The 115343-nt window shown below is 64.9% G+C and carries 114 protein-coding genes, 1 pseudogene and 1 riboswitch (2 of these 116 cut by a window edge); of the genes and pseudogenes, 35 read left to right on the plus strand and 80 right to left on the minus strand.

Annotated elements, in window-relative coordinates; translation table 11 throughout:
• The 3 genes in view from VF34_RS17880 to VF34_RS17890 are tightly spaced (at most 49 nt apart) and all read right to left on the minus strand, a layout consistent with a single transcriptional unit that may run on beyond the window.
• Nucleotides 1-1279, minus strand: the 5' portion of a protein-coding gene (locus VF34_RS17880) for an APC family permease (RefSeq protein ID WP_032366458.1). It extends 233 nt beyond the left edge of the window; the window shows 1279 of its 1512 coding nt (coding positions 1-1279); its start codon is at nucleotides 1277-1279; the stop codon falls past the left edge of the window.
• A 24-nt stretch (nucleotides 1280-1303) separates the two neighbouring features.
• Nucleotides 1304-2830, minus strand: coding sequence for an aldehyde dehydrogenase family protein (locus VF34_RS17885; protein ID WP_045841814.1), 1527 nt, complete (start codon nucleotides 2828-2830; stop codon nucleotides 1304-1306).
• A 49-nt stretch (nucleotides 2831-2879) separates the two neighbouring features.
• The gene (locus tag VF34_RS17890; RefSeq protein WP_032366611.1) at nucleotides 2880-3395 is read right to left on the minus strand and encodes a DinB family protein; all 516 of its coding nucleotides are present in this window, start codon (nucleotides 3393-3395) and stop codon (nucleotides 2880-2882) included.
• 107 nt (nucleotides 3396-3502) lie between these two features.
• Between VF34_RS17890 and VF34_RS17895 the strand changes: the two genes are divergently transcribed.
• Together VF34_RS17895 and VF34_RS17900 are read left to right on the plus strand one after the other, a co-directional pair.
• A complete protein-coding gene (locus tag VF34_RS17895) occupies nucleotides 3503-3757 on the plus strand; it encodes a hypothetical protein (RefSeq protein WP_032370974.1) in 255 nt (84 codons plus the stop codon).
• 127 nt (nucleotides 3758-3884) lie between these two features.
• Complete coding sequence (locus VF34_RS17900) at nucleotides 3885-4808, plus strand: YdcF family protein (protein ID WP_052718689.1); 924 nt, start codon at nucleotides 3885-3887, stop codon at nucleotides 4806-4808.
• Here the strand turns inward: VF34_RS17900 and VF34_RS17905 are convergent.
• Nucleotides 4802-5395 carry a TetR/AcrR family transcriptional regulator gene (locus VF34_RS17905; protein WP_027496788.1) on the minus strand — a complete coding sequence of 198 codons (594 nt, stop codon included), beginning with the start codon at nucleotides 5393-5395 and terminating at the stop codon, nucleotides 4802-4804. The two genes, VF34_RS17900 and VF34_RS17905, sit on opposite strands and share 7 nt — an antisense overlap.
• 81 nt (nucleotides 5396-5476) lie before the next feature.
• Between VF34_RS17905 and VF34_RS17910 the strand changes: the two genes are divergently transcribed.
• Entirely contained in the window at nucleotides 5477-5956 is a 480-nt protein-coding gene (locus VF34_RS17910; protein ID WP_032370831.1) for a DUF4188 domain-containing protein, read from the plus strand.
• Between the two features lie 11 nt (nucleotides 5957-5967).
• Here the strand turns inward: VF34_RS17910 and nuoN are convergent, their stop codons facing one another.
• The 14 genes and pseudogenes from nuoN to VF34_RS17980 all read right to left on the minus strand — a co-directional run bounded on the left by nuoN (nucleotide 5968) and on the right by VF34_RS17980 (nucleotide 21638).
• Nucleotides 5968-7530: an NADH-quinone oxidoreductase subunit NuoN gene (nuoN, locus tag VF34_RS17915; RefSeq protein ID WP_045841815.1), complete on the minus strand. Its 1563-nt coding sequence runs from the start codon at nucleotides 7528-7530 to the stop codon at nucleotides 5968-5970.
• Entirely contained in the window at nucleotides 7527-9065 is a 1539-nt protein-coding gene (locus tag VF34_RS17920) for an NADH-quinone oxidoreductase subunit M (protein WP_045841816.1), read from the minus strand. The genes nuoN and VF34_RS17920 overlap by 4 nt, the downstream gene beginning before the upstream one ends.
• A complete protein-coding gene (nuoL, locus tag VF34_RS17925; protein ID WP_045841817.1) occupies nucleotides 9062-10933 on the minus strand; it encodes an NADH-quinone oxidoreductase subunit L in 1872 nt (623 codons plus the stop codon). Before nuoL ends, VF34_RS17920 begins: the two co-directional genes overlap by 4 nt.
• 16 nt (nucleotides 10934-10949) lie before the next feature.
• Complete coding sequence (gene nuoK / locus VF34_RS17930) at nucleotides 10950-11249, minus strand: NADH-quinone oxidoreductase subunit NuoK (RefSeq protein WP_032383367.1); 300 nt, start codon at nucleotides 11247-11249, stop codon at nucleotides 10950-10952.
• The gene (locus tag VF34_RS17935) at nucleotides 11246-12013 is read right to left on the minus strand and encodes an NADH-quinone oxidoreductase subunit J (RefSeq protein ID WP_045841818.1); all 768 of its coding nucleotides are present in this window, start codon (nucleotides 12011-12013) and stop codon (nucleotides 11246-11248) included. Before VF34_RS17935 ends, nuoK begins: the two co-directional genes overlap by 4 nt.
• Nucleotides 12010-12555 (minus strand): NADH-quinone oxidoreductase subunit NuoI, encoded by a 546-nt coding sequence (nuoI, locus tag VF34_RS17940; protein ID WP_032372587.1) that lies wholly within the window; start codon nucleotides 12553-12555, stop codon nucleotides 12010-12012. Before nuoI ends, VF34_RS17935 begins: the two co-directional genes overlap by 4 nt.
• Before the next feature lie 261 nt (nucleotides 12556-12816).
• Nucleotides 12817-13828 (minus strand): annotated as a pseudogene (nuoH, locus tag VF34_RS17945) (NADH-quinone oxidoreductase subunit NuoH); the annotation flags it as partial.
• A gap of 26 nt (nucleotides 13829-13854) precedes the next feature.
• Entirely contained in the window at nucleotides 13855-16461 is a 2607-nt protein-coding gene (locus VF34_RS17950) for an NADH-quinone oxidoreductase subunit G (RefSeq protein ID WP_082079218.1), read from the minus strand.
• Complete coding sequence (gene nuoF, locus VF34_RS17955; protein WP_045841819.1) at nucleotides 16458-17759, minus strand: NADH-quinone oxidoreductase subunit NuoF; 1302 nt, start codon at nucleotides 17757-17759, stop codon at nucleotides 16458-16460. The genes VF34_RS17950 and nuoF overlap by 4 nt, the downstream gene beginning before the upstream one ends.
• Nucleotide 17760: 1 nt before the next feature.
• Nucleotides 17761-18657 (minus strand): NADH-quinone oxidoreductase subunit NuoE, encoded by an 897-nt coding sequence (gene nuoE, locus VF34_RS17960; protein ID WP_045841820.1) that lies wholly within the window; start codon nucleotides 18655-18657, stop codon nucleotides 17761-17763.
• Entirely contained in the window at nucleotides 18654-19952 is a 1299-nt protein-coding gene (gene nuoD / locus VF34_RS17965; protein WP_032366449.1) for an NADH dehydrogenase (quinone) subunit D, read from the minus strand. Before nuoD ends, nuoE begins: the two co-directional genes overlap by 4 nt.
• A complete protein-coding gene (locus VF34_RS17970) occupies nucleotides 19952-20656 on the minus strand; it encodes an NADH-quinone oxidoreductase subunit C (protein WP_082079219.1) in 705 nt (234 codons plus the stop codon). Before VF34_RS17970 ends, nuoD begins: the two co-directional genes overlap by 1 nt.
• On the minus strand, nucleotides 20653-21207 hold the full coding sequence (locus VF34_RS17975) for a NuoB/complex I 20 kDa subunit family protein (RefSeq protein WP_045841821.1): 555 nt from the start codon (nucleotides 21205-21207) through the stop codon (nucleotides 20653-20655). The genes VF34_RS17970 and VF34_RS17975 overlap by 4 nt, the downstream gene beginning before the upstream one ends.
• A 71-nt stretch (nucleotides 21208-21278) precedes the next feature.
• Nucleotides 21279-21638, minus strand: coding sequence for an NADH-quinone oxidoreductase subunit A (locus tag VF34_RS17980; protein ID WP_027496775.1), 360 nt, complete (start codon nucleotides 21636-21638; stop codon nucleotides 21279-21281).
• A 290-nt stretch (nucleotides 21639-21928) separates the two neighbouring features.
• Between VF34_RS17980 and VF34_RS17985 the strand changes: the two genes are divergently transcribed.
• Nucleotides 21929-22642 (plus strand): aquaporin, encoded by a 714-nt coding sequence (locus VF34_RS17985; RefSeq protein WP_045841822.1) that lies wholly within the window; start codon nucleotides 21929-21931, stop codon nucleotides 22640-22642.
• 1 nt (nucleotide 22643) lies between these two features.
• On the opposite strand, the gene VF34_RS17990 is transcribed toward VF34_RS17985, so the two are convergent.
• Together VF34_RS17990 and VF34_RS17995 are read right to left on the minus strand one after the other, a co-directional pair.
• Nucleotides 22644-23093, minus strand: a complete 450-nt coding sequence (locus VF34_RS17990; protein WP_045841823.1) for a DNA-binding transcriptional response regulator — start codon at nucleotides 23091-23093, stop codon at nucleotides 22644-22646.
• A gap of 89 nt (nucleotides 23094-23182) precedes the next feature.
• Entirely contained in the window at nucleotides 23183-23818 is a 636-nt protein-coding gene (locus VF34_RS17995; RefSeq protein ID WP_156158540.1) for an AMIN-like domain-containing (lipo)protein, read from the minus strand.
• Between the two features lie 99 nt (nucleotides 23819-23917).
• Here VF34_RS17995 and VF34_RS18000 point away from each other — a divergent pair, with 99 nt between their 5' ends.
• A complete protein-coding gene (locus VF34_RS18000) occupies nucleotides 23918-24193 on the plus strand; it encodes a hypothetical protein (protein ID WP_027496773.1) in 276 nt (91 codons plus the stop codon).
• 2 nt (nucleotides 24194-24195) lie between these two features.
• On the opposite strand, the gene VF34_RS18005 is transcribed toward VF34_RS18000, so the two are convergent.
• Both VF34_RS18005 and VF34_RS18010 read right to left on the minus strand, forming a co-directional pair.
• Nucleotides 24196-25653: an APC family permease gene (locus VF34_RS18005; RefSeq protein WP_032407071.1), complete on the minus strand. Its 1458-nt coding sequence runs from the start codon at nucleotides 25651-25653 to the stop codon at nucleotides 24196-24198.
• A 125-nt stretch (nucleotides 25654-25778) separates the two neighbouring features.
• On the minus strand, nucleotides 25779-26213 hold the full coding sequence (locus VF34_RS18010) for a hypothetical protein (protein WP_032366446.1): 435 nt from the start codon (nucleotides 26211-26213) through the stop codon (nucleotides 25779-25781).
• Nucleotides 26214-26283: 70 nt separating this feature from the next.
• Here VF34_RS18010 and VF34_RS18015 point away from each other — a divergent pair, with 70 nt between their 5' ends.
• Nucleotides 26284-27051 (plus strand): 2-phosphosulfolactate phosphatase, encoded by a 768-nt coding sequence (locus VF34_RS18015; protein WP_032407070.1) that lies wholly within the window; start codon nucleotides 26284-26286, stop codon nucleotides 27049-27051.
• 86 nt (nucleotides 27052-27137) lie between these two features.
• On the plus strand, nucleotides 27138-27881 hold the full coding sequence (locus VF34_RS18020) for a polyprenol monophosphomannose synthase (protein WP_032407117.1): 744 nt from the start codon (nucleotides 27138-27140) through the stop codon (nucleotides 27879-27881).
• Nucleotides 27882-27900: 19 nt separating this feature from the next.
• Here VF34_RS18020 and VF34_RS25890 read toward each other — a convergent pair whose 3' ends face one another.
• A complete protein-coding gene (locus tag VF34_RS25890; RefSeq protein ID WP_442970672.1) occupies nucleotides 27901-28338 on the minus strand; it encodes an SDR family oxidoreductase in 438 nt (145 codons plus the stop codon).
• Here VF34_RS25890 and VF34_RS25895 point away from each other — a divergent pair.
• Entirely contained in the window at nucleotides 28283-28606 is a 324-nt protein-coding gene (locus tag VF34_RS25895) for a TetR-like C-terminal domain-containing protein (RefSeq protein ID WP_442970673.1), read from the plus strand. The genes VF34_RS25890 and VF34_RS25895 overlap by 56 nt on opposite strands.
• Here the strand turns inward: VF34_RS25895 and VF34_RS18030 are convergent.
• The 4 genes from VF34_RS18030 to VF34_RS18045 all read right to left on the minus strand — a co-directional run bounded on the left by VF34_RS18030 (nucleotide 28587) and on the right by VF34_RS18045 (nucleotide 33958).
• Entirely contained in the window at nucleotides 28587-29846 is a 1260-nt protein-coding gene (locus VF34_RS18030) for a M16 family metallopeptidase (RefSeq protein ID WP_045841825.1), read from the minus strand. The genes VF34_RS25895 and VF34_RS18030 overlap by 20 nt on opposite strands.
• Before the next feature lie 94 nt (nucleotides 29847-29940).
• Nucleotides 29941-32190, minus strand: a complete 2250-nt coding sequence (locus tag VF34_RS18035) for a polyribonucleotide nucleotidyltransferase (protein ID WP_045841826.1) — start codon at nucleotides 32188-32190, stop codon at nucleotides 29941-29943.
• Between the two features lie 393 nt (nucleotides 32191-32583).
• Nucleotides 32584-32853, minus strand: a complete 270-nt coding sequence (gene rpsO / locus VF34_RS18040; protein WP_027496764.1) for a 30S ribosomal protein S15 — start codon at nucleotides 32851-32853, stop codon at nucleotides 32584-32586.
• A 136-nt stretch (nucleotides 32854-32989) separates the two neighbouring features.
• Nucleotides 32990-33958, minus strand: coding sequence for a bifunctional riboflavin kinase/FAD synthetase (locus VF34_RS18045; RefSeq protein ID WP_027496763.1), 969 nt, complete (start codon nucleotides 33956-33958; stop codon nucleotides 32990-32992).
• Between the two features lie 103 nt (nucleotides 33959-34061).
• Here VF34_RS18045 and VF34_RS18050 point away from each other — a divergent pair, with 103 nt between their 5' ends.
• Genes VF34_RS18050 through VF34_RS18065 form a run of 4 tightly spaced genes read left to right on the plus strand, consistent with a single transcriptional unit; the run spans nucleotide 34062 to nucleotide 37448 of the window.
• On the plus strand, nucleotides 34062-35024 hold the full coding sequence (locus tag VF34_RS18050; protein ID WP_032370822.1) for a metal ABC transporter substrate-binding protein: 963 nt from the start codon (nucleotides 34062-34064) through the stop codon (nucleotides 35022-35024).
• Complete coding sequence (locus VF34_RS18055) at nucleotides 35021-35818, plus strand: metal ABC transporter ATP-binding protein (protein ID WP_045841827.1); 798 nt, start codon at nucleotides 35021-35023, stop codon at nucleotides 35816-35818. Before VF34_RS18050 ends, VF34_RS18055 begins: the two co-directional genes overlap by 4 nt.
• A gap of 48 nt (nucleotides 35819-35866) precedes the next feature.
• Complete coding sequence (locus VF34_RS18060; protein WP_370878775.1) at nucleotides 35867-36694, plus strand: metal ABC transporter permease; 828 nt, start codon at nucleotides 35867-35869, stop codon at nucleotides 36692-36694.
• Between the two features lies 1 nt (nucleotide 36695).
• Nucleotides 36696-37448 (plus strand): metal-dependent transcriptional regulator, encoded by a 753-nt coding sequence (locus VF34_RS18065; protein ID WP_370878688.1) that lies wholly within the window; start codon nucleotides 36696-36698, stop codon nucleotides 37446-37448.
• 43 nt (nucleotides 37449-37491) lie between these two features.
• Here VF34_RS18065 and truB read toward each other — a convergent pair whose 3' ends face one another.
• From truB to VF34_RS18080, 3 genes are read right to left on the minus strand one after another with little or no spacing between them, the layout of a single operon-like run.
• On the minus strand, nucleotides 37492-38424 hold the full coding sequence (gene truB, locus VF34_RS18070) for a tRNA pseudouridine(55) synthase TruB (RefSeq protein WP_027496758.1): 933 nt from the start codon (nucleotides 38422-38424) through the stop codon (nucleotides 37492-37494).
• Nucleotides 38425-38459: 35 nt separating this feature from the next.
• Entirely contained in the window at nucleotides 38460-39125 is a 666-nt protein-coding gene (gene npt / locus VF34_RS18075) for a 4'-phosphopantetheinyl transferase Npt (protein WP_027496757.1), read from the minus strand.
• The gene (locus VF34_RS18080; protein ID WP_045841828.1) at nucleotides 39122-40045 is read right to left on the minus strand and encodes a metallophosphoesterase family protein; all 924 of its coding nucleotides are present in this window, start codon (nucleotides 40043-40045) and stop codon (nucleotides 39122-39124) included. Before VF34_RS18080 ends, npt begins: the two co-directional genes overlap by 4 nt.
• 232 nt (nucleotides 40046-40277) lie before the next feature.
• On the opposite strand from VF34_RS18080, the gene VF34_RS18085 reads away from it, so the two are divergent.
• The 4 genes from VF34_RS18085 to VF34_RS18100 are packed head-to-tail and all read left to right on the plus strand — an operon-like array spanning nucleotide 40278 to nucleotide 43371.
• Nucleotides 40278-40676: a TOBE domain-containing protein gene (locus VF34_RS18085; RefSeq protein WP_045841829.1), complete on the plus strand. Its 399-nt coding sequence runs from the start codon at nucleotides 40278-40280 to the stop codon at nucleotides 40674-40676.
• A 12-nt stretch (nucleotides 40677-40688) separates the two neighbouring features.
• On the plus strand, nucleotides 40689-41474 hold the full coding sequence (gene modA, locus VF34_RS18090; RefSeq protein ID WP_045841830.1) for a molybdate ABC transporter substrate-binding protein: 786 nt from the start codon (nucleotides 40689-40691) through the stop codon (nucleotides 41472-41474).
• Nucleotides 41471-42280, plus strand: a complete 810-nt coding sequence (locus VF34_RS18095; RefSeq protein ID WP_045841831.1) for an ABC transporter permease — start codon at nucleotides 41471-41473, stop codon at nucleotides 42278-42280. The genes modA and VF34_RS18095 overlap by 4 nt, the downstream gene beginning before the upstream one ends.
• Nucleotides 42277-43371: a sulfate/molybdate ABC transporter ATP-binding protein gene (locus VF34_RS18100; RefSeq protein WP_045841832.1), complete on the plus strand. Its 1095-nt coding sequence runs from the start codon at nucleotides 42277-42279 to the stop codon at nucleotides 43369-43371. The genes VF34_RS18095 and VF34_RS18100 overlap by 4 nt, the downstream gene beginning before the upstream one ends.
• 15 nt (nucleotides 43372-43386) lie before the next feature.
• Here the strand turns inward: VF34_RS18100 and VF34_RS18105 are convergent, their stop codons facing one another.
• The 8 genes from VF34_RS18105 to rimP form a co-directional block, all read right to left on the minus strand.
• Nucleotides 43387-44715, minus strand: a complete 1329-nt coding sequence (locus tag VF34_RS18105) for an MATE family efflux transporter (RefSeq protein WP_045841833.1) — start codon at nucleotides 44713-44715, stop codon at nucleotides 43387-43389.
• A complete protein-coding gene (locus VF34_RS18110) occupies nucleotides 44712-45710 on the minus strand; it encodes a DHH family phosphoesterase (protein ID WP_032366435.1) in 999 nt (332 codons plus the stop codon). The genes VF34_RS18105 and VF34_RS18110 overlap by 4 nt, the downstream gene beginning before the upstream one ends.
• Before the next feature lies 1 nt (nucleotide 45711).
• The gene (gene rbfA, locus VF34_RS18115) at nucleotides 45712-46200 is read right to left on the minus strand and encodes a 30S ribosome-binding factor RbfA (protein ID WP_027496749.1); all 489 of its coding nucleotides are present in this window, start codon (nucleotides 46198-46200) and stop codon (nucleotides 45712-45714) included.
• A gap of 100 nt (nucleotides 46201-46300) precedes the next feature.
• Nucleotides 46301-46591 (minus strand): DUF503 domain-containing protein, encoded by a 291-nt coding sequence (locus VF34_RS18120; RefSeq protein WP_027496748.1) that lies wholly within the window; start codon nucleotides 46589-46591, stop codon nucleotides 46301-46303.
• A gap of 157 nt (nucleotides 46592-46748) precedes the next feature.
• A complete protein-coding gene (gene infB / locus VF34_RS18125; RefSeq protein WP_032366434.1) occupies nucleotides 46749-49682 on the minus strand; it encodes a translation initiation factor IF-2 in 2934 nt (977 codons plus the stop codon).
• Between the two features lie 97 nt (nucleotides 49683-49779).
• Complete coding sequence (locus tag VF34_RS18130) at nucleotides 49780-50112, minus strand: YlxR family protein (RefSeq protein ID WP_052718691.1); 333 nt, start codon at nucleotides 50110-50112, stop codon at nucleotides 49780-49782.
• A 96-nt stretch (nucleotides 50113-50208) separates the two neighbouring features.
• Nucleotides 50209-51216 (minus strand): transcription termination factor NusA, encoded by a 1008-nt coding sequence (gene nusA, locus VF34_RS18135; protein ID WP_027496745.1) that lies wholly within the window; start codon nucleotides 51214-51216, stop codon nucleotides 50209-50211.
• A complete protein-coding gene (gene rimP / locus VF34_RS18140; protein ID WP_032370966.1) occupies nucleotides 51213-51788 on the minus strand; it encodes a ribosome maturation factor RimP in 576 nt (191 codons plus the stop codon). The genes nusA and rimP overlap by 4 nt, the downstream gene beginning before the upstream one ends.
• Before the next feature lie 185 nt (nucleotides 51789-51973).
• On the opposite strand from rimP, the gene VF34_RS18145 reads away from it, so the two are divergent.
• On the plus strand, nucleotides 51974-52483 hold the full coding sequence (locus tag VF34_RS18145; protein WP_045841834.1) for a hypothetical protein: 510 nt from the start codon (nucleotides 51974-51976) through the stop codon (nucleotides 52481-52483).
• Complete coding sequence (locus tag VF34_RS18150; protein WP_045841835.1) at nucleotides 52480-52920, plus strand: ferritin-like domain-containing protein; 441 nt, start codon at nucleotides 52480-52482, stop codon at nucleotides 52918-52920. The genes VF34_RS18145 and VF34_RS18150 overlap by 4 nt, the downstream gene beginning before the upstream one ends.
• Here VF34_RS18150 and VF34_RS18155 read toward each other — a convergent pair.
• On the minus strand, nucleotides 52883-54340 hold the full coding sequence (locus VF34_RS18155; RefSeq protein WP_045841836.1) for an MFS transporter: 1458 nt from the start codon (nucleotides 54338-54340) through the stop codon (nucleotides 52883-52885). The two genes, VF34_RS18150 and VF34_RS18155, sit on opposite strands and share 38 nt — an antisense overlap.
• 83 nt (nucleotides 54341-54423) lie before the next feature.
• On the opposite strand from VF34_RS18155, the gene VF34_RS18160 reads away from it, so the two are divergent.
• Nucleotides 54424-55038, plus strand: a complete 615-nt coding sequence (locus VF34_RS18160; RefSeq protein ID WP_045841837.1) for a TetR/AcrR family transcriptional regulator — start codon at nucleotides 54424-54426, stop codon at nucleotides 55036-55038.
• A 3-nt stretch (nucleotides 55039-55041) separates the two neighbouring features.
• On the opposite strand, the gene VF34_RS18165 is transcribed toward VF34_RS18160, so the two are convergent.
• Complete coding sequence (locus tag VF34_RS18165) at nucleotides 55042-56763, minus strand: acyl-CoA dehydrogenase family protein (protein WP_045841838.1); 1722 nt, start codon at nucleotides 56761-56763, stop codon at nucleotides 55042-55044.
• A 91-nt stretch (nucleotides 56764-56854) separates the two neighbouring features.
• On the minus strand, nucleotides 56855-58603 hold the full coding sequence (locus VF34_RS18170) for a proline--tRNA ligase (RefSeq protein WP_045841839.1): 1749 nt from the start codon (nucleotides 58601-58603) through the stop codon (nucleotides 56855-56857).
• Between the two features lie 70 nt (nucleotides 58604-58673).
• Between VF34_RS18170 and yaaA the strand changes: the two genes are divergently transcribed.
• The 4 genes from yaaA to mgtE all read left to right on the plus strand — a co-directional run bounded on the left by yaaA (nucleotide 58674) and on the right by mgtE (nucleotide 62980).
• Nucleotides 58674-59417 carry a peroxide stress protein YaaA gene (gene yaaA / locus VF34_RS18175; protein ID WP_045841840.1) on the plus strand — a complete coding sequence of 248 codons (744 nt, stop codon included), beginning with the start codon at nucleotides 58674-58676 and terminating at the stop codon, nucleotides 59415-59417.
• Nucleotides 59414-60625, plus strand: a complete 1212-nt coding sequence (locus VF34_RS18180; RefSeq protein ID WP_045841841.1) for a DUF2786 domain-containing protein — start codon at nucleotides 59414-59416, stop codon at nucleotides 60623-60625. Before yaaA ends, VF34_RS18180 begins: the two co-directional genes overlap by 4 nt.
• 64 nt (nucleotides 60626-60689) lie before the next feature.
• Nucleotides 60690-61589: a nuclear transport factor 2 family protein gene (locus VF34_RS18185; protein ID WP_052718692.1), complete on the plus strand. Its 900-nt coding sequence runs from the start codon at nucleotides 60690-60692 to the stop codon at nucleotides 61587-61589.
• Nucleotides 61590-61633: 44 nt separating this feature from the next.
• On the plus strand, nucleotides 61634-62980 hold the full coding sequence (gene mgtE, locus VF34_RS18190; RefSeq protein ID WP_045841842.1) for a magnesium transporter: 1347 nt from the start codon (nucleotides 61634-61636) through the stop codon (nucleotides 62978-62980).
• Between the two features lie 13 nt (nucleotides 62981-62993).
• Here mgtE and VF34_RS18195 read toward each other — a convergent pair whose 3' ends face one another.
• From VF34_RS18195 to mqo, 10 genes are all read right to left on the minus strand, one after another.
• Nucleotides 62994-64481, minus strand: a complete 1488-nt coding sequence (locus VF34_RS18195; RefSeq protein WP_032366427.1) for an MFS transporter — start codon at nucleotides 64479-64481, stop codon at nucleotides 62994-62996.
• Between the two features lie 7 nt (nucleotides 64482-64488).
• Nucleotides 64489-65724: a uroporphyrinogen-III C-methyltransferase gene (gene cobA / locus VF34_RS18200; protein ID WP_442970676.1), complete on the minus strand. Its 1236-nt coding sequence runs from the start codon at nucleotides 65722-65724 to the stop codon at nucleotides 64489-64491.
• A gap of 11 nt (nucleotides 65725-65735) precedes the next feature.
• On the minus strand, nucleotides 65736-67418 hold the full coding sequence (locus tag VF34_RS18205; RefSeq protein ID WP_045841844.1) for an ATP-binding cassette domain-containing protein: 1683 nt from the start codon (nucleotides 67416-67418) through the stop codon (nucleotides 65736-65738).
• Nucleotides 67419-67490: 72 nt separating this feature from the next.
• On the minus strand, nucleotides 67491-69158 hold the full coding sequence (locus VF34_RS18210; RefSeq protein ID WP_045841845.1) for a DUF7800 domain-containing protein: 1668 nt from the start codon (nucleotides 69156-69158) through the stop codon (nucleotides 67491-67493).
• Nucleotides 69159-69195: 37 nt separating this feature from the next.
• Complete coding sequence (locus tag VF34_RS18215; protein ID WP_052059733.1) at nucleotides 69196-69585, minus strand: cobalamin biosynthesis protein; 390 nt, start codon at nucleotides 69583-69585, stop codon at nucleotides 69196-69198.
• Nucleotides 69576-70970, minus strand: a complete 1395-nt coding sequence (locus VF34_RS18220) for a cobyrinic acid a,c-diamide synthase CobB (protein ID WP_045841847.1) — start codon at nucleotides 70968-70970, stop codon at nucleotides 69576-69578. The genes VF34_RS18215 and VF34_RS18220 overlap by 10 nt, the downstream gene beginning before the upstream one ends.
• A complete protein-coding gene (gene cobO, locus VF34_RS18225) occupies nucleotides 70964-71584 on the minus strand; it encodes a cob(I)yrinic acid a,c-diamide adenosyltransferase (protein WP_045841848.1) in 621 nt (206 codons plus the stop codon). Before cobO ends, VF34_RS18220 begins: the two co-directional genes overlap by 7 nt.
• A gap of 11 nt (nucleotides 71585-71595) precedes the next feature.
• Nucleotides 71596-73533 (minus strand): magnesium chelatase subunit D family protein, encoded by a 1938-nt coding sequence (locus VF34_RS18230; RefSeq protein ID WP_045841849.1) that lies wholly within the window; start codon nucleotides 73531-73533, stop codon nucleotides 71596-71598.
• Between the two features lie 54 nt (nucleotides 73534-73587).
• A riboswitch (adenosylcobalamin-variant (AdoCbl-variant) riboswitch) is annotated at nucleotides 73588-73680 on the minus strand.
• A gap of 85 nt (nucleotides 73681-73765) precedes the next feature.
• Nucleotides 73766-74242: a GNAT family N-acetyltransferase gene (locus VF34_RS18235; RefSeq protein WP_027496727.1), complete on the minus strand. Its 477-nt coding sequence runs from the start codon at nucleotides 74240-74242 to the stop codon at nucleotides 73766-73768.
• Nucleotides 74243-74253: 11 nt separating this feature from the next.
• Nucleotides 74254-75774 (minus strand): malate dehydrogenase (quinone), encoded by a 1521-nt coding sequence (gene mqo / locus VF34_RS18240; RefSeq protein WP_027496726.1) that lies wholly within the window; start codon nucleotides 75772-75774, stop codon nucleotides 74254-74256.
• Between the two features lie 191 nt (nucleotides 75775-75965).
• Between mqo and VF34_RS18245 the strand changes: the two genes are divergently transcribed.
• Together VF34_RS18245 and mtr are read left to right on the plus strand one after the other, a co-directional pair.
• On the plus strand, nucleotides 75966-77006 hold the full coding sequence (locus VF34_RS18245; protein WP_032383400.1) for an alpha/beta hydrolase: 1041 nt from the start codon (nucleotides 75966-75968) through the stop codon (nucleotides 77004-77006).
• The gene (gene mtr / locus VF34_RS18250) at nucleotides 77003-78388 is read left to right on the plus strand and encodes a mycothione reductase (RefSeq protein WP_032400577.1); all 1386 of its coding nucleotides are present in this window, start codon (nucleotides 77003-77005) and stop codon (nucleotides 78386-78388) included. The genes VF34_RS18245 and mtr overlap by 4 nt, the downstream gene beginning before the upstream one ends.
• A 7-nt stretch (nucleotides 78389-78395) precedes the next feature.
• Here the strand turns inward: mtr and VF34_RS18255 are convergent, their stop codons facing one another.
• Nucleotides 78396-78962 carry an alpha/beta fold hydrolase gene (locus VF34_RS18255; protein WP_027496723.1) on the minus strand — a complete coding sequence of 189 codons (567 nt, stop codon included), beginning with the start codon at nucleotides 78960-78962 and terminating at the stop codon, nucleotides 78396-78398.
• A 106-nt stretch (nucleotides 78963-79068) separates the two neighbouring features.
• Between VF34_RS18255 and VF34_RS18260 the strand changes: the two genes are divergently transcribed.
• From VF34_RS18260 to VF34_RS18270, 3 genes are read left to right on the plus strand one after another with little or no spacing between them, the layout of a single operon-like run.
• Nucleotides 79069-79431, plus strand: coding sequence for a GntR family transcriptional regulator (locus VF34_RS18260; RefSeq protein WP_027496722.1), 363 nt, complete (start codon nucleotides 79069-79071; stop codon nucleotides 79429-79431).
• Nucleotides 79428-80378 (plus strand): ABC transporter ATP-binding protein, encoded by a 951-nt coding sequence (locus VF34_RS18265; protein WP_032390104.1) that lies wholly within the window; start codon nucleotides 79428-79430, stop codon nucleotides 80376-80378. The genes VF34_RS18260 and VF34_RS18265 overlap by 4 nt, the downstream gene beginning before the upstream one ends.
• Complete coding sequence (locus tag VF34_RS18270; protein WP_027496720.1) at nucleotides 80375-81070, plus strand: hypothetical protein; 696 nt, start codon at nucleotides 80375-80377, stop codon at nucleotides 81068-81070. The genes VF34_RS18265 and VF34_RS18270 overlap by 4 nt, the downstream gene beginning before the upstream one ends.
• Here the strand turns inward: VF34_RS18270 and VF34_RS18275 are convergent.
• Together VF34_RS18275 and map are read right to left on the minus strand one after the other, a co-directional pair.
• Nucleotides 81054-82583, minus strand: a complete 1530-nt coding sequence (locus VF34_RS18275) for a cobyric acid synthase (protein WP_027496719.1) — start codon at nucleotides 82581-82583, stop codon at nucleotides 81054-81056. The two genes, VF34_RS18270 and VF34_RS18275, sit on opposite strands and share 17 nt — an antisense overlap.
• Before the next feature lie 37 nt (nucleotides 82584-82620).
• Nucleotides 82621-83496, minus strand: a complete 876-nt coding sequence (gene map / locus VF34_RS18280) for a type I methionyl aminopeptidase (RefSeq protein WP_045841850.1) — start codon at nucleotides 83494-83496, stop codon at nucleotides 82621-82623.
• 139 nt (nucleotides 83497-83635) lie between these two features.
• Here map and VF34_RS18285 point away from each other — a divergent pair, with 139 nt between their 5' ends.
• Nucleotides 83636-84505 carry a helix-turn-helix transcriptional regulator gene (locus VF34_RS18285; protein ID WP_032383405.1) on the plus strand — a complete coding sequence of 290 codons (870 nt, stop codon included), beginning with the start codon at nucleotides 83636-83638 and terminating at the stop codon, nucleotides 84503-84505.
• 22 nt (nucleotides 84506-84527) lie between these two features.
• Here the strand turns inward: VF34_RS18285 and VF34_RS18290 are convergent, their stop codons facing one another.
• The 5 genes from VF34_RS18290 to dxr all read right to left on the minus strand — a co-directional run bounded on the left by VF34_RS18290 (nucleotide 84528) and on the right by dxr (nucleotide 90931).
• Nucleotides 84528-86318 carry a penicillin-binding transpeptidase domain-containing protein gene (locus VF34_RS18290; protein ID WP_156158543.1) on the minus strand — a complete coding sequence of 597 codons (1791 nt, stop codon included), beginning with the start codon at nucleotides 86316-86318 and terminating at the stop codon, nucleotides 84528-84530.
• Nucleotides 86319-86422: 104 nt separating this feature from the next.
• Nucleotides 86423-87259 carry a GNAT family N-acetyltransferase gene (locus VF34_RS18295; RefSeq protein ID WP_027496715.1) on the minus strand — a complete coding sequence of 279 codons (837 nt, stop codon included), beginning with the start codon at nucleotides 87257-87259 and terminating at the stop codon, nucleotides 86423-86425.
• Nucleotides 87260-87375: 116 nt separating this feature from the next.
• On the minus strand, nucleotides 87376-88515 hold the full coding sequence (gene ispG, locus VF34_RS18300) for a flavodoxin-dependent (E)-4-hydroxy-3-methylbut-2-enyl-diphosphate synthase (protein ID WP_032370959.1): 1140 nt from the start codon (nucleotides 88513-88515) through the stop codon (nucleotides 87376-87378).
• A 61-nt stretch (nucleotides 88516-88576) separates the two neighbouring features.
• Nucleotides 88577-89788, minus strand: a complete 1212-nt coding sequence (locus VF34_RS18305) for a M50 family metallopeptidase (RefSeq protein WP_027496713.1) — start codon at nucleotides 89786-89788, stop codon at nucleotides 88577-88579.
• Nucleotides 89789-89791: 3 nt separating this feature from the next.
• A complete protein-coding gene (gene dxr, locus VF34_RS18310; RefSeq protein WP_027496712.1) occupies nucleotides 89792-90931 on the minus strand; it encodes a 1-deoxy-D-xylulose-5-phosphate reductoisomerase in 1140 nt (379 codons plus the stop codon).
• Between the two features lie 122 nt (nucleotides 90932-91053).
• On the opposite strand from dxr, the gene VF34_RS18315 reads away from it, so the two are divergent.
• The gene (locus tag VF34_RS18315; protein ID WP_032366411.1) at nucleotides 91054-91575 is read left to right on the plus strand and encodes a DUF1990 family protein; all 522 of its coding nucleotides are present in this window, start codon (nucleotides 91054-91056) and stop codon (nucleotides 91573-91575) included.
• Between the two features lies 1 nt (nucleotide 91576).
• On the opposite strand, the gene puuE is transcribed toward VF34_RS18315, so the two are convergent.
• The gene (puuE, locus tag VF34_RS18320) at nucleotides 91577-92476 is read right to left on the minus strand and encodes an allantoinase PuuE (protein WP_032390099.1); all 900 of its coding nucleotides are present in this window, start codon (nucleotides 92474-92476) and stop codon (nucleotides 91577-91579) included.
• A gap of 217 nt (nucleotides 92477-92693) precedes the next feature.
• Between puuE and VF34_RS18325 the strand changes: the two genes are divergently transcribed.
• A complete protein-coding gene (locus VF34_RS18325) occupies nucleotides 92694-92963 on the plus strand; it encodes a DUF2631 domain-containing protein (protein ID WP_027496710.1) in 270 nt (89 codons plus the stop codon).
• A gap of 4 nt (nucleotides 92964-92967) precedes the next feature.
• Here the strand turns inward: VF34_RS18325 and rlmN are convergent, their stop codons facing one another.
• Complete coding sequence (gene rlmN / locus VF34_RS18330) at nucleotides 92968-94119, minus strand: dual-specificity RNA methyltransferase RlmN (protein WP_045841851.1); 1152 nt, start codon at nucleotides 94117-94119, stop codon at nucleotides 92968-92970.
• 166 nt (nucleotides 94120-94285) lie between these two features.
• On the opposite strand from rlmN, the gene VF34_RS18335 reads away from it, so the two are divergent.
• Together VF34_RS18335 and VF34_RS18340 are read left to right on the plus strand one after the other, a co-directional pair.
• Entirely contained in the window at nucleotides 94286-94726 is a 441-nt protein-coding gene (locus tag VF34_RS18335) for a LapA family protein (protein ID WP_037220232.1), read from the plus strand.
• Nucleotides 94727-94816: 90 nt separating this feature from the next.
• Nucleotides 94817-95659: an HpcH/HpaI aldolase/citrate lyase family protein gene (locus VF34_RS18340; protein WP_045841852.1), complete on the plus strand. Its 843-nt coding sequence runs from the start codon at nucleotides 94817-94819 to the stop codon at nucleotides 95657-95659.
• 21 nt (nucleotides 95660-95680) lie between these two features.
• Here the strand turns inward: VF34_RS18340 and VF34_RS18345 are convergent, their stop codons facing one another.
• The 6 genes from VF34_RS18345 to rpsB all read right to left on the minus strand — a co-directional run bounded on the left by VF34_RS18345 (nucleotide 95681) and on the right by rpsB (nucleotide 100748).
• Nucleotides 95681-96400 carry a class I SAM-dependent methyltransferase gene (locus VF34_RS18345; RefSeq protein WP_197077486.1) on the minus strand — a complete coding sequence of 240 codons (720 nt, stop codon included), beginning with the start codon at nucleotides 96398-96400 and terminating at the stop codon, nucleotides 95681-95683.
• 16 nt (nucleotides 96401-96416) lie between these two features.
• Entirely contained in the window at nucleotides 96417-97331 is a 915-nt protein-coding gene (locus VF34_RS18350; protein WP_027496706.1) for a phosphatidate cytidylyltransferase, read from the minus strand.
• Nucleotides 97332-97367: 36 nt separating this feature from the next.
• On the minus strand, nucleotides 97368-97925 hold the full coding sequence (gene frr, locus VF34_RS18355; protein ID WP_027496705.1) for a ribosome recycling factor: 558 nt from the start codon (nucleotides 97923-97925) through the stop codon (nucleotides 97368-97370).
• Between the two features lie 55 nt (nucleotides 97926-97980).
• Nucleotides 97981-98709: a UMP kinase gene (gene pyrH, locus VF34_RS18360; RefSeq protein WP_027496704.1), complete on the minus strand. Its 729-nt coding sequence runs from the start codon at nucleotides 98707-98709 to the stop codon at nucleotides 97981-97983.
• A gap of 164 nt (nucleotides 98710-98873) precedes the next feature.
• Nucleotides 98874-99698, minus strand: coding sequence for a translation elongation factor Ts (gene tsf, locus VF34_RS18365; protein ID WP_027496703.1), 825 nt, complete (start codon nucleotides 99696-99698; stop codon nucleotides 98874-98876).
• Between the two features lie 159 nt (nucleotides 99699-99857).
• Nucleotides 99858-100748, minus strand: a complete 891-nt coding sequence (gene rpsB / locus VF34_RS18370; RefSeq protein ID WP_032370791.1) for a 30S ribosomal protein S2 — start codon at nucleotides 100746-100748, stop codon at nucleotides 99858-99860.
• A gap of 342 nt (nucleotides 100749-101090) precedes the next feature.
• Between rpsB and VF34_RS18375 the strand changes: the two genes are divergently transcribed.
• Nucleotides 101091-101591 (plus strand): M23 family metallopeptidase, encoded by a 501-nt coding sequence (locus VF34_RS18375; RefSeq protein WP_082079221.1) that lies wholly within the window; start codon nucleotides 101091-101093, stop codon nucleotides 101589-101591.
• A 3-nt stretch (nucleotides 101592-101594) separates the two neighbouring features.
• Here the strand turns inward: VF34_RS18375 and VF34_RS18380 are convergent, their stop codons facing one another.
• The 13 genes from VF34_RS18380 to VF34_RS18440 all read right to left on the minus strand — a co-directional run bounded on the left by VF34_RS18380 (nucleotide 101595) and on the right by VF34_RS18440 (nucleotide 114832).
• Nucleotides 101595-102941, minus strand: coding sequence for a MinD/ParA family ATP-binding protein (locus VF34_RS18380; protein ID WP_442970678.1), 1347 nt, complete (start codon nucleotides 102939-102941; stop codon nucleotides 101595-101597).
• A 69-nt stretch (nucleotides 102942-103010) separates the two neighbouring features.
• Nucleotides 103011-103937 carry a tyrosine recombinase XerC gene (locus VF34_RS18385; protein WP_027496700.1) on the minus strand — a complete coding sequence of 309 codons (927 nt, stop codon included), beginning with the start codon at nucleotides 103935-103937 and terminating at the stop codon, nucleotides 103011-103013.
• 69 nt (nucleotides 103938-104006) lie between these two features.
• Entirely contained in the window at nucleotides 104007-104789 is a 783-nt protein-coding gene (locus tag VF34_RS18390) for a siderophore-interacting protein (protein ID WP_027496699.1), read from the minus strand.
• Between the two features lie 98 nt (nucleotides 104790-104887).
• A complete protein-coding gene (dprA, locus tag VF34_RS18395; protein WP_045841853.1) occupies nucleotides 104888-106009 on the minus strand; it encodes a DNA-processing protein DprA in 1122 nt (373 codons plus the stop codon).
• Entirely contained in the window at nucleotides 106006-107511 is a 1506-nt protein-coding gene (locus VF34_RS18400) for a YifB family Mg chelatase-like AAA ATPase (protein WP_032366404.1), read from the minus strand. Before VF34_RS18400 ends, dprA begins: the two co-directional genes overlap by 4 nt.
• The gene (locus tag VF34_RS18405) at nucleotides 107511-107867 is read right to left on the minus strand and encodes a YraN family protein (RefSeq protein WP_027496696.1); all 357 of its coding nucleotides are present in this window, start codon (nucleotides 107865-107867) and stop codon (nucleotides 107511-107513) included. Before VF34_RS18405 ends, VF34_RS18400 begins: the two co-directional genes overlap by 1 nt.
• Before the next feature lie 351 nt (nucleotides 107868-108218).
• Nucleotides 108219-108563 (minus strand): histone-like nucleoid-structuring protein Lsr2, encoded by a 345-nt coding sequence (locus VF34_RS18410; protein WP_045841854.1) that lies wholly within the window; start codon nucleotides 108561-108563, stop codon nucleotides 108219-108221.
• Between the two features lie 397 nt (nucleotides 108564-108960).
• On the minus strand, nucleotides 108961-109266 hold the full coding sequence (locus VF34_RS18415) for a DUF2469 domain-containing protein (protein ID WP_008717288.1): 306 nt from the start codon (nucleotides 109264-109266) through the stop codon (nucleotides 108961-108963).
• Between the two features lie 37 nt (nucleotides 109267-109303).
• The gene (locus VF34_RS18420; RefSeq protein WP_072692096.1) at nucleotides 109304-110065 is read right to left on the minus strand and encodes a ribonuclease HII; all 762 of its coding nucleotides are present in this window, start codon (nucleotides 110063-110065) and stop codon (nucleotides 109304-109306) included.
• Nucleotides 110062-110853, minus strand: coding sequence for a signal peptidase I (gene lepB / locus VF34_RS18425; RefSeq protein WP_045841855.1), 792 nt, complete (start codon nucleotides 110851-110853; stop codon nucleotides 110062-110064). Before lepB ends, VF34_RS18420 begins: the two co-directional genes overlap by 4 nt.
• 184 nt (nucleotides 110854-111037) lie before the next feature.
• Nucleotides 111038-111379: a 50S ribosomal protein L19 gene (gene rplS, locus VF34_RS18430; protein ID WP_027496692.1), complete on the minus strand. Its 342-nt coding sequence runs from the start codon at nucleotides 111377-111379 to the stop codon at nucleotides 111038-111040.
• 133 nt (nucleotides 111380-111512) lie between these two features.
• Complete coding sequence (locus VF34_RS18435; protein WP_370878684.1) at nucleotides 111513-112376, minus strand: hypothetical protein; 864 nt, start codon at nucleotides 112374-112376, stop codon at nucleotides 111513-111515.
• A 107-nt stretch (nucleotides 112377-112483) separates the two neighbouring features.
• Nucleotides 112484-114832 (minus strand): Tex family protein, encoded by a 2349-nt coding sequence (locus VF34_RS18440; RefSeq protein WP_045841856.1) that lies wholly within the window; start codon nucleotides 114830-114832, stop codon nucleotides 112484-112486.
• A 68-nt stretch (nucleotides 114833-114900) separates the two neighbouring features.
• Between VF34_RS18440 and VF34_RS18445 the strand changes: the two genes are divergently transcribed.
• On the plus strand, nucleotides 114901-115343 hold the beginning of the coding sequence (locus VF34_RS18445; protein WP_052718693.1) for a serine hydrolase. 514 nt of this gene lie beyond the right edge of the window; the window shows 443 of its 957 coding nt (coding positions 1-443); it begins with the start codon at nucleotides 114901-114903; its stop codon lies beyond the right edge, outside the window.

The raw sequence follows: 115343 nt of genomic DNA on the forward strand, positions 1-115343 counted from the left end.
AGTATCCGCCGGGTTTGAGATCCTCCGGCGGCCACTCGCCTTTGATGCGCTTGACCAACAGTGGTCCGGTGACCATCAGATACGCGAGATAGATCATGATGATCGCGATCGAGGTGAGGACCGTGAAGATCTGCGGCTGACCGATGTTGACGACGAGGATCACGATGGCCAGCACGCCGATGGTCACCGCGGGCACCACCGGGGTCTGGGTCTTGGGATTGACCTTGGCCAGACTCTCACCGAAGGGCAACGCGTTGTCTCGCGCCATGGCGAACGTGAGCCGGATCGCCGCGGTGTGTACTGCCAGTGAGCAGACGAAGACCGCAATGACGATGCAGATGAGGAAGACGGTGCCGAGCGGGCCCCACATCACCGATTCGACGATGGATTGCAGGCTGCCGTCGGGGCTGCCGAGGGAAGGATCGTTCAGGTCCGGCGCGGCCATGACGGCGAACACCAGGATGGCTCCACCGATGACGAACGACGCGAGGATGGCGCGAAAGATCGCTTTGGGGGCGGTGCGCCGAGGTTCGACGGTTTCCTCCCCGAGCGAGCTCGCGGTGTCGAATCCGTACATGACGTATCCCGACGCCAGCGACGCCACCAGGAAAGCACCGAGGTAGCCGCCGCTCTCACCGGCACCGTAGCCGTTGGTGGAGAAGAACACCTCGGGTCCTCGAGTGATGTTGGCTGCGAGCAAGATCGCGATGAGCACGGCCGCGATGAGTTCGATGAACACACCCGCACTGTTGATCATCGCCATCAGTCGAACGCCCAGCGCGTTGATCGTGGTGGTGATGGCGATCAGAATCGCACCGAGCAGCACTGCATTGGCCGCGAAGTCGGTGGCTCCCGAGCCGTCACCGATGATCTGAAATCCGCTCCAGATGCGTGGCAGATTCAGCTGCAGAGCGAGGGCAACGGCGGCCAGTGTCACGATCGATGCCGTGAGCATCAACCAGCCCGCCGACCAACCGACGATCCTGCGGCCCAACAGCTTCGCCCAGTTGTACACCGATCCCGCCACCGGATACTTCGCGGCCAACTCCATGAAGCACAGTGCCACGCAGAGCTGACCGACGAAGACCGCAGGCCACGACCACAGGTATGCCGGTCCGGCGGTGCCGAAACCGAAGTAGAACAGTTGGAAGGTACCGGTGAGAATCGAGATGTAGCTGACGCCTGCGGCGAAGCTGGCGAATTTGCCGAGACTTCGATCGAGCGATTCCTTGTAACCGAAATCGTCCATTCCGCTCGAATTGTCGTTCAGTATTGCCATGCCTGTGGCCTTTCCCATCGTGCTCTATCGGGTACCGAACCACCCCGCCGCGGTAGGAGAGGTGTTGTGCCAAATATGCTTCGCTTCTTGATATTCGGACATACCGGACGGTCCGAGTTCGCGGCCGTTCCCGGACTGCTTGAAGCCGCCCCATTCCGCGGCCGCCGTGTAGACACCGAAGTCGTTGAGCCACACCGTTCCATGACGAAGCCCACGCACCATTCTTTCGCCTCGCGCGGCGTCGGACGTCCGAACACCCGCGGCGAGACCGTAATTCGTATCGTTACCCAGTAGAAGCGCCTCGGCCTCGGTGTCGAATCGCTCCACAGTGAGTATGGGCCCGAACGTCTCGTCTTGCACGATATTCATCGACCGATCGCAGTGATCGAAGATGGTGGGCAGGAAATAGCTACCTTTGCTCAAGGACGGATCGTCCGGCTTGGTACCTCCTATGACCAAGGTGGCCCCCTCCTCGATACCCGTCGCCACGAAGCTTTCGATCTTCTCGCGCTGCGCCTGCGACACCAGCGGTCCGGTCTCGCTGGCCGGGTCCATACCCGGCCCCATCACGATGGTCTGCGCACGCTCTGCCACGGCGGCCACGAACCGGTCGGCCACCGATTCCTCGATGATCAGTCGGGTACCGGCCGAACACACCTGACCGGAATGCAGAAACACTCCGGTCAGTACGTTGTCGACCGAATCGGCGAACGACTGCTCGTCGGCCACGGCGTCGGCGAAGACGATGTGTGGATTCTTTCCCCCGAGTTCCACCGCCACCTTCGTGACGTTCTCCGCGGCCGCGGCGAGAATGTGCCTGCCGGTGGCGAGTCCGCCGGTGAAGGAGATGAAGTCGACGTCGCGGTTCCTGGTGAGCGCATCTCCGAGCGTCGCGCCGCTGCCCTGCAGCAGGTTGACCACACCGGCAGGCACTCCCGCTTCTTCCACGAGCTTGGTGAACGCGATGGTACTCAGTGGCGTCACCTCGCTGGGTTTGAGCACCATGGTGCACCCAGCAGCCAAGGCGGGGGCGATTTTCCACGAGATCTGCAACAGCGGGTAGTTCCAGGGTGCGATCATCACGCAGACACCGATGGGCTCGTGCACCACTCGGCTCAGAATTTCCGGACGGTCGACGTCGATCAGTCGATCTGCCTGCACCACAGCGAGATCGGCATAGAAGCGGAACACCGACGTGACGTCGTCGATATCGATTTCACTCTCGCCGAACGTCTTTCCGGTATCGAGGGTCTCGATGTGCGCCAACTTCGCCTTGTCCCGTTGGAGCAAGTCTGCGATGCGATTGAGCAGATCACTGCGCTCACCCACCGTCACCCTGCGCCACGGCCCATCGTCGAACGCAGCCCGAGCCGCGGCAACGGCAGCCAGGGCATCGTCGGGTGTCGCCTCGTCGACGACGGCCACCACACTGCCGTTGGACGGATCGACGATGTCGCGGGTCCCTCCGTCACCGGCTCCCTGCCATTGCCCGTCGATGAACAACGACGGCCGCAGTGAGCTCGGGTCGAATCCTGCATCGGAGTCGGTCACTCGACACCTTCTTCCGTGTGGGGGCCTGTTGGTGTGTCTACGGTATGCCTCAGCGGCCGGTGACTCCATCGATCTGTTCGCGGATGATGTCCGCGTGCCCGTTGTGCCGCGCATATTCACTGATCATGTGCACGTAGACCATCCTCAATGACATCGGCCCGCCGCGACAGTCGACCGGATCCTCGAACGAGTATTGGGCAGCGACCACGTCCGAGGCCTCGCACTCGGCAGCGAATCGCGCGAAGTCCGACTCTGCACTCGATGCCGTCGCGCCCAGGAAGTCGGAATCCTTACCCAACGCAGCGTCGTACATCGGGTCGAACGACATCGACGCCAATCGCTCTCGAAACCAGATGCGTTCGACCTTCGCGAGGTGCCGGACGAGGCCGAGGAGGGAGAGCGTCGAGTGCGAGAAGGGGCGTTGCGCAAGCTGTTCGGCATCGGCACCGGCACAGATGTTCGACAACGTGGCTCGATGCCAACGCAGCATTCCTTCGAGAATGGGTCTGTCGTCACCGACGAGCGGACCGTCGACGGGATCGGGCGTGGGCGCGGTGAAGCTCATACTGCGATTGTCGAGCACGAAGTGGCTCCTGCCGAACGACCCGCCCGAAACAGAGTGCGAAGCCCCAGCAACAACCCATTCGGACAATTCACACTACGGTGGGATTCATGACAATCGAAGATGTGGGCGGCAGGCGAACGGTGACGGCGGATGAGCTTCTTCTGTTGGTGGGTGATCATCTCCTCATCGAGGAGGGTGTCGCGACCGGGTTCATCGAAAGCGCTGGGCAGGTTGCCGAGAACGTGGCGGTGACGGTCACCGACGGCGTCGACGGAACCACCACGACCGAGCGAGTTTTCCTTCCCGACGCCGAGGTGACCATCGAACCAGCCGACCGCGGACGCGCTCCGGTCACGATGTGACGATCGAGTTCAGCCGACACCGAAGTACATTCCTGTAACTCGAGCAACTCGGATCACACCAGCCACACTGGCACCGAACTGAGCTAGGGTGACGAAAACCCGTCATCGTTCAGGAGGGCAGCCGACAATGCGATCCGGCCGACAACAACCGTCGATTCGCGTTGCCGTGGTCTCTTGTGTCGCCGTGTTCGGGCTCGCCATGGGATCCAGTTCGGCGACGGCCGAGCCCGCTGCGCCGATCTCGACCCCAACGATTGCCGACGCAGTACGTTCGGCCGACGCGCAGCAGTACAACGATGCGCAGAATGCTCTGGTCAAGGGTCGCTACGAGGCCGGTTTCGCCGCACTGGACGCGGTTGCCACCGCCGCACCGAACGATGCCAATGTCGCAGCACTGCAGACGTTCTACGCCAACGCAACCGATGATGCCGACGCGCGAGCGCTGCACTCGGCCCGCCTGCGCGCCCTGTCTCCCCCGCTTGCCGATGCGGTGGATCGGGCTATCGAAGTCATCGATGAGGCGGCGACGGAGGCGATCGACTTCGCGCCTGCGACCGATGGCGTGAGGACGGCAATCGTGGTGCTCGGCCTGGGCCTGAACGACGACGGCAGTATGGCACCGGAACTGGTGCAGCGACTGAAATCCGCTGCCGCGGTCGCCGAGCGTTCCCCCGAATCACCCATCATCGTCACCGGTGGAAATCCGCAGCGCGGCGTCACCGAAGCCGAAGCGATGAAGAAGTGGCTGATCGACAACGAGATTGCGGCCGACCGCATTCACGCCGAGTCCACTGCGAATTCGACGGTGCAGAATGCGCAGCGCGCCACCCCACTGGCTACTGAGATCGGTGCTGTGAATCTGGTGCTCGCAACAACTCCCAGCCATCTTCGGCGAGCGATCTCCGACTTCGAGATCGCCGGTGCCGACGTGATCGGTGCCGCCACATCCACCCCCGACGATCTTCCGGCCCTGCCCGCGCTCGCTCCGACAGCACGGTTGGGCATGACCGTCGACGCCACCAAGATCATCGGGATACCGCGCACCTACTGACGCATCCACCCGCGCAGCACAGACGCCGCCCCGGCGTCGAACATCACCCGACGATCCTCGTCGTCGGCCATCCCGGGTATCGACAACTCGAGCGACACCAGACCGTGCACGATCGCCCAGAACGAGTGGCTGATCACGTCCACCGACGCGCCGCTCATCGTGCCTGCCTCGACGGCGCTCGCCACCGCCGCCCGAAGCGGATCCATCGCGGCGGCCGCGAGGTGTGCTTGATCGGATACGTCGACCGAACCGAGCACTCCGCCGAACATCACTGCGTAGAGGTGTGGGTTGGCCATGGCCCAGCGGCGGTACGCAAATGCCAGTTCGCGCAGGTCGACCTCGGATTCCCCGGTGACAGGAACGCTGCGTTGCGCGTCACCGAAACTCGAGAACGACGCGCCGAACAGAGCCACCAGCAGCTCCGCTCGACCGCCGAACAGCGAGTAGATGGCCGTGGTCGAGGTGCCCTGCGCGGCCGCGAGTTTACGCAACGACAACGAGTCGACGCCATGGCGCGCAACGGTTTCCGCTGCGGCTTCGAGTAGCCGGGTGCGCAGTTCGGCATCGTGAATTCTGGGTCTCGCCACTTGCGAAATCTATCACAACAGTGTTTTATAACAGTGTCACGCCATGCGCTCGGCCCCGAAACGAACAGACGGGAACACGTCATGCAATCCATCATCGACGGCCGCACCACGGTCGAATCCGACCGCGACACCGTCACGGTCTTCCTCATCGGAATGCGCATCAACAATCCCCTTGCCGTTCGCTCCTGGCTTCCCGCCGCGCGCGCGATGCCGCGGATGCTCAGCCACCTCGAGCAGGATCCCACCTCCGGACTGCTCGGCTACCACTCGTGGTTGGGCCGCACCACCATGCTCGTCAGTTACTGGCGCAACGCGGAAGACCTGACGCGATTCGCCTCCGATCCCGACGCACCACATGCCCCCGCATGGCGTGCCTTCAACCGATCGGTCGCTGCGACCGGCCATGTCGGCGTATGGCACGAAACCTATACCGCGACAGCTCAGGACAGTGAAGCGATCTACGTCAACATGCCGACATTCGGCCTCGCGGGAGCCATCGGTGGAATCCCCGTGGGCACCGGCTCGCACACGTGGAAGCAGCGAATGAAGTCCGCTAAGTAGGCCTGTACGAGCTAGAGGAAGTTCCCGGCCCGCGCGGCGATATCGAGAACGGGCTGAGGAAAGACTCCCAGTGCCACGGTGACGATCACCGACACCCCGATCGCACAGGCCACCGGCGCGGTAGGACGCACCACCGTGGCGGTCCGTTCGCTGGGTTCGGTGAAGAACATCAGCACGATCACGCGCACGTAGAAGAACGCTGCAATCGCACTGCACACCACTCCGACCACGACCAGTGCGGCTCCCCCCGCACCCGAGGCTGCGCTGAACACCGCGAACTTACCGATGAACCCACTGGTGAGCGGGATCCCGGCGAACGAAAGCAGGAACAAGCCGAACACAGCGGCGACGAGCGGCGAGCGGCGACCGATACCCGCCCATCGCTCCAGGTCGCTCACCTCACCGCGTTCGTCTCGGGCCAGACCGATGACGGCGAATCCACCCAGCGTGCTGAAGGCATAGGCAAGCAGGTAGAACATCGTGGCCGACACCCCCGAATCACGTACATCACCCGAACTACCCAGCGCAGTCACTCCGGTGAGAATGAACCCGGTGTGCGCCACGGACGAGTAGGCCAGCATTCGTTTGACGTCGGTCTGCGTCACCGCGACAACCGAACCGAGCACCATCGTCGCGATGGCGATAACCCACAACATCGGACGCCAACTCGACTCGAGACCGGGCAGCGCCATTCCGAAGATTCGCAGAATCGCACCGAAGGCCGCCACCTTGGTCACGGTGGCCATGAGGGCCGTCACCGGAGTAGGGGCACCCTGGTAGACGTCGGGAATCCACGAATGGAAAGGCACGGCACCGACTTTGAACAGCAGACCCACCGCGAGCAAGGCGGTTCCGATCAGCGCGAGTGATCTGCCCTGACCGTTTGCCGTGATGGCGTCGGCGATGCCGTCCAATCGGACCGTCCCGGCGTAGCCGTAGAGGAACGCGACTCCGAACAGGAAGAACGCAGACGAGAACGCGCCCAGCAGAAAGTATTTGAGGGCTGCTTCCTGAGAGAGCAGTCGTCGTCGTCTCGCCAGACCGCACAGCAGATACAGCGGCAGCGACAGCACTTCCAACGCCACGAACATCGTCAGCAGATCCGTGGACGCCGGAAAGAGCAGCATGCCGCCGATCGCGAACATCGCCAGTGGAAAGACCTCGGTCTGGGCGACGCCTGCATCGATGGCCTGCTTCTCTGCCACGCTGCCCGGCGTGGTCGAGGCCTGCGGAGTGAACGAGTCGATGCGGCGCTCGGCCCCGGCCCCGGTGACGGCGACGGTGCGCTCCGCCAACAGTGCGATGGCCGGAATTGCCACGAGCACAATGGTTCCCTGCAGGAACAGAGTCGGTCCGTCGATCGCGACGGCCCCGTTCATCGCGGCTGCCTCGGTGCCGGCCAGGCCGAGCACTGCCGCGAGGGCGCCGACCAGCCCTGCCAGAGCGAGACCCACGTGGGTTGCGCGACGAGCACGTAGCGGTACGAACGCCTCGACGAGAACCCCGAGAACCGCGACACCGAAGACGATCAACATGGGCGACAGCAGACCGTACTGCACTTCGGGAGTGGTCATCGTTGACCTCCTGCACTGTCGACGATCGTGGATTGCACTGCCGGAGTGATGATGTCGAGTGCCGGTTTCGGGTACACCCCGAACACGATCAGCAGCGCGAGCAACGGGACCACCACCAACGCCTCACGGGGAACGAGATCGGAGATCTTGTCGCTGCCCTCTCGGACGGGCCCCGTCATCACCCGTTGGTAGAGCCAGAGAATGTAGATCGCCGACAGCACGAGCGCACCGGTGGCCACGATTGCGGCGACGCCGTAGCGACCGAATGTGCCGATCAGCACCAAGAATTCGCTGATGAACGGGGCAAGACCGGGTAGCGAGAGCGTGGCCAGACCAGAGATCAGAAACGTTCCGGCGAGCACCGGCGCGACCTTCTGGACGCCGCCGTAGTCGGCGATCGCGCGTGAACCACGACGGGACACGAGAAAGCCTGCGATCAAGAACAATGCGGCGGTGGAGATTCCATGGTTGACCATGTATAGCGTGGCACCGGCCTGACTCTGACCGGTCATCGCGAAGATGCCGAGGATGATGAACCCGAAGTGCGAGATCGAGGTGTAGGCAATGAGTCTCATCATGTCGGTCTGACCGATCGCCAGTATCGCGCCGTACACGATTCCGATCACCGCGAGCGTGATGATCCACGGGGCGAACGTCTGCGACGAACCGGGAAACAGCTCGAGGCAGAAGCGCAGCATGGCGAAGGTGCCGACCTTGTCCACCACCGACATCATCAGCACTGCAGTCGCCGGGGTGGACTGCACTGCAGCGTCGGGTAGCCACGTGTGAAACGGCCACAGCGGTGCCTTGATCGCGAACGCGAACATGAAGCCGAGGAACAGCGCGTTCAGAACCATCGGATCCACACCGAGTCCCCCCGATGACGCCGCATCCGCGATCGCGCGCAGATCGAACGTGCCGCCGTCGAACGGGCCGTCGGGCCTGGCCGTGACGACGTACAACCCGATGACGGCAGCCAGCATCGCCAGTCCACCGAACAGGTTGTAGAGCAGGAACTTCACCGCGGCGCGCGTGCGCTCGGTACCACCGAAACCACCGATGAGGAAGTACATCGGAATCAACATCGCCTCGAAGAAGATGTAGAACAGCAATACGTCCAACGCGAGGAACGAGACGATCACCATGGACTCGACCACCAGGATCAACGCCATGTAAGTGTGCGAGACCCGGCGCGATCCGTAGTTCGCCACACGGCTGCCGTCGTGCCAGCCCGCGACCAGGAGCAGTGGGGTCAGAACGGTGGTGAGCAATACCAGCACGAGGCCTATTCCGTCGAGGCCGAGTGTGTAGCGCGCACCGAATGCCGCTATCCAGGAATGATCTTCGAGGAACTGATAGCGATCGCCACCGGAGTCGAATGCCACGGCGAGTACCACCGACACCGCGAGTGTGCCGGCGGCGAAGCCCACGGCGACGCTGCGTGCGATCGTCGGTCGATCGGCCGGCACCAGGGCGACGACAATCGCGCCGAGAATCGGCAGAACCCACAGGACGGTCAGCCAGGGGAACGTCACAGGACCACCACCATCAGCACGACGAGAACTGCCCCCGCGAACATCGCCAACGCATAGGACCGTACGAATCCGGTCTGCAGCCGCCTCGATCGAGTGGATACTCCGCCGATGGATCTCCCCACCCCGTCCACGACCGCGTCGATACCCGCCTTGTCGGCGAATACCATTGTGTTCGTGAGCTTTTGACCGGGCCGCATGAATGCTGCCTCGTTGAAGACGTCGCCGTACAGGTCAGCGCGTGCGGCTCTGGTCAGCACCGATACGTCCTCGGGTGGAGTCGGGGGAACGTCACGAGCGATGTACTTCCGGTACGCGACGCCTGCACCCACGAGTACCACCGCCAAAACTGCGACCGTCACGACCCAGGCAGGTATCGCGTGTTCTTCGTGCGCCGATCCCACCACCGGTTCCAGCCACGTCTCGAGGCGTCCACCCACCGCAAGGAAGGCACCCGATGCCACCGAGCCGACGGCCAACAGAATCATCGGAGCCGTCATGGTCGCCGACGCTTCGTGCGGATGTGCCTGCGCCGACCAGCGTTTCGGGCCGAAGAACGTCATCAGCATCACCCGAGTCATGTAGAAGGCCGTCAAGCCCGCACCGAGCAACGTGACGCAGCCCAGCACCACACCTGCCGCTCCCCCGGCCGCGAACGCAGTCTCGATGATCGGATCCTTGGCGAAGAAACCGGAAAACGGCGGAACTCCGATGATGGCGAGGTAGCCGAGACCGAACGTGACGAACGTGATCGGCATCGCGGCACGGAGCCCGCCGAACCGTCGCATGTCGGTCTCGTCGTTCATCGCGTGCATCACCGAGCCGGCCCCCAGGAACAGGCCTGCCTTGAAGAATCCGTGCGACAGCAGCAGCACGATGGCGAAGGCATAACCGGACGGGCCGAGTCCGGCCGCGAGCACCATGTACCCGATCTGACTCATCGTCGAGGCGGCGAGCGCCTTCTTGATGTCGTCTTTCGCACAACCGATGACGGCACCGAACAGCAACGTCACCGCGCCGACCGTGACGGTCGCCGCCCGCGCCACCGGCGAGGCCTCGAACACCGGTCCGGATCGGACGATGAGATACACCCCGGCGGTGACCATCGTCGCCGCGTGGATGAGTGCGGAGACCGGCGTCGGGCCCTCCATCGCGTCGCCGAGCCACGACTGCAGCGGCACCTGGGCCGACTTTCCGCAGGCCGCCAGCAGCAACATCAGTGCCATGGCGGTCGCCACCGATTCACCCGCGTTCCCGATTCCCGCGAACACCACGTCGTACTGCACAGACCCGAAGTTCACGAACATGATCATCAGGGCGATGGCCAAGCCGATATCGCCGACGCGGTTGACCACGAACGCTTTTCGAGCAGCCGTCGCTGCCGATGGCTTGTGTTGCCAGAATCCGATGAGCAAGTACGACGCCAGACCGACACCCTCCCACCCCAGATAGAGGCCGAGGAAATTGTCTGCCAGCACCAGCAGCAGCATGGCTGCGAGAAACAGATTGAGGTACGCGAAGAAGCGTCGCCGCTCCGGGTCATGGCTCATGTACCCGATCGAGTACACGTGAATGAGTGATCCGACCCCGGTGATCAACAGGACGAAACAGATCGAGAGTTGATCGGCACGCATGCCGAAATCGACCTGCAATTCGTCGACGGGCACCCAGCGGAACAGCGTGTGAGTGAGTGTTCTGTCCGACTCGTCCCGTCCGAGCATCGACGAGAACACCAGCGCCGCAACAACGAACGACGACACCGCGGCGGCCGTCGCGAGAAGGTGGCCCCACGAGTTGCAGCGCCGGCCACCGAGCAGAAGGACGGCCGCACCGAAGGCCGGCAGAGCCGGGAGAAGCCACAGGATCGACATCGTTTCTGCTCCCCCGTCAGTTCTTCATCAGATTGTTCTCGTCCATCGAGATCGAGCGACGAGAACGGAAGATGGCCATGATGATCGCCAGGCCCACCACCACCTCGGCTGCAGCGACCACCATGGTGAAGAACGCGAACAATTGGCCGTCGAGATTGCCGTGCATGCGAGAGAACGTGACGAACGCGAGATTGACTGCGTTGAGCATCAATTCGATGCACATGAACACGATGATGGCGTTGCGCCTGACGATGACGCCCGCTGCGCCGATCGTGAACAGCAGAACCGACAGGTAGAGGTAATTTTCTGGATTCATCGCGCGTCACCCCCGTCCACCTTGTACTCGATGCCTCGATCGGCGAACAGTGCGTTGACGGACGAGTCCGACTCGCTTCCGTCCGGGAGCAGAGCCCGTCGATCGACGCCGTTGTGACGAGCGAACACACCGGGGCTCGGCAGCGGCGTCACCCTGGAGCCGTCACGGAACCGGTCCTGCGACATCTCCCGCTGACCCTTCACCGGTCCCAGAGCCTCCCGGTGCGCCAGAATCATCGCCCCGATGGTGGCCGTGATCAACAGCGCGCCGGTCAGCTCGAACGCCCAGACGTACTCGACGAAGATCAGCTCGGCCAGGCCTTCTACGTTTCCGGTGGAGTTGGCCGCGTCGAGTCCGGCGAAATCGAGTCGCCCGGCGCGGGCCGAGTCGCGCAGCAGCACCCCGATGATCAACAGCCCGAAGCCGATTCCGATGACGACGGCCGCGATACGGTGCCCGCGCAGTGTCTCGGTCAACGACTCCGAGGTGTCGACCCCGACGAGCATCAGGACGAACAGAAACAGCATCATGACCGCGCCGGTGTAGACGACGATCTGCACGACACCGAGAAACAGGGCCCCTTGGGCCATGTAGAAGGTAGCGAGAACGACCATGGTGGCCGCGAGGAACAGTGCCGAGTAGACGGCCTTCGTGCTCATCACCACACCCAGTGCACCCATGACCGCAACGACACCGAGGGTCCAGAACTGCACGGCCTCGCCGGTGGAGGTTGCCTCGAGCGCGAGCTGAACGGTGGCAGTCATCGAACCGGCCCTCGATCGGTGTCGGCCTCGCTCTCGGCACCGGTGACGGCACCGCGGTAGTAGTCCTCTGCCGAACACCCCGGTGCCATCGCGTGCGGCGGCGGCACCATGTCCGGCTCCAGCGGTGCCAGCAGCGAATCCTTCTCGTAGATCAGGTCGGCTCTGTTGTCACCGGCCAGTTCGTATTCGTTGGTCATCGTCAGAGCCCGTGTGGGACAGGCCTCCACACACAGTCCGCAGCCGATGCACCGGAGATAGTTGATCTGGTAGACCCCGCCGTATCGCTCGCCCGGCGAGAATCGCTCGGTCTCGGTGTTGTCGGCACCTTCGACATAGATCGCGTCGGCCGGGCAGGCCCACGCACAGAGTTCGCAACCGATGCACTTCTCGAGCCCGTCGGCGTACCTGTTGAGCTGATGGCGGCCGTGATAACGCACCTCGGTCGGCTTCTTCTCCTCCGGATACAGCTCGGTTTCGGGCTTTTTGAACATGGTGGCGAAGGTGACACCGAAACCTGCTATAGGACCGAGGAATTCAGGCATCGGCGTTCTCCTTCTGGGACGCGGCCACGGTGGACCGTGCGCCGGCGTGCCGGCTCGCGATGTTCGTGCCCTGCTTCGGAATGGGCGGTACGGGAAACCCGCCCGCCGCAGCGTCGAACGGTGCGACGGGTGCAGCAGGCGGCAGGTTTCGTGTGCGCGCGCGGCGGCGCAGTAGGAGCAGCAGCGAACCCAGGACGGCGACTGCAAAGATCGTCGACACCACGAACGTGACCAGAGGTACGTCGTATCGCCCGGCCCCCAGTACCCGCACCGTCGCGATCACCATTACCCAGATCAGAGCGACGGGAATGAGGATCTTCCAGCCGAAGTTCATGAACTGGTCGTAACGCAACCGCGGCAACGTCGACCGCAACCAGATGAAGACGAACAGGAACACCCACACCTTGGCGACAAACCACAGCACCGGCCACCACCCGGAATTGGCACCGCTTCACAGACTCAACGGAATCGGAGCCCGCCAGCCACCCAGGAACAACGTGGTCGCGAGCGCCGACACCGTGACCATGTTGATGTACTCGGCAAGCATGAACATCGCGAAACGCAAGGAGGAATATTCGGTGTGGAACCCGCCCACCAACTCCCCCTCGGCCTCGGGCAAGTCGAACGGCGCGCGGTTGGTTTCACCCACCATCGCCGTCACGTACACCAGAAACGACGGCAACAACAGGAACACGTACCAGGTGTTCTGTTGCGCACCAACGATTCCGGACGTCGACATGGTGCCCGCGTACAGAAACACCGCAGCGAACGAAAGCCCCATCGCAACCTCGTAGGAAATGACCTGAGCCGTCGAACGTAGTGCACCCAGCAACGGATACGTCGAACTCGACGCCCAACCGGCCAGGACGATCCCGTACACACCCACCGAGGTGACCGCGAGGATGTACAGAACCCCCACCGGCAGGTCGGTCATCTGAAGCGGAGTCGTAGTGCCGAACACCGACACCTCGGGACCGAACGGAATCACCGCGAAGGCCATGAAGGCAGGGACCACCGAAATGATCGGAGCCAGAATGTAAATCGGCTTGTCGACGCCGGTCGGAGTGATTCCCTCTTTCAAAGCGAGCTTGATCCCGTCCATCAGAGACTGCAACAGTCCCCACGGACCCACCCGATTGGGCCCGACGCGCATCTGCATCCACGCCATGATCTTGCGCTCGGCGTAGATGGCCACGAGCGGTGTGAGCACCAGAAAAACGAAGACTGCCAGGGCCTTACCGACCACCAGCCACCACGGGTCGGTGCCGAACATCGACAGATCGGTCGGCGCTGCGACAATCACGATGCACCACCCTCCGGTCGTTCCGCAGGCTCCACTCCTGCACCCCCGGGTCGTTCCGCAGGCTCCACTCCTGCACCCCCGGGTCGTTCCGCAGGCTCCACTCCTGCACCCTCGGGTCGTTCCGCAGGCTGATCCCTGCAAATCCTCACCACCGCACCCGACTCCGCGCCGAGTGAGCGGTACACCGAAGAACCGGGCGAGTTCATCGGTACCCACACCACGTTGTCGGGTAGATCGGTGATCTTCAGTGGCAACGTGATCGAGCCCCGGCCCGTCTCGACCCTGACCAGGTCGCCGGGCGACGCTTCGATGCTCGACGCCGTCGTCTCGGACAGCCTGATCACGGGTGCCCTGCCGGTCTGCGCGAGATTGTCCTCGCCGTCCTGCATCCGTCCCGAATCGATGAGCATTCGCCAGGTGGCCAGAATTGCCTGGCCGATGGAGAGCGTCGGCGTATCTCGCCGTGGTGCCACTCGGGCCACCGGAATCCGTGATCCGCTCCAGGCCCCCAGCCGTGCCAACTCGCCGCGCGCCGCAGCCGCGTCGGGTAGCGACAGTTCGACTCCCATCTGCGCGGCAATGGCGTCGAGAACGCGTTGGTCGGGCAATACTGCGCCGGCACCGAGTGCCGTGTCGAACGTGCGAGGCCTGCCCTCCCAGTCGACGAAGGTTCCGGGCTTGTCGACCACCGGTGCCACCGGAAACACCACGTCGGCCCGCTCGGTGACGGCGCTGTGGCGTAGTTCGAGGCTGACCACGAATGCCGATCGGTCCACCGCGTCGAGCGCACCCTGCGGATCGGGCAGATCGTCCGGGTCGATCCCTGCGGTGATCAGGGCGCGGTCAGGCCCGGCATCCGCCAGTATCGCCGCGGTATCTCGGCCCGCGTCCGTAGGCAGTTCTGTCACTCCCCACACGGCTGCCACCTCGGCGCGGGCGGCGGCGTCGGCGACGGGCCGCCCGCCCGGCAGCAGGTTCGGCAACGTGCCTGCGTCGAGGGCACCGCGCTCTCCTGCCCGTCGCGGAATCCATGCCAGGTTCGCTCCGGTGTCGTCGGCCAACTTCGACGCTGCGGACAATGCACCGGGAACGGAACCGAGCCGCTCGCCCACGAGCACGATCGCTCCAGGGCTCCGGAGGAGCTGGGCGATCGATTCGGTACCGCGGTCACCCACGTGCAGTGCGTCGAGCCACTGTGGTTCCTCGCCGGGAATCGACTGCAGGAGCACCCCGTCGAGCTTGCGCAGACCGCGGCTGGCCCAGGATGCGATGGACGCCACGACCACGCCGCGGGTCCGGCGCGCCTTGCGCAACCTGAGGAACATCAGCGGTGACTCTTCTTCGGGCTCGAACCCCACCATCAACACCACAGGAGCGTTTTCGAGATCCGAGTAGGTCACGCCCAGCCCCGTCGCCGCGATACGACCGGCCAGGAACTCCGCTTCCTCGGCGCTGTGAGCACGGTTGCGGAAGTCGATGTCATTGGTGTGCAGCACTGTTCGCGCGAACTTGGCGTATGCGTAGGAGTCTTCGACAGTCGATCTTCCGCCCACGAGTACCGCAGCGTTCCCGATCGACGCAGCCAGTCCCGTTGCCGCCGCCGCCAATGCGGCCGACCAGGACGTCTCGACCAGAGCCCCCGATTCGTCTCTGACCATCGGTGCGCCGATGCGGTCCGGCTCGCTGGCGTACTTGAATGCCCACCGGCCCTTGTCGCAGTTCCACTCTTCGTTGACCTGGGGATCGTCACCAGCCAACCGGCGGAGGACCTTGCCACGACGATGATCCGTGCGTTGCGCACAGCCTCCTGCGCAGTGTTCGCACACGCTCGGCGAGGACGTCAGATCGTACGGGCGCGCTCGGAACCGATACTCGGTGTTCGTCAGTGCACCCACGGGGCAGATCTGGACGGTGTTCCCCGAGAAGTAGGAGTCGAACGGCTCGGTGCCGAAGATGCCGACCTGTTGCACGGCACCGCGTTCGAGCAGCTCGATGGATGGATCACCGGCAACCTGCGCCGCGAAGCGAGTACATCGAGCACACAGGACGCAGCGTTCGCGATCGAGCAGAACCTCGGCCGACAACGGAATCGGTTTGGGATACGTACGTTTGGTCTCGGTGAACCTGGACTCGGTGCGACCCGCGGCCATCGCCTGATTCTGCAGTGGACACTCACCGCCCTTGTCGCACACCGGGCAATCGAGAGGATGGTTGATCAACAGCAATTCCATGACGCCACGTTGCGCTTTGCCCGCGACCTCCGACGTCACCTGAGTGCGCACCACCATGCCCTCGGCCACGGTCGTCGTACAGGACGCCAACGGCTTGCGTTGCCCCTCGACATCGACCAGACATTGGCGGCAGGCACCCACCGGATCGAGCAGCGGGTGATCGCAGAATCGCGGAATCTGTACGCCCATCAACTCGGCCGCGCGAATCACCAACGTGCCCTTGGGAACACTGATCTCGTGGTCGTCGATGGTCAGTGTCACCATCTCTACTGGGGCGACCGACTGCTCAGGGCTGGCAGGAGTGGAGCCCGCGGAACGACCCGAAGATGCAGGAGTGGAGCCCGCGGAACGACCGTGTGCTGCTGCAGTCATGACGTCAGCTCCTCTGCCATCAGGGTCGATCGGTGTGGATCGAAGGGGCATCCCTGCTCGGTGACGTGACGGATGTATTCGTCGCGGAAGTACTTCAGTGAGGACACGATGGGACTGGCGGCACCGTCTCCCAACGCGCAGAATGACTTTCCGGCGATGCCGTCGGCGATGTCGAGCAGCGTGGTCAAGTCGGCCTCGGTGCCGGCTCCACCGTCGAGACGACGCAGTATTTGCACCAGCCAGTAGGTCCCCTCCCGGCACGGTGTGCATTTTCCGCAGGATTCGTGTGCGTAGAACTCGGTCCAGCGCAGCACCGCTCGCACCACGCAGGTCGTTTCGTCGAATATTTGCAGGGCCTTGGTGCCCAGCATCGATCCGGCGGCACCGACGCCCTCGTAGTCGAGTGGGACATCGAGATGCTCGCCGGTGAACATCGGCGTCGAGGATCCTCCCGGCGTCCAGAACTTCAGTTCGTGGCCCGGTCTGATCCCGCCCGCGTAGCCGAGCAACTCCCGCAGCGTGATCCCCAACGGTGCCTCGTACTGGCCTGGACGGCAGACGTGGCCCGAGATGGAGTACAGCGTGAAGCCGGGTGACTTCTCGCTACCCATCGATCGGAACCACTCGATTCCTTTGCGCAGGATCACTGGAACGCTGGCGATCGATTCGACGTTGTTCACCACCGTCGGGCGTGCGTAGAGGCCCGCCACTGCGGGGAACGGTGGCCGCAGCCGAGGTTGTCCGCGCCGACCTTCCAACGAGTCGAGGAGGGCTGTTTCCTCTCCGCAGATGTAGGCGCCGGCTCCGGCGTGGATCACCAACTCCAAGTCGAATTTCGTTCCGAGAACACCCTTTCCCAGATAGCCCGCCGCGTAGGCCTCGGCGACCGCAGCCTGCAGCCTGCGTAGCACCGGCACTACCTCGCCGCGGACGTACACGAATGCATGGGATGCGCGAATTGCGTACGCGGCGATCACTATTCCTTCGACCAGAGTGTGCGGGCTCGCCATCAGCAGTGGCATGTCCTTGCAGGTACCCGGCTCGGACTCGTCGGCATTGACCACCAGATAATGCTCTTTACCGTCGTTCTGCGGGATGAAGCTCCACTTCGTTCCGGTCGGAAATCCTGCGCCGCCGCGACCGCGTAATCCGGATTCCTTGACGAAGGCGATGAGGTCGTCGGGGTCCATCGCGAGGGCCTTCTCGAGCCCACGGTATCCGTCGTGGCTGCGGTAGACGTCGAGCGTCCAGGAATTCTTTTCGTCCCAGAACTCGCTCAACACCGGCGTCAGGGCCATGTCACGCTCCCTTCGTCGGTGGATCGGTCTCGGTGGTGTTCGGTTGTGGTGGCACGGTCGCCGAGGGTGCCGGTGCGGGCTTGTCTCGCACCGTCTCCGGTGCGGCCGCGGCTCCGACGTCCGGGTGATCGTCGTTCGGTCGTGCCCCGGCCTCGGGTGCCGACATCGCGTGTTCGCGCGCGTATCGCAGTCCGGCCAGGGTGGCATCGCCTGCACCACCGGTCGCTTCGAGTGCCTCGGGCCGATCGTCGGAAAATCCGGCGAGAATCCGCTCGGTCTCGCGGAACGTGCACAGCGGTGCTCCACGCGTCGGAGTGACCTGGGTGCCGGATCGAAGTGCATCGACCAGATCCCGCGCAGACGACGGGGTGCTGTTGTCGAAGAACTCCCAATTGACCATCATCACCGGGGCGTAATCGCATGCGGCATTGCACTCGATATGTTCCAGGGTGATCGTGCCGTCGGCGGTGGTACCTCCGTGCTCGACGTCCAGGTGATCACGCAGCGCGTCCATGATGGCGTCGCCGCCCATGACAGCACACAGCGTGTTGGTGCACACGCCGACGCGGTACGTCCCGGTGGGTTCGCGTCGATACATCGAGTAGAAGGTCGCGACTGCAGTCACCTCCGCCCCGGTGAGTTCGAGTACCTCCGAGCAGAATTCGATTCCAGCGGGCGTGAGGCAGCCGTCCTCGGCTTGCACGAGATGGAGCAGCGGCAGCAGGGCCGATCTGGCCTGCGGATAGCGCGCGACGACGATATCGGCGTCGGCGTGCAGCCGGGCGAGCACCTCGGGGGGATACGACGTTCGTGCACCCGGCGTGGCCAGTTGCACCGGTTCGTCCGGCCGGGCTCCGAGTTGAATCAGAACCGGTTCCGACTGGGGCTGCGCGGTCATCGATCCACCCCACCCATCACCGGGTCGATACTGGCGACCGCGGCGATGACGTCGGAGATCATTCCGCCCTCGCACATTGCCGCTACCGCTTGCAGGTTGGTGAAGGACGGATCTCTGAAATGCACTCGGTACGGCCTGGTTCCACCGTCGCTGACGATGTGTACCCCGAGCTCCCCTCGCGGCGACTCCACCGAGGACAACACCTGGCCGGCCGGGACCCGCATTCCCTCGGTCACCAGTTTGAAGTGGTGAATCAGCGATTCCATCGAGGTGTCCATGATGGTCCGCACATGCTCCTGAGAGTTGCCAAGGCCATCGGGTCCCGAGACCAGCTCGGCCGGCCACGCGATCTTCTTGTCGTCGATGACGACCGGCCCGGGACGCAGGCGGTCGAGGGCCTGTTCGACGATCTTGAGCGATTCCTTCATTTCTTCGACGCGAATCAGATATCGCCCGTAACAGTCGCATCCGGTGTCGGTCACCACGTCGAACTCGTAGTTCTCGTACCCGCAGTACGGATCGGACCGTCGCAGGTCGTAGGGCAGTCCGGTCGAACGCAGCACCGGACCGGTGACGCCCAACGCCATACATCCGGTGAGATCGAGATAACCTACGTTCTCGGTTCTGGCTTTCCAGATCGGGTTGTCGTTGAGCATGAGTTCGAGGTCGCGCAGGCGTCCCGGCAGCACGCGAAGGAGCTCACGTACTCTGCCGACCGCGTCCTCGGGTAGGTCCTGCGACAGTCCGCCCGGCCGGATGTAGGCGTGGTTCATGCGCAGGCCGGTGATGGCCTCGAAGACGTCGAGTATCAGCTCGCGCTCACGGAACCCGAACAGCATCGCGGTGACCGCTCCCAATTCCATTCCGCCCGTGGCCAATGCGACGAGATGCGACGAGATGCGATTCAGCTCCATCAGCATCACCCGGATCACCGTGGCGCGCTCGGGAATGTCGTCGGTTATACCCAGTAGCTTCTCCACGCCGAGGCAGTATGCGGTTTCGTTGAAGAACGGCGACAGGTAGTCCATGCGGGTGACGAACGTGACGCCCTGGGTCCAGTTTCGGTACTCGAGATTCTTCTCGATTCCCGTGTGCAGATACCCGATCCCGCAACGAGCCTCGGTGACGGTCTCGCCCTCGATTTCGAGAATCAACCGCAGCACGCCGTGTGTTGACGGGTGCTGCGGGCCCATGTTGACCACGATCCGCTCGGTACTCGATCCGCGGGCCAACTCGACGACGTCGTCCCAGTCCTGTCCGGAGACCGCGTAGATGGTTTCGTCCGTTGCACTCATCAGTTGTACGACCTGCGCTCGTTGGGAGGCGCGACGCGAGCGCCCTTGTACTCGATGGGAATTCCGCCCAGCGGATAGTCCTTGCGTTGTGGATGACCGACCCAGTCGTCGGGCATCTCGATCCGCGTCAATGCAGGGTGACCGTCGAAGACGATGCCGAAGAAGTCGTAGACCTCGCGCTCGTGCCAATCGTTGGTGGGATACACCCCGCACAGCGACGGACTGTGTGGATCGTCGTCGGGGACGGCAACTTCGAGTCGGAGCCGACGGCCGTGCGTGATGGAGACCAGATGGTACACAACGTGCAACTCCCGGCCGACCAGGTCCGGATAGTGCACACCCGATGCGCCGGTACACAATTCGAATCGCAATTCTTCGTCGTCCCGTAGCGCCTGGGCGACGGCAGGCACATACTCCCGCACCAGATGCAGCGTCAATTCGCCGCGATGAATCACCACCCGTTCGACGGCGGCGTCGAACGTAGCGACGGGATTCACGGCCGGAAGGACGGTGGCCAACCGATCGACGAGGGCATCGAAGTAGCCGCCGTAGGGCCGCGTCGCGGTGTCCTCGGCTGCCGCCGGCGGCACCAATCGACCGTAGCCCGACGTGTCGCCACTACCGCGAACCCCGAACATCCCGCGTGGCCGCTGAGACACTTTTCCTGGCGGCTGAGACATCCCACCCGGCGGCTGCGCCGTCATCGGAGCAAACCCTTCAGATCGATCGTCGGGGTGGACGAGAATGCGGCCGCCTCGGCGGCCGCTCGCACCTGTTCCCGGTTCACACCCAACGGCATCTGCTGAATCTTTTTGTGCAACTCCAGGATTGCGTTGAGCAGCATCTCGGGCCGAGGCGGGCACCCGGGCAGATAGATGTCGACGGGCACGATGTGGTCGACTCCCTGGACCACCGCGTAGTTGTTGAACATTCCGCCCGAGGATGCACAGACACCCATGGCGAGAACCCATTTCGGTTCTGCCATCTGGTCGTAGACCTGCCTCAACACCGGAGCCATCTTCTGGCTGACGCGGCCGGCCACGATCATCAGATCCGCCTGCCGGGGGGACGCGCGAAACGCTTCCATTCCGAATCGCGCGAGATCGAAACGGCCGGACGTGGTGGCCATCATTTCGATGGCACAACATGCGAGCCCGAAGGTGGCGGGCCACAGCGAGCCCTTACGTGCGTATCCGGCCAACCCCTCGACGGTGGTCAGCAGGAATCCGCTGGGTAGCTTCTCTTCGAGTCCCATCGATCACGCTCTTTCGCTTCCGCAGAATGAGAACAGTGCATCGTGCCGTCGTCGTATCCGAGATCGTGTGGTCAGTCCCAACCGAGCCCGCCTCGCCGCCACTCGTACACGTAGGCCACCGACACGTTCACGACGAACAACGCCATCGCGACGAGCCCGAACGCACCGAGAACGTCGAGGTGGACGGCCCAGGGATACAGGAAGACGATCTCGATGTCGAAGATGATGAACAGCATCGCGGTGAGATAGAACTTCACCGGAAATCGTTGTCCCGTAGGCGCATGCATTGTGGGTTCGATCCCACATTCGTACGCGTCGAACTTCGCTCGGTTGTATCGGGCGGGTCCCACCATCGTGCCGACCATCACCGAGAAGACCGCGAACGCGACTGCGACTGCACCCAGGACGAGAATCGGAACGTAGGCGTTCATTCGGGCATCCGCTCCCTCGATCGACGACCGCGCCGCCGCGAAAGTAAATGCGACGGCCGTACCAATGTGACCTGAACCACACAGTATGGGCTCGGTGCAGATCTCGCGGGATTTCGAGCAGTCCAGTTTCGTAAACCGTTGACGCGCATGGGCCACCCACCCTCGGACCCAATCATTGATGTGATCCACATCACTCTTTCCTCACATGCGGTCCACACCGCGAGGGACGACCAATCACCGAACATTTCCGGCCACCCGACCCGGGCTGCCGCCACCACTGAGGAGAGACGATGAAGTCGATTTCCGTCTCGGCGCTCGCCGCCGAGGGACTGGGAACTGCCCTGCTCGTGATATTCGGCGTCGGCACCGCCGTCATCGCGGGCGACACCGTCGGAACCCCGGGCATCGCCCTGGCGTTCGGACTCACACTGCTTGCCCTCGTCTACGCGATCGGCCCGATCTCGGGCTGCCACATCAACCCGGCCGTGACGATCGGAGCCCTGATAGCTCGCGCAATCACCCCGGTCAAGGCTGCGTTCTACATCGCCGCCCAGGCCGCAGGTGCAGTGATCGGCGCACTGGTCGTACTGTTCGTCGCGTCAGGCCGTCCCGGATACGACATGTCGTCGGACGGTCTGGGCACCAACGGATTCGGCAGCTCCTCGCCCGGAGCGTACGGCTTGGCGTCGGTCGCGGTGTTCGAGACGATCGCGACCGGCCTGCTCGTCCTCGTCGTACTCGCCACCACGGCCCCCACCGTTCACCCCGTCGTGGCGGCCGGCATCCCGATCGGCCTGACCCTGACCGTGGTTCACCTGCTGGGCATCGGAATCGACTCGACCTCGGTCAACCCTGCTCGGTCCCTCGGCCCCGCCCTCGTCGCCGGCGGCCCTGCCCTGTCACAACTGTGGGTGTTCGTGGTGTTCCCCGTGCTCGGAGCTGTTGTCGCCGGCTCGATCCACCGGTTCGTGCTGACGGTGCCCGCATCGGAGAAAACGGTCTGATCTACCGCGATCGAGAGACCCTGGCACCGACGCGACCCGAGTGCTGCCTCAGCAGATCGACCACCGCGCGCCCGAGTTGGATCGGATCCACTGGATGGGGAACTGCGGCCTCGGCGCGCGACCAGTCGGCCAACCACCGGTCGTCGGGGCGTCCGATGAGCACCAGCACCGGCGGGCAGTCGTCGATCTCGTCCTTGAGTTGCTTGGCCAAACCCAGTCCGCCGACGGGCGAGGACTCACCGTCGAGGATCGCCACATCGATTCCACCCGCGTCCAGGTGCTCGATGACCACGGCCGCGGTGGCAACCTCGACGAAGTCGACGACGCCGAGCGCCGGATCGGGCCGGGTGCCCACCGCAGACATCACCTGAGCGCGCGTGGCCGCGTTACTGCTGTACACGAGCACATGCACCTGACCTGCCGAACTTGCTCTCGCTGTGGCGTCGGACACACCGCGATGGTAGCGCGGCCCCCGGTGGACCGGGCCCGAACGCACGTCGCAGAGGTACTTTCGCGTCGTCGACGTCGGGTGGCGGCAGCTCAGGAGATGGTGACGACCACGGCGGCCGGTTCCTCGGTGCTGTGCACCGCGAAGTCCGGACGGTCTGACGCCACGGCGACGAAGGACTGTGAGATTCCATCGGCATCGGCCAGGAAGTCGACCGCCACCACGGCGGAGTCCGGCTCGTTGCGAATCCGATCCGGCCCGGCATACGGAACGACGGTGACATCCGGCTCGGTCGAGGTACCGGCGATGTCGACCTGGAGTACGGCTCGCCCGGGAAGCGCGACCGGCTCACTGGTTCCGTATCGGACGGCCTCGTCGACGTAGCGCACCGTGTAGGACACCGGCCCGTTGCCGCGCAGTCGATACTCGACGGAGGAGGCTCGCAACACCACGTCCGTCACCGCCACGGGTGAGCCCGACGGGTGACGAATTCCCTCCAGCGACAGTCCCGGCACGACCGGCGGCACCGTTTCGGTGGGGGCGGTCGGCGCGGTGAACGGGTCACCGACCACGAGCGAGCCGGTGGCGGTCTGGAAGTTCGGTGGCGGTGACGCATCGGGCGTCGGGCGAGCGGCCTCACCGGCGGAGCAACCGACGAGCAGCACAGCAGCGAGCAGTGGTGCTACGACCGACCCGGCCGCCACAGGCCTGCGATACCCCTCGCTCATCGACTCACCGTACAGATGAAACCGATCGGTTCGATAGTGTCGATCGGCCCGGTTCGGTCACGGTCCCACCTGCCGCAAATCCTGCTAGCGTCGTCGAGCATGGAGCCCACGAGCTATTCGTCCGGTGAACGCGTGTTCGGACCTCCCAACGGGACGTTCGACGCGGACTGGGCGGCCACCGCGCTGCGGTCCAACCGACCGGAATTGGACCACCCGACCTCGGTGCGACTGGTCGAGCGGGCCTGGGAGTTGCTTCGATCGTCGAATCTTCGCGGCGAGCCACTCGCGACGGCTCTGGATCTCGAGCCCGGCCTCGCCTCGGCGGTCGCGGCCGTGGCAACGGAGACGGCGGAGCTCTACCTCGACCGACGGTAGGTCTATCGGTCGGCCACCTCGGTCGCCAACCTCGCGTTGCGGCGCCCGTAGGCGAAGTAGATCAACAGACCGAGGGCCAACCAGACCAGGAACCGAATCCACGTCTCCACCACCAGGTTGGCCATCAGGTAGACGCACGAGAGCCCGGACAGAATCGGCACGACGGGAGAGAGCGGAACCCGAAAGGGCCGCTCGAGATCCGGCTTGGTCCGACGCAGGATCGGCACTGCCGCCGAGACCAGCAGAAACGCGAACAGGGCTCCGATGCTGACCATCTCGGCCAGTTCCTTCAGCGGTACCAGGGCCCCCAGCAGCGCCACGAACACCACGACGCCGACGGTCAACCGGGTCGGAGTCCCGAAACGGGGAGACACCTTCGCAACCGACTTGGGTAGCAAACCGTCCCTGCCCATCGCGAAGCCGATTCGGCTGATGGTCACCAACTCGACCAGAATGACCGACGTCAGACCCGCGACGGCCGCTATCGAGACCAGAACACCCGCCCAGCCTGCACCCACAGAATCGAACGCCTTGGCAATGGGTGCGCTGTCGTCGAGGTCGGTGTATTTCACCATGCCGGTGACGACGAACGCGACCATCATGTACAGCAACGTGCATGCCACGAGCGTGCCGATCAGTGCACGAGGCAGATCATGGGCGGGCCGCTCGGCTTCTTCACTGAGATTGGCAACGGCCTCGAATCCTGTGTAGGCGAAGAACACGACCGCTGCAGCGGTGACGACGCCGGCAAATCCGAACGCCGAGGGTGCGATTCCGGCCACGGCCTGCATCAGGGGCTGATCGAGCGTCGAGCCACCGGCCTCGGCGGGCACGGACTCGGGCACGAAGGGAACCAGGTTCGACTTCTGGACGAAGAACAGGCCGGCGATCACGATGAACACCGAGATGGCGACCTTGATCAGGACCAGCACGTTGGTCACTCGCGCCGACTCCTTGACTCCCACAGCGGCAATGACGCCCAGCACCGCGACGATGGCAACAGCCCCCACGTTCACCGGCGCTTCCTCCGTGAACAAGCTGGGTGGCAGAGAAAAGAGATCCGCGAGGTAGCCGGACCAGCTTCGAGCGACAACGGCAGCCCCCAGAGCGAATTCGAGGATCAAATCCCATCCGATGATCCACGCGAACAGCTCCCCCAGGGTGGCGTACGCGTACGTGTACGCACTGCCCGCCGTCGGCACGGCCGATGCAAGTTCCGCATAACACAGTGCGGCAAGCAAACTCACGACACCGGCGATGACGAAGGAGATCACGACCGCCGGGCCGGCATTTTCTTTGGCCTGTACACCGGTGAGCGTGAATATGCCGGTTCCGATGACGATGCCGACCCCGAAACCGACCAAGTCGCGTAACCCGAGCTGCTTGCGCAGACTGCCGGACCCCTCGTCGTCGACGTCGCTCTCGATCTCGTCGACGGACTTCGTGCGAAACATTCCCATTTCCCGACGCTAAGCCATCCACTGTTTCCGCGCCGGAGGAAAGGTGGTGTTTGTTTTCGCAATTGTCGGTTATCCGGACAAATCGGAACTGCTTGCGTCACAACGGTCCTCGGGACCGAGCGACACTAGGACCGTCCCAAGAATTGTTCGGCGAAAAATCCGGCCAGCAGTACCGCGGTCCCGCCGATCTCGCCGACGATCAGAGCGAGCATGAACAGGTGCGTCCCCGGAACGGGATGGACGAACTGATTCTCGGTGTCTCGCCGGATCCCGTGCACGGTGTAGCCGGCGATCGCGGCGACGAAGAACACCAGCACCACCACCGCTGCGGTCAGGTCGACCACCGTCGGCCAGGCGCTGTAGTGCGCGAGAGCCGCAAGAACGAGCGCAGCGAAGGAGTACATCAACGCTGCCCGATGCGCGATGTCGACGTATCTGTGCGCGGTTCCGTCGCTCGACGTGGACATCTGGTGGTACTTGAGCACTCCGAGCGCCAACGCCCACATCAGCAACACACCCGACGCGAACACGATCACTTTCGTGTCGATCTCCAGCTGCATCCGCGCCTCCCCTGGTTCCGCTGTCCGCGCCGAACGTAGCACCGGACACAATGTTGGTTACGGTTCCGCAATGCCGGTCGACTCCGCCCACACTCAGAACGACTGCGCATTGCGCTTCGAGTGGGGCCTGTCCGCGATCGACGCTGTGGTCGCCGGTGCCGACATCGCCGTCGTCGTGGACGTCCTGTCGTTCACGACCACTCTGACGGTGGCGGTGGACGCCGGAATCGACGTCGTACCCAGCCGATGGCGCGACGACCGTGCCACCCACCTGGCCGAGCAACACGACGCCGTTCTCGCAGTCGGCCGTTCGGTTGCCACGCCGGGAGACGTCAGCTTGTGTCCTGCCACCGTGCGCGCCGCCGCACCGCCACCGAGTCGACTCGTGTTGCCGTCGCCGAACGGTTCCACGATCGCCCACGCACTCGCCGCCCGGGTCGACGCGTGCGTGGGCGCATCGCTCCGCAACGCCGCCGCGATCGCGCAGTGGGTCGTCGACGAGCACCCCCACAGCGTGATTGCCGTCATAGCCGCCGGCGAGAGATGGCCCGATTCGTCGTTGCGGCCCGCAGTGGAGGACTTGTGGGGTGCCGGAGCCGTGCTGGCACCGCTCGTGGAGTCCGGCCTGTTCGATCCATCCCCCGAGGCGGTGGTCGCTGCGACCGCGTGGCACGCGGCCGCGGCGGATATAGCTACCCAGCTGCGGCGATGCGGCTCGGGGCGGGAGCTCATAGCGATGGGCCACCCCGAGGACGTCGACATCGCCGCCGAAGTCGGTTCGAGTTCCTGCGTGCCGATACTGCGCGGCGATACCTTCGTCGAGCACCGAGGCCGATAGCCCCATCGGGCCTCCAAAACCCGCACCGACGCGGCCGATCGTGTCCGAAATTTTGATCGGAACACGGAATCACGGATCATACGGTGGTGAGTACGGAACGAGTCGCCCCGAAGACCACCGTCGTTGTACCGACGTACAACGAACGCGAGAACCTCCCCAAGCTGGTCGAACTGCTGGCCGGGCTGAAGGTCGAGGGGCTCGGTGTTCTCGTGGTCGACGACAATTCCCCCGACGGAACCGGTGACATCGCCGACAAACTCGCCATCGACGGCCCCCTCGAGGTCTCCGTTCTGCACCGCACCGAGAAGAACGGACTGGGCCGCGCGTACGTCGCAGGTATGACCCGCGCCCTCGACGAAGGTGCCGACATCGTCATTCAGATGGACGCCGATCTGTCGCATCCCACCGAGGTGATCCCGGCGATGATCGACAAGCTGAACACCAGCGATGCTGCTGTCGTTCTCGGGTCTCGCTATGTTCCCGGCGGAGCGGTCGCCGCCGATTGGCCGTGGCACCGCAAGGCCCTGTCTGCATGGGCGAATTTCTACGTCAACACGATCCTGCGACTGGGCGTCAAGGATGCGACAGCGGGATTCAAGGCGTGGCACGCGCACACGCTGCGCACCATCGATGTGGCCTCGGTCGAGAGCAACGGGTACGCATTCCAGGTCGAGATGAACTACCGCACCGTCAAACACGGGCTCACGCTCGCCGAAGTCCCCATCACGTTCGAGGAGCGCAGCGAGGGCGAATCCAAGATGAGCCTGTCGGTCCAGCTCGAATCTGCCTTGGTGCCCTGGAAGTTGTTGCGGAACAGAAAGAAGCTCTGACCGAGGCGCCGCGCCGTGATCACGGCGTGAAGCGTCGGAATCCACCTTCGGCGCCGATTACCTGACCGGTGATCGAGCCCGAATCGGGCGAGAGCAACATCGCCACGACCGCTGCGGCCTCTTCTGGTGAGTTCCACCGCCCACGTGGCATGTGGCGCGAGAAGAAGTCGTTCAGATCCGCACTTGCCCAACCGGTATCGGTCGGACCAGGATTGATCGTGTTGACGGTGATGCCACGTTCGATCAAGGAATCGGCCACGGTCGGTGTCGCTCCCAGACGGTATTTTCCGACACTGAGCGCTTTGGCCGCGGCCGTGGCCCGAGTCGGTCTGGTCGATCTCTCGACCGCACTGAATTCTGCTGCACAGCAGTCGGATTCGCCCCGAGATGCACTGGATGCGATGGCGCACGCGTACGTGCAGTTCGCGGCGCGGCGCCCCGCGATGTTCGCGCTCATCTTTCGACACGACCTGCTCGAGGGCTCCGGCGAGAATCTGCGCGGACAGTCGCGACCCCTGTTCGAGGCTCTCACCTCGACACTCGATGCCGTCGTGCCGGAGAATCCACAGTTCACAGCGCTGAGACTGTGGACCTCCGTGCACGGAATTGCGGCGCTCCACGCCACCCGAGCGTTCGAGCCGATCACCGACACCTCGGCGGTGCCGGACCTGATCCGATGCGCAGTGCGCGACGCGATCAGGAACGTCAGCGAATCAGAGACTTGACCGACGCCGGCAGCTGGCGGACGTTCTTGTAGGGGCCGACCACTGCGGCACCGAAAGGCCGGTCGAGCAACACGGCAGCGACCTCGCGTACCTCGTCGTTGCCGACACTGTCGATCCGCGCCAACGTGTCGGTGATGTCGCGGTGATTGCCGTAGTTCAGTTCGCTGCGACCGATACGGTTCATCCGAGAACCCGAATCCTCCAGTCCCAGCACCAATCCACCGCGCAACGAACCCTTGGCGCGAGCGCACTCGGCATCGGTGATGCCCTCGGCCGCAACCTTGGCGAGCACCTCGCGAATCACCGTGGTGACCTCGCCCAGGTTCTCCGGCTGGCATCCCGCGTACACCGAGAACGCCCCGCTGTCGGCAAACGTATCCACCGAGGAGTACACCGAGTAAGCCAGTCCGCGCTCTTCCCTGATCTCCTGGAACAGGCGAGAACTGAGCCCACCGCCGACAGCAGAATTCAGTACCGACAGTGCCCAGCGGTGTCCTTCGTGACGTCCGAACGCCCGCACGCCCAGGCACAGATGCGCCTGTTCGCTGTCCCGGGTGGTCAGGCTCAGCGTCGGATTCTGCCGCAATCGCGCTGTGCCACCACGCCTTTCGGCCGGCCGCAGGCCCTTTTCCAGATGACCCGCGAAGGCGCGACGTACCAACGACACGATCTGCTTGTGATCGACGTTGCCTGCGACGGCGACGACCATCCGTTGCGGCGTATAGCGGCGAACATGGAACGAATGCAGTTGGGAACGGGTCATCGATTCGATGGATTCGACAGATCCGATGATCGGACGCCCGATCGGGTGATCACCGAACATCGCTTCCAGGAAAGCATCTCCCAGGAGATCCTCGGGATCGTCGTCGCGCATGGAGATCTCTTCGAGGACCACCTGACGCTCGACGTCCACATCTGCCGATCTACACCGACCACGAAGCACCACATCGCTGACGAGATCGATCGCGAGCGCGACGTCCTCGTCGAGCACGTGCGCGTAGAAGCACGTGCTCTCCTTGGAAGTGAATGCGTTCAGCTCTCCCCCGACACCGTCCATCACCTGGGCGATCTCGAGCGCACTACGCGTCGGCGTCGACTTGAACAGCAGATGTTCGAGGAAGTGCGCCGCACCGGCAACGCTGGGTTGCTCGTCGCGTGAGCCGACGCCGACCCACACACCGACCGAGGCCGAGCGGACCCCAGGAACGAACTCGGTGACGACCCGAAGGCCGCCGGGCAGAGTCGTGCGTCGAACGCCCGTGTCGGTGCCGCTGGTCTCTGGAACGGCCGAACGGTACGTCCCGAGGGGACGTACCGTTCGACTCGCTTGCTTCTTACTCAGCGCTGACCTCGGCGGGTGCCTCGGGAGCAGCTGCGTTGTCGTCTTCGACGGGAACGAGGCTGATCTTGCCGCGGTTGTCGATATCGGCGATCTCGACGCGCAACTTCGACCCGACGCTCACGACGTCCTCGACCTTGTTGATGCGCTTGCCGTTACCGAGCTTCGAGATGTGCACCAGTCCGTCGCGGCCCGGGAGCAGCGAAACGAATGCACCGAAAGCCGTTGTCTTGACGACGGTTCCGAGGAATCGCTCGCCGACCTTCGGCAGCTGCGGGTTGGCGATGGCGTTGATCATGTCGATCGCGGCCTGTGCGGACGGGCCGTCCGCTGCACCGACGTAGACAGTGCCGTCATCTTCGATCGCGATGTTGGCACCGGTCTGCTCGGTGATGGAGTTGATCATCTTGCCCTTGGGCCCGATGACCTCGCCGATCTTGTCGACCGGCACCTTGATCGCGGTGACGCGAGGTGCGTACGGGCTCATCTCGTCCGGGGTGTCGATGGCCTCGGCCATGACCTCGAGGATCGTCGTGCGAGCGTCCTTCGCCTGCGACAGCGCGCCCGCGAGCACCTTCGAGGGGATGCCGTCGAGCTTGGTGTCGAGCTGCAGGGCGGTGACGAAGTCCTTGGTTCCGGCGACCTTGAAGTCCATGTCGCCGAACGCGTCCTCGGCACCGAGGATGTCCGTGAGGGCGACGTAGCGAGTCTCGCCGTCGACCTCGTCGGACACGAGGCCCATCGCGATACCGGCAACCGGGGCACGCAGCGGCACACCGGCATTGAGCAGCGACAGAGTCGATGCGCAGACCGAGCCCATCGAGGTCGAGCCGTTGGAGCTCAATGCCTCGGAGACCTGGCGGATGGCGTACGGGAACTCGGCCTGGCTGGGCAGCACCGGCAGCAGAGCACGCTCGGCGAGCGCTCCGTGGCCGATTTCGCGACGCTTCGGCGAACCGACGCGGCCGGTCTCACCGGTGGAGTACGGCGGGAAGTTGTAATGGTGCATGTAGCGCTTGGACGTCTCGGGCCCGAGCGAGTCGACCTGCTGCGCCATCTTGACCATGTCGAGGGTGGTGACGCCCAGGATCTGGGTCTCTCCGCGCTCGAACAGGGCCGATCCGTGGGTGCGCGGGATGATCGCGACCTCGGCGGACAGCGACCGGATGTCGGTGATGCCGCGGCCGTCGATACGGAAGTGATCGGTGAGGATGCGCTGGCGAACCGACTTCTTGGTCAGTGCGCGGAACGCGGCACCGATCTCCTTCTCGCGGCCGGCGAAGCTGTCTCCGACCGAGGTGAGGACCTGAGCCTTGACCTCGTCGAGCTTGTTCTCGCGCTCGGCCTTGCCGGCAATGGTCAGTGCCTCGTTGAGCGGGATCTTCGCCGCGTTCTCGACGGCTTCGAAGACGTCCGACTGGTACGCCGGGAAGACCGGGTAGTCGCCGGTCGGCTTGGCGGCCTTGGACGCGAGCTCCTGCTGCGCGGTGCACAGGGCTGCGATGAAGGGCTTCGAGGCCTCGAGGCCCTCGGCGACAACCGCCTCGTTGGGTGCGGTAGCGCCGCCCTCGATGAGCTCGATGACGTTCTCGGTGGCCTCGGCCTCGACCATCATGATCGCGACGTCGGCGTCGGCACCGGAGCCGGAGACGATGCGGCCGGCGACGACCATGTTGAACACGGCCTTCTCGAGCTGCTCGTTGGTCGGGAACGCAACCCACTGCTTGTCGATCAGCGCGACGCGAACGCCGCCGATCGGACCGGAGAACGGCAGGCCGGCGATCTGGGTCGATGCCGACGCGGCGTTTATCGCGACGACGTCGTACAGATCGGCCGGGTTGAGGCTCATGACCGTGATGACGACCTGGATCTCGTTGCGCAGTCCGTCGACGAACGTCGGACGCAGCGGCCGGTCGATCAGGCGGCAGGTGAGGATGGCGTCGGTGGACGGACGGCCCTCGCGGCGGAAGAACGATCCGGGGATACGGCCCGCGGCGTACATACGCTCTTCGACGTCGACCGTCAGCGGGAAGAAATCGAATCCCTCACGGGGGTGCTTGCCTGCCGTCGTTGCCGACAGCAGCATGGTGTCCTCGTCGAGGTACGCGGCGACTGCGCCTGCGGCCTGCTGTGCGAGGCGACCCGTCTCGAAGCGGATGCTCCGCTTACCGAAAGAGCCGTTGTCGATGATCGCTGTTGCTTCGTAGACGCCTTCTTCGGCGTCCAATGTTGTGGTGTCCGACATGTGTTCTGTTCTCGTCCTCTCGTCTTTGCCGTGCCCGCGTGGACACACCACCAGCCCTCCTGGCTGTGGCGGCATACCTGTGCCGTCCATCTCCGAGAGTTCGTCTCGGGACGCGGCTGCGCGGAGGCGGCCATCGATCGAAGCCCTCCGGATCTCGTATCCGAAAAGCCACTACCGAAGACCGACACCACGGCGTGACAGGCATACACGGCGGTGTGCGGATACCGTGTATCCGCTGGTCGTGCTGACTATCCTGATGTTGCGGTACAAACACAGAAAGCCAACGAGGAACAGTCTAAGCACTGCCTCGTTGGCTACTGCACTATTGCTGCGAGTCGGGTGTACACCGGCGCGTCGAACCATGCATCGGCAACATCCTCGCGTCGATCGAAATTATCGACGCAGACCCAGACGCTCGATGAGCGAACGGTAGCGAGTGACGTCTACCTTCGCGATGTACTTGAGCAGACGACGACGACGTCCGACCAGCAGCAACAGGCCGCGGCGGGAGTGGTGATCGTGCTTGTGCATCTTGAGGTGCTCGGTCAAGTCGACGATGCGCTTGGTGAGCATTGCAACCTGCGCCTCGGGCGAACCCGTGTCGGTGGGGTGCAAGCCGTACTCGCCGAGAACGGCCTTCTTCTGTTCGGTGGTCAATGCCACTGGTACTACTCCTGATCAATGACGTCCGCGTGAAAGGAAGCAACGGGCCCCGCCGTGGACGATGCATGATCATCCGGGCGGTATCGAAGCCGGTGCAGCCGCCGCGGACCGCAGCGAACACCGAGGAGTCAGCCTATCAGGCTGCGCTGGCGGCCAGGATCGAGCGGGCCCGGTCGGCGTCCCGGCCCATCTCCTCCACGAGAGCCTCCATGGAATCGAACTTCTCCATTCCGCGCAGTCGCTCGACGAAGTCGACGGCCACGTGCTGCCCGTAGAGGTCTCCCTCGCCGTCGAGCACGAACGCCTCGACGGTCCTGGTGCGTCCCGAGAACGTGGGATTCGTGCCCACCGACACCGCCGCCGGGTGCCGCTCCCCCGGAGTGACCGTCCCCATGATCGGACCCGGACCGAGCACGGTGAACCAGGCGGCGTAGACCCCGTCCGCCGGTATGGCCGAGTACATCGGCGGAGCGACATTGGCTGTGGGATAGCCCATTTGACGGCCGCGTCCGTCGCCGTGCACGACGACACCCTCGACGCGATGCGGGCGGCCGAGCGCTGCAGCTGCTGCCGCGACGTCCCCGGCGTCCACGCACGACCTGATGTAGGTGGACGAGAACGTGACGGCATGCTCGGCCAACAGGTTGACTCCGTCGACCGCGAAGCCGGACCGTTCGCCGATCTTGCGCAGCATGGGGACCGTCCCGAGCGCCTTCTTCCCGTAGGTGAAGTTCTCGCCGACGACCACTTCTGCAACGTGCAGGCGTTCGATCAGGATCTCGTGCACGTATCGCTCGGGAGTGAGTTTCATCAGTTCGGGCGTGAACGGCATGACGCAGAACACGTCGATGCCCAGTTCCTCGGCCAGTTCGGCACGCCGGGTCAACGTCGTCAACTGCGCGGGGTGACTACCCGGACGGACCACTTCCATCGGGTGGGGGTCGAACGTCATGAGCACACTGGGTACGCCGCGTTCCCGAGCTGCGGCCACTGCTCTACCGATCAACTGCGCATGTCCGCGGTGAACGCCGTCGAACACACCGATCGTGAGCACACATCGGCCCCAGTCGGCAGGTACATCGTCGAGACCTCGCCATCTCTGCACACCGCGAAGCCTACGGCCCGGCGGCCGCTCGGTCATCCTCGGACAGGCGTGTCGCGTGCGGCAGGTATGGACAAAAGGGTGTCCCCACGGTAAATATTTCGGGGTGCCTAACTTATTTCTTCGATCTCGCGGATCTCGCGTGGGTCGAATCGTTGCGAGCTGGGCCGTGGCGGGACTGCTGGTAGCGACGTCGAGCGGATGCGCTCGCGCGGTCGGCGACGACGAGCCGACGTCGATGGACGACGGCAGACCGTTGGTGCTGACGACGTTCACGGTGCTGGCCGACATGGCCGCGAACGTTGCAGGCGACCATCTCCGTGTGGAGTCGATCACCAAGGCCGGAGCCGAGATTCACGGGTACGAGCCCACACCCGGCGACCTACGCACTGCCGAAAGCGCCGATCTGATCCTGGACAACGGTCTGGGACTCGAGGCGTGGTTCGAAAAGTTCGTCGAGCGGGTGCCCGCACCGCACGCGGTCGTCAGCGCACACGTGGAACCCGTCTACATCCGCGACGACGCGTATGCGGGCAAGGCCAATCCACATGCCTGGATGTCGCCGGTCGTGGCGGAGACCTACATCACCAACATCGCCGACGCGTTCGTGGCGCTCGACGCTGTCCATGCCGAGGAATACCGCGCCAACGCCGCCGCGTACATCACCGAGCTGCGGTCGGTCGGCGACGAACTGGAATCCGATCTGGCCCAACTTCCGGCGCAGCAACGTGCTCTGGTGACGTGTGAGGGCGCGTTCGGCTATCTGGCCCGCGACTTCGACCTGCAGGAGGCGTATCTGTGGCCGGTCAATGCCGAACAGGAAGGGACACCCAAACAAGTGGTCCGCACCATCGATTTCGTACGTGACAACGACGTGCCTGCCGTCTTCTGCGAGTCGACCGTCTCGGACAAGGCTCAGCTCCAGGTCGCCGAGGACACGGGTGCCCGCTTCGGCGGAAAGCTGTACGTCGACTCCCTCAGCGCCGCCGACGGACCCGTGCCCACCTACCTCGATCTGCTGCGTTACGACGCGCGGCTGATCGCCGACGCGTTGGTGGGCACGCGATGACCCGGCACATCTCGGGTGCGAACCGGGACGGTGCCGCGCTGACCGTCGACGCCGTCGACGTTCGGTACCGAGACGTCGTGGCGCTGGTCGGCGCGAGCCTGACCCTCGCACCCGGACGCGTCTGCGGCCTGGTCGGAATGAACGGATCGGGTAAGTCGACGCTGTTCAAGGCCATCATGGGCGTCGTCAAGACCGATGCCGGTTCGATCACGGTCTTCGGCGGCGACCCCGCCCGGGCCCGCAAAGCCGGGACGGTCAGCTACGTGCCCCAGGCCGAATCGGTCGACTGGACCTTCCCCATCAGCGTCCGGGACGTGGTGATGATGGGTCGTTACGGCAAACAGAACTTTCTCCGAACCCCTCGTGCGGCAGACAGAGCTGCGGTGGACGCGGCCCTGAGACGAGTCGATCTCACCGAGCTCGCCGATCGACAGATCGGGCAACTCTCCGGCGGACAGCGCAAACGGGCATTCGTGGCCCGCGCCATCGCTCAGGAAGCGTCCTTGCTGCTCCTCGACGAGCCGTTCGCAGGAGTGGACAAGAAGACCGAGGCGACGATCACGCGACTCCTCCGAGAACTGGCCGCTCAGGGTGCGTCCGTCCTGGTGTCCACCCACGATCTGCACGCCCTTCCGGAACTGTGCGACGAGGCAATCCTGCTGCAGCAGCGGGTCCTGATGCACGGCAGTCCAGCCGAGGTGTTGCGCCCGGAGAACCTGGCACTGGCCTTCGGCATGGACCCGTCGAAGATCGACGAACTGGGCGCGAGCTCTCCTACTTCGGAAGCGAGCTGAACCGTGTACCTGATCGACTTCGTCGTCAATCCTCTCGAATACACCTTCATGCAGCGTGCGTTGTTGGTGACCGTCACCGCCTCGATCGTCTGCGCAGTGTTGAGCTGCTGGCTCGTACTCATCGGCTGGTCACTGATGGGAGACGCCGTATCGCACGCGGTACTCCCCGGCGTCGCCCTGTCCTATCTGCTGGGTGCGCCGTTCGCCATCGGCGCGCTGCTGTTCGCACTCATCGCGGTCGGTGCCATCGGGGTGGTTCGCAACACCACCATCGTCAAGGAGGACGCCGCGATCGGCGTCGTGTTCACCACGTTGTTCGCCCTCGGCGTCGTCCTGATCTCCAAGTTTCCGAGCCAGATCGACCTCAACCACATCTTGTTCGGAAACCTGCTCGGGGTGTCGCAGTCGGACATGATCCAGGTGTTCGTGCTCGGCGGGCTGGCGTTGGCCGTGATGGTGATCAAGCGTCGCGATTTCACTCTGTTCGCCTTCGACCGCACGCAGGCTCGCGCGGTCGGTATCAATCCGAGCGTGATCTCGGCCGCGATGTTGACGCTGCTCGCGCTGACGACCGTCGTGGCGCTACAGGCCGTCGGCGTCATCCTGGTCGTCGCCATGCTGATCACACCCGGCGCAACCGCATACCTACTCACCCACAGCTTCGGCCGCATGCTGATGATTGCCCCCGCCATCTCGGTGGGCTGCGCCCTGGTCGGTATCTACGCCAGTTTCTATCTCGACGTCTCCTCGGGTGGCAGTGTGGTGCTGGCTCAAGGCCTGGTGTTCGTGCTGGCGTACCTGTTCAGCCCGGCGCAGGGCATCGTCACGCGCGCTCTGCGCCGCCGAGGACAGGTGACGGTGACTCCGGCCGGGTGAGATGTCTTTTTCCATTGGATTGCCTAAGCTCGGCGACGTGGCGCAACGAAAAGACGATCCAGCTCCGGCCGACGAGGGCGTCCAGCTGTCCGCAGTTGCGCAGGACTACCTCAAGGTCATCTGGACGGCCAGCGAATGGAGTGAAGACTCCGTCAGCACCAAGATGCTCTCCGAACGAATCGGCGTGTCCGCTTCCACGGTGTCCGAGGCGATTCGCAAACTCGCCGATCAGGGCATGGTGGACCACGCCCGGTACGGTGCCATCTCACTCACCGAGAAGGGCCGACTGGCGGCCATCGGCATGGTCCGTCGACATCGCCTCATCGAGACCTACCTCGTTCGCGAACTCGGGTACGGCTGGGACGAGGTCCACGACGAGGCAGAAATCCTCGAACATGCGGTATCCGATCTGATGATGGATCGGATAGACGCCAAACTCGGCCACCCCGAACGAGATCCACACGGGGACCCGATTCCGTCGGCCAACGGATCCATCGACACGCCGTCCGCAACCAGACTGAGCGAGTACCTCGACGGTCAGTCGGGACGAGTGGCTCGTATCTCCGATTCGGACCCCGCAATGCTCCGGTACTTCGATTCGGTCGGCATCGAGCTCGATCTACCGATCACCGTGGTCGAACGACGCGACTACGCCGGCACGGTGGCGATCGAACTCGCCCGACGCGGCAGCACGGAGTCCATCGATCTCGGTCACCGCGCCGCCGAAGCGATCTGGATGGTTCCGGCCACCTGAGCGGTGCAGTCCCCTCGGTCGCAGGGCCGACTCGAACGGGAAATCAGTACCCGCGCAGTGTTGCCGGCCGCACCACCATCACCGAGCTCGCCCGCTTGCCCTTTTCCTGCAGCAACGCGATGGTGTGCCCGGTGGGATCGACAGCCGCGTAGACCCCCTCGATTCCGACGGGATCGAGCCAGCGTCCCTGGCTGAGCGACTCCGCTTCGGCGGCATCGATCTGTCGGTGCGGAAATGCGGTGCGCGCGGCCTCGTCTATATCGAGGCCCACAGCGGGATTCTCGGCCAATTCCTCGAGCGTCACGGCGTGGTCGAGCGTGAACGGCCCGACCCTGGTTCTGCGCAGAACCGTCAGGTGACCGCCGACGCCCAGTGCTGCGCCGAGATCCCGTGCGAGCGCGCGCACGTACGTCCCCGACGTGCAGTCCACCTCGACATCGAGGTCGACGAACCGGCCATCGGAATCGACGACGTCGCGGCGAGCCGTCACGTCGAAGCGAGTGACAGTGACCTTGCGAGCGGCGAGGGTGAACTCCTCACCGGCGCGCGAGAGCTTGTGTGCCCGCTGACCGTCGACCTTGATGGCACTGACACTGGCCGGAACCTGCTCGATGTCACCGGTGAGTGCGGCAACCCCGGCCGCGATGTCCGAATCCGAGACATTCGTGGCCGGGACGTCGGCGAGCACCTCACCCTCGGCGTCATCGGTCGTCGTACTGCGCCCCAGTCGCACGGTGGCGGTGTACGACTTGGTCGTCAGCGTCAGCAGTCCGAGCATCTTGGTCGCGCGCTCGACGCCCAGAACCAGCACCCCGGTCGCCATGGGGTCCAACGTCCCCGCATGACCGACCTTTCTGGTCTGCAACAACTTTCGGCACGACGCGACGACATCGTGACTGGTGACGCCCGGCCCCTTGTCGACCACCAACACACCGGCACCGACGAGACCGGACGAGATCTTTCCGCGAGCACTCACGAGAGTGCATTGTGCCAGGCGCGACGAGCCGGTCGTCACATCACCGAGATCGCCGTCATCACCAAACCGTCGGACACCATCCATCGACCGTCGAAAGCCGTCAGCGGAGGTCCGGATACGGTGTCGCCCGGGACCAGCAGTTCGGATCGAAACGTTCCCGAGATGTCGTCACCGGTGCCGGTGCGCTCGAACGTGATGTGCGCGTCCTCGAACCCCAGCCAGCGACCGGTCAGCGGCTCCCAGGCCTTGTACGTCGCCTCCTTGGCGCAGAACAACACTCGATCCCAGTGGACGTCTTCTCGGCCCGCTGTCGAGAGCCACTCGCGCTCGGCTTCGAGGCTGACCGCGTCGAGCACACCGTCGGGAAGAGGTCCGTGCGGCTCGGCATCGATTCCCACCGAGCGAACCTGCATGGCGTAGCCCAGAACGGCACCGCGGTAGCCGTCGCAATGCGTCAACGACCCCACCACTCCCTTCGGCCACTGCGGTGCGCCGGAGGTGCCGCGCATGATCGGCGCGGGCTCCACACCGAGCTTCTGCATCGCCACACGCGCGCAGTGTCGAGCCGAGGTGAACTCACGCTTGCGCTTGTCCACCGCCTTGGCGACCAGCGGCGCTTCGAGTGGGTGCGGCATCAAACCCGGTGGATCGGTGAACAATTCGGCCGAGACAACACCATTGGGGAGAATCGATTCGATCACTGGCCTGCCCTCATCTTCTCGACCTCTGCCTCCATCTCGGGCGTCACGGTGAAGTGCCCGCCCCATTTGTTCAACGTGCCCGGCGGATACTCGGGAACCGGAAGAATTTGGCGCAGAACGTTGTTCGGCAGTCCACGGCGCTGCCATTCGCGCGGGTAACCCACCGAGACCTCCTCGAAGCGGACGCCGTCGTAGTAGGTGGTCCGCGGGATGTGCAGGTGACCGTACACCGAGCAGATCGCGTTGTACCTGGTGTGCCAGTCCGCCGTCAGCGTCGACCCGCACCACAGGGCGAACTCCGGGTAGAACAACACCTCGGTCGGCTGACGCACCATCGGAAAGTGGTTGATGAGCACGGTGGGAACCGTGGTGTCCAGCGCGTCGAGGCGCTCACGTGTGGCGTCGATGCGGGCATGGCACCAGGCATCGCGCGTCGCATACGGCTGAGAGGACAGCAGGAACTCGTCGGTGGCGACGACGTTCTTCTCGCGCGCGATCGCCAGCCCGTGCTCCTTGTCCCGCGCACCCTGCGGGAGAAACGTGTAGTCGTAGAGCAGGAACATCGGCACTATCGTCGCGGGTCCACCTTCGCCTTCCCAGAGCAGGTAGGGATCCTCGGGAGTGACGACGTCGATCTCGCGGCAGAGATTGACCAGGTATTCGTACCGAGCTGCTCCGTGGATCTGAACGGGGTCCTTCACCGTCGTCCACAACTCGTGATTGCCCGGAACCCAGATCACTTTCGCGAAGCGGCTGCGCAGCAGCTCGAGCGCCCACTTGATGTCGTCGGTCTTCTCCGAGACGTCTCCGGCGACGATCAGCCAATCCTCGGGTGACTCGGGATGAATGTCCTCGGTGACAGATCGATTGCCTCGATGTCCGACATGGATGTCGCTCACTGCCCATAACTTGGCTGCCACTGATGATCCCTTCCGATGCACTCGGCCGCCGACGTCGAATCGCCACAACCGCCCGAGAACGTATGAACCTCCAATACTCCCCGGAGATTCCGCAGCGGTGCACGCGGGGTGAACCGCTGCGGTTCGTTGGACGGCTCCGAAAGGAGGCTTCACGCAGCAACGACCGCAGATTCGGGTATATGGTGCCATCAATGACGATTTTGCGGATATTTGCAGGAAACGGCATCGTGCGATGACGGCACCGCCGATACGCGTACGCGACGCCGCCGCACTGCTCGGAGTCAGCGACGACACCGTCCGCCGGTGGATGGACAGCGGGACCCTGCCCTCCCACGACGACGAAACGGGTCGCAAGGTCGTCGACGCGCGTGCTCTCGCGCAGTACGCCCGCGAGACCGCCGCTCCCCCGCCCGAGGTGGCGTCGGGCGGTAGCTCTGCCCGGAACCGACTCGTGGGGCTGGTCACCGACGTGGTCTCCGACGCGGTCATGAGCGAGGTCCGCATGCAGTGTGGGCCGTTCACCATCGTGTCCCTGATGAGTACCCGGTCGGTCCAGGAATTGGGGCTCGAACCGGGCTCCATCACCGTCGCGGTCGTCAAGGCCACGACCGTCATTGTCGAAACCCCCTAGGACCGAAGGACGATGTCAGTGAAGAACATTCGAGCGGTTCACGGTGCTCTGGTCGCGGTCGCCCTGATGCTTGCAGGGTGCGCGGCCGACCCCGCTGCCGAGGACGCTCCGCAGGACGGGGGTTCGAGCACGCTGACCGTGTTCGCGGCGGCATCACTGCGCTCGACGTTCACCGCCCTCGGCACCCGATTCGAGGAGGAACATCCCGGCACCACCGTCGATTTCAGCTTTGCGGGCTCCTCCGATCTGGCCGCGCAACTGGTCAACGGTGCACCTGCCGACGTGTTCGCCTCTGCCGATACCAAGAACATGAGCACGATCGTCGATGCCGGCCTCGTCGCCGGAGACCCGGTCGATTTCGCCACCAACACCCTCACCATCGTCACTGCCCCGGGTAACCCGAAGGCTGTCCGGTCGTTCGTCGATCTGGCGAATCCCGATGTGCTGACGGTGATCTGCGCGCCTCAGGTGCCGTGCGGCGCGGCCACGGCAGCCATCGAGAACGCCACCGGAACCGACATCCCGGCCGTCAGCGAGGAGTCGTCCGTCACCGACGTTCTGGGCAAGGTCACCTCCGGTCAGGCCGACGCCGGACTGGTGTACGTCACCGATGCCACGGGGGCCGCAGACGCCGTCACCGCCGTGCCTTTCCCGGAATCGAGCGGGGCGGTCAACACCTATCCGATCGCAGCATTGAGCGGATCCGACAACGTGGACACGGCCCGCCCCTTCACCGACTTCGTCGCCGGACCGATCGGCCGTGAAGTGCTGACGCAGGCCGGTTTCGCGGCACCGTGACCGGGCACGCCGCGGGCACAGGTCCGACCGTAGGTGTGCCCGGGTGGGTATTCGTCCCTGCCGCTGCCGGAGCACTTCTCGTCGTCGCGCCGTTGGCCGCGATGTTCACCCGGATCGACTGGACGAACTTCTTCGGGCTCATCACGTCCGAGTCCGCAGTAGCCGCACTGCTGTTGAGTCTGAAGACGGCATCGGCGAGCACGGTGTTGTGCGTGCTCCTGGGCGTACCGATGGCGACGGTCCTCGCCCGCAGTTCGTTTCGCGGTCTGTCGACGCTGCGTTCCCTCGTCGTCCTCCCCCTGGTGCTCCCCCCGGTGGTCGGCGGCATCGCCTTGCTCTACACGTTCGGTCGCCAAGGGCTACTGGGCGAACATCTCGATGCCTTCGGAATCCGGATCGCGTTCACCTCGACGGCCGTGGTGCTCGCCCAGGCCTTCGTGTCGTTGCCCTTCCTGGTGGTCAGCGTCGAGGGCGCGCTGCGCACTGCCGGGGACCGATACGACGTGGTGGCCGCAACCTTGGGCGCACCCCCTACGACGGTCCTGCGCCGCGTCACCCTCCCCTTGATCCTGCCCGGGTTGACGTCCGGAATCGTTCTCGCGTTCGCGCGCGCATTGGGCGAGTTCGGCGCGACGCTGACGTTCGCCGGTTCTCTCGAGGGAGTGACCAGAACCCTGCCCCTCGAAATCTATCTGCAACGCGAGTCCGACCCCGACGCGGCGATAGCCCTGTCGCTCGTCCTCGTCGTCGTCGCGGCAGTGGTGGTCCTGGCCGCTCGCGGTACTCGAACGACGGGAACACCATGAGTTCGCTACACCTGCGCGCCACCGTCGCAGCCCGGGGCGTCGATCTCGAGCTGGATGTCGCCGAGGGTGAAACAACGGCGATCCTGGGACCGAACGGCGCAGGTAAATCCACACTGCTGCAGCTCGTCGCGGGCCTAATGCCCCCCGACGACGGCATCGTCCGCCTGGGCGAGGACGTTCTGACCGACACGACCGCAAGGACAGCCGTTCCGGTGCACGCCCGCGGCATCGCGACTCTGGCACAGGAGACACTGCTGTTTCCTCACATGACCGCACGGACGAACGTCGCATTCGCACCACGTAGTTCCGGCGCCGACCGGAGGACGGCCAGGGCAGTGGCCGATCGATGGCTCGACGCAGTCGGAGCCTCTCACATGGCCGAGCGCCGCCCGGCACAGCTGTCCGGGGGCCAAGCTCAGCGGGTTGCCATCGCCCGCGCACTCGCCGCCGATCCCCGACTCCTCCTGCTCGACGAACCGCTCGCCGCGCTCGACGTCGACACGGCCCCGGCCATCCGAAGACTGCTGCGCACCGTACTCCGAGAGAACGGTCGTACGGCACTGATCGTCACCCACGATCTGCTCGACGTCGTCGCACTCGCAGACACCGTTGCCGTCGTCGACGGTGGACGCGTCGTCGAACGCGGGTCGGTCGCCGACGTTCTCACCGCCCCGCGAAGCGAGTTCGGTGCTCGCATGGCCGGGGTCAATCTGATCTCGGGCCACGCACTCACCGTCGGCGACACCACCGCGCTGCGCACGCCGTGGGACACCGTCGTGCACGGCTCGGGGCAACACGGTTCCGGGACGCCGGTGGTCGCAGTCTTCTCCCCCGCTGCGGTTTCGGTACACCTCACCGCGCCGCACGCCAGCCCGCGCAACGTCTTCGAAGTAGTCATCGAGGAGATGGAAGTGCAGGGCTCGGGCATCCGCGTCCGAGCTCGTCCGCACCCCGACGGCACACCGGGTATCGCGGCTGACATCACCGCCGCCGCGGTATCGGAGCTGGGCCTCGAACCCGGCCGACGGGTGTTCTTCGTCGTCAAGAGCCGCGAGGTGGTGCTGCATCCGGCCCTGGTGTCACGGCGGTGATGCATGCGAACGCGATCAGTCTCGCAGTTGCCGATCGCTACCGGTCACGAGCCATTTACCCGATAGCACTCGACCGGCGACCGCGACCATGCGCAGGCAGACGAACACACCCAGACCCAGCCAGATGCCCACGACACCCCAGTCGAACACCAGGGCAGACCAGATGAACGGCAGGAACCCGACGACCGCACACGCCATCGTGGCGTTACGCAAGAACGCGGCATCGCCGCTGCCCAACAGCACCCCGTCCAACGCGAACACCACACCGGCGACCGGAATGATCGCCACGAAGATCCACCAGATCGCCTGCATCTGATCGATCACCGAGACGTCGGTGGTGAACAATCCCGGGACGACCGGCTGCCCGGCGGCGAACACCGCCGCCAGGACCACCGCGAAGACCGTCGACCATGCCGTCAACCGGCGAGCGAGCGCACGCGCGTCCTCGGTCCTGCCCGCGCCCAGAGCCGCTCCCACGAGTGTCTGCGCGGCGATGGCCAACGAGTCGAGCATCAACGACACCAGGTTCCACAGATGCAGCACCACCTGATTTGCCGCCACCGACGCGGCACCGAACCTCGACGCGACCGCTGCGGCAGACAGGAAACACGCCTGGAACGCGAGACTGCGCACGATCAGATCGCGGCCGAGCACCAGCTGCGCCCGCATGACCGACCAGTGTGGGCGCAACGGCGCACCAGACCGCCCGAGGGCACCGACGAACAGAGCGCCTGCGACACCTTGGCCGATGACGTTCGCAACGGCCGAGCCCACCAATTCGAGCCGGGGAAATCCGAGCAGGCCGTGGACGAGGAGTGGACACAACACCGCCGACACGCCGAAACCGAGCACGACGAACCGCAACGGTGTCGTCGTGTTCTGCACGCCGCGCATCCAGCCGTTCCCGGCCAGCGATACCAGAATGAACGGCACACCCACCAGCGCCACGCGCAGCCACAGAAGTGCCTCCGCGGCGATGTCACCGCCACCGGCAAGTAGCGACACGACGGGGGCGGCAAACAACTGGACCACGAGGACGATCGCGAGACCGATCGCCACCGCCAGCCACGTCGCCTGCACCCCTTCCCCGACGGCGTCGCGCTCACGACCGGCACCGTGCATGCGCGCCGCACGCGCAGTGGTTCCGTAGGACAGGAAGGTCAGCTGCGTGCTGACCTGAGCGAGGACGAGCCCCCCGATCGCCAGGCCGGCCAGAGCCAACGCGCCGAGCCGGCCGACGACCGCCGCGTCGAAGAGGAGGTAGAGGGGTTCGGCGGCCAGAACTCCGAGCGATGGAAGCGACAGCCCGAGAATTCTGCGAGCCGTGACAGGGGTGGAACTCACGACGCCGACAAGGCCTCACGGAGCGCATCGATCACGTCGGGGAGCTCACCGGTCGCGGTGTAGCCCGCGGCGTTGTGATGCCCACCGCCGCCGAGCCCGGTCGCCACTGCAGATACGTCCACCTGCGTCTTGGATCTGAGCGACACCACCCAGACCGACCCGAAATCCTGCTGCTTCAACACCGCGGCCACCTCCGCCTCGGAGGTGGTCCGCACGATGTCGATGACACTCTCGATCTCCTCCGACCTCAGACCGGCCGAATCCTCGCTCCGGATGACGGCGTACACGAGCCCCCGTCCGCCCGCCGCGTCGGGCAGCAACTCGGCCGAACCCAGTACCGCCCCGAGCATCGGCAGCCAGTCGAAGGGGTGCGTATCGAGGAGGCGACGGGCGATACGTGCACCGTCGATGCCGGTCGCGAGCAATCTCTCCGCGAGCAGATGCGAACCCGGCCGCACCCACCGGAACGACCCGGTATCGGTGACCAGACCCGCGAACAGCAGATGCGCCAGGTCCGCATCGATGTCGACACCCCACCGATCCAGCAGGCGGACGATCACGGCCGTGGTGGACTCGGCGGACGCGTGGACGACGTTCAGTGTTCCGAACCGCGTGTTGCTCCGGTGATGGTCGATGACCAGGGACTCCGATGCGGAGTCGAGTCGCTCGCCGAGCGAACCGAGTCGACCTCGGCTTCCGGCGTCCACTGTGACCACCAGATCGACCGATTCGGCCACCTTCTCCGGCTCCACCAGCAGATGCCGGTTCGGTAGCTCTTCCATCGATTGAGGCAGAAACGCGGGCGCGGCGAACGCCACCTGCACCTGCGCGCCGCGACGTTCGAGTACCGAACCGATTGCCAATCCGCTGCCGATCGTGTCGGCATCCGGCTGGACATGGCAGAGCACGGTCACCGAGGAAGCGCGCTCGAGCATCTCGATCGCACGCGCCAGATCCTCGTCCAGCTCGAACTCCGAACCAGAGCCATCGGACATCTCAGTCGGCTTCGGCTGGCTCGACGGCTTCTGCATCGCCGCGATCCGCGGGGGACTCCTCGCGGGGAGCCTTGTACGGGTCCGGGTCTCCGGCGGGCTTCGCGTTCGCCCGGGCGCGAGCCAGCTCCTCGTCGGCTGCGCGAGCGCGTTCGAGCAGCTCTTCCATGTGCCGGGCGGTGTCGGGGACGGTATCCGTCACGAACGTCAGCGTCGGAGTGAACCGCACACCGGTACCGGCTCCGACCTTCGAGCGGAGAACGCCCTTGGCCTTCTCCAGACCCGCCGCAGCTCCCTGCAGATCGGGCGGGGTATCGAGATCCTCGCCCATCACGGTGTAGTACACCGTGGCGTCGTGCAGGTCGGCCGTCACCTTCGTGTCGGTGATGGTCACGAACGCCAACCGTGGATCTTTGATCTCGTGGTCGATCGCCGTCGCAACGATAGCGGCGATTCGCTTGGACAACTTACGAGCCCTGGCCTGATCCACCACGACAATCACACTCCTCTTTCATGGCCGGACGTCACGACAGTGCGACGTCTAGGCGATTACGCTCCAACATTCGCCGAACACGTTCGACGAACTCCCCGATCTAATCCTCGGGGCCGAAAATTCTTCGGCGTACTGCCAACAGTTCCAGATCCTGACGCTCGGCGACGTGCCGCTCGCACTCGTCGAGCTTGTCGTGCAACAGGTCGACGTTCGTGCCCGCCGCTGCCACGCCCAACATCGAACGCCGAATACGTTCTCGCTCACCGGTTTCGGCGGCAGACACTCCCAGCCTCTGCAGATCGCCGAGAACCGGTTCCACCATCGACCGTTTCTCGGCGAGCGAACGCACGTCCCCCAACAACACGTCCAACTCCAAAGCACCCAGATACACGCTGACGTCGCCCCTTCGATCAGCTCCGACGACAAAGCCGGTGGCGGTACATATGTCGTACCACCACCGGCTCGTCCCCGGAGTGCAGTGTCACTCCCCTGGCTTCACCACCGAGCCGACGCGACCGGGAACGGAGCTGTTCAGCTCCGGACCTGTTCTAGTCGCGCGGCTTTTCACGGAGCTCGTACGCCTCGATGACATCGCCCACCTTGATGTCGGAGTACGTCACCGTCAAACCACACTCGTATCCCTCACGAACCTCGACTGCGTCGTCCTTCTCGCGGCGAAGCGAGGAGATCGTCACGGTCTCGGCCACGACCGCATTGTCGCGGAGCAGGCGCGCCTTGGCGTTGCGACGGATCGTACCGGAGGTGACGAGGCAACCGGCGATGTTTCCGACCTTCGAGGAACGGAACAGCGCGCGGATCTCGGCCTGGCCCAGAGCGACCTCTTCGTAGATCGGCTTGAGCATGCCCTTGAGGGCCTTCTCGATCTCGTCGATGGCCTGGTAGATCACCGAGTAGTACCGAATGTCGACGCCCTCGCGGTTGGCGAGTTCGGTTGCCTTGCCCTCGGCCCGCACGTTGAAGCCGATGATGATCGCGTTGGATGCCGACGCCAGGTTGACGTTGGTTTCCGTGACGCCACCGACACCGCGGTCGATGACGCGCAACTCGACTTCGTCGTCGATCTGGATACCGAGCAAGGCCTCTTCGAGCGCCTCGACGGTTCCCGAGTTGTCACCCTTGAGGATCAGGTTGAGCTGCGAAGTCTCCTTCAGAGCTGCATCGAGATCGTCGAGGCTGATGCGCTTGCGACTCTTGGCCGCCAGAGCATTGCGCTTACGGGCATTACGGCGATCGGCGATCTGACGGGCGATCCGGTCCTCGTCGACGACCAGAAGGTTGTCGCCTGCACCGGGCACCGACGTGAAGCCGATGACCTGAACGGGCCGGGACGGCATCGCTTCGGTGACGTCCTCGCCGTGCTCGTCGACCATGCGACGCACGCGGCCGTAGGCATCGCCGGCGACGATCGAGTCACCGACGCGCAGCGTTCCGCGGGCGATGAGCACGGTGGCCACCGGACCGCGACCGCGGTCGAGGTGTGCCTCGATGGCGACACCCTGGGCATCCATGTCCGGGTTGGCACGCAGATCGAGTGACGCATCGGCCGTCAGCAGCACCGCTTCGAGGAGGGCATCGATGTTGGTGCCCTGCTTGGCGGAGATGTCGACGAACATCGTCTCGCCGCCGTATTCCTCGGCGACCAGACCGTATTCGGTCAGCTGCTGCCGGATCTTGTCCGGGTTCGCGCCTTCCTTGTCGATCTTGTTGACCGCGACCACGATCGGCACGTCGGCCGCCTGGGCGTGGTTGATGGCTTCGACCGTCTGCGGCATGACACCGTCGTCGGCCGCGACCACGAGGATCGCAAGGTCGGTGGCCTTGGCACCACGAGCACGCATGGCCGTGAAGGCCTCGTGACCGGGGGTGTCGATGAAGGTCACGAGACGCTCGTTGCCTTCGAGCTCGGTCAACACCTGGTACGCACCGATGTGCTGCGTGATGCCGCCGGCCTCGCCTTCGCGCACCGTGGTGTTACGAATCGAGTCGAGCAGTCGAGTCTTACCGTGATCGACGTGGCCCATGACGGTGACCACCGGGGGACGCTGCTCGAGATCTTCCTCGCCGCCGGCATCTTCGCCGTAGGTGAGGTCGAACGAATCGAGCAGTTCGCGATCCTCGTCCTCGGGACTGACGACCTGCACGACGTAGTTCATCTCGCCGCCGAGAAGCTCCAGCGTCTCGTCGTTGACCGACTGCGTCGCGGTGACCATCTCACCGAGGTTGAACAGTGCCTGCACGAGTGCAGCGGGGTTGGCGTCGATCTTGTCTGCGAAGTCCGACAGCGATGCTCCGCGGGCGAGACGAATGGTCTCGCCGTTGCCGCGGGGCAGCCTGACGCCGCCGACTGCGGGAGCCTGCATGCTCTCGTACTCGGCGCGTTTCGCCCGCTTCGACTTGCGACCGCGGCGGACTGCTCCGCCGGGCCGACCGAACGCACCTGCGGCTGCGCCACGCTGACCGGGACGGCCACCGCCGCCGGGACGGCCACGGAAGCCACCTGCGGGAGCGCCGCCTGCCGGTGCACCACCGGGCGCGCCGGGAGCGCCACCGCCGCGGTAGCCACCGCCACCGCCGCCGCCCGGACGTCCACCCGGTGCGCCGCCGGGGCGACCGGGACGTCCTGCTGCGGGGCCGGGACGTGCCGAACGAGTCGGCATCGCACCCGGATTGGGGCGGGGAGGCATGGAGCCCGGGCTGGGCCGAGGTCCGGCCTGACCCGGTGCGGGACGGGGGCCGCCCTGTCCGGGAGCCGGACGAGCGCCGCCTGCCGGTGCGGCCGGACGGGGTCCGCCCTGTCCGGGAGCCGGTCGTCCGCCGCCGGGGCGCGGAGCACCGGCACCGGGAGCGGGTCGCGGGGCCGGTCGTTCGACCGGAGCCGACGAGTACGGATTGTTTCCGACGCGCGGAGCCTTCGGGCCGGGCTTGGGGCCAGGACCAGCGGGCTTGGGGGCGGCCGGAGCCGACGCTGTTGCCTCGGCCGACGCGGCAGGTGCCTGCTCGACCGGAGCAGCGGGTGCTGCCGGACGAGGGGTGGGCGCAGCCGGTGCCGGCGTGGGCGCAGCGGCCGGTGCCGACGGGGCAGCGGGAGCTACCTCAGCGGGCGACTGCGCTGCCGGAGCTTGCGCTGCGGGTGCCTGTGCAGCGGGGGCCTCGGGCTCGGCCGGGCGGGATGCCGGCTTGGGTCCGGGACGAGGTCCACTCGGCTTTGCTGCGCCGGGCTTCGCGGCGGAATCCGACGCACGATCTGCTGCTGCGCGACCGTTGGGTGCTGCTGCACCGGACGCCGGCGCGTCCGCGTTTGCGGACGGGAAGGATTCACGAAGTCGACGAGCCACGGGGGCTTCGACTGTGGATGATGCGGACTTGACGAACTCGCCTTGCTCTTTGAGCCGTGCGAGTAGTTCCTTACTGGTGACACCGAGTTCTTTTGCCAACTCGTGCACGCGGGCCTTGCCTGCCACTGCTCTCCTCACTGAGAGGCCGAGCGAGGCTTGGTGCCCGCACGACCTCGGGTTATCTCCGATGGACGTTCATCGTTGGTGCTTCACGGTGTGCTCATCAGTGCTGTTGCCTGTTCTTGTCGACGGGTGTTGCTCTTGTCGTGTTCTCGCCGTGCAGCCGTTCGTGCTCGTCGAGCACGAACGATACTGCGGACGATTCCACATTTCCCGATATCCGAAACGCGCGGCCGAAGACTCGGCGACGTTCCGCATTGTGCAGGCATTCTCGGTTGTAGTGCAACCAAGCACCACGACCGGACATCGAATGCCGGATGTCGGGGACGAGAGCGAATTCGTACGAACCAGCTTCTCGAACCACGATCCTCAACAGATCGGCGGCCGGCACTCGCTCCCTGCACCCGACACATGTACGAATCGGCCGGCTTGTCACAACCGGATTCTCGCGTTCACGTCTCCGAGCGGAGAGGTCGTTACCGAACCATCGACCACTCTACCGCTGTATTGCCTCGATCTCCGCATTCCGGCCCTAGGCGCTGGTCGTCTCGGGTGCCGCCGCGTCACTGCGGATGTCGATACGCCAACCGGTCAATCGAGCGGCAAGTCGAGCGTTCTGCCCTTCCTTGCCGATCGCCAGCGACAACTGGTACTCCGGGACCACCACTCGCGCCGCGCGAGCGGCTGCGTCCACCACGGTCACAGACACAACCTTCGACGGCGACAGTGCATTCCCGACGAACGTCGCCGGGTCCTCGTCGAAGTCGATGATGTCGATCTTCTCGCCGGCCAGTTCGCTCATCACATTCCGCACGCGCTGCCCCATCGGCCCGATACATGCGCCCTTGGCGTTCAGGCCCGAGACCGTCGACGCGACCGCGATCTTCGAGCGGTGCCCCGATTCACGCGCTACCGCCACGATGTCGACCGAACCGTCGGCGATCTCGGGCACCTCGAGCGCGAACAACTTGCGCACCAGATTGGGGTGTGTGCGCGAGAGCGTGATCTGCGGGCCGCGGTTGCCCCGCGCGACTCCGACGACGTAGCACTTGATGCGCTCACCGTGCTCGTACGTCTCCCCCGGAACCTGCTCGGCGGGCGGAAGCAGGCCGTCGGCCCCGTTCGCCTCGCTGCCGATCCGGACGATGACGGTGCCCTTGGCGTTGGCGCGCGTATCGCGCTGAATGACGCCGTTGACGATTTCACCCTCGTGGGTCGAGTACTCCCCGAAGGAGCGCTCGTGCTCCGCATCGCGCAAACGCTGCAGAATCACCTGACGAGCGGTGGTGGCAGCGATCCGGCCGAAGCCTTCCGGCGTGTCGTCCCACTCGGAGATCAGATTGCCCTCGGCGTCGAACTCCTTGGCCATCACCCGGACGGAACCGGTCTTGCGATCGACGTCGATTCGCGCGTTGGACTGGTGCCCCTCGGTGTGCCGGTAGGCGGTCAACAGCGCGGTCTGGATCGTCGAGATCACCATCTCGATCGGAACGCCCTTGTCCGCCTCGATGGCGCGCAGAGCTGCAATATCGATATTCACTTGTCCGACCCTTCTTCCGGTGCTTCCACATTCACGATTTCGTCGGTGTTCGCGGGTGACGGCCTACCGCCCACCACGCCGCCCGCCAGATCCATCTCTTCTGCGGTCGGCCGCGAAAATTCTACCTGCACAACAGCTTTCACAACATCGGCCAGCGCGATCGATCGTGTCGAGAGAACTCCCTTGTCCTTGATCACGAGGGCAACCGAGTCACCGTCGAGAAGTCCGACGCGGCCCTCGACCTTGCCGTCGGCGAGTTCGATCCGCACCTTGCGTCCACGCGCGCGACGCCAATGCCGTGGTTGTGTCAACGGGCGATCGATTCCGGGAGTGGTGACCTCGAGGGTGTACGGCGCTTCGCCGAAATCGGTCACGCCGTCGAACACATCGGAGATCACCCGGCTCAACTCCGGCAGCGCGTCGAGGTCGACGCCGTCTTCACGGTCGACCATGATGCGCACGGCACTGTGCTTACCGGCAGCGACCACGTTCACGTCCTCGAGGTCGTAGCCCCGATCTCGAACCAGGTCGCCGAGCAGTTCGACAACCCTTTCCTGGGACGGAACAGGCATGTCGCGAACTCCTCGTGTGTAGTTGTCGGCAATGCGGCACAGGTGCGCCGGACCGCGTTTGGTGAACCAACAGACTACCGCCCCGCAGGTGGTGCTCGCGACCACGCACGGCCGAGGCGACACACGGGCACGGCGCGTGTCGCCTCGAGGGTCCGACACGGTCGAGGGTCTGGCACGATATCGGGGTGCCCACGCCGACCGCCCCTCTCTCGTTGAACAGACGTGGGTTGTTCCGGCTCGCCGGTGCCGCCGTACTCACAGCGGCCACGGCGTCGACCGTCACGGCTTGCGGCGCGGAGGAAATCTCCGGTCCCGCACTCGATTCTCTGACGGCACAGTTGCGCTCCGCTCGCTCCGACGCCGCGGCTGCGTCTTCGGCGGCAACGGTCGCTCCCGATTACGCAGGAGCTCTCGGCGTGGTCGCGGCCCAGCGGACCGAACATGCGGATGCACTCGAGACCGAGATCGCCCGGGCTACCGGAGCGACCACCGACACCTCGTCGACGACTGCCACGACGACCACGAGCGCGGCCCAGTCCGCGCCGCCACCCGATCTCGGCGCGGTGCGCGATGCGCTGACCGCCTCGGCACGCAGTGCGGCGACCGCCGCCCGCGACGAAAGCGGTTATCGCGCCGGCCTTCTCGGGTCGATCAGTGCCTCGTGCACGGTGTTCGCTCAGGTGGTACTCGCATGAGCGATCTCGGACCCGAACAACAGGGGCTCGTCGATGCACTCGTCGCCGAGTACGCAGCCGTCTTCGCGTACGGGATCGTCGCGGCGTTCTCCAACCCGACCCGAGCAGACATGGTGGCCGCGTGCACCGCGGCACACCGAGCGCGTCGAGACTCGACCATCGACGCACTCCGCGCGGCCAGCGTCACAGCGCCCCTGCCCGATCCGGCATACGCGTCGCCGTTTCCGGTGACCGATGCGATCTCGGCTGTGCAGCTCGCTGTTCAGGCAGAGATCGACACGAGTGTGGCGTGGCGCTCGGCCGTCGAGCGCAGTCGATCCGGCGGCACTCGCGAGATGGGCGTCCAGGCACTGACCGAGGCCGCGGTCAGACTGGCCACATGGCAGCAGATCCTGGGTGTCATCCCGTCGTCGACGGCTTTTCCCGGTCAGCCGTGACCACGTCGTCCGCCGGACCGGCGGAACGACCCGGCATGAACAGTGCCGCAACCAATCCGATCGCCACCGCCCCTGCGCCTACGAGTAGAGCGGGTGCCAACGCGTCGGTGTATCCAGCGGGGGTGAGTGATCCTCCGTTTCCGATGAACACCGCCGTCAGGACGGCGATTCCGAGCGCAATTCCCACTTCCCGCACAGTGGAGTTCGCACTACTCGCCGTGGCGTGATCGTCGTCGTCCATGTCTCGCAACACTGCGGTCGCCGAGGGCGCGAAGGTCAACCCCATGCCGACTCCGGCCATCAGCAGCGCGGGCACCATCGACAGGTAGGCGGTGTCGGGTCCGAGGATCAGTGCCATCCACACCAGTGACAGCGACTGCAACGCCAGTCCGGTCACCAACAAGCCGCGCAAGCCGACTCGATCGGCCACGAGACCCGCAATGGGTGCGACCACCATAGGCGCGGCGGTCCAGGGCAATGTGCGAAGGCCCGCCTCGAACGGGCTGTAGTGCATCACTATCTGCAGGTACTGAGCAAGCAGGAACACGGCCCCGAACATGCCGAGCGAGAACGTGATTCCGACGATGTTCGCCAGCGTGAAACTGCGTGATCGGAAGAGCGTCAACGGCAGTACCGAGAACGGGGTTCGCCATGCTCGGGAGACGAACGCGAGGAGAAGCACCGCAGAGCCGACGAAGCTCGCGAGCACGGTGGTCGATCCCCATCCGTCGTCGTTGCCGTGGACCACCGCCCACACCAGCAAGAACACCCCGCCGCCCGCGAGCACCACACCCAGCAGATCGAGAGGTTGCCTGCGCCCGGTCGACTCGGTCAGGGCGATGTACGCCAGCGGTACCGCGACGAGCGCCACCGGGACGTTGATCCAGAAGATCGCTTGCCAGGAAATACCGTCGACGACCGCACCACCGACGACAGGCCCGAGTGCGACACCGAGGCCCGAGACACCGCCCCAGATTCCGATTGCCATGGCGCGCTTGGCAATCGGAACGACAGCTGCGAGCAGAGTCAGCGACAGCGGCATGATCGCCGCGGCACCGAGGCCCTGTATCGCCCGCGCGGCGATGAGCATTGCCGGACTCGTGGCGAGCGCGCTGGCCACGGAGGCCGCGGTGAACAGCGCTATCCCGCCGAGGAAGACCGCGCGCCTGCCCCAGCGATCGCCCAAGGTCGCTGCAGTGAGCATGAATGTCGCGAAGCTCAGTGTGTAGGCGTTGAGGAACCACTGCAGCTGTCCGACCGACGCATTCAGATCCTGCTGAACCACCGGCAGCGCGCTGGTCATCACCAGATTGTCGAGGGTCGCCATGAACATGGGCAGGGATGCGGCGACGATTCCCAGCCACACCGGAATAGACCGAGCGGCGGGGTGCACTGCAGGCGGAGAGGCTGTAGCGGTCATGGCGAACGTCCCGTCTCGAGTTTGTAAGCATCGAATGATTACTTATGATGCGACCGTAAGTTATCGACTGATAACCTGTCAATATGTCCGACACTCCCACGCCCAAGCCCCGAGCAACCCGAATGGACGCGGCCGACCGTCGAGAACTCGTCCTCGACGCCGCGACACGAGCGTTCGCACGCGGGGGCTTTGCCGGGACGAGCACCGATGCGGTGGCCAAGGAAGCGGGCGTCTCGCAGCCGTATGTGGTTCGGATGTTCGGAACCAAAGTCGAATTGTTTCGGCTGGTCTTCCAACGCTCCATCGACGGCATCATGACGGCATTCGACGCAGTGCTCGCTTCGGGGCCTCTGGACCCGACGGACGACGAGACCTGGGCCGACCTGGGCGGTGCCTACGCCGATCTGGTGGCCGATCGCGACCTCTTGATGGTCATGATGCACGGGTTCGGTGCAGGGTCGGTACCCGAGATCGGCCGCCAGGCACGAGAAGGAATGGGCGCGATCTACAACCAGATCCGCAGCGGTACCGGGTGTTCGGAAGATCAGGCTCGGCAGTTCATCGCGCACGGAATGCTGCTCAACGTCTTGTTGTCGATGCAGGCACCGGAGCATCCGGAGGACAGCGACGGACTGCACGAGATGACGATGTGCGCGTTCGGAACCAAGCTCGTCCCAGCCGATTCCGGACAGCTGTGACGCCTAGGGACGCATCTCGTACCGACCGTCGTACGTGACGACGTCGTTCCAGACCGTCTCGAATCGTGCTGCGTCCACCACCGGCTTGCGTACGGCGTCCAGCGCCCATTTCTGCTGCGCATCGGTCGACGACGGCTTTCCGTACAGCGCGACGGCGTAGCCGGAGAAGTCCCTGATCTGGAAGTCGAAGATCTGGTCCAGCATGTCGGTGGAGATCTCGTCGGCCTGTTCGAGGATCAGGTGGCCGTAGACGACGAGTGAGAACAGATGCCCCACCACGAGCAGGAAGTCGAGGTCCTGTTGCTGCGACTCGTCGGGGGCGCACTCGGCGAGGAACGACGCGAACGCCTGGGCCTGCTCGTAGAAACGACCCACGTTGGGAACACCGGAATGCTTGCGATACACCGGGTTCCAATCGTGGAACCGAACCGAACTCGCGCCGCGAGCGGGGCCTTGGGCGAAGAAGAATCCGTCGTCGACGGCGTCGGTGAACCTGGTGACCTCCGCCTGATCGGTGGGCGAGAACATGTACGCCGGCATGAACTTGAGCATCAGGGAGACGTTGACATGCACCGTTCCCTCGAGTTTCGGCAGTGTTCCGATCAGTTGCGCGGCTTCACGGAAGTAGGTGTTCTTCTCGTACCCCTTGGCGGCAATGACGTCGTGCAGCAAGCGGACCACCGTCTCGCCCTCGGACGTCACCTTGGCCTTGGTCATGGGGTTGAACAACAGGTAGCGCCGGTCGCCGGGACCCGCAGCGCGGAAGTAGTCCAGCGCACGCGCACTGAACAGCTTCATGGCGGTCAGCCGCGAGTAGGCATCGACGAATGCACTGCGCACATGGGGGAATTCGGTGACACGGTTGCCATACAGAATCCGATTGTTGGCGTGTGTGATCGCCTCGTAGAACGCGTGCTCGCAGATGCCGATCGAGCCGGTGCAGAGGTTGAACTTGCCGACGTTGACGGTGTTCAGTGCAGCCGAGAACGCGTCGGGTCCGGTATGCAGAATGTCCTCGCGGCGAACGGGATAATTCTCGAGCGAGAAGGTACTGACGTACATCTGGCCGTGAACGACGCTCTCACGCAACCGATACGCGGGATGCGAACTGTCGGCGACGAAGAAGACGTACGACTCCGGCCCGTCGATGTCGGTGCGTCTACCGAACACCGACACCATCCCCGCCACGTTGCCGTTACCGATGTAGTACTTCTCCCCCGACGCGGTGAACTCGAGGTCGTCGTCGACGGAGGGCGTCAACAGCATGTCGGTGGAGTAGACGTCGGCACCGTGTGCGCGCTCGGACAATCCGAATGCCATGACGCCGCCGCGGTCGAGCTCACGCGCTGCGCGGCGCTTGGCGTCGTCGTTGTCGCTCATCCAGATCGGGCCGAGGCCGAGCACCGTGACCTGCCAGGTGTACCAGTAGGCCAAGCCGTAGAACCCGAGAATTTCGCTCAGAGCAGCGTTGCGGGCAGCGTCCCAACGAGCGTTGGGCAACCCGTTCGCGTATTCGGCCGGCGTCGAGAACGTGGCGAACAGTTTCTGGGCTGCGACGAACTCGAGGAAGTCGGCGGGCCAGACTCCTTCGAGATCGTCGGCGAGCAGCCTGGCCTTACCGCGATCCTCGAACCAATCGATCAGTGCGCGGAGCTGACGACGAGACTCCTCGTCGAGCTCGGCGGGATCGAAAGTTGTCGGATCGAACAGCGCAAACTGAGCCACGGTGTGACCTCTCCTAGTCGTGTGACCCGAAGCTACCAGCGAGTAGACCGGCGCGTGGGGAGATCGAGCGTGGAGAGATCGGGACGGGCTGTTACGTGGTGCGCACCGCGGCGACGATCTCGTCGACCGCGGAATCGATGTCGAGTTCACGGCTCTCACCCGAGAAGCGGTCCCGGATTTCGACCTTGCCATCGGCCCAACCGCGGCCGAGGACGACGACGAGCGGAATACCGATCAGTTCGGAGTCCTTGAACTTCACGCCGGGCGAGGCCTTGCGGTCGTCGAAGAGAACCTCGATGCCCTGCGAATCGAGTTGCGTCGCAATGGATTCTGCGCCGGCGCGCGCGGCCTCGTCCTTGTTCGCGATCACCAGATGTACGTCGGCGGGTGCTACCTCCGACGGCCACCGAAGGCCCTTGTCGTCGTGCATCTGCTCGGCGATGACGGCCACCAGACGGGAGACACCGACGCCGTAGGAACCCTGTACGAGTCGCACGGGCTTGCCGGTCTCGCCGAGTACGTCGACCGAGAATGCATCGGTGTACTTGTAGCCCAACTGGAAGATGTGCCCGATCTCGATTCCGCGAGCGCTGACCAGCGGCCCCTGTCCGTCGGGTGACATGTCCCCGTCACGCACCTCGGCGGCCTCGATGGTGCCGTCGGGAACGAAGTCGCGGCCGGCCACGAGGTTCACCACGTGCTTGCCCTGCACATCGGCACCGGTGATCCACGATGTTCCGTTCACCACCCGGGGGTCGACGAGGTAGCGAACTCCGTTGGCCTGCAGCGCACGTGGCCCGATGTATCCCTTGATCAGGAACGGGTGAGCAGCAAAGTCCGCGTCGGTCAGCAATGCGAATTCGGCAGGCTCGAGCGATGCTTCGAGGCGCTTCTCGTCCACCTCACGGTCACCGGGCAGGCCGATGGCCAGCAGCTCCCACTCGCCACCGGCGGACCGCACCTTGAGCAGGATGTTCTTGAGCGTGTCGGCACCGGTGACGGTACGACCCAGATCTGCGCCGTTCGCCCACTCGACCAGCGTCGCGATGGTGGGAGTGTTGCCCGTCTCGTAGTCGACCGCGGCAGGCTGCCCCTCGATGGCGATGGGGTCCGGTGCCGGGGTCGTGACGGCCTCGACGTTGGCCGCGTATCCCGATTCGATGCACCGAACGTAGGTGTCCTCGCCGATGTCGCTCTCGGCCAGGAATTCCTCGGACGCACTTCCGCCCATCGCGCCGGACGTCGCGGCGACGATGACGTAGCTGACCCCGAGCCTGGCGAAGATGCGCTGGTAAGCGTCGCGGTGTGCGGCGTAGGACCGCTTCAGTCCGTCCTCGTCCATGTCGAAGGAGTAGGAATCCTTCATGACGAACTCGCGTCCACGCAGAATGCCGGCGCGAGGACGCTCTTCGTCGCGATACTTGGTCTGAATTTGGTACAGCGTGACCGGCAGGTCCTTGTAGGAGTTGTATTCGGCCTTGACCGTCAACGCGAACAACTCTTCGTGGGTCGGACCGAGCAGCATGTCGTTGCCCTTGCGATCCTGCAACCGGAACAATGCGTCCCCGTATTCGGTCCACCGGTTCGTCGTCTCGTACGGCTCACGCGGCAGCAGGGCGGGCAGCGAAATTTCCTGCGCCCCGATGGCATTCATTTCCTCGCGCACGACGCGTTCGACCTGTCGCAGCACCCGGAGACCCAGCGGCAGCCACGAATAGACGCCCGGCGCGATACGACGAACGTAGCCTGCGCGAACCAACAGCTTGTGGCTGTCGACCTCGGCGTCGGCCGGGTCGTCGCGAAGGGTACGAAGGAACAGCTGCGTAAGACGGGTGATCACGGGTTGTCAGACTAGTCGGTGGTGCAGCGCCTGCGGATAGGCGGCCACGAAGTGAGTAGCCTTGACCCCCGTGCTGATTCTGCTGCCTCCCTCCGAGACGAAGTCCGACGGCGGTTCCGGAGCACCTCTCGATCTGGACCGGTTGTCGTTGCCGTCCCTACTTCCGCTCCGACGAACGCTTGCTGACGCCCTGGTTCGGCTCTCCGATGACCTGGACGCGTCCATCACCGCTCTCGGTCTCGGTCCGACCCAGGTGGACGAGATCGAACGCAACGCTCGTTTGTTCACCTCGCCCACCACTCCGGCCCTGCGCCGGTACACCGGAGTGCTCTACGACGCTCTGGGGGCGTCTACCTTCACCCGTGCCGGACGTGCCCGTGCCGATGCGAGGTTGTGGATCGGGTCGGCACTGTTCGGGGCCGTCCGCGCGTCCGACCCGATTCCGGCCTACCGGCTCTCCGGCGGATCGACAATTCCCGGCTTCGGCACACTGCGATCACATTGGAAGCCGGAACTGTCCGACGCGATCCTCGCCGAGGACGAGGGCATCGTCGTCGACCTCCGGTCCGGCACCTATCAACAGCTCGGGCCCATCCCCGGTGCGATCACGGCAACGGTGCTCACCGAGAAGCCCGACGGCAGCCGATCGGTGGTGAGCCACTTCAACAAACATCACAAGGGGTTGCTCGCCCGCGCGCTGACCCTGACCACGGCCGAGCCCAGAGATGTGAAAGCTGTTGCGCGCGTAGCGTCGAAGGCGGGTCTTCGAGTCGAAGTGGCGTCGGACACCGAACTGATCGTGCTCACCGAATGAGCGCCGTTCCGGAACTGCTCAGACAGGGAGCCGAGGCGTCGGTCGGCAAGAACAAGAGTCAACGAATCGCCGACGACATCGCCGACCGTCTGGTCTCGATGCAAGCGAACGAACTCGGCACGCTGGCACTGACCAACATGATCGGCACGCTGTACGAGAACGGCTGGCAACCACTGGATCTGATGCATGTGGTCCGGCGTCAGCACACGGTGGCGGTGACGAATCTCGCTGCCGCAGCACTGCTGCACCATGCCGATCTCATCGAAGCGGACTCCCGCGCCCCGCACGATTGGGTCGATCAGATGTCGGCGATCTGCGAACAGTTCCCGATGGTGGCAGCCCGAGTCGACGCCACTCCCGACTTCCTCACGGCGTACCTCGTGGCGTCCGGCAAGTCCGACTACATCGCGGCCAGTGATCAGTGGCTCGATGTGCTCACGCTGCTCGGCCAGTGGCAAACCCTCCCCCGTTGGCCGCAACTGGGTGCCAAGCCTTCGCAGTGGCCCCGCACACGCTCGTCGGTGCCGACGACCACCGGCGCGGATTCACCGAACAGCAAGATGCTGGCCAAGATTCGCGGTCTGCTGGCCAAGGCCGATGCCACCGATTTCGCGGAGGAAGCCGAGACGCTGACCGCCAAGGCGCAGGAGTTGATGACGCGGTACTCGATCGACACGCTGCTGTTGGCCGAGGGTCATCTCGACGTTCGCGGTCGACGGGTGCACATCGACGGTCCGCACGCACCCGCCAAAGCCCAGCTCTTGCACGTCGCCGGTACTGCCAACCGGGTCAAGACGATCTGGGACGCGGAGTACGCCGTTGCGACGCTCGTGGGCGCGCCGGTAGACGTGGAACAGGCCGAGCTCGTCTTCACCTCGTTGCTGGTGCAGGCAACCCGAGCTCTCGGCCACTCGCCCGAAGCCAAGAAGCGAAAGAAGGCCGGCTCGGCCGCATTCGGCAAGGCGTTCCTCTACGCCTACGCCATCCGCATCGGAGATCGTCTCACCGATGCCGACGCGTATGCCCTCGACGAGGCGAGACAGGAATCGGGCGACCTGCTGCCGATTCTCGCGGCACAGACCGTTGCCGTGGAAGCGGAGTTCGACCGCCTCTTTCCCACCGCCAAGCCGATGCGCGGCCCGCGCCTCGATGCCGAAGGATGGGATTCGGGACGAGCCGCGGCCGACCGAGCCGATCTGTCCCGCTGAAACATTCCACGAGGTTCGTCGACCGATTCGGGAACTGTTGTAGCTTCAAGTCAGTTGAGCAGACATGAACCGAACACGCGCAGCTGCTCGACTCACCGTGCCCGTTCTGGTCGCACTGTCCGCCATCACGGCGTGCGGTACGTCGCCCTCCACCCCGGAGCCGAACGACGTCTCCGTCGCCGCGCAGTCGCCCGACGACCGCTCCGACAGCGTCACCGAATCACGCAACGAAGAAGCAGCGCTGACGCTCTTCGAATCTGCGTTCACGGCCGAAGAACCTGCCGCCGCTGCGTCGGTCGTGGCGGAGAACGCCGTCGATCGACCTGGACCAGCGGTGGGGCCCGACGCGATCGTCGCCCGATTCGAGGCCACCCGGACACGGATTCCCGGTGCACGAGCCGTCGTCAAGCATGTCGCAGCCGATGGCAGATGGGTGGCAGTGCACTGGCAGGCCACCGCTGATCCGGCATCCGAGACCACCGGTGAAGCGAACATCGACCTCTTCGCCTTCGACAGCGGCAAGGTCACCGAGCACTGGGCCATGACGCAATCCGTGCCGGCCACGTCGATGAGCGGCAACACCATGTTCAGTGACCTCTACCGCTACCCGACCGCGCCCTCCGAGCCGACCGAGGACGAGGAAGAGCGCCGACGCATGTCGGTGACGGCTACCTACGACGCGCTCTTCCGCGAACACGACGCGTCCGTGCTCGGGACCGACTTCGCCCCGTCCTACCTGCAACACAATCCGATTGCGGGCAACGGCACCGCGGCACTGCAACAGTTCTTCGCCGGCGGCGCGCAGTTCCCTGCCTCGGAATCGGTCGTCTCGCTGGCCGACGGCGATCTGGTGTGGACGTTCGCGAAAGCGCCGGGCGCAGCAGAATCCGACCCCTTCGTCGCGGGAGATATCTTCCGGTTCGACGACGCCATCGTCGAGCACTGGGACGTGGTTCCGGAGTAGCGACCGCTGTCGGTCGATGACCGCTCGCAAGGCAAAATGGACCGGTGCCCGAGACTCTCGACGACATCGTGACCAGGACATCGGAACTACTGGCCGAGCGCGACGTGGCCGCGTTGTCGACCCTGATGGCAGGTCTGTCCACGACGAACGCGGTCAGAATGCTCGAACGGGTCGACTCGGCGCAGCGGGCGGTTCTGTTTCGACTGTTGCCCAAGGACGAGGCCGTGGTCGTGTTCGAGCGTTTCGACGCGACCATTCGCAGCGAGCTGTTCGAAAGTTTGCGTAGCGACGACGTCATCGCCCTGTTCGAGAACCTCGACCCCGACGACCGAGTGGAACTGCTCGACGAGCTGCCCTCCAACATCGCGCATCGCATGATGCTCGGCCTATCGCCCGCACAACGGGCGCTCACTGCACCGATGCTGGGCTACGACCGCGGGTCGGTCGGCCGTCGAATGACTCCGGAGTACGTGCGCCTACGCAACGACACGACGGCAGCCGAGGCTCTCGACGCGGTACGAAGGACCGGTCCCGACGCAGAATCGGTGTACCTGCTGCCCATCACCGACGACCGTCGTACGTTGCTCGGTGTGGTGACGCTCGCCGATCTCGCGACGGCGGATTCGACCACGCCGGTGGGAGAGCTCCATTCGTCGCACCCGGTGGTGCGGGCGGACTCGTCGGCGGAGGTCGCGGCACGTCTGTGTTTCGAGCATCGCAGTCCGGCGGTGGTGGTGGTCGACTCCGAACAGCGCCTGATCGGCATCCTCACCCTCGAGCAGTCCTCTCGCATTCTCGAGGAGGCCGAGGACGAGGACGCAGCCAGGGCGGGCGGTGCGGAACCGCTGCGTCGGCCGTACCTGTCGACGCCGGTCCTGTCCATCGTTCGTTCGCGCGTGGTCTGGCTGCTCGTGTTGGCGTTGTCGGCCATCCTCACCGTGCAGGTGCTCGAGATCTTCGAGCACGCACTGGCCGCGGTGGTGACCCTCGCGCTGTTCATTCCCCTGCTCACCGGCACTGGCGGAAACACCGGTTCGCAGGCCGCGACCACGGTGACCCGCGCGCTCGCCCTGGGTGACGTCCGCCCGCGCGACATCGCCGCTGTGCTGTTTCGCGAGGTCCGCGTCGGCGCGACGATGGGAGCGATGCTCGGGACGTTGGGGTTCGTCATCGCCGGACTCGTCTACGACTGGCACCTGGGCCTGGTCATCGGCACGACGCTGCTGTCGATATGCACGCTCGCCGCGACGGTCGGCGGTGCGATGCCGCTGATCGCCAAGAAGATCGGCGTCGACCCCGCGGTGTTCTCGACGCCCTTCATCTCGACCTTCTGCGATGCGACCGGCCTGATCGTCTACTTCCTCATCGCGAAGGCCGTACTGGGAGTCTGATCGGCCCCGCTCGTCAGCCCTTCTGGGCGTCCTCCTGCGCGGCCTGCGCCTGGGCCACCTGCTGCGGGGTGAATCGGATGAACAGTGCGGCGATCCCGGCGATCACGGCGCAGACCGCGCAACAGAACAGCGCGAACATGTACCCGGAGCTCAGTGCGTCGAGCTGACTGTCGTTCATCAGAGTCGCCGGCCCGGATATGCCGCCGAGGGACAGTGTTCGCGACGTGACCAGTGCCCCGATGACGGCCAGCGCCAGAGGACCGCCGAGGGTCTGGGCGACCAGCGAGATTGCCGTCAGCGGACCGATTTCGGTGGGGCTCACGCCCGCGATGGCGCACAGAGGCAGCGGAACGACCGTCAGACCGACGCCGAAGCCGATCCCGATCACCGGGAAGAACAACCCTGGGAAGTACGCCGAATCCGCGTCCATCGTCGTCACGGACACCAGCAGCCAGCCGACCATGATGACCGCACCACAGAGAATGAGCCAGCGCGGAGCGATCCGAGTCACCAGTTGCGACGCGAGGAACGCCGCGGCACCGAGACCGAAGGCGAACGGCACGAAAGCCAGGCCGGCATGCAGCGGGCTGTAGCCCAGAATGTCCTGCACGAACAACGCCACATATGCAGCGAGACAGAACATGACCCCGCCGGCGAAGAAGATTGCGACGAAAGTCGCCACTCGATCGCGACTGACGAACAACGAGAACGGCAGCAGCGGGTTCTCGGCCCGTCGCTCGACCAACAGGAACAATCCGAGGAACAGCAGTCCGGCGATCAACGACACGATGACGATCGGGCTAGACCAGCCCAGCTCGGTACCCTCGCTCAGCGCGAGGACCACACCCGTGCAGCCCAGGGTCGCCAGGATCGCACCCGGCACGTCCAGGGCGAGCTTCGCCCCGACGGTCTCCTGCAGCGACACGACGGCGAGCACGACGATGACGATGCCGATCGGTACGTTGATCAGGAAGATCCAACGCCACGACACCTCGGTCAGAGCGCCGCCGATGATGAGCCCGGCAATGGACCCGACACCGGTCATGGCGGCGTAGATGGCGATGGCCTGATTACGCACCGGGCCCGGAGCGAACGTCGTGGCCACCAGCGCGAATGCCGTGGGCGACGCCACCGCGGCACCGACCCCCTGCAGTGCCCTCGCCGCAACGAGCGTGGCTTCGTTGACTGCCAGTCCGCACAGCAACGAGGCGATCGTGAACAGGACGACGCCGGCGAGGAACATCTTCTTTCGCCCGAAGGCGTCGCCGAGCCTGCCGCCGAGCAACATCAGCCCACCGAAGGCCAACGCGTAGGAGGTCAACACCCAGTTGCGCCCGGCGTCGGACAGACCCAGATCGGCCTGCAGCGGAGCCAAGGCCAGGTTGGCGACGGTGCCGTCGAGAACCACCATCAGTTGCAGCCCGCTCAGGACGATGATCGCCATCCCGAACGCTCGAGTCGTCACCGGGTACTTGATCTCGGTGGCGGAGGTGTTGGACATCGATGACTCAGGCACGAGCGTTCACGTTACCGGCGTGTACAGAGAACCCGGCCACGGTGCCGATGACGACGATCGCCGGCGGCCTGATTTCGGCCTCGCGGACCGCGTCGGCGACGGTGCTCAACGTGGCCCGAACTTCACGTTGGGTGCGCATGGTGCCCTCCTGAACGACGATGACGGGGGTGTCCGACGGGCGGCCGCCCGCCACGAGTACATCGGCGAACAGCCCGATGCGCTCGACGGCCATCAGCAACACGATTGTGCCCTTGAGCTTGGCCAACGCGTCCCAGTCGACCAGAGAATCGGGATGATCGGGGGCCACGTGACCGCTCACGACGACGAATTCGTGGGTGACGGCGCGATGCGTCACCGGGATTCCGGCCGAGGACGGAACCGAGATCGCGCTGGTGATGCCCGGTACCACCGTGACCGGAATGCCCTCGGCGGCCAGCGCTTCGAGCTCCTCGTAACCGCGACCGAAGACGTACGGGTCACCGCCCTTGAGCCGAACCACGAACTTGCCGGCCCTGGCACCGTCGATCAGCGCCTGGTTGATGGCTTCCTGCGCCATTGCCCGGCCGTACGGAATCTTCGAGGCGTCGATGACCTCGACGTGTGGTCCGAGTTCGGCGAGCAACTCCGGTGGAGCCAGCCGATCGGCCACCACGACGTCCGCGTATGCCAGCAGTCTGCGGCCCCGGACGGTGATCAGATCCGGGTCGCCCGGCCCGCCGCCCACGAGCGCGACACCGGTCAGCGGCGCGTGCGCCGAGTCGGCCACGACGCCGGACTGCAGCGCTTCGACGACGGCATTGCGCACGGCGGCCGATCGGCGATGTTCGCCGCCTGCCAGCACTCCCAGCGTGAGGCCGTCCCATTCGGCCGACGCCGGAGTGACGGCTGTGCCGTCCTTGGCGATGTCGGCACGGACACAGAAAATCTTGGACGCGGTCGCTTCCGCAACAATGGCGATATTGGTCTCGGCCTCGTCGGTGCAGGCGATGGCGTACCAGGCGTCGGCCAGATCGCCGTGGCGGTAATCGCGCAGTTCGAGCGTCACCTGCCCTGCTGTCGCCATTGCCTCCACGGCCGGAGTGGCCTCGCGGGTGACCACGTGGACCACTGCTCCGGACGAGATCAACAGCGGTAGTCGACGCTGTGCGACGGTGCCGCCACCGACCACGACGACGCGCCGCCCTTCGAGATTCAGGCCGACCAGATAGGGAGAGTCAGTCGCGTTCACGAGAGGAAACGCTACCGCGCGCGCTGGACTCGCTTCTCGTCCCATACGGGCTCGGCTGCTTCGTAAACCTGCCCGGTGGCACCGAACACCAGGAATCGATCGAAACTGCGGGCGAACCACCGGTCGTGTGTCACCGCGATCACGGTGCCCTCGAATGCCGCGATGGCGTCTTCGAGCGCATCGGCCGACATCAGGTCGAGGTTGTCGGTCGGCTCGTCGAGCAGCAGCAGCGTGGCGCCGGAGAGCTCGAGCAGAAGAATCTGCACACGTGCCTGCTGCCCGCCCGACAGATTGTCGTAGGACTGTTCGGCCGCGCGCGCCAGACCGTATCGGTCCAACGCTCGGCCGGCAGCCTCACGGCCCATGCCGTCCCGGTGCTCGTTGCCCATGTGAAGAATCTCGAGCAGCGTGTTGCCGGCGAGATCCGGACGCGTGTGCGTCTGCGCAAACAGACCGGGCCGTACCCGGGCCCCGAGTACCGCTGTCCCGGTGTGCGGAACGGGCGCGAGTGCGAGTTCCTGGACCGGCTCGTGCTCCTTCTCGGGATCGGTGCCGCCGTTGGCGAGCAGACGCAGGAAGTGCGATTTGCCCGAGCCGTTGGAACCCAATACCGCCACGCGATCGCCGTACCAGATCTCGGTGTCGAACGGTTTCATCAGGCCGGTCAGTTCCAGGGCCGTGCACACGAGCGCACGCTTGGCCGTTCGACCACCGCGCAACCGGACGGTGACGTGCTGCTTGAGCGGCACAGCCTCGGGCGGTCCGGCCTCCTCGAATTTGGCCAGTCGCGTTTGCGATGCGTGGTAGCGGGCGGCGACGCCGTCGTTGAACTTCGCCTTCTCGCGCAGACGCAACACCAGCGCGCGCAGTTTGACCAATTCCTCGTCCCACCGCCTGCGCAGTTCGTCGAGTCGCGCGTTCCGGTCTTCCCGCGCTGCGTGATACGTCGCGAACCCACCGCCGTGCACCCACGCGGTGGCCCCGCTCACCCCCTGCTCCAGGGTCACGATCCGGTTGGCAGCGTTGGCGATGAGCTCCCGGTCGTGGCTGATGAACAGGACGGATTTGTCGGAGTCGCGAATGGTCGCTTCGAGCCAACGTTTGCCGGGCACGTCGAGGTAGTTGTCCGGCTCGTCGAGCAGCAGCAGATCGTCGGTGCCGGCGAACAACGACTCGAGCACGAGCCGCTTCTGCTCACCGCCACTGAGCGTCGAAGCCGCGCGCCACTTCGCGCGATCGAACGGCATACCGAGCGCAGCCGTGGTCACCTTGTCCCAGAACGGTTCCAGATCGTAGCCGCCCACGTCGCCCCAATCGGACAGGGCCTGCGCGTACTTCATCTGGGTCTTCTCGTCGTCGACCTCGATCATCGTGTTCTCGGCGGCGTCGAGCGCAGCAGCTGCGGACCGCACGGCTGGGGACGCGACCGACAGCAACAGATCACGCACCGTCGAGTCGTCTCGCAATTGCCCGACGAACTGCCGCATCACCCCGAGCGAACCGGAGCTCGACACCGCGCCCTCGTCGGGAGCCTCGTCGCCCGCCACGATGCGCGTCAACGTCGTCTTACCGGTTCCGTTGGGCCCGATCAGTGCGGTCTTGGCACCATCGCCCACCCGGAAGCCGACGCCGTTGAGCAGCTGCCGTCCGTCGGGCAGAAAGTACACGATGTCGTTGAGTTCGAGATGGGCCACAACGAACCAGCCAACCTCATAAGCCCCTCGATGGCCAATCGTTTTCGCCCGAGCCTGGCGGGGATGCCTGCTCTAGGCGAGCGCCAGGCTGGACGTTCGTGTCAGGACCTGCTTCCCGGCGTCGTCGACGTGGGCATGGTGGACCTGCAGTCGCGCCGAGTCGCCGTGCAGGGTCAGCAGCATGACCCCGTTGTCGAACCACGGGCCCGCCTCGGCCTGCCACTCGACACCCGACGGGCCCACATGGGCGGCCCGTGCGAGCTTCGACAGAATCCTCGCCGCCGGGCGTTTGACGGCAAGTTTGTTGACCGCGCGGATCGGCAGATTCAGCGGATTGCGGAACGGAGACATCGTCAGCTGATACGTCGCAGGCACGTCGCGCCCGCCGACACCGAAGTCGGCGTTGGCGACGTACGAGCAGTGCACGTCTCCCGAGAGCCACATGATCGACGCGGGCTTGTCGTCACCGCGCGAGAGCTCACGCGTCAGGGCTGCCATGTCGTTGAACGAGTTGGTGAATGCGGCCCAGTGCTCGAGGTCGAGTCCGATTCGCATCTTTTCGGCCACCTTGGCCGACCTCGGCCCCCAACTCCCCTGTGCCACAGCCTCGTTCCACTGTTCTAGATGATGCAGTGCCGGCAGCATCAGGTACGGCAGTGACGATCCGAACAGCAGGTGTCGGGGCGTCGTCTCGAGTGCGCGCTCGCGGACCCACGCCCATTCCTTCTCGTCGACCATTTCGCGGTTGTCGGGGTCGAGATTTCGTGAGCAGCGTGAGTCGATCATGATCAGACGGGTGTCGCCGAAATCTCGATAGAAGCTCCACCGGCCGGTCTCGGGGGCTCGATCGACACGTAACGCGAAGTCGGCCAACAGTTTCTCGCGATCCGCATCGGTCTCGGCGGAGCGAACGGCGGCGTACATCTCGTCCCCCGCCAGTTCTTTCGGCGAGAGATTGCCCAGATGTTGATACACCCAGTACGACGAGTACGCCCCGATCACACGGTCGTTCCACCACGGCCGGGTCTCGATGTCACGACGCCAGGAGGCCGACGAATTCCAGTCGTCGCGCAGATCGTGATCGTCGAGAATCATGCACGACGGGATGCTCGCCAACAGCGTCCGCACCGGCTCGAGTCCCCACGATTCCCGATAGAGCCACGAGTACTCCTCGAAGTCGCAGATCTCGTTCTCCGCGTCGGTGCCGATGGCACTGGTCGGTCCCTCTCCCGACTCCCGTCGCGCCTGCAGTCGTTCGACTATCTCGGGCGACGGGTCGTCGGCGTACACCTGGTCACCCAGAAGCAACAGGGCCTGGGGCCACTGGCCCGGATCCTGCTCGATGAGGGCAGATCCGAGCCCGGCGAGTGCATCGGCACCGATCGTCTTCAGAGACTTCGCGCTGTAATCGTCACCGCGCCGACACGACCCGAACGCAAGCGTGACCGGCCCCGCTGCGTCCACGGTGTGGATGCTGGCTCGCTTGCCGTCCTCCGGCCACACCCTGTGCTCGTCGACGAACACCTCGTAGCTCACCGGCGCGTTGGCGGCCAGGCCCTCGAGTGGTACGAGCGCGAAGTGGTGACCGTGCACTCCCCACGTTCGTTCCGATGCTCGGACGCCGACATCGGTGACGACGGTGACGGTGCACGGGTGCGCCATCTCGAACCACAGGGTCGCGGTCTCGGTGCCGACATAACGAACGATCGGGCCGAGTAGAACCAGACTGTCGGAACTCATTCGACCCACAGTGCCCTCGTCGGCTCGCTTTCGCCAGTCAGTGCGACAGATCCGCCGGTTCTTCGTCCGTCGCGGCCACCGCGACGACCACGGTGGCACCGACTGCCTTCGGAACCAGCAGCCGCCGCGCCGAGCCGGCCAACAGAGCCGACGCTTCCGCGACGCTGGCAGTACCGACTGCGTCTCGCACCCGGTCCGACCCGGATTCGGTGACGACTGCAGACAGGTCCGACGCCGAGAACGTCGCTCCTCGAACACCCATTCTCGACGCGATCGCTGCCACCAGTTCTGCTTTTCGGTCGATCGATGCGATGCTCACCACCGACCAGTTCTCGTGCATCACCTCGGTGATCGCCTGCAGTACCTCGTCGGGTCCGACCCCGGCTCGGGCACCGATTCCGATGACGACGCCATGCTTCACACGCACGCGTAATCGTGTGCGGCAGAAACGAATCGCGTGATGGACTCGGGGTTCCCCGCCGCGTGTGTGTGCAGATACGACGCGTGGACACCACCCTGCACGAAACCCTCGCGTGCGGCGGTTCTGCCGTCGACCCCGTGCTTGTGCCAACCCCACGCCGCCGGTGCGCTCTCTCGGACGTCCACCAGTTTCGTTCGGTGGAATTCGTGGCCGGTGACGCGACTACCCGCGTCGAACAGCGTCGACGATTCGAGGGCGACGGCATCGCGGTACCCGAGGGTGAGCGTGTTCCCGAATTCCGCGTCGACGTCGACTACCCCGGCCATGGCGTGGCCGTCCAATCTCCGTGCGAGATAGAGCAACCCGGCGCATTCGGCATGGATGGGCAATCCGCGGGCTGCAGCTGTCCTGATATCGGCGAGTAGCACTTCGTTCGCCGCGAGGGCGGCGGCATGCTCTTCCGGGAACCCGCCGGGAAGTACCACTCCTGCTGTGCCCGAGGGTAATCCGTCGCGCAGCGGATCGAAGACCGCAACGTCTGCGCCGGCGGCCCGGAGCAGTTCGACGTGCTCGGTGTAGCCGAAGGTGAACGCCGGGCCGCCCGCGACAGCGATCACCGGTGCGCCGCCGGACGGTCTGACCTCGAGCGCAGGGTTCCAGGCCGGGACGGTCACCGACGAACGCGCCAGAGCCTCGACCGCCTCGATGTCCACGAACTGTGCGACCAATGCACTCATCGCGTCGACCGCATCGGTAGCGGCACCGCCGTGCTCCACCGCGGTGATAAGCCCCAGATGCCGTGACGGAACGACCAATTCACTCATCCTCGGCAGGGAGCCCAGAACCGGAACACCCACTCGTTCGCAGGCCTGTCGGAGCACCTGTTCGTGCCGATCACTGCCGACGCGGTTGAGGATCACACCGCCGATCCGCACACTCGAGTCGTAGGTGGAAAATCCGTGCAGCACGGCGGCGAGGGATTGACTGTGCCCGCGTGCGTCCACCACGAGCACCACCGGCGCGCCGAGCATGGCCGCCACTCGCGCGGTCGAGCCCTCGGCGGACGCCTCCCCCGGACCGGTCATGTCGATCTTGCCGTCGAACAGGCCCATGACGCCTTCGACCACTGCGATGTCGCAGCCGCTGCTGCCGTGTAGAAACAGTGGGCCGATGCGGTCGGCACCGACCATGACCGCGTCGAGATTTCGACCGGGCAGGCCCGCGGCGAGCGAGTGGTAACCGGGATCGATGTAGTCCGGGCCGACCTTGAACGGAGCGACCCGACGGCCGGCACCGCGCAGGGCACCCATCAGTCCGGTGGCGACCGTCGTCTTTCCGCTGCCCGACGCGGGTGCCGCGATCACCACGGCCGGACACGACCGGTTCACCATTCGATGCCCCGCTGCCCTTTGCGACCCGCATCCATCGGGTGCTTCACCTTGGTCATCTCGGTGACGAGGTCGGCGGCCGCAATCAACTCCGGCGGAGCGTCGCGGCCGGTGATGACGACGTGTTGGTTGCCCGGCCGATGTGTCAGCACCTCGACCACCTCCGCGACGTCGACCCAGCCCCACTTGAGTGGATAGGTGAATTCGTCCAACACGTAGAAGCGATGGGATTGCTGCTCGATGCGCCGTGCGATCTCACGCCAGCCTTCGGCCGCGGCGTCGGCGTGGTCGACCTCGCTGCCCTTCTTGCGAGTCCACGACCACCCCTCGCCCATCTTGTGCCATTCCACAGCGCCGCCGATTCCGGTGCTCTCGTGCGCGTCGCCCAGAGCACGAAATGCCGCTTCCTCGCCCACCTTCCACTTCGCACTCTTGACGAACTGGAACACGCCGACGTCGAAACCCTGGTTCCAGGCTCGCAACGCCATTCCGAACGCAGCGGTCGACTTCCCTTTGCCGGGACCGGTGTGGACGGCGAGCACCGGCAGATTGCGGCGCTGACGAGTCGTGAGGCCGTCCTCCGGAACGGTTCCCGGAACAGGTACTCCCTGTGGCATCGCGTGTCCTCCTACGCCGCTGCGCGAACGACGGCGGTGACCTGCTCGGCCGACAGGTCCGCGAGCGCCACGTATCCGCCTCCGAGACAGCCGGCGAAGTCCGCGGCCAATCCCAGGCGCACCATGCCCGACTCGCAGTCGACGACGACCGACGCGATCTTGTCCGCCGCGATGCGGCCGGCTGCGATTCGCGCCCGACCGACGGGATCGGTGCCGCCCGTGGCACGCCCATCCGTCAGAGCGACCACCAACGCGCGCCGCAGCGGGTCTCGAACCTTCTCGCGCAGCACCAACTCTCGCGCGGTCAGGAATCCCTGCGCCAACGGAGACTTGCCCCCGGTCTTCATCTTTCGCAGCCGCGTCACAGCGACATCGACCGAGGACGTCGGCGGCAGTACTGTCTCGGCCTCGGTGCCGCGCACGGTGATGACCGCGACCTTGTCGCGCCGTTGATAGGCGTCACGGAGCAGTGAGAGCACCGCACCCGTCACCGCCGACAGTCGATCTCGCGCAGCCATGGATCCCGACGCGTCGACGACGAAGACGATGAGGTTGCCCTCGCGTCCCTCCTTGACGGCTCCGCGCAGGTCCTCGGGCGCCAGTCGCAGCCGACCGGACGTGCGCCCACGCACCACCTGCTGCTCGGCTGCCGCGAACAACGTACCGATCAGATGCAGACCCCGGCCCGGTTCGACGGTGGGACGAACCGACCGTCCGTACGAGGACCTCGACCGCGAGCGCCTACCCGGAGCACCTTCACCGACCCCGGGAAGCTCGATGAGCCGCGCCTTGAACTGCGCGCCCGGCGTTCCTGCCTGCCGGTCGCTGCCCGCACCGGTCGGGGCCTTCTCCTGGCTGTCGGCCGGTTCCTGCGGCGCATCGGATTCCGTACTCGACGGCGCGTCGGAATTATCCGCCGCGTCGGGCTTCGGTGCTCCGCCGTCACCGTCGGGATCCGGTTCCGGCTCGGGATCGGGTTGCTGCTCGGCCTGTTCGGCGGCGTCGCGCATGGCGTCGTCGAGCTGCTTGTCGTCTATACCCGGCTCGTCGAAGGGGTCGCGTCGACGCCTGTGCGGTAGCGCCAATTCGGCCGCGACGCGCACGTCCTCCTCGGTCACCTCGCTCGCACCTCGCCACGCAGCGTGGGCCGAGGCCGTACGCGCGACCACCAGGTCTGCGCGCATACCGTCGACGTCGAACGATGCGCACAGCGCGGCGATGCGCCGAAGTTCCTTGTCGCTCAACACCACATCGTCGAGGATCGTGCGTGCGGCCACGATCTGCGCTGCAACGGCGGCGTCCTCGTCGACGTACGCTGCCGCGAACGCGTGGGGATCACGCTCGTAGTTCATACGCCTGCGCACGACGTTCATGCGCACGTCCACATCACGCGACGCGGTGACCTCGACCGCCAGACCGAATCGGTCGAGCAACTGTGGCCGGAGCTCTCCCTCCTCGGGATTCATCGTGCCCACGAGGACGAATTGTGCTGGGTGAGAATGCGATACGCCGTCTCGTTCGACGTGTACGCGACCCATCGCCGCCGCGTCGAGCAGGACGTCCACGAGATGGTCGTGCAACAGGTTCACTTCGTCGACGTAGAGCACGCCGCGGTGTGCCGCTGCGAGCAGGCCGGGTTGGAATGCTCGTTCCCCGTCGCGCAGTACCTTCTCGAGGTCGATGGACCCCACCACGCGGTCCTCGGTCGCTCCCACCGGAAGCTCGACCAGCTTGGCCGGGCGGGCACCGTCCTCGTCCTCGACGGCAGGCAGCAGAGTTGCGAGCGCGCGAACCACCGTCGATTTCGCGGTCCCCTTCTCGCCGCGCACCAGCACACCGCCGATACCGGGGTGCACCGCGCACAGGATCAACGACAACCGCAGCTGATCCTGACCGACGATCGCACTGAACGGATACCCCGGTTCGGGGACACTGCTCTCTCGCTGCACAACCAATTCCCTTCGTGCTCGGAGTTCCGCGCCGAGCGTTCGGTGAACTACACGAAGCCGGGCGGCGATCTGGCTGACAGGAGAACACTCCTGATCACAGTGGCGGGACCGCGCCTGATTCTCACAGGACTTCTCCGCACTCGACTTCGAACGGAACACTACCGCCGAACGAACGAATGCCACACACGCCTGGACGTGTGTGGCATTCGTAGCTTCGGATCCGAACGGGCTGTTACGCCTCGCTCCAGGCGGTGCCGCCACCGCGACGCATCGGAGTGTGCGGAATACCGTCCTCGAGTACTTCCTCGCCGTCGGGCAGGAAGCCGTGCTTGGCGTACATGTCGACGAGGTAGCTCTGCGCGTTGATCCGGCACGGTGCCGAACCGACCTCGGCCAGGGCGGCCCGCAGAATTCGTGTGGTGTGTCCCTGTCCCCTGGCCGAACGCTGGGTGCACAGGCGGCCGATACGGAACGCCTTCTCGCCGTCGTCGTGCTCTTCGAGCAGACGCAGAGTGCACACCACTTCACCATCTCGTTCGAGCCAGAAGTGCCGCGTCTCGGTCAGCAGGTCGCGTCCGTCCAACTCCGGATAGGCGCATGCCTGCTCGACCACGAACACCTCGACACGCAGCTTCAACAGGTCGTACAACGTGCTGTTGGACAGGTCTAGTGCCCACGATCGTTTGAGAGCTGCTGCTTGCGTATTCATACCTTTTGCTATCACACACCCGTGTGCTGTGCGAGCTCACGCGAACTTTCCAGCTCCAGCGTCTTCGAGGTCCAGGCCCAGACCTCGTCGAACAGCGAGCTGTTCTGAGCCAGTTTGACCCCCAGGGACGGGACCATTTCCTTGAGCTTGGGCTGCCACGCGTCGTACTTGTCTCCGAAGCACCGCTGCAGCACGTCCAGCATGGCCGGTACGGCTGTCGATGCGCCGGGAGAGGCACCGAGCAGGCCCGCAATGCTGCCGTCGGCAGCGTTGACCACAGCGGTGCCGAACTCGAGAACGCCACCGCGTCCCTTCTTCCGGATCACCTGCACACGCTGACCGGCCGTGACCAGCTCCCAGTCCTTGGCGACGACGGTCGGCGCGAACTCCCGCAGAGTCTCGACCCGATCGGCCTGCGACTGAGCCAACTCGCTCACCAGGTACTTCACGAGCCCGAGCTCGGTGACGCCGACGCCGAGCATCGACATCAGGTTGCCCGGCTTGACCGAGCCGGGCAGATCGGTGATCTTGCCCTGCTTGAGGAACTTCGGTGACCATCCCGCGTACGGTCCGAACAACAATCCCTGCTGGCCGTTGATGACGCGCGTGTCGAGGTGCGGCACCGACATCGGCGGTGCTCCCACCGAGGCCTTTCCGTAAACCTTGGCCGAGTGTTGCTCGATCAGCTCGGGGTTGGTGCACCGCAGCCATTCGCCGCTTACGGGGAACCCGCCGAAGCCCTTGATCTCGGCGATGCCCGACTTCTGCAGCAGGTGCAGCGCGCCGCCGCCCGCCCCGACGAACACGAACTTGGCGTTGACGGTCTTCTTGGCACCGGTGCGCTGGTTCGCCACCTTGACGTCCCACGTGCCGTCGGACTGCTTGGTGATGTTGCGCACATCGTGCCCGAAGTGCACGGTGCCACCCGCCGCGGACAGGTAGTTCAGCAGCTGCTTGGTGAGTGCACCGAAGTCGACGTCGGTGCCTTCCTGACTCCAGTTGAGCGCAACCGGATCGGAGAAGTCACGGCCACGAGCCATCAGCGGCAGTCGCGCGGTGAACTCGTCCTTGGAATCGATGTACTCCATGCCGGCGAACAGGGGGTTGCCGACGAGCGCCTCGTAGCGCGCCCGCAGGTACTTCACGTTGTCCTCGCCGTGCACGAAGCTCACGTGCGGGATCGGGTTGATGAAGTTCTTGGCGTCGGAGAGGACGCCGGTTTCGATGCCGTGGGCCCAGAACTGCCGCGAGACCTGGAACTGCTCGTTGACGTTGAGCGCCTTGGCGATATCGACGCTGCCGTCCTTGTTCTGCGGCGTGTAGTTGAGCTCGCAGAGCGCCGAATGCCCGGTGCCTGCGTTGTTCCACGCGTCGCTGCTCTCGGCCGCTGCGGCGTCGAGACGTTCGTAGACGTCGATCGACCAGTTCGGCTCGAGCTGACGGAGCAGCGCACCGAGGGTGGCGCTCATGATTCCGGCACCGACCAGAACGACGTCGGTCTTGATCCGCTTACCCTGCTCATCTGTGGACACTGGAGAATCGACTTCCTTGTCTGTAAAGGTCTCGGCCGGTGGCGGTATCGGTCCGAGAACTCTTCTGTAGAGGGTTACTCACCCGATGCGGTCAGGTTACTAGCTGGGCCTACCCCATCGGACACCACGTCAACCTGCTCTCGATTGTGCTCCTCGGACGCTGTCGGCGGCGCCCACTACAGTTGTGATCTGTGACTACCTGGGTTCCCGATGTCCTCGGCGACGGCTACGAACAGACGACCATCCCACTCGGAGACGATCCGGACGGCGAGGGCCAGGTCGAGGCCACTCTGGTGCGGTATCAACCGCCGGGTGTCGCCAACTTCGACCGCGCGGTGATCTATGTCCACGGATTCACCGACTACTTCTTCCAGCGACACATCGCCGAGCATTTCGCCGCCAAGGGATACGCGTTCTACGCGCTCGACCTGCGCAAATGTGGACGATCGCGCCGTGAGGGCCAGACTGCACACTTCGTGACCGATCTGGCGATGTACGACGCCGAGCTGAACGAGGCGCTGAGCCTGGTGCGCGCCGAGCGCGCGGACGCGCCGGTGCTGCTGATGGCGCACTCCACCGGTGGCCTCGTGTTGCCGCTGTGGCTCAACCGTCTCAACCGTCAGGAAGGCGGCTCGTCCGGGTTGGGCCTGGCAGGCGTCGTCCTCAACAGCCCCTGGTTCGACCTGCAGGGCCCGCCTGCGATACGTAGCGTCGGTACCGCGGCGATCGACGTCATCGGCAGATTCCGGGCCAAGACCCCGGTTCCCGGGGGCGGCTTGGACACCTACGGCCTTTCCCTCGCGGCATCGGAGCAGGGCGAGTGGGATTACGACCTGGACTGGAAACCCCTCGCCGGCTTCCCCATCACCTTCGGCTGGATCCGTGCGGTCCGGCACGGGCATGCCGAGCTGCACCGCGGCCTCGATATCGGAATTCCCTCGCTGATCCTTCGCTCGAAAGTGACGCATTTCTCTCGCCGCTACAGCTCGGCCGTCGACGCGGCCGATGCCGTTCTCGACGTCCGGCAGATCGCCCGTTGGGCCGGCTGCCTGGGTGATCGAACCTCCATCGTCCCCATCGAGGGCGCACGCCACGACGTCTTCCTGTCCACCGAGGGCCCTCGCGCCCAGGCCTTCGAGGAAATGGACGAATGGCTCGAGTGGTTGCACCGAGGAGAGAAGACCGACCACGCGTCGGGCAAGGATCACACCGAGATCGGACACATTTCATGACTGAGCACTTCGACGTCGTCATCATCGGCTCCGGCTCGGGAAACTCGATCGTCGATCAGAGGTTCGACGACAAGAAGGTCGCCCTGATCGAGGAGAATTCGACGTTCGGCGGAACCTGCCTCAACGTCGGCTGTATCCCCACCAAGATGTACGTCTACGCGGCCGAGGTCGCCCGTACCGTGCGAGATTCCGCCAAGTACGGCATCGATGCACACGTCGACGCCGTCCGCTGGCCGGACATCGTCGAGCGGGTCTTCGGACGCATCGACCCCATCTCCGAGGGCGGTAAGCGATACCGGGCCGAGGGCAGCCCCAACGTGACGCTGTTCCAAGGTCACGCGAGCTTTGTCGGGCCGCGCACCATCGACACCGGAACCGGCACGACCATCACGGCCGACCGGATCGTCATCGCGGCCGGCTCGCGTCCCATCGTGCCGCAATCGATCGAAGATTCCGGTGTCGACTACCACACCAACAACGACGTCATGCGTTTACCGGCACTTCCCGAACACCTCGTGATCCTCGGATCCGGTTACATCGCAGCCGAATTCGCGCACGTCTTCTCCGCACTCGGGTCGAAGGTGTCGATCGTCGCCCGCAAGGATTCGCTGCTGCGCGCTTTGGATGCCGATATCGCGAAGCGATTCACCGAGCTCGCCCGGGCCAAGTGGGACGTTCACCTCGACTCCGGTGACACGCGCGGGATTTCCGAGGGCGGACTGCACGGCGTCGAACTCTCGGACGGCACCAAGGTCCTCGGAGACGCGTTTCTCGTGGCCGTCGGCCGTCAGCCCAACGGCGACCGACTGAATCTCGGTGCTGCCGGGATCGAGCTGGACGACGAGGGCCGCATCGTTGTCGACGAGTTCGGCCGCACCACCGCCGAGGGCGTGTTCGCACTGGGCGACGTCTCCTCGCCGTATCAGCTCAAGCATGTGGCCAATCAGGAAGCGCGCGTCGTCCAGCACAACCTGTTGCAGGACGCCTGGCACGGCGACACGTCCGCGTTGCGTACCTACGATCACCGCTTCGTTCCCGCTGCCGTGTTCACCGATCCGCAGATCGCGGAGGTGGGTATGACCGAGGAACAGGCCCGAGACGCAGGGCTCGACATCACGGTGAAGGTCCAGAACTACGGCGACGTCGCCTTCGGCTGGGCGATGGAGGACAGCGAAGGGCTGTGCAAGATCATCGCCGAGAAGGGCACCGGCAAGATACTCGGGGCTCACATCATCGGAGCTCAGGCCCCGACTCTCATCCAGCCGCTCATCCAGGCGATGAGCTTCGGACTGTCCGCCCAGGACATGGCCCGTGGTCAGTACTGGATCCACCCAGGACTGCCCGAGGTGGTCGAGAACGCCCTCCTGGGCCTCGACCTGTAGGTTTCGATCACCAGGGGCTGGTGCGGAGCACGATCTCCGTGGCCAGCGCCGCCGGGGCGTCGGCCGCGACATGTTCGACGCCGTCGAGCGCGACGACCCGAAAGTCCGAGTAGACGAAGCGGCCGCTGTTGTCGGCGGACGGACGCATCTCGGAGTTGCCGATGACCAGGGTCGTCGGCAACTCGATTGCGGGGCAATCGGCGTCCCGCACGATGCCCCGATGGTCGGCGATCGCCGGGTGGCAACGATCCACGGCGATGAGGCTGGCAAACCGACCGAAAGTCTTCGCCGCCAGTCTCCAGGCCGATTCCGCACCGGCACCGCTCCCGACGAGGTGGACCCACGACAGCTTCAGCTCGTCCAGCAAGGCGAGAACAGCGTCGTCCCCCACTCCGTCGATGTCTTCCACCGCAACGGTTTTCAGATCCGAGTTGTGCAAGCGCTCGCTCACCGAGTCGTAGCCATCGACCGAATCGCCGATGTCCGGCAACAGGAGCACGGCGTGCCGACTGTCCGGTCCCGCTACTCGTACCGACACAGACCCGCCCGCAGCACTCACATGCGTGAACTCCATGGGGACGACGGTACTGCCTCTTGCCAGAACCACGCACCGGTTCTATGGTTAGTTACATGAGTAATGAACCAGTGAGGTACCGAACCTCGCCGCCGCGGCGGTGGCTCTGATGGACGAGGGCAGGCCGATCTTCCTGCAGATCGCCGAGCTCGTCGAGAACTCGATCATCGACGGCTCCCTGGCCGAGGAAGAACAGGTTCCCTCCACCAACGAGCTCGCCGCGTTCCATCGCATCAATCCGGCCACAGCGGGCAAAGGGCTCGCGAAGCTCGTCGCCGACGGCGTCGTCTACAAGAAACGAGGGATCGGAATGTTCGTCACCACAGGCGCACGGGACGCACTCCGGTTCCGTCGACGCGATCTGTTCGCCCGTCAGTACATCGACCCGCTGGTCACCGAGGCACGCAAGCTCGGAATGACCGTGGACGAACTCAAGACCATGCTCGACAACTGGGAGGCAGCGCGATGAGCATCCACGATATCGGTACGCCCGACGAACTCCGCCGCGTCGTTGCGTCGGCCACACACCTGACCAAGAAGTTCGGCTCGTTCACCGCCGTCGACGACGTGAGCTTCGAGATCGAACGCAACAAGATCTACGGCTTCCTCGGCCGCAACGGAGCAGGCAAGACCACCGTCATGCAGATGATGACCGCCCAGATGCGCGAAAGTGATGGTGAGATCTCGGTATTCGGCGAACGCCCGTGGGAGAACCCACGCGCTCTGAGTCACGTGTGCTTCGTCAAGGAAAGCCAGAAGTATCCCGACGATTTGAAGGTCAAGAACGCCATTGCGCAGGCCTCCCACATTCTTCCGCACTGGGACAACGACTTCGCCGCCGAATTGCTGCGCGATTTCGACCTCCCGTTGGGTCGCAAGATCAAGAAGCTCTCTCGCGGAATGACGTCGGCACTCGGAATCGTCATCGGTCTCGCGTCCCGAGCGCCACTCACCTTCTTCGACGAGCCCTACCTGGGGCTGGACGCAGTCTCACGACACATGTTCTACGACCGGCTGCTGGCCGACTACGCGGAGAACCCCCGAACGGTCGTTCTGTCGACACACCTCATAGACGAGGTCAGCAATCTGATCGAGCACGTGATTCTCATCGACAAGGGAAGAATACTGCTCGACGCCGAGTCGGACGATCTGCGCGAGAGAGCATTCGAGATCACCGGTCCGACCGAGGCTGTCGACCGGTTCGCTGCAGAGCATCGAATCTTGCACAGAACTGCTCTCGGCTCGACAGCCCGAGCGACGATCGACGGGCGACTGAACGATCACCAGCAATCCCTCGGCGTGGCGTCCGGTCTCAGCATCGAACCGATTCCGTTGCAGCAGTTGATCATCGATCGAACCACTGCCCATTCCGGCTCTATCCACGAGTCGACCACCGCCGAGGAGGCCTTGTCATGAAGCGCATATTGAACGTAGCTCGGGTCCACAACACCTCCTGGGCAACCACATTCGCGTGGCCCCTGGGAATTCTCGTCGCAGTGTTCGTGATCACCTACGGCATCTTCTCGGTCGTTCCGGAAAGCGATTCGGATTTCAGCTTCAGCGGCGGCGTGTTCTCGGTCTATGGGTTCGCTATTGCCTTCTACGTCACGGCTATCACCCAGTGCTTCCCGTACGCCCTGAGCCTGAGCATCACACGTCGCGAATTCCTCACTGCGACAGCACTGGTGGGGGTAGCACAATCGGTCGCCCTCGGCACGATCGTCTACCTGTTGTCGGTCGTCGAAGCCGCGACCGGCGGCTTCGGGCTGAAGATCCGCATGTTCGGTCTGGCCCGCTACGCCACCGACAACCCGCTCCTGCAGTGGCTGACTCTGGTGATCGGGCTACTGCTGATCGGGTCCATCGGGGCGTTCGTCGGAGTCGTCTACCGGCGCTTCCGCACGAACGGTCTGTTCACGCTCGGACTCGCCGGCCTCGTCGTCTTCGGAGGCGGCGCGATCGTGATCACGTGGCAGAACTGGTGGCCCGACGTCGGGACTTTCTTCACCGACACCCCACGCGTGCTTCTGCTGGTGGTCGTTCCGCTCGTGATCACCGGGATCTTCTCGACCGTCAGTTGGATGGGCTTGCTCAAAGCATCTGCGTAACGATCTTTTTCGTCGAGCCGTCGACGCCGTTCTCTATCAGATCGAGAACGGCGTCGATATCGATGTTGCTGTCCACCAGATCCGCCAGCAGATCCAACTGCTGTTCGCGAAGGGCCGCAACCGACGTGTCGGATGCAACCTCGAATCCTGCGCGACCCGCCTTCCCCGCCACCCAGGCAAGAAAGGATCGACGGAAATCACCGGATTCGAGGAGTCCGTGCCAGTGAGTTCCCACGACACCGCCACGCACACTGCCCTCGCCGACGCCCCCCGCGGTCGTCAGCAGGGCATCGTCTTCGTTCCGGACCACTCGTCCATGGTGAATTTCGTACCCCCGCACGGGATCCGAGCCGAATGTGACGGAACGACCACTCACCTGCACGAGTACCTTCTCGGCCGCGAATTCGATGTCGAGATCGAGCAATCCCAGTCCCTCGACCGTTCCGACGCCTGACTCCACGGAATCAGAGATGGTTCGGCCCAACATCTGGTAACCGCCGCAGATGCCGAGAACCGGCCTCCCCGCAGCGGCGCGCTCGGAAAGGGCACGAGCAAGACCGGTGCGCCGCAACCATTCCAGATCCGACACCGTGGACTTGCTGCCGGGGACGACCACCAAATCCGCATCCTCGAGCCGAGAAGGCTCGGTGACCCAGTGCACCGACACTCCGGGCTCGCACGCCAGCGCCTCGACATCGGTCGTGTTGGAGATCCTCGGCAATCGCACCGCCGCCACCCGCAGCCACTGCGAGCCGAGCGGAGGACGGGGCCTGCCCACGGGCGCATCGGGAACGGTGCCGAGCGAATCCTCCGCGTCCATCCACAACCCGTCGGCGAACGGAACGACTCCGTACGTCGGCCGACCGGTCAACGCCCGCAACTGGTCGAGCCCCGGTGCCAACAGAGCCGGATCACCCCGAAACTTGTTGATCACGAACCCTGCCACGAGAGCCTGATCCTCGGGTGACAACACCGCCACCGTCCCGAACAGGTGCGCCAGCACTCCCCCGCGGTCGATGTCGCCCACCACGATCACCGGCAGCGACGCCGCCCTCGCCAATCCCATGTTGGCCAGATCGGTGGCGCGTAGATTGATCTCAGCCGGTGACCCGGCACCCTCGCAGATCACCACGTCGAATTCGGCACGTAGCGAGGACAACTCGTCGGCGACCACATGCCGGAGCGCCTGCCGATGTTCGATGTAGTTGCTCGCACTCACCTGGGCCACCGCACGCCCGCGCACCACCAACTGCGACGTCCGATCACTGCCGGGCTTGAGCAACACCGGATTGAACCGCACGCTGGGCTCGAGGCCACAAGCGGCCGCCTGCATCGCCTGAGCCCGGCCGATCTCGCCGCCGTCCAACGTGACGACCGAGTTGTTCGACATGTTCTGCGCCTTGAACGGGGCCACCCGAACACCCCGCCGCGCCAGCATCCGGCACAGGCCGGCGACCAACACACTCTTGCCTGCATCGGAGGTAGTGCCGGCGACCAACAGAGCGCCTTTCACGGCAGTATCAGATTTCTATTCACTCCGCAGGCTCCGCTCACGGCAGTGTCAGGATCTCGCAACCCGTCTCGGTCACCACGAGCGTGTGCTCGAACTGTGCGGTCCACTTCTTGTCGTGCGTGACCACGGTCCAGCCGTCGTCCCACATCTCGGCGTTGATCGTGCCCAGGTTGATCATCGGTTCGATGGTGAACGTCATGCCCGGCTCGATGATGGTCTCCACCGACGGCTGGTCGTAGTGCAGCACGACGAGGCCGTTGTGGAACGTCGTACCGATGCCGTGGCCGGTGAAGTCCTCCACCACGCCGTAGCCGAAACGGTGCGCATAGGACTCGATCACTCGCCCGACCACGTTCAGGGCGCGCCCCGGCTTGACCGCCTTGATGGCCCGCATCGTCGCTTCGTGTGTCCGCTCGACGAGCAGGCGCGCCTCCTCGGACACGTCACCCGCCAGGAACGTCGCGTTGGTATCGCCGTGCACACCGTCGATGTACGCGGTGACGTCGATGTTGACGATGTCCCCGTCCTCGATCACCGTCGAATCGGGGATGCCGTGGCAGATGACCTCGTTCAGCGAGGTGCAGCACGATTTCGGAAAACCCTTGTAGCCCAACGTGGACGGGTAAGCGCCGTGGTCGACCATGTACTCGTGTGCAATACGGTCGAGCTCATCGGTGGTCACTCCCGGTGCCACGGCCCGGCCCGCTTCCTGCAGAGCGCGAGCCGCGATCTTCGACGCCACGCGCATCTTCTCGATGACCTCGGGGGTCTGCACCCACGGCTCGCTGCCTTCGTTCACGGTCGACTTCCACGCGTATTCGGGTCGCTCGATCGACTTCGGCACGGAGAGGACGGGCGAGACGACGCCTGGCACGAGTGGCTGACGGGGCTTGCTCTCGGCGGTGACAGACATGCCGTCCAGAGTAGTCGTCGCAACCGTGTCCAGAAGAACCAGCGCTGCTGGTCGAGGCCACCGAATCCGCAACCGCGCGACGGGATATGATCTGGGTCACGTTCGCCGTCGACGTACCCGAACCGAGGAAGGAAGCGTCGTGGTCCATTCCAGTCTGTTGCGCCCCCGGGACGGCGATGCCCTTCGCGCCGAACTACGCCAGGTCGCCGCGACGTCCGCCGTGCCCGTCGTGTTCGGCGGGGAAGTGTCCTCGGAAACGCTGCACCTGAGCGAATTTCACGGCACCCGCACGCGTGGGCTGGACGGGCTCGCCATCCCGCCCAGGTCCGGTCTCGGTGGCCGGGTCATGGACCAACGTCGGCCCGCGGCCGTCAGTGATTACGGCGCGTCGATGTCGATCACCCATCACTTCGACCGGCCGGTCCTCGGCGAGGGCCTCAAGTCGATCCTGGCGGTGCCGGTTGTCGTCGCCGGAGCAGCCCGCATGGTGATGTACGCAGCGGTGCGAGAACGCGGCCCCCTCGGTGATCGAGTCGGCGACATCATGACCGCCGCAGCCCGGCGCCTCGGTCAGGAGATCGCCATCCGGGACGAGGTCGACCGCAGGGTGCGCCTCATGGAAAGTGCGCGGGCCACGTCGGACGGGAACCTCTCGCGGACGGCCGAGTTGCGCGGTGTGCACGACGAGCTCGCCGAGCTCGCTCGGTCGATCGGAGACGCGGCGGTCAAGCACAGACTGGACGCGGTCACCGCGCGACTGGCAGCAACGCTCGGTCGGACAGCGAACCAGGACAGCGACTCCGGCGACTCGCAGGCATTGACGCCACGCGAGATCGACGTCATCTCGCAGGTCGCGCTCGGTTGCACCAACGTCGAAGTCGCGGCACGGCTGTCGATCGGTGCCGAGACGGTCAAGTCCTATCTCCGCAGCGTGATGCGAAAAACCGACTCGCACACTCGATACGAAGCGGTTCTCGCGTGTCGTCGACTCGGGCTGTTGTCGGGCTGAACCCGGCCCACCGGCGTAGCGCTCAGTACCCCGGCGGAAGCTGCTCGAACATCTCCCGGGTGACGGCGACCGCATTGTCCGAGCTGCCGCCGCGTACCACCAAAGTCGCGAAGGCGATGTCGCCTCGGTAACCGACGAACCACGAATGCGATCCGCCCTCGACCTCTGCTTCTCCGGTCTTGCCGTACACCTCGCCCTGGTCGGCGATCCGTTCTGCGGTGCCGCTGGTGACCACCGAGCGCATCATGCCGCGTAACCCGTCGACCATGGCAGGTTCTATCGGTGGATGATCGCCGGTGATGGCGGTTTCCCGTCCGACCAGAAGATTTGGAACCGGTGTGGAGCCGTGGGCAACCGTCGCGGCGGCCAGTGCCATCCCGAAGGTCGAGACGACCACCTTGCCCTGGCCGAATCCGTCCTCGGTGCGCTGGACGAGTTCTTCCGCGGGCGGGACCGAACCGGAGTCGGTCGGCAACCCCACGACGTCGTAGTCCGGACCGACGCCGAACTGGGACGCGGCCACGGTCAACGCGTCGGGCGACATCTCGCTCGCCAGCTTCGCGAAGGAGGTGTTGCACGATCGGGTGAACGCGGTGCTCATGGTCACGTCACCGAGAGCGAACTCGTTGTAGTTGGGGACGCTTCGTTCGCCGATCTCGATACGACCGGGGCACGGAACGGTGCTCCCCGGGGTCGCGAGTCCGCTGGAGATCGCCGCCCCGGCGGTGATGATCTTGAACGTCGAACCCGGTGGGTAGAGACCGGCCGACGCGACCGGTCCGTCCCGATCGGCGGCCGGATTCTGCGCCACAGCGAGGATGGCCCCGGTGGACGGCTGAATGACCACCGTCATGGCCTGCTCGGCCCTGGCGTTCACTGCTCGTTGGGCCGCGACCTGAATATTCCGATCGAGGCTGATCGAGAAGGACGGTGCCGGCTCGGGCGGGGTGTCGGTGAGGACGTCGATGTCGACGCCGTTGCGGTTGCTGGTCACCACGCTCCAGCCGGCCTTGCCGTCGACGTCGTCGATGACGGCCTTCTTCACCTGGCCCACCAGGTCCGGCGCGAAGGTGGGGTCGGTGGACACGAGATCCGATTCGTCGGACGCCGTGACACCGGGGATCTCGGTCAGCGCCGCCGAGATGGGTTCGAAGTCGCTGTCTCGCAGCAGCGCCACCGGGTAGTCGCCGTCGACGGAAGTCGCCGACTCCACGATCGACTGGGCCGTGATCGACGCGTCGAACGGTGTCAGCAGTGTCGACAACGCCGTCGCCGAGGCCACGACGTTGTTCGCGGCCGACGCGTCGAACTTGATTCGATGTACGACCCCGGGCACCAGGACGTCGGTGCCGGAGCGCTCGTTGACCCGAGCGCGTGGTGCAGCCGTCGAGCGCAAGGCCATGGTCTGCGTGTCACCGAGCTTCGGGTGGATGTCCGAGGCGGTCCACCGCACCACCCACTCTCCCGCACTCCGACCCATGTTCAGTTGGCCGTCGTACGTCCACACCCGATCCTTGGGCAGCTGCCAACGATAGGTGTAGCCGACTGTGGCGGTGTCGCCGTCGACTCGAACCGACGTCGTCTCGGCGTCGAGGGCCTCCGCTTGCAGATTGGTCCACGCCTCGCGCAGCGCAGTGGCTGCGGCGTCCGGCTTGTCGGTATCGGCGGCGGCCGTGGGGATGTCGTTGGCCTCGAAGGCCGCGAGGAATGCCTGAGCTGCGGGCTCCGGACCGTCGGGCTTGGGTGTACACCCAGTGAGGCAGGCACCGACGACGGCACCGATCACGGTCACCACGCCCAGCCGTCCGCGCATCCAGGTCGCATCACGTGATCTCATTGCGCCCCATCGTAATACGGCCGGTGCGTCGACCACGGCAACGAATCGCGTTTCGGGACAAGCCGATCGAGCGACCGTTCTCAGTCCAGCAGCACCGTGGTGAACGTCGCCACTTGCGTCAGACCGATTTTCGCGTAGGCCCGGCGCGCGACGTAGTTGAAGCTGTTGACGTACAGGCTCGCAGTACGCCCCTGGCGGACGACCGAGTTCACCACGGTCGCCGTTCCGGATGCACCCAGGCCGTGCCCGCGTCGGTCCGGGTGCACCCATACTCCCTGGATTTGCCCGACCGTCCCGGACTGCGAGCCGATCTCGGCCTTGAACACCACGCGGCCGTCCTCGAATCTGGCCCAGGCACGTTGCGCTGCAATGAGACTGGCGATCCGACGCCGGTATCCCCTACCGCCGTCGTTCAGTCGCGGGTCGACGCCGACCTCTTCGATGAACATGGCAACGGCTGCGGTCAGATACACGTCCAGCTCGTCGGGTCGAACGAGCCGAACGAGAGGATCATGCGAGATGGACGACGGTACCGACGTGGCCAACAACGGTTGCTCACCGCGTACCTCTCGCGCCGGACCCCAATCCGTCTCGAGCATTTCCCACAACGGAAGCGTCAACTCCGCTCTGCCGACCAACGACGAGCACAGACGCGGCCCACGGCACGCGCGGTCCGCGAAGGAACGAAGATCGTCGCTGGAACCGAGCAACGGAACCAGATTCGCACCGTAGAAGCACAGCGACTCGTCCGGACCGCCCCTGCTCCACATCTCGCCGTGGAACGACCTCGGATCGAGGCCCGATTCCTGCACACGCGCGGCGACCATGCAGGTTGCAACGGGGTCGGCGTCGAGCACCCGGAGCACGTGCGCGACGTCCCGATTACCGAGAGGCTTCGCACCGAGGAGCTTGAGCACCTACCGACCTCCTGACCCACCTACCGCGTACGCACCGATTCTGAAGCGAATCATTCCAGACAATGTGTTCCCCCGGTGGCAGAGCGGCAAACCGGACGCCGAACAGGTGTACCCGCTCAGCTGACGGTGACCACCGGCGCGCCACCGCTGGCGATCTCGTCCTTCTCGAACTCCTCGGCGATGCGCATCGCTTCCTCGATCAACGTCTCCACGATCTGCGCTTCGGGGACCGTCTTGATGACCTTGCCCTTGACGAAGATCTGGCCCTTGCCGTTGCCCGACGCGACACCGAGGTCGGCGTCGCGGGCCTCGCCCGGCCCGTTCACGACGCAGCCCATGACCGCGACGCGTAGCGGGATCTCCATGCCTTCGAGTCCCGCAGTCACCTCGTCGGCGAGGGTGTAGACGTCGACCTGTGCGCGACCACACGAGGGGCAGGACACGATCTCGAGTTTGCGCGGGCGCAGATTGAACGACTGCAAGATCTGGTTTCCCACCTTGATCTCCTCCGCCGGCGGTGCCGACAGGGAAACTCGGATGGTGTCGCCGATGCCCTTGGACAGCAGGGCCCCGAATGCCACAGCGGACTTGATGGTCCCCTGGAAAGCCGGCCCCGCTTCGGTGACACCGAGGTGCAGTGGGTAGTCGCACTGTGCCGCCAACTGCTCGTACGCAGCGACCATGATGACGGGGTCGTTGTGCTTGACCGAGATCTTGATGTTGCCGAAACCGTGCTCCTCGAACAGGCCTGCTTCCCACAGCGCAGATTCGACGAGCGCCTCGGGTGTCGCCTTGCCGTACTTCTTCATCAGCCGCGGGTCGAGGGAGCCGGCGTTCACACCGATGCGGATCGGAATGTTCGCGTCACCGGCCGCCTTGGCGACCTCCTTGACGCGGCCGTCGAACTCCTTGATGTTGCCCGGGTTGACGCGCACCGCTGCGCACCCGGCGTCGATGGCCGCGAAGATGTACTTCGGTTGGAAGTGAATGTCGGCGATCACCGGAATCTGGCTCTTCTTGGCGATGATCGACAGCGCGTCGGCGTCGTCCTGTGTGGGGCACGCAACACGAACGATGTCGCAACCCGACGCCGTCAGCTCTGCAATCTGCTGCAGGGTGGCGTTGATGTCGTGGGTCTTGGTGGTGCACATCGATTGCACCGAGATGGGGCTTTCGCTTCCGACACCCACCGACCCGACCTGGAGCTGCCTGGTCTTTCGACGTGGCGCGAGTACGGGCACCGGCGGTGCGGGCATTCCCAATCCGACTGACACGGACACAGTGGCCTTCTTTCCTAGCTACGACTGTCGAGTCTACTTAGAACAATTGAATCGGGTTGACGATGTCCGCCGTGAGCGTCAAGAGAGAGAACCCGATGAAAACAATGATGACCACGTAGGTGACGGGCATCAGTTTCATGTAGTCCACCGGCGCACCGTCGGGCAGGCCGCGACGATTGCGGAAAATGTTGCGTATGCGCTCGTAGATGGTCACGGCGATATGGCCACCATCGAGTGGCAACAGCGGCACGATGTTGAACACACCGAGGAAGAAGTTGAGCGACGCCAGCAGCCCGACGAACGTCTGCCAGTTGTCGTTTTCCACGGCCTGGCCACCGATGACACTTGCTCCGACGACACTCATCGGCGTGTCGAGCCCTCGTTCACCACCGAAGATCGAATCCCACAGCGCCTCCACCTTGCTCGGCAACTGCACCAACGCTTTCCCGGTCTGCACGAAGATGTCCCCGGTGAAAACAAAGGTCTCGGGCACTGCTTCGATCGGGTTGTATCGAATGTTCGGCGGTGGACCGCCGGTGACGCCGATCGCTCCCACGGTTGTCGAGTTCTTCGCTTTGGTCTCAGGATCGACGACGTAGCGCTGAACCTGAAGGATCGGAACGCTCAGAGTCTGCGAAGCACCGTCGCGATCGACTGTCAGATCGGCCGACCCGGTCGAGTCCCGAACGGCGAGAACGACGTCGGACCAAGTCTCTGTCGGCTGACCGTTCACCGCAGTGATGATGTCGCCCGTGCGCAGTCCGGCTTCGGCAGCCGGACCGTCTCCCGAACACGGCGCAAGTTCACCGTCCTCGGTCTGGGACGTGCTGACACAACCGATGCCCTGGACCGTCGTTGTCGGCGTCACCCGATCCGGCGTGCCCCAGCCGAGCACCAACACGTAGACCAGAACGATTCCCAGCACGAAGTTCATCGCGATGCCGCCGACCATGACGACGATGCGCTTCCATGTCTTCTGGCGGTACATCGCACGCTCGACCTCGTCGGGCGCGAGTTCGTCGATGGCGGTCATGCCGGCGATGTCGCAGAATCCGCCTGCCGGAATGGCTTTGAGGCCGTATTCGGTCTCGCCGCGTCGGAAGGAGAAGATCTTCGGGCCGAACCCGATGTAGTAGCGGCGAACCTTCATGCCGAGCGCTTTCGCGGTCCACATGTGTCCCGCTTCGTGCAGCGCGATCGACACCCCGATTCCGACGGCGAACAGCACGACACCCAGAGCGAACACCATGTGTCAGAGGCCTTTCGGTTTCAGTAGTTCACGGGCGTGGGCCCGGGCCCAGGAGTCCGCCGCGAGTACGTCGTCGACGTCCCTGGGAGCCGTCGACCAGTCCTGCCCGCCGTCGCCCAGTACCGCGCGCACCGTCTCGACGATCTGCGGAAATTCGATCCTGTCGTTCAGGAACGCTTCTGCAGCGATTTCGTTGGACGCGTTGTACACCGCAGTCATGCACCCACCCATGATCCCGGCCTCACGCGCCAGCTGCACCGCCGGAAACACTCGGTCGTCGAGTGGCTCGAAGTCCCAGGAGAATGCGGTCGTGAAGTCGAGTGCACGGGCGACGTCCGGCACTCGATCGGGCCAGCCGAGGGCCAGCCCGATCGGCAACTTCATGTCCGGTGGACTGGCCTGAGCGATGGTCGAACCGTCGACGAACGTCACCATCGAGTGCACGATGGACTGCCGGTGCACGGTGACGTCGATTCTCTCGTAGGGCACACCGAACAGCAGGTGCGCCTCGATCAGTTCCAGACCTTTGTTGACCAGTGTCGCCGAGTTCAACGTGTTCATCGGCCCCATCGACCAGGTGGGATGCGCGGCGGCCTGCTCCGGCGTGACCGACTTCAGTTCGCTCTCGCTCCACCCTCGAAACGGACCTCCCGATGCAGTGAGAACCAGTCGATCCACTTCGCCGCGCGAACCGCTGCGCAGGCACTGGGCGAGCGCGGAGTGCTCGGAGTCGACCGGCACGATCTGACCGGGGGCTGCGGCGGCGAGAACCAGCTCGCCTCCGGCGACCAGGGATTCCTTGTTGGCCAACGCCAGGCGCGCACCGCTGTTCAGCGCGGCCAGGGTCGATTCGAGGCCGAGAGAACCCACGAGGGCATTGAGCACGACGTCCGCCGGGGTCGACTCGACCAGCTCGGTCACTGCTCGCGGACCACTCAGCACTCCGGGGAAATCGAGCTCGGCGGCGGCCTCGGGCTGGGCGACGGCTACCCGTCGGACACCGGTCTCCGCGATCTGGCGACGGAGCAGTTCGATGTTTCCACCGCCCGCAGCCAGCCCGACCACGACGAAGCGGTCCGGGTTGGCGGCGATGACGTCGAGCGCTTGGGTTCCGATCGACCCGGTACTTCCCAGCAACAGCACACGTATCGGCTCGGGGCGATCCGAGTTGGTCGTTCGCTCACGATGGTCTGGCACCGGTCCATTGTTGCCTACCGAGGCTGAGAAACCCCTATGTGCCGACGCAGGCTGGCACGCTGGGGTGCATGGACTTCTCGAAGTACCGCTCGGCACCGTTCAATTACGACGATGCGGGGGCCACCGCCGGCCCACTGCCCACCGGATACCACCACGTCACGATGTCGAGGGTCGTGGGATCGGGGCTGGACGACTTCGTGGCGGCGGCCGATGCGTTGATGCGATGGGACATGCACCGTGGGGCAGGACTGAAGGTCCGTTCCGAGGCCGAGACCGCTGTGCCCGACTCGGTGGTCGTTCTCACACTCGGGCCGGTGCGCATTCCGTGTCGTGTGGTCTATGTCATCGACGAGGCGAACCGTCAGGGTTTCGCCTACGGAACACTCGACGGGCATCCCGAGTCCGGCGAAGAACTCTTCTACGTCGACTACTCCCCCGCCGACGGTGCCGTCACCGCCCACATATCGGCGTTCTCGCGACCCGGTCGCTGGTACACCAAGCTCGGCGGCCCGGTGGGCAGGCGCGTCCAGGCAGCATTCACCGACCGCTATCTGAGCGCGCTGGCATCGGCGTGCCGACAGGCCGACTGACTCAGGCCTCGGGCGGGTGCACAGCTCGCCAGTGTTCGGCGATGTCGATTCTCTTCGCGACCCAGACCTTGTCGTGCGACTGCACGTGATCGAGGAAACGTTCCAGTGCAGCCATGCGGGCCGGCCTGCCCACCAGCCGGCAGTGAAGTCCGACCGAGAGCATCTTGGGACTCCCACTCGCGCCCTCGGCATAGAGAACGTCGAAGGCGTCACGTAGATGCGCGTAGAACTCGTCGCCCGTCGAGAATCCCCCCGGCGATGCGAAACGCATGTCGTTGGTGTCCAGGGTGTACGGCACCACCAGGTGATCGACGACCCCGCCGTCTCGGGGCACCTTCTCCCAGTACGGCAGATCGTCTGCATAGGAGTCGGAGTCGTACACGAATCCGCCGTGCTCCACCACGAGCGATCGGGTGTTCGGAGAGTCGCGCCCGGTGTACCACCCCAGTGGCGCAGACCCCGTCAGCTCGCGCAGGATGGTCACGGCCTCCGCCATGTGCTCGCGCTCGACGTTCGCGTCGATCTGCTGATACGACAACCACCGCAAGCCGTGACATGCGATCTCGTGGTCCAACTCCAGCAGTGCCGCAACCACTTCCGGGTTCCGCTCCATTGCCTTGGCGACCGCGAACACGGTCAGCGGTAACCCACGCTTCTCGAATGCGCGCAGCACGCGCCACACTCCGGCTCTGGATCCGTACTCGTACAGCGATTCCATGCTCATGTGTCGATTCGGAAACGCCTGTGCGCCGATCATTTCCGACAGAAACGTCTCGGACTTCGTGTCGCCGTCGAGCACGTTGTTCTCGGCACCCTCCTCGTAATTGAGGACGAACTGGACGGCGATGTTCGCCTCACCCGGCCACTGCGCGAGCGGCGGCGTGCGGCCGTAACCGACCATGTCGCGGGGATAGCTCAGCGGGGACCGACTCGGACGATGGGGAAGGCGCTCGGAGGTCACCGCCGCAGTCTCTCATTCGAGCCCACACACGCGCTGGGTGAGCGATGCAACCCTGATCACTACGACGGGCGGTCGTATGCCAATATTGTTCCGACAACGCGTCTGGCACCGTTCGTGCCGGGACCCACGTGAACGCATCACCCGAGAGGATCGACCGGTGGCAAATACCGAACTGGAATCCGCTTCGTACGACCCGGTCGTCGATACCCGCAACGAGGTGCCCGAGGTGCCGTCCGCCGCGTGGGGATGGAGCGGCGAGTCGAACAAGGCGATGCGCGTCGCAGCCATCGTCGTTGCCGCGTTCCTGCTGTTCATGATCATCGGAAATCACACCGGCAAGGTCGAAGACCTGTGGTTGGTCGGATTTGCCGTGGCGCTGGTCGGACTCGTCGTGCGCGACGTCATCGTCCGCCGCAAGCCCCGCTAGCGGTTCAGTTCTCGGCGGCGAGCTGACCGCACGCCGCCGCGATCTCCTGCCCTCGGGTATCGCGGACGGTGCACGAGACGCCCTGCGCGATGACCCGGCGAACGAATTCCCGCTCCACCGGCTTCGGGCTGGCATCCCACTCGCTACCCGGAGTCGGGTTGAGGGGAATCAGGTTGACGTGTACCCGGGATCCGAGCGCCTTGTGCAGCTTCTTGCCCAGCATGTCCGCTCGCCACGGCTGATCGTTGACGTCCCGGATCATCGCGTACTCGATCGAGACGCGTCGACCGGTCTGATCGGCGTAGTACCGGGCTGCGGAGAGAACCTCCGCCACCGACCAACGATTGTTGACCGGGACCAACGTGTCTCGCAGCTCATCGTCCGGCGTGTGCAGAGACACGGCCAAGGTCACCGACAGACCCTCGTCGGCCAGCTTTCGAATGGCCGGAGCAAGGCCGACCGTCGACACGGTGACCGAACGCTGTGACAGTCCCAGCCCGTCGGGGGCTGGTGAGACGATCTTGCGCACTGCCGCGACGACGCGCTTGTAGTTGGCCAGCGGCTCACCCATGCCCATGAACACGACGTTCGACAGACGACCCTCACCGCCGGGGACGACGCCGTCGCGCATGTCCGCGGCCGCCGAACGGACCTGATCGACGATCTCGGCCGTCGACAGGTTCCGCGTCAGGCCGGCCTGACCGGTTGCGCAGAACGGACATGCCATTCCGCAACCGGCCTGACTCGAGATGCACAGCGTCGCGCGATCCGGATACCGCATCAGAACACTCTCGAGCAGAGTCCCGTCGTTGGCCTTCCACAGCGTCTTTCGAGTGTCACCGTCATCACATGCCAAGTGCTTGATCGGCGTCAGCAAGGTGGGAAAAAGATCGGCACCGACCTTCTCCCGAGCCTCGGCCGGAAGATCGGTCATCTTGGTGGTGTCGGCCTCGAGCCGCGCGTAGTAGTGCCGCGCAAGTTGGTCGGCCCGGAATGCCGGTAGACCGAGTGCCTTCACTGCCTCACGCAGGCCCTCTTTGTCCAGGTCGGCGAGGTGACGCGACGGCATACCCCGACGCGGAGCTGTGAAGACCAGCGGAAGATTCGGTCTCTTCTGCTCGGTCGTGCTGTCCGTTGCGGCTGCGGAATCACTCATGCTCGACCCCCGCGTCGTTCCTGCTGGCTCAACTCCATACCCACCATTGTCCACCCGTTCTGCTCACAGTCCTATTCGCGACGGTTTTCGACGGTGCCCTGACGGGTATCGACGCCGGGACCGATTGCGCGTGCATTCGGACCACGCGTGCGAAAGGATCATCGACATGGCCACCAGAGCAGACGACAACAACGAGGCACCGTTCGACACATCGGCGTCGACCAAGCCGGGGTTCGACGAAACGGTGGGCCCGTCGCGCGAACTCGCCCCGATCACGACCCCGGATTCGGACGGCCATTCCGCGCCCGACCCCGAGTTCGTTCCGGAACAGCAGCACACCCCCACCGATGTGGCGCACACCCGCACCGCCGCCCTCTGGACCGGCCTGGTGGTCGGGGCCGTCGTCCTTGTCGTTCTCCTGGTGTTCATCGTGCAGAACCTCGACTCGGTCACCGTCCAGATCTTCGCCTGGCAGCTCGACCTACCCCTCGGAATCAGCATGCTGCTGGCCGCGATCGCGGGCGCGCTGGTGATGGCCATGGCCGGCGGTGCCCGAATCCTGCAGGTCCGGCGCGCAGCGAAGAAGAACCAGCGTCACGGTTCGTGAACACTATGTACAGAAGCTGGCACCGATGCTCTGAATCGATAAGGTTGGCGGTGCCCGACTTCACTCGAGGAGCATGACGTGACTACTTTCATGGAGACACCGGTGGCATCCGGCGTTGCACCCGACCGCGCACGATCGTGGCTGTTGGTTCCGGCCACCAAGCCCGATACGTTCGACGCTGCTGTCGCATCCGGTGTCGACGCCGTCATTCTCGACATCGAGGACGCAGTCGCTCCGGCGAAGAAGCCTGCTGCTCGCGAGACCGTCGTGCGCTGGCTGAGCGAGGGCAACTCGGCCTGGGTGCGCGTCAACGACGCGACGACCCCGTGCTGGGCCGACGATCTTGCCGCGTTGTCCGGGCTGCCCGGCCTGGTGGGGGTCATGCTCGCGAAGACCGAGAGCGGCGGTCAGGTCGAGGCGACAGCCGCCCGCCTCGCCGACGGCACCCCGATCCTCGCGCTGGTCGAATCGGCAGCAGGACTCGAGGCCGCCACCGAAATCGCGCGCGCGGACTCGACATTCCGTCTCGCCTTCGGCAGCGGCGACTTCCGACGCGACACGGGCATGAGCGACGACCCGCTCGCCATGGCCTACCCGCGCTCGCGACTGGTCGTCTCCTCGCGCGTCGCACGACTACCCGGACCCATCGACGGTCCGACACTGACCGCGAACGACAGCATCCTCGGGCGCGATGCAGCCCTGACGCTCTCGATGGGCATGGCAGGCAAACTCTGTATGCACACCGATCAGGTGGCCATCGTCAACCGCGAACTGGCCCCCTCCCCGACAGACGTGTCCTGGGCTCACGATGTCATCGACGCTCTCGGTGCCGACGGTGCTCACGTCAAGGACGGCAGCGATCTGCCGCGTCTGGCAAAGGCTCTCAAGATCAACGAACTGGCTCGAATCTTCGGAATCTCCGCCGCGTCCTGATCGCTCGCTGCCGAGCCAGGCTCAGATCGACTCGACGCCGGTCGGCTTGTATCGAACGTGGATGCGATAGCGCACATTCAGGGTGAGGCCGTCGACCTGCCGTGCCGCAGCGCGCGCTACCCGCGGTGAGAACTCGATTCCCAGCACATCCCGCAAAACCCGGCGGTCGGGAAACGCCCACCTCGTGTCGACGCGTCGCATCTCGAATCCCTGGGCATCGAAGAACGCCTCGACGGCCGCAGGATCGTAGTGCGGGAGATCCGCACGCATCCAGTCCCCGTACGGAGACGACGTGGCGTCGAGGTCCACGACCACCAACGCCCCTCCGGGCCGCAGAACTCGCATCGCTTCGCTGATACCCGGGCCGCAGCCGGGGCCGAAGAAATACGCGGTTCGCGCGTGGACGAGATCGACCGAACCTGTGTCGACGGGCAGCGCGTCCGCTCTACCCGCACGCACGGCGACGTTCGCAAGTGACTCGACGCGCGTGCGGGCTGCGGCCACCAATGGGGCGTGCGGTTCCACACCGATGACGTACCGGGCGTCCGCAGCGAAGATCGGAAGATGGAAACCGCTGCCGCAGCCCACGTCCACGACGTTCTCGGCCGTCCAATCGACGGTCGATCGAATGGACGCGAACACAGCGCCGTCGACGTCCTGAGCCCTGTTCTCCGCCTCGTACAGATGCGGCCAGTGCCAGATGTTGGGACTGGGAATCACCCCGCCGCGATCACCGCTCATCGTCCGGCGGAGTCGGTCAGAGCAACACGGTGAAGACGAGCCACGCAACGAACGCAGAGGGCAGCAACGAGTCGAGTCTGTCCATGATGCCGCCGTGGCCGGGCAGCAACGAGCCCATGTCCTTGATTCGAAGGTCGCGCTTGACCTGCGATTCGATGAGGTCGCCCAGTGTTCCCGTCACGACCAGCACGACTCCTAGCAGGACACCGATCATCGAGTTGGCCTCGAGAATCAGGGTCACCGTCAGCAGGCAACCGATGACGCAGAAGATGAGCGATCCGACCAGCCCTTCCCAGGACTTCTTCGGGCTGATGGCCGGTGCCATCGGGTGTTTGCCGAACAGCACACCGGCGATGTAACCACCGACATCCGAGCACACGACGCCGATGACGAAGACCAGGATGCGACCGGCACCGTTGTCCTGCAGGACCATCAGAACGGCGAACGAGGCCAACAGCGGTAGCCAACACGCCACCAGAACGGTGACGGAGAGTTCTTCGAGATAGTTCTTGGGAGCAGTACCGAAGCCTTGTCTCAGCAACAGCCACACCATGCAGACCACGACGGTGCCCACAGCCGCACTGAGCACTCCGACGGCACCGAACGGCCAGCCCAGCCAGATCATGGCCTGACCACCGAGGATCAGCGGGATGCGCGGAACGAGAACACCGCCCTCGCGGAGCCGCTTGGACACCTCGTACGTCGCGACGGCCAACGCCACGGCCACGACACCGATCCATACCAGCGGCACGAACACGAGCACGAGGATCAACCCGATACCCAAACTGCCGCCGACGCCGATCGCGGCAGGCAGATTTCGACCCGCCTTGCCGGCGGACTTCGTGGCGGCGACCCCGGACGAGCCAGCGGGCGTGCCGCTGCCCTCCTGCCGATCCGGTCCCACCACTGTCGTCAACTCCTCGATATTCATCGTCGTTCCACCGTGTTGCGCAACTATCGAAGGAGATCAGACCTCCATCAATTCACCCTCTTTGCGCTTGACCAGTTCGTCGACGGAGGCGGTGTACTTCGCGGTGGTCTTGTCGAGCTCGTTCTCGGCACGTACGACGTCGTCCTCGCCCGCCTCGCCGTCCTTCTGGATGCGCTTGAGCTCTTCCATCGTCTTGCGGCGCACGTTGCGAATGGACACCTTGGCGTCCTCGCCCTTGCCCTTGGCCTGCTTGACGAACTCACGGCGTCGTTCCTCGGTCAGCTGCGGCACGCCGATACGAATCAGGTTGCCGTCGTTGGTGGGGTTGACGCCGAGATCGGAATTGCGGATAGCGGTTTCGATCGGCCCGAGCTGATTCGACTCGTACGGCTTGATCACCACCAATCGCGCCTCCGGCACGCTGATGCTGGCCAGCTGGGTGATCGGCGTCGGGGCACCGTAGTACTCGATGACGATGCGCGAGAACATTCCCGGGTTGGCCCGCCCGGTGCGGATCGAGGACAGATCGTCACGGGCAACCGATACGGCCTTTTCCATCTTCTCTTCGGCGTCGAAAAGAGCTTCGTCAATCACGATCTGTCCTCCATCGTCTTCGTTCTCGGTTCGTTCGCGGTCGTGTCGGCGGCATTCACGACGTGACCAGCGTGCCGATGTTCTCGCCCGACACGGCGCGAGCAATGTTTCCCTGAATCAGCAAATTGAACACCAACATCGGCATCTGATTGTCCATGCAGAGGCTGAAGGCAGTCGCGTCGGCAACTTTGAGGCCTCGCTCGAGGGCTTCTCGGTGGGTGATCGTGTCGAACATCGTCGCGTCGGGATCGAGCCGTGGATCGGCCGAGTAGACACCGTCGACGGCCTTGGCCATCAACAGCACCTCGGCACCGATCTCGAGCGCCCGCTGCGCCGCCGTGGTGTCCGTCGAGAAGTACGGCATGCCCATACCTGCGCCGAAGATGACGACACGCCCCTTCTCGAGATGCCGTCGCGCGCGCAGCGGGAGGTACGGCTCGGCCACCTGGCCCATCGTGATAGCGGTCTGGACTCTGGTGGCAACACCCTGCTTTTCCAGAAAATCCTGCAGCGCAAGACAATTCATGACCGTGCCGAGCATGCCCATGTAGTCCGAGCGAGATCGGTCCATCCCCCGCTGCTGCAATTCGGCACCGCGGAAGAAGTTTCCGCCACCGATCACCACGGCAACCTGAACTCCGGTGGCCACCACCTCGGCGATCTGCTCGGCAACGTTGTTCACGACATCCGGATCGAGCCCCACCTGGCCACCACCGAACATCTCCCCACCCAGTTTGAGCATCACGCGTCGGAACCCGGGACGGTCAGGGGCCGGATCGGTCATAGCTCTCCTCGGTACTCGTCGAACACTACGGTTTACTCACCGATCATCCTGCCCTATCGGCACCCGATCGGTGGACACGGCTCCGACCTGCCTCGCGCACGAACGATGCCGTCCACTCGATGAAATCGAATGAACGGCATCGCCTCGATCGGATCGAGCGCAGACTAGCTGGCGCCGACCTCGAATCGGGAGAAACGGGTGATGGTCACGCCGGCCTCGTCGAGGATGGCCTTGACGGTCTTGTTGCCGTCCTGAACCGACTTCTGCTCGGTGAGAACGACGTCCTTGAAGAATCCGTTGACGCGACCTTCGACTATCTTCGGCAGAGCCTGCTCCGGCTTGCCCTCTTCGCGCGCGGTTTCTTCTGCGATCCGACGCTCGGCGGCGACCAGATCCTCGGGAACCTCGTCACGGGTGACGTACTTGGCCTTGAGCGCTGCGATCTGCATCGCGGCAGCGCGCGCAGCATCGCCGGCGGCGTCGCCGTCACCGGTGTACTCGACCAGCACGCCGACGGCAGGCGGCAGGTCCGCGCTGCGCTTGTGCAGGTAGGTCGCGGTGTTGCCGTCGTAGGACACGACGCGGCGAATTTCGAGCTTCTCGCCGATCTTGGCCGACAACTCGTTCAGAGCCGTCTCGACGGTCTTGCCGTTCAGGTCGAGTGCCTTGAGAGCGTCGACATCAGCAGGCTCGCCTGCTGCAGCCGTCGCCGCGACGGACGCGGCGAACGTCTGGAACTCGTCGTTCTTGGCCACGAAGTCGGTCTCGGAGTTGATCTCCACGAGCACTCCACCCTCGGCGACGACGAGGCCTTCGGCGGTGTTGCGCTCGGCGCGCTTGCCGACGTCCTTGGCACCCTTGATACGCAGGTACTCGACGGCCTTGTCGTAGTCGCCGTCGTTCTCGGCGAGTGCGTTCTTGCAGTCCATCATTCCGGAGCCGGTGAGCTCGCGGAGCCGCTTGACGTCGGCGGCAGTGTAGTTCGCCATCGTGGGCGAGCCTCCTCAAAAGTCTGAATACGGGCGTTGACGAAAGTGCTGTTCTCGAAGCGTGATCGACGGGCTCGCTGTGGAGCCGGACCGATCACAACCCTGACATACCGAAGCGGCCCCGGCCCACCCCCGAGGGTGAACCGGGACCGAATTCGATCAAGCCTGAGCGGCCGGTGCTTCTTCTGCTGCCGGTGCTTCTTCTGCTGCCGGGGCGTCGGCGGCCGGCGCATCGGCTGCGGGAGCCTCTGCTGCCGGAGCGTCAGCGGCCGGGGACGTCTGTGCGAGCTGCTCGAGCTCCCACTCTGCGAGCGGCTCGCCTGCGCCGACCTCGGGCTTGGCGTCGGTTGCGGTGTTCTGGCCTGCACGGGCCTGCACACCTTCGGCCACTGCGGATGCGACGACCTTGGTCAGCAGCGCAGCGGAACGGATCGCGTCGTCGTTACCCGGGATCGGGTAGTCGACCACGTCGGGATCGCAGTTGGTGTCCAGGATCGCGATGACCGGGATCTTCAGCTTGCGCGCTTCGCCGACGGCGATGTGCTCCTTGTTGGTGTCGACGATCCAGATGGCCGACGGAACCTTGGCCATGTCGCGGATGCCGCCGAGGGTGCGATCGAGCTTGGTCATCTCACGCGTGAGCATGAGGATTTCCTTCTTGGTGCGTCCCTCGAAGCCACCGGTCTGCTCCATTGCCTCGAGCTCCTTGAGGCGGACCAGGCGCTTGTGCACGGTCTGGAAGTTGGTGAGCATGCCACCGAGCCAGCGCTGGTTCACGTAGGGCATGCCCACGCGAGTTGCCTCAGCGGCGATGGACTCCTGTGCCTGCTTCTTGGTGCCGACGAACAGAACGGTGCCGCCGTGGGCGACCGTCTCCTTGACGAACTCGTAGGCCTTGTCGATGAAGGTCAGAGTCTGCTGCAAGTCGATGATGTAGATGCCGTTGCGGTCGGTGAAGATGAATCGCTTCATCTTCGGGTTCCAGCGACGGGTCTGGTGTCCGAAGTGTGTGCCGCTGTCGAGCAGCTGCTTCATTGTTACTACAGCCATGGCTGAATAACTCTCTTTCATGGTTCGGTTGACGCAGAGTGTCGGTGACCTCTGCCCTGGCGACCGCCGAAGTTGTCGGACCTGAACCACAGGGGGATCAGGACCGCCGACAACCGGTTCTCGTATCGTGAACTCTGCCGAGGCAGTCGATACGATGACGCGGACGCGCGAAGTCGACCCGTGCACGCACAGGCCGCAACAAGGAGTGTAGACCTGCGGCGGCCCCCGTCATAACCAGGCCCGACTGTCAAGAGATTCCGGTGCCTGTGGACGAATCTTTCGGTTGTCCACAATTCGTGCCGGGCCTCGTTTTCCAGCACATTCACAGGCCATCGTCGACGAGTGAACACTCTTCGTACCGGGTGCATCGCCTGCGTTCTTGCCGCGATCGTGCTGACCACGCCGGCCGCGGCAGCCGAATCGGACTCGTTCGCGTGGCCGATACGGCCGCACCCTCGCGTCGTGACACCGTTCGACCGCCCGGAACACGATTGGCTCCCCGGCCATCGCGGGGTCGACCTCGCCGCGGCGGACGGCACCTCGGTTCTGGCCGTCGCCGACGGCACGGTCGTGTTCGCAGGCCTCGTGGCCGGTAAGCCGGTGGTGTCGGTGGACCATCCGGGCGGGCTTCGATCGACGTACGAACCCGTGACGGCGGCGGTCCGGGCCGGAGCACGAGTACGACGCGGCGACATCCTGGGTTCGCTGACGTCGGGACACGACGGCTGCACGGCGACGTGCCTGCATTGGGGCATCAAGCGGGGCCGCGAATACCTCGACCCGACGGCCCTGGTGCGTGCCCGTCCGATCAGATTGAAACCCGTGCCGGAGCCGGGTCGGTGACGGTCAGCGCGCAGGGCCGGAGTGACGACCGGACGCGGCAGGAAAGTCGTCCGCGACCATGGCGGCAAGCTCGACGAAAGCGCTCCTGGTCTGGGGACGCAGCTTCTCGAGATCGACCACGGCCCCCTCGGCGAGGTGCTCGTCGAACGGAACCACCAACACCGCGCGGCAGCGTTCCAGGAAGTGCTGCTGCAACAAGTTCATGTCGACCGCGGACGAACCCGGTCGGACCGAACTGATCACCACGACCGTGCGCTCGACCAGATGGCCGTATCCGTGCAGTTCCAGCCAGTCCAGAGTCGCGGCTGCACTGCGTGCCCCGTCGACGGCCGGCGAACTGACCAGAACCAACGCATTGGCCAGCTGCAGCACCCCGTTCATCGCCGAGTGCATGATGCCGGTTCCGCAGTCGGTGAGGATCAGGTTGTAATAGACCTGCAGCATGTCGATGACCGCGCGATAGTCCTCTTCGCCGAACATCTCCGACGCCGAGGGATCCCGCTCACCGGCCAACACTTCCAGTCGGCTCGGTGCCTGCGAGGTATGAGCGCGAATGTCGGAATACCGGCGAATGTTCGGGGCTGCGGCCAACAAGTCGCGAACAGTCGACGCGGTCTGACGCGGTACCCGCTCTCCGAGTGTCCCGAAATCCGGGTTCGCGTCGACGGCAATGACGCAATCTCCGCGCAGCGACGCGAACGTCGACCCCAGACCCAGAGTGGTCGTCGTCTTGCCGACCCCGCCCTTGAGCGACAGGAACGCGATGCGGTAGTCCCCCAGCACCGGCTGGCGTATGCGATCGACCTGGTTGCGGTAGCGCTCCTCGGCCGTCGACTCGCCGGGGTTGATGACGCCACCGGTCAACCGGTGCACACCGCGACGCCACCCCGACGACGAGGTGCGCTTGGGTCGTTTGAGCAGCGATTCGGCACCCAGGTCCTGACTGCTCGGACGATACGGATTCGGGGCACCTGCCCACGGCTGCGCGGACCAGGGTGCCTGCTGGGCCGGCTGGGCCTGCGACCGATCGTCCCCGACGGGCGGAACGGGCGGCATCTGTGCCTCGGGATAGGCGGCCGGCGGGCCCGGTCGAAGCGGCACGGGCGGGTTGTACCGCGGGGGCACGGGAGGTCGCTGCGCAGAATCGGGCGTCTGCCACGGCGGGGGCTGCCGGGGCGTGGAGCGCGGAGTGGACATCGGTTCCGCCGGTACGGATCCGGCGGCATCGTCACCCCGGCCGTCGACTGCACTGCCGTCGACTGCACTGCCGGGTCGTGCCCCGTTCACCGGCGCACTGTGGCCATGCGTCGACCACGGCTCCGATTTACCTTGCGGTCGGTCGCGGTCCACGGTCCCCCGTATTCGGTGTAGTCGATCCTGGGCAGACGCTACCAAACGATGCGCCGCCCAGCTCGACGCTCATGCTCTGGGATGCGCCTGATCGTGCACCGCCCGCAACCGTTCGACGGATACGTGAGTGTAGATCTGCGTCGTGGCAAGAGATGCATGTCCGAGCAGTTCTTGCACCACCCGGAGATCTGCACCTCCTTCCAGCAGATGCGTGGCTGCCGTATGGCGCAGGCCGTGCGGTCCCAGGCTGGGGCCGCCGGGGACTGTCTCCAGCACAGCATGCACCGCCGACCTGGCCTGTCGCTGGTCGAGTCGTCCACCCCGACGCCCGAGCAACAGGGCCGGTCCGGATCGATCGACGGCCAGGGCAGGCCTGCCGTCGGTGAGCCAGGCGTCGAGTGCCTGCGCGGCCGGCAGACCGTACGGTGCCGACCGTTCCTTGTTCCCCTTGCCCACCACCCGAACGACTCGTCGATCGGTGTCCACGTCGTCGACATCGAGACCGCACAGCTCCCCCACGCGGACCCCGGTCGCATACAACAGTTCGACGACGAGTCGATCGCGCAGCGCTATGGGATCGAGTTCGGCGGCACCCGACTCGGCAGCGTCCAGCGCTCGCGTCGCTTGATCGTGACGCAGCACTCCGGGCAGGGTGCGGTGACCCGACGGGGACGCGAGACGTTGCGCGGGGCCGACCTTCACAGCCCCGACCCGTTCGAGCCACGCCCCGAACGTTCGCACCGACGAGGTGCGCCTGGCCATCGATGTCCGGGCCGCGCCGGCCGCCGAGTACCCCGCCAACCACGAGCGCACGACACGCAGATCCAGATCGGCGATCGTCGCGCCCGGTGAGGACGCGGCCAGGTGCGCCAGTAACGAACGCGCGTCGGCAACGTAGGCCCGGATGGTGTGCTCCGACCGTTCCCGTCCGAGGCGCAGGTGTTCGGCAAACTCCTCGACGTGCACCTCCAGGTGCGGCGGCAGCGAATCGGTCATCGGCTCAGCTTGGGCGCTGACGTCTCGCTCGACAACCGGACACGCCGTCGGGTGGACGTCGGTGCGCGATCAGGCGTCGACTCCCGCCTCCGCCTGTGCCAGCTCACGCTTCCAGGCTCGGAAGGTTTCCTCGGTCCGCCCCCGACGCCAGTAACCCGAGATCGACGCCCACTCGGCCCCGACCCCACGTTCCTTGCGAATGTACGGACGGAGGTTGTGCATGACGGCCTGCGCCTCACCGTGGACGAACACCTGCGCTTGCCCGGGTAACCATTCGGTGTTCTTGACGGCCTCGATCAGCGGTGCGTTGTCTCCGGCCCGGTCGTCGCCGATCTCGTTCGACGACGCGCCCCGGTGCACCCAGGTGACGTCGACGACTGCGAGAGTCTCCATGTAGATCTCGTCGTGACGATCGCCGACCTCGATGAACACCTTGGCGATGGCGTCTTCCGGGAGGGCCTCGACCGCAGCCGAGATGGCCGGGATAGCCGATTCGTCGCCTGCGAACAGGTGCCAATCGGCGTCGGGGCGAGGCGCGTATGCCCCCGACGGCCCGAAGAACGACATCTCGTCGCCCGGCTTCGCGCGTGTGGCCCACGGTCCGGCGACGCCCTCGTCGCCGTGCACCACGAAGTCGATGGCGATTTCCCGCGCGTCGGTGTCGACGGATCGAACGGTGTAGGTCCGCATGATCGGTTCGTCCTCGGTTCCGAAGAACAGCTTGACGTACGCATCGGTCTTATCGATGGCGTCGAACTCCTCGAAGCCTGGACCACCCAGATACACCCGGTGCATGTGCGGGGTCAGCGCTTCCGTGCGCACTACGGTCAACGTGGTTTTCTTACGCGGCACTACAGACCCCTCTTCGAGCGAATGACGCCGATGCTCACTGCACCGACTAAGCATTACCTAACACCCTACCTTCACCGGGCCTCGGTAGGGCCGTCACCTCAGCCGCGCACCACCCGGGCCCACCCGGTCTCGTCGTTGCTCACGAAGCCGTCCATCTCCATCACCGGTAGCGCGGCGCGGACCTTCGACAACGGAACTCCGGAACTCTCCGACAGTTCACGGGTGGACAACGCTCCCGTGGCCGGCAGCGCGTCGTAGATCAACAGTGCGGTCTCGGACAGCGCATCGATTTCCCGGAACAGATCGGGACGGGGTTCCTCCGGCGAGCCGAGCGCCCCGGCCTCGGCCACCACATCGTGCGAGCTCGACACCAGAACGGCCTCACCCTCACGAATCATGCGATGGCATCCCTTCGACGTCGGAGAAGTGACCGGCCCCGGCACCGCAAGAACGGGGCGCCCCAGTTTCGCCGCCCACGCCGCGGTGTTGCGCGCCCCGCTCCGCCATCCCGCCTCGACGACCACCACCGCCGAACCGAGAGCCGCCACCAGTCGGTTGCGCGCCAGGAACCGGTGCTTGGCCGGAGTGGTTCCGGGCGCGTATTCACTGAGAACGACACCGCTCGAGGCGATCTGACGAAACAGGCGGGAGTGGCCCGCCGGGTATGCCCGGTCGACGCCGCAGGCGAGCACCGCCATCGTCGTCCCCTCGACTCCGAGTGCCGCGCGATGCGCTGCCGCATCGATACCGAAGGCAGCACCCGACACGACGGTCCAGCCGTCCAGCGCCAGATCGGCGGAGATCTCGGCAGTGACGTGGTCGCCGTACGGACTCGACGCTCGGGTTCCGACTATCGACACCGATCGTTCGGTGTCTGCTCCGACAGACCGGTTTCCCAACGCCCACAGTGCGATCGGCGGCGATGTGTCGACACCCGCGGTGAGGCCGGACCCATCGAAGCCGAGAAAACGCCACGCAGGCCACTCGTCGTCGTCAGGGGTGATCAGCCGTCCACCGAGAGCGGCCATGTGGTCCAGATCTGCTGCTGCAGTGTCGACATGAGCCCGTGCTGCCAGTCGCTCACCCAAGTGTCCGGCGCGTACGGCTGCGGCGGTGACCTCGGGGCCGTGGGCAGCGGCGTGGTCCGTCACCGTGCGATGCGGACCCTGTGCCACCCGGGACAGATACGCCCACGCCAGCCGACGTGCGTCATAGGTCATGCCACTCCCCTGTCTCGAAAATCCAGTGCGGCACCGACCTCGTCTGCACCGGGCACGGTGCCGCCGGCGAGATCGTTCAGAGTCCACGCCACCCGAATCGCACGATCCGCGCCGCGCGCGGTCAGCGATCCATTGCGCAATGCCCGCTCGATCGGTGCCAGCGTCGACCGAGCGAGCCGAAACCGTTGACGCAGTGCGGGTCCGGGCACTTCCGCATTGGTCCTCCACCCGAACTCCGACCAACGATGAGCGGCAGCATCCCTCGCTCCCGTCACGCGGGCGCGAATATCGGCCGTTCCTTCTCCGATGTCGTCGACCAGCGCCCCGGTCGCGACTCCCATCATCTGAATTCGGAGATCGACCCGGTCGAGGAGCGGTCCGGACAGTTTTCCCAAGTACTTGCGGCGAGCAGTGGGCGCGCACACGCAGTCGGCCTGCCGCGCCGGTGCGCACGGACACGGATTGGCCGCCAGGACGAGTTGGAACCTCGCCGGGTACCGGGCCACCCCGTCGCGACGCGCAATCCGAATTTCACCGTCTTCGAGTGGGGTTCGCAACGCTTCGAGTACCCGGATGCTCATCTCGGCGCATTCGTCGAGGAACAGAACTCCGCGATGCGCGCGACTGACTGCGCCGGGCTTGGCCATACCGGTACCTCCGCCGACCAACGCGCTCACCGACGTCGAATGGTGTGGCGCGATGAACGGCGGTGACGTGATCAGCGGTCGCGCGCTCGTCAGCAGCCCCGCCACCGAATGGATCGCGGTCACCTCCAGCGCCTCGGACTCGGTGAGCGGCGGGAGTATTCCCGGAAGACGTTGCGCGAGCATTGTTTTCCCGATGCCCGGTGGCCCGGTCAACATGATGTGATGCGCACCGGCCGCAGCGACCTCCAACGCCCATCGGGCATCTGCCTGACCGGCAACGTCACTGAGATCCGGGTAACTCTCCTGATGCCAGTCGGTGGGGGTGGGCGATTCCAGCGCCTGCTCACCACGAAGCCACGCAACGACATCTGCCAGGCAATCGGCACCCAACACCTCGATACCGTCCACCAGACCCGCTTCGGGCAGACACCGACTCGGCACCACCACCCGCTGCCACCCCGCCGCCTTCACCGCGAGCACTCCGGGCAGTACCCCGCGGACCGCTCGCAACCTGCCGTCCAGAGCCAACTCCCCCAGAAACACCGTCTCCGACAGGCTTCCCCGCGGAATGGCCTTGGCGGCGTCGAGGACCGACAATGCCAGCGCGAGGTCGTACACCGAGCCACCCTTGGGCAACGTCGCCGGAGACAACGCGAGAATCACTCGACTGTCCGGCCAGGTACCACCCGAATTCTTCACCGCGGCCTTGACCCGATCACGCGATTCGTTCAGCGCGGTATCGGGCAGTCCCACCAGATGGGTCCCCGGAAGACCCTGACCGATATCGGCTTCGATCTCCACCAACACTCCGTCGACGCCGTTGACCGCCACCGAATGGGCTCGTCCCAGGGGCATCAGAACGCCGCCCTGACGTGAGTGAGAACAGGGTCGTCACCGCGACCGATCACGATGGCGATCACGTCGAATCGGATGTGGACCCACGGCCCTCCGCGAAGCGAAAGCCACTGCAACGCCAATCCTCTGATCCGAGTCTGCTTGGTGTACGTCACCGCTTCCGCCGGCGTTCCGTAACCGATTCCCGAACGCGTTTTGACTTCGACGAACACCATCGTCTCGCCCTCGCGCGCAATGATGTCGAGCTCCCCCGAACGATGCCGCCAATTCCGCTCGATCACCTCCAGGCCGATGTGCTCGAGATGGCGTGCAGCAAGGTCCTCACCGCGGGCCCCGAGTTCTTGATTGGTCGGCATGTCGAATTCCTCCACTCTGCGGCCGCACAGCACGGCCGGATCCGGTCGCCATGACGGTGACACGACCGAAAGGAGGTGATTCCGAGAAAGTGCAGGTGCCGCATTGCCCTGTGGACACGCGCAATCCTGTGGAGAGAACCGTCGAATCGCAGGGCCGACACACCTGTTTTGTCGTACCTGTGTGCTTACCGGCGTTCATGCCCTGTCGATCGCCCGACAAATGGTTCGAACATGCAAAAGCTCCGTCCGGATTACTGCACGGACGGAGCTGAAGCACGGAATCGGTAATCGAATTCGATGACCGAACTACCGCTGACCGAAGACAGCGGGCATATCAAGGCTGGGAGGCGGTCAGTGCGCAGCCTCGTAGGCGGCCTGAACTTCCTGGCTGATTCGACCTCGGGCGCTGACCTCGTGGCCGTTTTCGCGAGCCCACGCTCTGATGTCCTGCAGATCGACCCTTCCTCGAGCCGGTGCAGGCGCGGCACCGGTCTTGCGGGGGCGGCGACCGGAAATCTTCTCGGCGTGCTCGATCCAGAAAGCCAGCTGCTCGTGCAGTTCGTTCGCATGCTTGAGATTCAAGTCGATGCGGTACTGGTTTCCACCGATACCGAATTCGATCGACTCCCCCTGGCCTTCTTTGATTACCGAGCCGTCGACATCGTCGATCATCTGGACAAGCGTCTTGCGTGCCATCTCGTACCTCTTACGCGTCTGGGAGAATGTGGTAATTCAAGTTCTACCACCGATTATCGGACCGAGGCAAAGACCCAACGATGTTCACATCGGCGTAGGGTCGAAAACATTCGGTACGAAAACGTGTGAATACCGGAAGCTATTTGCATCATTAAATCGAAATACTATGTGAGACAACAGAATTCGGCGTTCACATTTCGACGATTCTCCCGCGCTCGACGTAACCCGGCAACGGGCCTCTGCTCGAAACAGAACACGCGGAATTATTCGGTCGGTTGTCCAGCTTTTCGCTGATCGGTGCGCTTCGGAACACTCCACACGGGAAATCTGCCGAGCGGAACCGTCCAGGTGCGCCCGTCAGGCACCGGGCACACCTGCCGATCCGACCCGGGTAGGACTATTCGGGGAGACGCAGATCCGGTTTGTCCAGCTCTTCGATGTTGACGTCCTTGAACGTGATCACCCGCACGTGCTTGACGAAACGAGCCGGTCTGTACATGTCCCATACCCACGAGTCGGACATCCGCAATTCGAAGTAGATCTCACCGTCGGCATTGTGCGGAATGAGTTCGACGGAGTTCGCGAGATAGAAACGACGCTCGGTTTCGACGACATAGTTGAACTGTCCGACGATGTCCCGATACTCGCGGTACAGCGAGAGCTCCATCTCGGTTTCGTACTTTTCGAGATCTTCGGCACTCATCGGTCTCTTTCATCCTCCAGTCGGGCGTGAAATTCAATCATGGCGCACCGTCGTCGGTGCAGTCCATTCGCCCCAGTGCGTCGACCTCGCTACGCGAGCGACCGGCTGCCGCGGCAGCCACGTTGGCATAGGACATTCGATGCTCTCGGCTCGGGCCGAGCGTGGTCATCGCGGTCGAATGAGCACGTGTGCTGTACCCCTTGTGCACGGCGAATCCGTAACCGGGAATGTCGGTGTCCATCTGCACCATCAACCGGTCTCTGGACACCTTGGCCAGGACACTGGCCGCAGCGATGCAGGCAGCTGTGGCGTCCCCTCCGATGACGGGTAGAGACGGCACCGGAAGTCCGGGAACCCGAAAGCCGTCGGTGAGGACATACCCGGGAGTGAGGCTCAGGCCCGCCACCGCGCGGCGCATTCCCTCGATGTTCGCCACGTGTACCCCGATGCGGTCGACCTCGGCCGCGTCGACGAACACCACACTCCACGCAAGTGCCAATTTCTTGATCCGGGGAAAGAGCTCCTCCCGGCGACGCTCGGTCAGCTTCTTGGAATCGTCGAGGTCCGCGAGGGCAGTGTGCGACCGAGAGCCCAGGATGCACGCCGCGACCGTCAACGGCCCCGCGCAGGCTCCCCTGCCTGCTTCGTCGACACCCGCAACCGGACCGAGCCCGTTGCGTTCGAGTGCCGATTCCATGGTCCGCAGCCCCGCCGCCCTCCTGATGATGGGACGAGGCGGCCACGACGAGCGGCTCAGAGATGCGCGCGCACGAGGCGCGGGACGAGGACGGGCCGTCATCGACCCTGAATGTCCGGCGAGTCCAGGAGGCCGGTTCGCGATGGCGGCAACGCGGTGGCCACGGCCTTACCTATCACGTTGTCCAGCGGAACGGTGCCGGTGAACTCGTCGGTGACGTGATACCGCGAGTCTCGCGAATTGCTGCGATTGTCGCCCATGACCCAGATGTTGCCCTCGGGCACCGTTACAGGGTCGAAGCACCGGCCCGACTTCAATTCGGTCTCGCACGTCATCGTGTCCGGAACGAACGGGAAATCCATCTGTATGTACGGCTCGTCCAACGGCTTTCCGTCCACGAGCACCCGTCCCTGAGCGTCACAGCACTCGACCGTCTGACCGCCGGTGGCAATGACGCGTTTGACCAGATCGTTCTCGTCCGGAGCGACGACTCCGATCAAAGAGCCCATTTCCTGGGCCCCGCGGATGACCGAATTGTCGGAGCGCTGCGAGACGAATTCGTCGTTCCAGGAATCGGGGCCGCGGAACACGACGATATCGCCGGGCTTCGGATCGCCGAATCGATAGCCGATCTTCTCCACGACGATGCGGTCCCCGGTGCAGCCGGCGCAGCCGTGCAGTGTCGGTTCCATCGATTCGGATGGGATGAGATAGACCCGGGCGACGAACGTCTGAAGCAGAAAACTCAGCACGAGAGCTACCAGAATGAGGATGGGAAGTTCACGCCAGAAGGACCACTGCTTGCGATCCGCACGCTTGTTCCGGGGAGACTCGTCGTCGGGCTCGTTCGTCGAACCCTGTGGGGTCGGATCCTGTGGGGACTGCGTCACCTGGACAGGTTAGCCGGAACCGTCGCCCGCGGGCCGGTCGGTCCGCGCCTGCGGCGTTTTCACCGAGCATCGCTCGTACCGGTACGTCCGAAATGTCAGGGCGGTGGCTCCAACGCACCATGCCGCGTCACCGATGTTCGGTGACGCGGCATGGTTGCTGCTCGAAGCGGTCGATACGACCGGGTCAGCGCTTTTCTTTGATCTTGGCGGCCTTGCCACGCAGATCGCGGAGGTAGTACAGCTTCGCGCGACGAACGTCGCCGCGAGTGAGGACCTCGAACTGCGCGATGTTGGGGCTGTGCACCGGGAAAGTGCGCTCCACGCCGACGCCGAACGACACCTTACGAACGGTGAACGTCTCGCGGACGCCACCGCCCTGACGTCGAATCACGACGCCCTTGAAGATCTGAATACGCTCTTTCGAGCCTTCGATAACCTTGACGTGCACGTTCAGCGTGTCGCCGGGGCGGAAATCGGGGATGTCGCTACGCAGCGACTGATTGTCGAGAAAGTCCAGGGTGTTCATCGGTTGTGCCATCCTTGCGTTCTGCGCTTGAGCAGAGGAACCGAGCGGCTCGCCACCGGGGCGGCACAACTGGTTCGTACTCCGAGTGAGGTGTGTGCCTCGCGAGAGGCAACCCGCCTATTGTGCCAGACCGTCAGGCGTTCGAGGAAATCGCCCCGACCGAGGACTGGGCCACGGTTCCGGCCTGGGGTGCAGGCACGACGGTCCGCGCGAGCTCGTCCTCGGTGGCCTCGACCGCGTGAACAATGCTGGGCTTGCCCGCGATCGCATCCTGCAGGTAGATCTTGGCCCGTATCAACGGCCTGCGCCACTTCTTCTCTCGCCGCAGCGCACGCTCCATCTTCTTCGGTCTGCTCGTGTAGCGCCACCTCGCCCAGGGTGCACTCGGCCTGCTGAGTCGGACCGCGGCCAGAATGAGGATGGGCAGAACGAACAGCCCGATCAGCCCGGTCCAGATCTTGCCCTTGAGCAGCACGACGACGCACAGACTCAGGTTGAGCAGTGCCAGCACACCGAGTGTTCCGCGAACCCAGGGATCGGGATCGGCCCGGAAATCGGCGGGGCTGAGCAGCTCCAACGGGTGAAGTCCCAGTAGCAGGAACCCGGTGAAGGCGACGGCTGCGAATACCGCATCGACGGATGTTCGGCCCTGCTCGGACCAGTAGACGTCGCGGAGATAGAAGATGAGTGCAAATTCGTCGAGCACGAGGGCAGCACCGCTGCCGAAGATCGCCGCCAGCACGGCACCGATGGTCTGCGACCCGTCCACGTACACCGCGATGAGCCCGATCCCCGCCAACAGCATCAGCACGATTCCGAACACGACATGGTGAATGTGCTGGCCGCCAGGGGTGATGTTGCCAGGCCACCACTTCACATCCGCGCGAATCATTCTGACGCTCAGGCGAATCAGCAGAAATCCCACGAGTAGGCCGAGCAGGAAGCAGAGCAACGGAAGGCGGCCGTGCTCGACGACACCGTGCTCCAACCACCTCACGCGCTCCACGTCCTTCCCGCCGCACGCCCGAAACAACGGCTATCGCCGAATCAGCCTATTCTCGTTCTTCGCCGCCGGGGTCGGCATCGACCGGGAAAGTCCGAGCGCTACTTCCCGAAGCCCGCTTTGCGCAACGCGTCGGCCATGGAACCTGCCGCAGGCGTTGCTGCTTGGCCGCCGCGTCGGTCGCGTTGCGGGCGGTTGCCCTGGCCGCCATTGCTCTGACGGCCGTTGCCCTTGCTCGAGGACGTACCGCGGGAGCGGTCACCCTGCTGCCCACGAGGTGCGTCCTTGCCACCGCTCGCACCGGGCTCGTCGTCCAACCGCAGACTCAGGCCGATGCGCTGACGTGGGATGTCGACCTCCATCACCTTGACCCGCACCACATCGCCGGATTTGACGACCTCACGCGGGTCCTTGACGAAGTTGTGCGACATCGCAGAGACGTGAACGAGTCCGTCCTGATGCACGCCGACGTCGACGAAAGCACCGAACGCCGCCACGTTGGTCACGACACCTTCGAGCGTCATCCCCGGCTTCAGGTCGGCGACCTTCTCGATACCGGCTGCGAAAGTAGCGGTCTTGAACTCCGGACGCGGATCGCGTCCAGGCTTCTCCAGCTCGGAGATGATGTCGGTGACAGTGGGCAGCCCGAATCGTTCGTCGACGAATTCCGCGGGGTCGAGGCGGCGCAGGAGTGCGGTGTTGCCCACCACCTCGCGCACGCCCACGCCCGCCTTGCCGACGATGCGGCGCACGACGGGATAGGCCTCCGGGTGCACGCTGGAGCGGTCGAGTGGATCCTCTCCCCCGGAGATGCGCAGGAACCCGGCGCACTGCTCGAAAGCCTTGGGACCCAAGCGCGGTACGTCCTTGAGGGTGCTACGGCTGGAGAACGGACCGTTCTGGTCGCGGTGCGCCACGATGCTCTCGGCGAGCGAACCGGCGATACCGGAGACCCTCGACAGCAAGGGCACCGACGCTGTGTTGACGTCGACACCCACCGCGTTCACCGCATCCTCGACCACAGCCCCGAGAGAACGGGCGAGCAGCGTTTCGGAGATGTCGTGCTGGTACTGGCCGACACCGATGGACTTGGGGTCGATCTTGACCAGCTCGGCCAACGGATCCTGCAGCCTGCGAGCGATCGAGACCGCGCCGCGGATGGAGACGTCGAGTTCGGGCAGCTCACTCGAGGCGTACGCCGACGCCGAGTAGACCGAGGCACCCGCCTCGGACACCACCACCTTGGTCAAATTCGCCGCCGGGAATTTTGCAATCAATTCTGCTGCTAAAGAATCGGTTTCGCGTGAGGCCGTACCGTTTCCGATGGCGATGAGCTCCACCTTGTGCTTGGCCGCGAGCCCGGCGAGTGTGGCCACGGCCTGGTCCCACTTGCCCTGCGGCTTGTGGGGATAGATCGTGTCGTAGTCGACGACCTTGCCGGTGGCGTCGACGATCGCCACCTTGGTTCCGGTGCGAAAGCCGGGGTCGAGTCCCATCGTGGTGCGGTTTCCGGCGGGTGCAGCCAACAGGAGGTCTTTGAGGTTGCTCGCGAACACGTCCACGGCGTCCTTCTCGGCCGACTGGCGCAGTCTCATGCGCGTATCGAGTGAGACGGTGACCAGCATCTTGGTGCGCCATGCCCAGCGAACGGTATCGAGCAGCCACTTGTCGGCCGGGCGGCCGCGATCTGCGATTCCGAACTTGGTGGCGATACGCCCCTCGTAGACACTGGGCACACCGGGAGTCGGCTCGTCCCGCTCGGGTTCGAACCCGAGGGACAGAATCTCTTCCTTCTCACCGCGTAGCGTCGCGAGGATGCGATGCGAGGGCAGGCTCGTGAACGGTTCGGAGAACTCGAAGTAGTCCGAGAATTTCGCGCCTTCCTCCTCTTTTCCCTTGCGCACGGTGGCGACCAGCTTGCCGGAGGTCCACATCAGTTCACGCAGCTCACCCACCAGGTCGGCATCCTCGGCGAAACGCTCGACGAGAATTGCTCGTGCCCCGTCGAGCTGCTCCTGATCGAACTGCGCCGGGTCGGTGGACGGATCGGTGAACAGGGAGTCTGCGACGGGTTCGTGGCCGGCCTCCCGCGCAATCTGTGCCTTCGTCCGGCGCTTGGGCTTGAACGGCAGGTAGATGTCCTCGACGCGGGCCTTGGTCTCGGCCAGCATCAGCGACTGTTCGAGCGCGTCGTCGAGTTTGCCCTGCGAACGAATCGATTCGATGACGGCATCTCGCCGCTCGTCGAGTTCTCGGAGGTATCGAAGTCGCTCGTCGAGTTGGCGCAATTGCGCGTCGTCGAGTGTGCCGGTGACCTCCTTGCGGTAGCGCGCGATGAACGGGACCGTGGACCCGCCGTCGAGGAGTTCTACAGCGGCACGAACCTGTTCTTCGCGAACATCGAGTTCTTCGGCTATGCGCTTGTTCACAGATTTCAGAGCAGTGGTCACGGCGATGGACCCTACCGCTAGTGTGGGACAGGTCGGTCAGCGGTTCTATGTGCGGGAGAGTTCTGTAGATGGTCAGGGGGGCTCGGTTACTGACCGCCACCTGCGCCGCACTGTTGGTCCTGAGCGCGTGCTCCGTACCGCCCGATGATCAGGCCGGCGATCCCGGTGGCAGGGATTCGGCCGAGACATCGGCATCACCGTTCCCGGATATCCAGAAGGTCGACGGCGTGGCCTTGGAAGCGCGTATTCCGATGGCGGTGGAATCGGCGCAAGCCCGAGGTGCCGATGTGAACTTCGCGTTGCTGGATCGAGAGACCGGTTCCTACTACAGCAGCGATGCCGACGAGCCGATCGAAACGGCGTCGGTCTCCAAGCTCTTCATTGCCGACGAGGTGATGTTCGAGGCGCAGTCGCAGAACCGCCCCGTCTCCGCCGACGAGCTGGCCACGATGACCAGCATGCTCGAGTTCTCCGACGACAATGCCGCATACACGCTCTGGTATCGATACGG

It is taken from the genome of Rhodococcus sp. PML026 (assembly GCF_000963615.1).
GTDB classification, from domain to species: Bacteria; Actinomycetota; Actinomycetes; order Mycobacteriales; family Mycobacteriaceae; genus Rhodococcoides; species Rhodococcoides fascians.

Bases quoted from the DNA above. Each gene is read 5' to 3' on its own strand.
- VF34_RS17890 (WP_032366611.1), bottom strand. From the start codon at position 3,395: ATGAGCTTCACCGCGCCCACGCCCGATCCCGTCGACGGTCCGCTCGTC.
- VF34_RS17895 (WP_032370974.1), top strand. From the start codon at position 3,503: ATGACAATCGAAGATGTGGGCGGCAGGCGAACGGTGACGGCGGATGAG.
- VF34_RS17900 (WP_052718689.1), top strand. From the start codon at position 3,885: ATGCGATCCGGCCGACAACAACCGTCGATTCGCGTTGCCGTGGTCTCT.
- VF34_RS17910 (WP_032370831.1), top strand. From the start codon at position 5,477: ATGCAATCCATCATCGACGGCCGCACCACGGTCGAATCCGACCGCGAC.
- nuoN (WP_045841815.1), bottom strand. From the start codon at position 7,530: ATGACCACTCCCGAAGTGCAGTACGGTCTGCTGTCGCCCATGTTGATC.
- nuoL (WP_045841817.1), bottom strand. From the start codon at position 10,933: ATGTCGATCCTGTGGCTTCTCCCGGCTCTGCCGGCCTTCGGTGCGGCC.
- nuoK (WP_032383367.1), bottom strand. From the start codon at position 11,249: ATGAATCCAGAAAATTACCTCTACCTGTCGGTTCTGCTGTTCACGATC.
- VF34_RS17935 (WP_045841818.1), bottom strand. From the start codon at position 12,013: ATGACTGCCACCGTTCAGCTCGCGCTCGAGGCAACCTCCACCGGCGAG.
- nuoI (WP_032372587.1), bottom strand. From the start codon at position 12,555: ATGCCTGAATTCCTCGGTCCTATAGCAGGTTTCGGTGTCACCTTCGCC.
- VF34_RS17950 (WP_082079218.1), bottom strand. From the start codon at position 16,461: ATGACTGCAGCAGCACACGGTCGTTCCGCGGGCTCCACTCCTGCATCT.
- nuoF (WP_045841819.1), bottom strand. From the start codon at position 17,759: ATGGCCCTGACGCCGGTGTTGAGCGAGTTCTGGGACGAAAAGAATTCC.
- nuoE (WP_045841820.1), bottom strand. From the start codon at position 18,657: ATGACCGCGCAGCCCCAGTCGGAACCGGTTCTGATTCAACTCGGAGCC.
- nuoD (WP_032366449.1), bottom strand. From the start codon at position 19,952: ATGAGTGCAACGGACGAAACCATCTACGCGGTCTCCGGACAGGACTGG.
- VF34_RS17970 (WP_082079219.1), bottom strand. From the start codon at position 20,656: ATGACGGCGCAGCCGCCGGGTGGGATGTCTCAGCCGCCAGGAAAAGTG.
- VF34_RS17975 (WP_045841821.1), bottom strand. From the start codon at position 21,207: ATGGGACTCGAAGAGAAGCTACCCAGCGGATTCCTGCTGACCACCGTC.
- VF34_RS17980 (WP_027496775.1), bottom strand. From the start codon at position 21,638: ATGAACGCCTACGTTCCGATTCTCGTCCTGGGTGCAGTCGCAGTCGCG.
- VF34_RS17985 (WP_045841822.1), top strand. From the start codon at position 21,929: ATGAAGTCGATTTCCGTCTCGGCGCTCGCCGCCGAGGGACTGGGAACT.
- VF34_RS17995 (WP_156158540.1), bottom strand. From the start codon at position 23,818: ATGAGCGAGGGGTATCGCAGGCCTGTGGCGGCCGGGTCGGTCGTAGCA.
- VF34_RS18000 (WP_027496773.1), top strand. From the start codon at position 23,918: ATGGAGCCCACGAGCTATTCGTCCGGTGAACGCGTGTTCGGACCTCCC.
- VF34_RS18005 (WP_032407071.1), bottom strand. From the start codon at position 25,653: ATGGGAATGTTTCGCACGAAGTCCGTCGACGAGATCGAGAGCGACGTC.
- VF34_RS18010 (WP_032366446.1), bottom strand. From the start codon at position 26,213: ATGCAGCTGGAGATCGACACGAAAGTGATCGTGTTCGCGTCGGGTGTG.
- VF34_RS18015 (WP_032407070.1), top strand. From the start codon at position 26,284: ATGCCGGTCGACTCCGCCCACACTCAGAACGACTGCGCATTGCGCTTC.
- VF34_RS25895 (WP_442970673.1), top strand. From the start codon at position 28,283: ATGGCGCACGCGTACGTGCAGTTCGCGGCGCGGCGCCCCGCGATGTTC.
- VF34_RS25890 (WP_442970672.1), bottom strand. From the start codon at position 28,338: ATGAGCGCGAACATCGCGGGGCGCCGCGCCGCGAACTGCACGTACGCG.
- VF34_RS18035 (WP_045841826.1), bottom strand. From the start codon at position 32,190: ATGTCGGACACCACAACATTGGACGCCGAAGAAGGCGTCTACGAAGCA.
- VF34_RS18055 (WP_045841827.1), top strand. From the start codon at position 35,021: ATGACCCGGCACATCTCGGGTGCGAACCGGGACGGTGCCGCGCTGACC.
- VF34_RS18060 (WP_370878775.1), top strand. From the start codon at position 35,867: ATGCAGCGTGCGTTGTTGGTGACCGTCACCGCCTCGATCGTCTGCGCA.
- VF34_RS18065 (WP_370878688.1), top strand. From the start codon at position 36,696: ATGTCTTTTTCCATTGGATTGCCTAAGCTCGGCGACGTGGCGCAACGA.
- VF34_RS18085 (WP_045841829.1), top strand. From the start codon at position 40,278: ATGACGGCACCGCCGATACGCGTACGCGACGCCGCCGCACTGCTCGGA.
- modA (WP_045841830.1), top strand. From the start codon at position 40,689: ATGTCAGTGAAGAACATTCGAGCGGTTCACGGTGCTCTGGTCGCGGTC.
- VF34_RS18100 (WP_045841832.1), top strand. From the start codon at position 42,277: ATGAGTTCGCTACACCTGCGCGCCACCGTCGCAGCCCGGGGCGTCGAT.
- VF34_RS18110 (WP_032366435.1), bottom strand. From the start codon at position 45,710: ATGTCCGATGGCTCTGGTTCGGAGTTCGAGCTGGACGAGGATCTGGCG.
- rimP (WP_032370966.1), bottom strand. From the start codon at position 51,788: ATGCCTGTTCCGTCCCAGGAAAGGGTTGTCGAACTGCTCGGCGACCTG.
- VF34_RS18150 (WP_045841835.1), top strand. From the start codon at position 52,480: ATGAGCGATCTCGGACCCGAACAACAGGGGCTCGTCGATGCACTCGTC.
- VF34_RS18155 (WP_045841836.1), bottom strand. From the start codon at position 54,340: ATGACCGCTACAGCCTCTCCGCCTGCAGTGCACCCCGCCGCTCGGTCT.
- VF34_RS18160 (WP_045841837.1), top strand. From the start codon at position 54,424: ATGTCCGACACTCCCACGCCCAAGCCCCGAGCAACCCGAATGGACGCG.
- VF34_RS18180 (WP_045841841.1), top strand. From the start codon at position 59,414: ATGAGCGCCGTTCCGGAACTGCTCAGACAGGGAGCCGAGGCGTCGGTC.
- VF34_RS18185 (WP_052718692.1), top strand. From the start codon at position 60,690: ATGAACCGAACACGCGCAGCTGCTCGACTCACCGTGCCCGTTCTGGTC.
- VF34_RS18195 (WP_032366427.1), bottom strand. From the start codon at position 64,481: ATGTCCAACACCTCCGCCACCGAGATCAAGTACCCGGTGACGACTCGA.
- VF34_RS18210 (WP_045841845.1), bottom strand. From the start codon at position 69,158: ATGAGTTCCGACAGTCTGGTTCTACTCGGCCCGATCGTTCGTTATGTC.
- VF34_RS18220 (WP_045841847.1), bottom strand. From the start codon at position 70,970: ATGGTGAACCGGTCGTGTCCGGCCGTGGTGATCGCGGCACCCGCGTCG.
- cobO (WP_045841848.1), bottom strand. From the start codon at position 71,584: ATGCCACAGGGAGTACCTGTTCCGGGAACCGTTCCGGAGGACGGCCTC.
- VF34_RS18235 (WP_027496727.1), bottom strand. From the start codon at position 74,242: ATGAATACGCAAGCAGCAGCTCTCAAACGATCGTGGGCACTAGACCTG.
- mtr (WP_032400577.1), top strand. From the start codon at position 77,003: ATGACTGAGCACTTCGACGTCGTCATCATCGGCTCCGGCTCGGGAAAC.
- VF34_RS18255 (WP_027496723.1), bottom strand. From the start codon at position 78,962: ATGGAGTTCACGCATGTGAGTGCTGCGGGCGGGTCTGTGTCGGTACGA.
- VF34_RS18265 (WP_032390104.1), top strand. From the start codon at position 79,428: ATGAGCATCCACGATATCGGTACGCCCGACGAACTCCGCCGCGTCGTT.
- VF34_RS18270 (WP_027496720.1), top strand. From the start codon at position 80,375: ATGAAGCGCATATTGAACGTAGCTCGGGTCCACAACACCTCCTGGGCA.
- map (WP_045841850.1), bottom strand. From the start codon at position 83,496: ATGTCTGTCACCGCCGAGAGCAAGCCCCGTCAGCCACTCGTGCCAGGC.
- VF34_RS18290 (WP_156158543.1), bottom strand. From the start codon at position 86,318: ATGCGCGGACGGCTGGGCGTGGTGACCGTGATCGGTGCCGTCGTCGGT.
- ispG (WP_032370959.1), bottom strand. From the start codon at position 88,515: ATGCCCGCACCGCCGGTGCCCGTACTCGCGCCACGTCGAAAGACCAGG.
- VF34_RS18305 (WP_027496713.1), bottom strand. From the start codon at position 89,788: ATGGTGTTCGCTCTGGGTGTCGTGCTGTTCGCCGTCGGAATCGGGGTG.
- VF34_RS18315 (WP_032366411.1), top strand. From the start codon at position 91,054: ATGGACTTCTCGAAGTACCGCTCGGCACCGTTCAATTACGACGATGCG.
- puuE (WP_032390099.1), bottom strand. From the start codon at position 92,476: ATGGTCGGTTACGGCCGCACGCCGCCGCTCGCGCAGTGGCCGGGTGAG.
- rlmN (WP_045841851.1), bottom strand. From the start codon at position 94,119: ATGAGTGATTCCGCAGCCGCAACGGACAGCACGACCGAGCAGAAGAGA.
- VF34_RS18335 (WP_037220232.1), top strand. From the start codon at position 94,286: ATGGCCACCAGAGCAGACGACAACAACGAGGCACCGTTCGACACATCG.
- VF34_RS18340 (WP_045841852.1), top strand. From the start codon at position 94,817: ATGGAGACACCGGTGGCATCCGGCGTTGCACCCGACCGCGCACGATCG.
- VF34_RS18345 (WP_197077486.1), bottom strand. From the start codon at position 96,400: ATGAGCGGTGATCGCGGCGGGGTGATTCCCAGTCCCAACATCTGGCAC.
- VF34_RS18350 (WP_027496706.1), bottom strand. From the start codon at position 97,331: ATGAATATCGAGGAGTTGACGACAGTGGTGGGACCGGATCGGCAGGAG.
- pyrH (WP_027496704.1), bottom strand. From the start codon at position 98,709: ATGACCGATCCGGCCCCTGACCGTCCCGGGTTCCGACGCGTGATGCTC.
- tsf (WP_027496703.1), bottom strand. From the start codon at position 99,698: ATGGCGAACTACACTGCCGCCGACGTCAAGCGGCTCCGCGAGCTCACC.
- rpsB (WP_032370791.1), bottom strand. From the start codon at position 100,748: ATGGCTGTAGTAACAATGAAGCAGCTGCTCGACAGCGGCACACACTTC.
- VF34_RS18385 (WP_027496700.1), bottom strand. From the start codon at position 103,937: ATGACCGATTCGCTGCCGCCGCACCTGGAGGTGCACGTCGAGGAGTTT.
- dprA (WP_045841853.1), bottom strand. From the start codon at position 106,009: ATGACCTATGACGCACGTCGGCTGGCGTGGGCGTATCTGTCCCGGGTG.
- VF34_RS18400 (WP_032366404.1), bottom strand. From the start codon at position 107,511: ATGCCCCTGGGACGAGCCCATTCGGTGGCGGTCAACGGCGTCGACGGA.
- VF34_RS18405 (WP_027496696.1), bottom strand. From the start codon at position 107,867: ATGCCGACCAATCAAGAACTCGGGGCCCGCGGTGAGGACCTTGCTGCA.
- VF34_RS18410 (WP_045841854.1), bottom strand. From the start codon at position 108,563: ATGGCACGCAAGACGCTTGTCCAGATGATCGACGATGTCGACGGCTCG.
- VF34_RS18415 (WP_008717288.1), bottom strand. From the start codon at position 109,266: ATGAGTGCCGAAGATCTCGAAAAGTACGAAACCGAGATGGAGCTCTCG.
- VF34_RS18420 (WP_072692096.1), bottom strand. From the start codon at position 110,065: ATGACGGCCCGTCCTCGTCCCGCGCCTCGTGCGCGCGCATCTCTGAGC.
- rplS (WP_027496692.1), bottom strand. From the start codon at position 111,379: ATGAACACCCTGGACTTTCTCGACAATCAGTCGCTGCGTAGCGACATC.